The 114654-nt window shown below is 71.8% G+C and carries 96 protein-coding genes and 1 riboswitch (1 of these 97 cut by a window edge); of the genes, 58 read left to right on the top strand and 38 right to left on the bottom strand.

Annotated elements, in window-relative coordinates; all coding sequences use genetic code 11:
• Positions 1-337 carry the 5' end (the start) of a carbohydrate kinase family protein gene (locus tag N4G70_RS04235; RefSeq protein WP_261710995.1) on the bottom strand. The gene continues 638 nt to the left of window position 1, outside the view, so only the first 337 of its 975 coding nucleotides appear in the window; it begins with the start codon at positions 335-337; the stop codon falls past the left edge of the window.
• 142 nt (positions 338-479) lie between these two features.
• Here N4G70_RS04235 and N4G70_RS04230 point away from each other — a divergent pair, with 142 nt between their 5' ends.
• Together N4G70_RS04230 and N4G70_RS04225 are read left to right on the top strand one after the other, a co-directional pair.
• On the top strand, positions 480-686 hold the full coding sequence (locus N4G70_RS04230; protein ID WP_261710994.1) for a hypothetical protein: 207 nt from the start codon (positions 480-482) through the stop codon (positions 684-686).
• A 115-nt stretch (positions 687-801) separates the two neighbouring features.
• Positions 802-2301 carry a hypothetical protein gene (locus N4G70_RS04225; RefSeq protein WP_315904220.1) on the top strand — a complete coding sequence of 500 codons (1500 nt, stop codon included), beginning with the start codon at positions 802-804 and terminating at the stop codon, positions 2299-2301.
• A gap of 83 nt (positions 2302-2384) precedes the next feature.
• Here the strand turns inward: N4G70_RS04225 and N4G70_RS04220 are convergent, their stop codons facing one another.
• Positions 2385-2741, bottom strand: coding sequence for an iron-sulfur cluster assembly accessory protein (locus N4G70_RS04220; protein WP_030933606.1), 357 nt, complete (start codon positions 2739-2741; stop codon positions 2385-2387).
• 296 nt (positions 2742-3037) lie between these two features.
• On the opposite strand from N4G70_RS04220, the gene nadA reads away from it, so the two are divergent.
• Positions 3038-4264 carry a quinolinate synthase NadA gene (nadA, locus tag N4G70_RS04215; RefSeq protein ID WP_261710993.1) on the top strand — a complete coding sequence of 409 codons (1227 nt, stop codon included), beginning with the start codon at positions 3038-3040 and terminating at the stop codon, positions 4262-4264.
• Positions 4265-4382: 118 nt separating this feature from the next.
• Here nadA and N4G70_RS04210 read toward each other — a convergent pair whose 3' ends face one another.
• The 5 genes from N4G70_RS04210 to N4G70_RS04190 all read right to left on the bottom strand — a co-directional run bounded on the left by N4G70_RS04210 (position 4383) and on the right by N4G70_RS04190 (position 10742).
• Positions 4383-7499, bottom strand: a complete 3117-nt coding sequence (locus N4G70_RS04210) for an efflux RND transporter permease subunit (protein ID WP_261710992.1) — start codon at positions 7497-7499, stop codon at positions 4383-4385.
• Positions 7500-7706: 207 nt separating this feature from the next.
• Positions 7707-8396, bottom strand: coding sequence for a response regulator transcription factor (locus tag N4G70_RS04205; RefSeq protein WP_261710991.1), 690 nt, complete (start codon positions 8394-8396; stop codon positions 7707-7709).
• Positions 8393-9622 carry a sensor histidine kinase gene (locus N4G70_RS04200; RefSeq protein WP_399034046.1) on the bottom strand — a complete coding sequence of 410 codons (1230 nt, stop codon included), beginning with the start codon at positions 9620-9622 and terminating at the stop codon, positions 8393-8395. The genes N4G70_RS04205 and N4G70_RS04200 overlap by 4 nt, the downstream gene beginning before the upstream one ends.
• A 27-nt stretch (positions 9623-9649) precedes the next feature.
• Entirely contained in the window at positions 9650-9928 is a 279-nt protein-coding gene (locus N4G70_RS04195; RefSeq protein ID WP_261710989.1) for a PspA-associated protein PspAA, read from the bottom strand.
• A gap of 19 nt (positions 9929-9947) precedes the next feature.
• Entirely contained in the window at positions 9948-10742 is a 795-nt protein-coding gene (locus N4G70_RS04190) for a PspA/IM30 family protein (protein ID WP_261710988.1), read from the bottom strand.
• A gap of 264 nt (positions 10743-11006) precedes the next feature.
• Here N4G70_RS04190 and N4G70_RS04185 point away from each other — a divergent pair, with 264 nt between their 5' ends.
• From N4G70_RS04185 to N4G70_RS04175, 3 genes are all read left to right on the top strand, one after another.
• A complete protein-coding gene (locus N4G70_RS04185; RefSeq protein WP_261710987.1) occupies positions 11007-11600 on the top strand; it encodes a DUF3043 domain-containing protein in 594 nt (197 codons plus the stop codon).
• Positions 11601-11659: 59 nt separating this feature from the next.
• Complete coding sequence (locus tag N4G70_RS04180) at positions 11660-12394, top strand: bifunctional 2-polyprenyl-6-hydroxyphenol methylase/3-demethylubiquinol 3-O-methyltransferase UbiG (RefSeq protein ID WP_261711372.1); 735 nt, start codon at positions 11660-11662, stop codon at positions 12392-12394.
• A gap of 109 nt (positions 12395-12503) precedes the next feature.
• Entirely contained in the window at positions 12504-13601 is a 1098-nt protein-coding gene (locus N4G70_RS04175) for a S1C family serine protease (protein ID WP_261710986.1), read from the top strand.
• Between the two features lie 65 nt (positions 13602-13666).
• Here N4G70_RS04175 and N4G70_RS04170 read toward each other — a convergent pair whose 3' ends face one another.
• A complete protein-coding gene (locus N4G70_RS04170) occupies positions 13667-13876 on the bottom strand; it encodes a hypothetical protein (RefSeq protein ID WP_261710985.1) in 210 nt (69 codons plus the stop codon).
• An 80-nt stretch (positions 13877-13956) separates the two neighbouring features.
• Between N4G70_RS04170 and N4G70_RS04165 the strand changes: the two genes are divergently transcribed.
• From N4G70_RS04165 to N4G70_RS04150, 4 genes are all read left to right on the top strand, one after another.
• Complete coding sequence (locus N4G70_RS04165) at positions 13957-15153, top strand: bifunctional adenosylcobinamide kinase/adenosylcobinamide-phosphate guanylyltransferase (RefSeq protein ID WP_261710984.1); 1197 nt, start codon at positions 13957-13959, stop codon at positions 15151-15153.
• Between the two features lie 30 nt (positions 15154-15183).
• Positions 15184-16269, top strand: coding sequence for a nicotinate-nucleotide--dimethylbenzimidazole phosphoribosyltransferase (gene cobT / locus N4G70_RS04160; RefSeq protein ID WP_261710983.1), 1086 nt, complete (start codon positions 15184-15186; stop codon positions 16267-16269).
• Positions 16270-16349: 80 nt separating this feature from the next.
• Positions 16350-18119: a phosphatidylglycerol lysyltransferase domain-containing protein gene (locus N4G70_RS04155; protein WP_261710982.1), complete on the top strand. Its 1770-nt coding sequence runs from the start codon at positions 16350-16352 to the stop codon at positions 18117-18119.
• Complete coding sequence (locus N4G70_RS04150) at positions 18116-18853, top strand: hypothetical protein (RefSeq protein WP_261710981.1); 738 nt, start codon at positions 18116-18118, stop codon at positions 18851-18853. The genes N4G70_RS04155 and N4G70_RS04150 overlap by 4 nt, the downstream gene beginning before the upstream one ends.
• On the opposite strand, the gene N4G70_RS04145 is transcribed toward N4G70_RS04150, so the two are convergent.
• A complete protein-coding gene (locus tag N4G70_RS04145) occupies positions 18796-19557 on the bottom strand; it encodes a hypothetical protein (protein ID WP_261710980.1) in 762 nt (253 codons plus the stop codon). The two genes, N4G70_RS04150 and N4G70_RS04145, sit on opposite strands and share 58 nt — an antisense overlap.
• Positions 19558-19647: 90 nt before the next feature.
• Between N4G70_RS04145 and N4G70_RS04140 the strand changes: the two genes are divergently transcribed.
• Positions 19648-20418 (top strand): adenosylcobinamide-GDP ribazoletransferase, encoded by a 771-nt coding sequence (locus N4G70_RS04140; RefSeq protein ID WP_261711371.1) that lies wholly within the window; start codon positions 19648-19650, stop codon positions 20416-20418.
• Between the two features lie 41 nt (positions 20419-20459).
• Here the strand turns inward: N4G70_RS04140 and N4G70_RS04135 are convergent, their stop codons facing one another.
• From N4G70_RS04135 to N4G70_RS04115, 5 genes are all read right to left on the bottom strand, one after another.
• Positions 20460-21284, bottom strand: a complete 825-nt coding sequence (locus N4G70_RS04135; protein WP_261710979.1) for an endo alpha-1,4 polygalactosaminidase — start codon at positions 21282-21284, stop codon at positions 20460-20462.
• On the bottom strand, positions 21281-21898 hold the full coding sequence (locus N4G70_RS04130) for a spherulation-specific family 4 protein (protein ID WP_261710978.1): 618 nt from the start codon (positions 21896-21898) through the stop codon (positions 21281-21283). The genes N4G70_RS04135 and N4G70_RS04130 overlap by 4 nt, the downstream gene beginning before the upstream one ends.
• A 48-nt stretch (positions 21899-21946) precedes the next feature.
• Complete coding sequence (locus N4G70_RS04125) at positions 21947-23401, bottom strand: hypothetical protein (protein WP_261710977.1); 1455 nt, start codon at positions 23399-23401, stop codon at positions 21947-21949.
• A complete protein-coding gene (pelF, locus tag N4G70_RS04120) occupies positions 23398-24939 on the bottom strand; it encodes a GT4 family glycosyltransferase PelF (protein WP_261710976.1) in 1542 nt (513 codons plus the stop codon). Before pelF ends, N4G70_RS04125 begins: the two co-directional genes overlap by 4 nt.
• A gap of 151 nt (positions 24940-25090) precedes the next feature.
• The gene (locus N4G70_RS04115; RefSeq protein WP_261710975.1) at positions 25091-27124 is read right to left on the bottom strand and encodes a hypothetical protein; all 2034 of its coding nucleotides are present in this window, start codon (positions 27122-27124) and stop codon (positions 25091-25093) included.
• A 313-nt stretch (positions 27125-27437) separates the two neighbouring features.
• On the opposite strand from N4G70_RS04115, the gene N4G70_RS04110 reads away from it, so the two are divergent.
• The 7 genes from N4G70_RS04110 (at position 27438) to N4G70_RS04080 (ending at position 38096) form a co-directional block, all read left to right on the top strand.
• Positions 27438-28958 carry a leucyl aminopeptidase gene (locus N4G70_RS04110; protein ID WP_261710974.1) on the top strand — a complete coding sequence of 507 codons (1521 nt, stop codon included), beginning with the start codon at positions 27438-27440 and terminating at the stop codon, positions 28956-28958.
• A 339-nt stretch (positions 28959-29297) separates the two neighbouring features.
• Complete coding sequence (gene lpdA / locus N4G70_RS04105) at positions 29298-30686, top strand: dihydrolipoyl dehydrogenase (RefSeq protein WP_162952633.1); 1389 nt, start codon at positions 29298-29300, stop codon at positions 30684-30686.
• 55 nt (positions 30687-30741) lie between these two features.
• Positions 30742-32505, top strand: a complete 1764-nt coding sequence (gene sucB / locus N4G70_RS04100) for a 2-oxoglutarate dehydrogenase, E2 component, dihydrolipoamide succinyltransferase (RefSeq protein ID WP_261710973.1) — start codon at positions 30742-30744, stop codon at positions 32503-32505.
• 132 nt (positions 32506-32637) lie between these two features.
• Positions 32638-33264: a GntR family transcriptional regulator gene (locus N4G70_RS04095; protein WP_261710972.1), complete on the top strand. Its 627-nt coding sequence runs from the start codon at positions 32638-32640 to the stop codon at positions 33262-33264.
• A 226-nt stretch (positions 33265-33490) separates the two neighbouring features.
• Positions 33491-36187, top strand: a complete 2697-nt coding sequence (gene aceE / locus N4G70_RS04090; protein ID WP_261710971.1) for a pyruvate dehydrogenase (acetyl-transferring), homodimeric type — start codon at positions 33491-33493, stop codon at positions 36185-36187.
• 99 nt (positions 36188-36286) lie between these two features.
• Positions 36287-37054 (top strand): VOC family protein, encoded by a 768-nt coding sequence (locus N4G70_RS04085; RefSeq protein WP_261710970.1) that lies wholly within the window; start codon positions 36287-36289, stop codon positions 37052-37054.
• 130 nt (positions 37055-37184) lie between these two features.
• Complete coding sequence (locus N4G70_RS04080; RefSeq protein WP_261710969.1) at positions 37185-38096, top strand: GntR family transcriptional regulator; 912 nt, start codon at positions 37185-37187, stop codon at positions 38094-38096.
• 58 nt (positions 38097-38154) lie between these two features.
• Here N4G70_RS04080 and N4G70_RS04075 read toward each other — a convergent pair whose 3' ends face one another.
• Positions 38155-38382: a hypothetical protein gene (locus tag N4G70_RS04075; RefSeq protein ID WP_261710968.1), complete on the bottom strand. Its 228-nt coding sequence runs from the start codon at positions 38380-38382 to the stop codon at positions 38155-38157.
• 258 nt (positions 38383-38640) lie between these two features.
• On the opposite strand from N4G70_RS04075, the gene N4G70_RS04070 reads away from it, so the two are divergent.
• Both N4G70_RS04070 and N4G70_RS04065 read left to right on the top strand, forming a co-directional pair.
• A complete protein-coding gene (locus N4G70_RS04070; RefSeq protein ID WP_261710967.1) occupies positions 38641-39525 on the top strand; it encodes a winged helix-turn-helix domain-containing protein in 885 nt (294 codons plus the stop codon).
• Between the two features lie 144 nt (positions 39526-39669).
• Entirely contained in the window at positions 39670-40191 is a 522-nt protein-coding gene (locus N4G70_RS04065; RefSeq protein ID WP_261711370.1) for a DUF4240 domain-containing protein, read from the top strand.
• A 105-nt stretch (positions 40192-40296) separates the two neighbouring features.
• On the opposite strand, the gene N4G70_RS04060 is transcribed toward N4G70_RS04065, so the two are convergent.
• Entirely contained in the window at positions 40297-41100 is an 804-nt protein-coding gene (locus N4G70_RS04060; protein ID WP_261710966.1) for an SDR family NAD(P)-dependent oxidoreductase, read from the bottom strand.
• 128 nt (positions 41101-41228) lie between these two features.
• On the opposite strand from N4G70_RS04060, the gene N4G70_RS04055 reads away from it, so the two are divergent.
• Positions 41229-41879, top strand: a complete 651-nt coding sequence (locus N4G70_RS04055) for a TetR/AcrR family transcriptional regulator (protein ID WP_261710965.1) — start codon at positions 41229-41231, stop codon at positions 41877-41879.
• Between the two features lie 80 nt (positions 41880-41959).
• On the opposite strand, the gene N4G70_RS04050 is transcribed toward N4G70_RS04055, so the two are convergent.
• On the bottom strand, positions 41960-42487 hold the full coding sequence (locus tag N4G70_RS04050; RefSeq protein WP_261710964.1) for a GNAT family N-acetyltransferase: 528 nt from the start codon (positions 42485-42487) through the stop codon (positions 41960-41962).
• 35 nt (positions 42488-42522) lie between these two features.
• On the opposite strand from N4G70_RS04050, the gene N4G70_RS04045 reads away from it, so the two are divergent.
• Together N4G70_RS04045 and N4G70_RS04040 are read left to right on the top strand one after the other, a co-directional pair.
• Positions 42523-43422: a TIGR01777 family oxidoreductase gene (locus N4G70_RS04045; RefSeq protein WP_261710963.1), complete on the top strand. Its 900-nt coding sequence runs from the start codon at positions 42523-42525 to the stop codon at positions 43420-43422.
• Between the two features lie 757 nt (positions 43423-44179).
• The gene (locus tag N4G70_RS04040; protein ID WP_261710962.1) at positions 44180-45496 is read left to right on the top strand and encodes an NAD(P)/FAD-dependent oxidoreductase; all 1317 of its coding nucleotides are present in this window, start codon (positions 44180-44182) and stop codon (positions 45494-45496) included.
• 19 nt (positions 45497-45515) lie between these two features.
• On the opposite strand, the gene N4G70_RS04035 is transcribed toward N4G70_RS04040, so the two are convergent.
• Entirely contained in the window at positions 45516-46964 is a 1449-nt protein-coding gene (locus tag N4G70_RS04035; protein ID WP_261710961.1) for a regulator, read from the bottom strand.
• A gap of 239 nt (positions 46965-47203) precedes the next feature.
• On the opposite strand from N4G70_RS04035, the gene lipB reads away from it, so the two are divergent.
• The 4 genes from lipB (at position 47204) to N4G70_RS04015 (ending at position 50381) form a co-directional block, all read left to right on the top strand.
• Positions 47204-48001 (top strand): lipoyl(octanoyl) transferase LipB, encoded by a 798-nt coding sequence (lipB, locus tag N4G70_RS04030; RefSeq protein WP_261710960.1) that lies wholly within the window; start codon positions 47204-47206, stop codon positions 47999-48001.
• A gap of 124 nt (positions 48002-48125) precedes the next feature.
• Positions 48126-49082, top strand: coding sequence for a lipoyl synthase (lipA, locus tag N4G70_RS04025; RefSeq protein ID WP_261710959.1), 957 nt, complete (start codon positions 48126-48128; stop codon positions 49080-49082).
• Positions 49083-49441: 359 nt separating this feature from the next.
• Complete coding sequence (locus N4G70_RS04020; protein WP_261710958.1) at positions 49442-49654, top strand: hypothetical protein; 213 nt, start codon at positions 49442-49444, stop codon at positions 49652-49654.
• 19 nt (positions 49655-49673) lie between these two features.
• A complete protein-coding gene (locus tag N4G70_RS04015; RefSeq protein ID WP_261710957.1) occupies positions 49674-50381 on the top strand; it encodes a DUF4191 domain-containing protein in 708 nt (235 codons plus the stop codon).
• A gap of 134 nt (positions 50382-50515) precedes the next feature.
• Here N4G70_RS04015 and N4G70_RS04010 read toward each other — a convergent pair whose 3' ends face one another.
• Positions 50516-50983: an RDD family protein gene (locus N4G70_RS04010; protein ID WP_261710956.1), complete on the bottom strand. Its 468-nt coding sequence runs from the start codon at positions 50981-50983 to the stop codon at positions 50516-50518.
• A gap of 209 nt (positions 50984-51192) precedes the next feature.
• Here N4G70_RS04010 and glnA point away from each other — a divergent pair, with 209 nt between their 5' ends.
• Positions 51193-52602, top strand: coding sequence for a type I glutamate--ammonia ligase (gene glnA / locus N4G70_RS04005; RefSeq protein WP_261710955.1), 1410 nt, complete (start codon positions 51193-51195; stop codon positions 52600-52602).
• A gap of 121 nt (positions 52603-52723) precedes the next feature.
• On the opposite strand, the gene N4G70_RS04000 is transcribed toward glnA, so the two are convergent.
• Entirely contained in the window at positions 52724-53686 is a 963-nt protein-coding gene (locus N4G70_RS04000; protein WP_261710954.1) for a hypothetical protein, read from the bottom strand.
• 210 nt (positions 53687-53896) lie between these two features.
• On the opposite strand from N4G70_RS04000, the gene N4G70_RS03995 reads away from it, so the two are divergent.
• Complete coding sequence (locus N4G70_RS03995) at positions 53897-55309, top strand: hypothetical protein (protein WP_261710953.1); 1413 nt, start codon at positions 53897-53899, stop codon at positions 55307-55309.
• A 1051-nt stretch (positions 55310-56360) separates the two neighbouring features.
• On the opposite strand, the gene N4G70_RS03990 is transcribed toward N4G70_RS03995, so the two are convergent.
• Positions 56361-56726, bottom strand: a complete 366-nt coding sequence (locus tag N4G70_RS03990; RefSeq protein ID WP_261710952.1) for a nuclear transport factor 2 family protein — start codon at positions 56724-56726, stop codon at positions 56361-56363.
• 118 nt (positions 56727-56844) lie between these two features.
• Between N4G70_RS03990 and N4G70_RS03985 the strand changes: the two genes are divergently transcribed.
• Positions 56845-57735, top strand: coding sequence for a LysR family transcriptional regulator (locus N4G70_RS03985; RefSeq protein ID WP_261710951.1), 891 nt, complete (start codon positions 56845-56847; stop codon positions 57733-57735).
• 61 nt (positions 57736-57796) lie between these two features.
• Here N4G70_RS03985 and N4G70_RS03980 read toward each other — a convergent pair whose 3' ends face one another.
• Positions 57797-58906 (bottom strand): HoxN/HupN/NixA family nickel/cobalt transporter, encoded by a 1110-nt coding sequence (locus N4G70_RS03980; RefSeq protein ID WP_261711369.1) that lies wholly within the window; start codon positions 58904-58906, stop codon positions 57797-57799.
• A gap of 28 nt (positions 58907-58934) precedes the next feature.
• Positions 58935-59146: riboswitch (cobalamin riboswitch) on the bottom strand.
• A gap of 76 nt (positions 59147-59222) precedes the next feature.
• Between N4G70_RS03980 and N4G70_RS03975 the strand changes: the two genes are divergently transcribed.
• Positions 59223-59585, top strand: coding sequence for a metalloregulator ArsR/SmtB family transcription factor (locus tag N4G70_RS03975; protein WP_261710950.1), 363 nt, complete (start codon positions 59223-59225; stop codon positions 59583-59585).
• A 229-nt stretch (positions 59586-59814) separates the two neighbouring features.
• Here the strand turns inward: N4G70_RS03975 and N4G70_RS03970 are convergent, their stop codons facing one another.
• On the bottom strand, positions 59815-60096 hold the full coding sequence (locus N4G70_RS03970) for a hypothetical protein (RefSeq protein WP_261710949.1): 282 nt from the start codon (positions 60094-60096) through the stop codon (positions 59815-59817).
• A 117-nt stretch (positions 60097-60213) separates the two neighbouring features.
• Here N4G70_RS03970 and N4G70_RS03965 point away from each other — a divergent pair, with 117 nt between their 5' ends.
• On the top strand, positions 60214-60573 hold the full coding sequence (locus N4G70_RS03965; RefSeq protein ID WP_261710948.1) for an arsenate reductase family protein: 360 nt from the start codon (positions 60214-60216) through the stop codon (positions 60571-60573).
• 80 nt (positions 60574-60653) lie between these two features.
• Here the strand turns inward: N4G70_RS03965 and N4G70_RS03960 are convergent, their stop codons facing one another.
• Positions 60654-61574, bottom strand: a complete 921-nt coding sequence (locus N4G70_RS03960) for a Gfo/Idh/MocA family protein (protein WP_261710947.1) — start codon at positions 61572-61574, stop codon at positions 60654-60656.
• A gap of 314 nt (positions 61575-61888) precedes the next feature.
• On the opposite strand from N4G70_RS03960, the gene glnII reads away from it, so the two are divergent.
• The 6 genes from glnII to N4G70_RS03930 all read left to right on the top strand — a co-directional run bounded on the left by glnII (position 61889) and on the right by N4G70_RS03930 (position 68743).
• Positions 61889-62920 (top strand): glutamine synthetase, encoded by a 1032-nt coding sequence (gene glnII / locus N4G70_RS03955; RefSeq protein WP_261710946.1) that lies wholly within the window; start codon positions 61889-61891, stop codon positions 62918-62920.
• A 376-nt stretch (positions 62921-63296) separates the two neighbouring features.
• Positions 63297-63878 (top strand): winged helix-turn-helix domain-containing protein, encoded by a 582-nt coding sequence (locus tag N4G70_RS03950; protein WP_261710945.1) that lies wholly within the window; start codon positions 63297-63299, stop codon positions 63876-63878.
• Between the two features lie 159 nt (positions 63879-64037).
• Entirely contained in the window at positions 64038-65303 is a 1266-nt protein-coding gene (locus N4G70_RS03945) for a histidine kinase (protein WP_261710944.1), read from the top strand.
• Positions 65288-65935, top strand: coding sequence for a response regulator transcription factor (locus N4G70_RS03940; protein WP_261710943.1), 648 nt, complete (start codon positions 65288-65290; stop codon positions 65933-65935). Before N4G70_RS03945 ends, N4G70_RS03940 begins: the two co-directional genes overlap by 16 nt.
• A 71-nt stretch (positions 65936-66006) precedes the next feature.
• Positions 66007-67152, top strand: coding sequence for a methyltransferase (locus N4G70_RS03935; RefSeq protein WP_261710942.1), 1146 nt, complete (start codon positions 66007-66009; stop codon positions 67150-67152).
• 100 nt (positions 67153-67252) lie between these two features.
• Complete coding sequence (locus N4G70_RS03930; RefSeq protein WP_261710941.1) at positions 67253-68743, top strand: DUF1996 domain-containing protein; 1491 nt, start codon at positions 67253-67255, stop codon at positions 68741-68743.
• Between the two features lie 51 nt (positions 68744-68794).
• Here the strand turns inward: N4G70_RS03930 and N4G70_RS03925 are convergent, their stop codons facing one another.
• Positions 68795-69181, bottom strand: a complete 387-nt coding sequence (locus N4G70_RS03925; protein ID WP_261710940.1) for a hypothetical protein — start codon at positions 69179-69181, stop codon at positions 68795-68797.
• Between the two features lie 98 nt (positions 69182-69279).
• Between N4G70_RS03925 and N4G70_RS03920 the strand changes: the two genes are divergently transcribed.
• The 7 genes from N4G70_RS03920 to N4G70_RS03890 all read left to right on the top strand — a co-directional run bounded on the left by N4G70_RS03920 (position 69280) and on the right by N4G70_RS03890 (position 76001).
• Positions 69280-69861: a rhomboid-like protein gene (locus N4G70_RS03920; RefSeq protein ID WP_261710939.1), complete on the top strand. Its 582-nt coding sequence runs from the start codon at positions 69280-69282 to the stop codon at positions 69859-69861.
• A gap of 28 nt (positions 69862-69889) precedes the next feature.
• A complete protein-coding gene (locus N4G70_RS03915) occupies positions 69890-70684 on the top strand; it encodes a tyrosine-protein phosphatase (protein WP_261710938.1) in 795 nt (264 codons plus the stop codon).
• Between the two features lie 77 nt (positions 70685-70761).
• Complete coding sequence (locus N4G70_RS03910; RefSeq protein WP_399034008.1) at positions 70762-72705, top strand: hypothetical protein; 1944 nt, start codon at positions 70762-70764, stop codon at positions 72703-72705.
• A gap of 66 nt (positions 72706-72771) precedes the next feature.
• The gene (locus N4G70_RS03905; RefSeq protein WP_261710936.1) at positions 72772-73659 is read left to right on the top strand and encodes a metal-dependent hydrolase; all 888 of its coding nucleotides are present in this window, start codon (positions 72772-72774) and stop codon (positions 73657-73659) included.
• A 1-nt stretch (position 73660) separates the two neighbouring features.
• Positions 73661-74725, top strand: a complete 1065-nt coding sequence (locus N4G70_RS03900) for a PDR/VanB family oxidoreductase (protein WP_261710935.1) — start codon at positions 73661-73663, stop codon at positions 74723-74725.
• A 13-nt stretch (positions 74726-74738) separates the two neighbouring features.
• Positions 74739-75452 (top strand): TetR/AcrR family transcriptional regulator, encoded by a 714-nt coding sequence (locus N4G70_RS03895; RefSeq protein ID WP_261710934.1) that lies wholly within the window; start codon positions 74739-74741, stop codon positions 75450-75452.
• Positions 75453-75473: 21 nt separating this feature from the next.
• The gene (locus N4G70_RS03890; protein ID WP_261710933.1) at positions 75474-76001 is read left to right on the top strand and encodes a GNAT family N-acetyltransferase; all 528 of its coding nucleotides are present in this window, start codon (positions 75474-75476) and stop codon (positions 75999-76001) included.
• Here the strand turns inward: N4G70_RS03890 and N4G70_RS03885 are convergent.
• The 3 genes from N4G70_RS03885 to cynR form a co-directional block, all read right to left on the bottom strand.
• Positions 75958-78003: an NB-ARC domain-containing protein gene (locus N4G70_RS03885; protein WP_315904219.1), complete on the bottom strand. Its 2046-nt coding sequence runs from the start codon at positions 78001-78003 to the stop codon at positions 75958-75960. The genes N4G70_RS03890 and N4G70_RS03885 overlap by 44 nt on opposite strands.
• Before the next feature lie 93 nt (positions 78004-78096).
• Positions 78097-83400: a pullulanase-type alpha-1,6-glucosidase gene (pulA, locus tag N4G70_RS03880; RefSeq protein ID WP_261710931.1), complete on the bottom strand. Its 5304-nt coding sequence runs from the start codon at positions 83398-83400 to the stop codon at positions 78097-78099.
• Between the two features lie 171 nt (positions 83401-83571).
• Positions 83572-84468 (bottom strand): transcriptional regulator CynR, encoded by an 897-nt coding sequence (gene cynR, locus N4G70_RS03875; RefSeq protein ID WP_261710930.1) that lies wholly within the window; start codon positions 84466-84468, stop codon positions 83572-83574.
• A 132-nt stretch (positions 84469-84600) separates the two neighbouring features.
• On the opposite strand from cynR, the gene N4G70_RS03870 reads away from it, so the two are divergent.
• Entirely contained in the window at positions 84601-85176 is a 576-nt protein-coding gene (locus N4G70_RS03870) for a carbonic anhydrase (protein ID WP_261710929.1), read from the top strand.
• 45 nt (positions 85177-85221) lie between these two features.
• The gene (gene cynS / locus N4G70_RS03865; protein WP_261710928.1) at positions 85222-85692 is read left to right on the top strand and encodes a cyanase; all 471 of its coding nucleotides are present in this window, start codon (positions 85222-85224) and stop codon (positions 85690-85692) included.
• A gap of 26 nt (positions 85693-85718) precedes the next feature.
• Here cynS and N4G70_RS03860 read toward each other — a convergent pair whose 3' ends face one another.
• From N4G70_RS03860 to N4G70_RS03840, 5 genes are all read right to left on the bottom strand, one after another.
• Positions 85719-86768 (bottom strand): LacI family DNA-binding transcriptional regulator, encoded by a 1050-nt coding sequence (locus N4G70_RS03860; protein ID WP_399034000.1) that lies wholly within the window; start codon positions 86766-86768, stop codon positions 85719-85721.
• Complete coding sequence (locus tag N4G70_RS03855; RefSeq protein ID WP_261710926.1) at positions 86753-88402, bottom strand: glycoside hydrolase family 13 protein; 1650 nt, start codon at positions 88400-88402, stop codon at positions 86753-86755. Before N4G70_RS03855 ends, N4G70_RS03860 begins: the two co-directional genes overlap by 16 nt.
• 70 nt (positions 88403-88472) lie before the next feature.
• Complete coding sequence (locus N4G70_RS03850) at positions 88473-89324, bottom strand: sugar ABC transporter permease (RefSeq protein ID WP_261710925.1); 852 nt, start codon at positions 89322-89324, stop codon at positions 88473-88475.
• 7 nt (positions 89325-89331) lie between these two features.
• Entirely contained in the window at positions 89332-90324 is a 993-nt protein-coding gene (locus tag N4G70_RS03845; RefSeq protein WP_261710924.1) for a carbohydrate ABC transporter permease, read from the bottom strand.
• An 80-nt stretch (positions 90325-90404) separates the two neighbouring features.
• Positions 90405-91679, bottom strand: a complete 1275-nt coding sequence (locus N4G70_RS03840; protein ID WP_261710923.1) for an extracellular solute-binding protein — start codon at positions 91677-91679, stop codon at positions 90405-90407.
• Between the two features lie 288 nt (positions 91680-91967).
• On the opposite strand from N4G70_RS03840, the gene N4G70_RS03835 reads away from it, so the two are divergent.
• The 3 genes from N4G70_RS03835 to N4G70_RS03825 all read left to right on the top strand — a co-directional run bounded on the left by N4G70_RS03835 (position 91968) and on the right by N4G70_RS03825 (position 95625).
• Positions 91968-93572 (top strand): glycoside hydrolase family 13 protein, encoded by a 1605-nt coding sequence (locus N4G70_RS03835; RefSeq protein ID WP_261710922.1) that lies wholly within the window; start codon positions 91968-91970, stop codon positions 93570-93572.
• A gap of 25 nt (positions 93573-93597) precedes the next feature.
• Positions 93598-94626 (top strand): LacI family DNA-binding transcriptional regulator, encoded by a 1029-nt coding sequence (locus N4G70_RS03830; protein ID WP_261710921.1) that lies wholly within the window; start codon positions 93598-93600, stop codon positions 94624-94626.
• Between the two features lie 102 nt (positions 94627-94728).
• Positions 94729-95625: a phosphatase PAP2 family protein gene (locus tag N4G70_RS03825; protein ID WP_261710920.1), complete on the top strand. Its 897-nt coding sequence runs from the start codon at positions 94729-94731 to the stop codon at positions 95623-95625.
• 459 nt (positions 95626-96084) lie between these two features.
• Here the strand turns inward: N4G70_RS03825 and N4G70_RS03820 are convergent, their stop codons facing one another.
• The gene (locus tag N4G70_RS03820) at positions 96085-99078 is read right to left on the bottom strand and encodes a bifunctional [glutamine synthetase] adenylyltransferase/[glutamine synthetase]-adenylyl-L-tyrosine phosphorylase (protein WP_261710919.1); all 2994 of its coding nucleotides are present in this window, start codon (positions 99076-99078) and stop codon (positions 96085-96087) included.
• Between the two features lie 468 nt (positions 99079-99546).
• Here N4G70_RS03820 and N4G70_RS03815 point away from each other — a divergent pair, with 468 nt between their 5' ends.
• On the top strand, positions 99547-101646 hold the full coding sequence (locus N4G70_RS03815; protein ID WP_261710918.1) for a PIG-L family deacetylase: 2100 nt from the start codon (positions 99547-99549) through the stop codon (positions 101644-101646).
• Positions 101647-101668: 22 nt separating this feature from the next.
• On the opposite strand, the gene N4G70_RS03810 is transcribed toward N4G70_RS03815, so the two are convergent.
• On the bottom strand, positions 101669-102772 hold the full coding sequence (locus N4G70_RS03810) for an acyltransferase family protein (RefSeq protein ID WP_261710917.1): 1104 nt from the start codon (positions 102770-102772) through the stop codon (positions 101669-101671).
• Positions 102773-102923: 151 nt separating this feature from the next.
• Between N4G70_RS03810 and N4G70_RS03805 the strand changes: the two genes are divergently transcribed.
• Genes N4G70_RS03805 through N4G70_RS03795 form a run of 3 tightly spaced genes read left to right on the top strand, consistent with a single transcriptional unit; the run spans position 102924 to position 106193 of the window.
• Positions 102924-103811: an alkaline phosphatase family protein gene (locus N4G70_RS03805; protein WP_261710916.1), complete on the top strand. Its 888-nt coding sequence runs from the start codon at positions 102924-102926 to the stop codon at positions 103809-103811.
• A gap of 1 nt (position 103812) precedes the next feature.
• Positions 103813-105171 carry an MFS transporter gene (locus N4G70_RS03800; RefSeq protein ID WP_261710915.1) on the top strand — a complete coding sequence of 453 codons (1359 nt, stop codon included), beginning with the start codon at positions 103813-103815 and terminating at the stop codon, positions 105169-105171.
• Positions 105168-106193, top strand: coding sequence for a TolB-like translocation protein (locus N4G70_RS03795; RefSeq protein WP_261710914.1), 1026 nt, complete (start codon positions 105168-105170; stop codon positions 106191-106193). The genes N4G70_RS03800 and N4G70_RS03795 overlap by 4 nt, the downstream gene beginning before the upstream one ends.
• A gap of 97 nt (positions 106194-106290) precedes the next feature.
• Here the strand turns inward: N4G70_RS03795 and N4G70_RS03790 are convergent, their stop codons facing one another.
• Together N4G70_RS03790 and N4G70_RS03785 are read right to left on the bottom strand one after the other, a co-directional pair.
• A complete protein-coding gene (locus tag N4G70_RS03790; RefSeq protein WP_261710913.1) occupies positions 106291-106650 on the bottom strand; it encodes a 5-carboxymethyl-2-hydroxymuconate Delta-isomerase in 360 nt (119 codons plus the stop codon).
• A gap of 122 nt (positions 106651-106772) precedes the next feature.
• Entirely contained in the window at positions 106773-107372 is a 600-nt protein-coding gene (locus tag N4G70_RS03785) for an ABATE domain-containing protein (protein ID WP_261710912.1), read from the bottom strand.
• A gap of 88 nt (positions 107373-107460) precedes the next feature.
• Here N4G70_RS03785 and N4G70_RS03780 point away from each other — a divergent pair, with 88 nt between their 5' ends.
• Positions 107461-108726: a SufS family cysteine desulfurase gene (locus N4G70_RS03780; RefSeq protein ID WP_261710911.1), complete on the top strand. Its 1266-nt coding sequence runs from the start codon at positions 107461-107463 to the stop codon at positions 108724-108726.
• 76 nt (positions 108727-108802) lie between these two features.
• On the opposite strand, the gene N4G70_RS03775 is transcribed toward N4G70_RS03780, so the two are convergent.
• Complete coding sequence (locus N4G70_RS03775; protein WP_114035578.1) at positions 108803-110164, bottom strand: glutamine synthetase family protein; 1362 nt, start codon at positions 110162-110164, stop codon at positions 108803-108805.
• 488 nt (positions 110165-110652) lie between these two features.
• Between N4G70_RS03775 and N4G70_RS03770 the strand changes: the two genes are divergently transcribed.
• The 3 genes from N4G70_RS03770 to N4G70_RS03760 all read left to right on the top strand — a co-directional run bounded on the left by N4G70_RS03770 (position 110653) and on the right by N4G70_RS03760 (position 114103).
• Positions 110653-111357 (top strand): DUF3105 domain-containing protein, encoded by a 705-nt coding sequence (locus N4G70_RS03770; RefSeq protein ID WP_261710910.1) that lies wholly within the window; start codon positions 110653-110655, stop codon positions 111355-111357.
• Entirely contained in the window at positions 111354-111995 is a 642-nt protein-coding gene (locus N4G70_RS03765) for a DUF305 domain-containing protein (protein ID WP_261710909.1), read from the top strand. Before N4G70_RS03770 ends, N4G70_RS03765 begins: the two co-directional genes overlap by 4 nt.
• Before the next feature lie 188 nt (positions 111996-112183).
• Positions 112184-114103 (top strand): protease pro-enzyme activation domain-containing protein, encoded by a 1920-nt coding sequence (locus N4G70_RS03760; RefSeq protein ID WP_261710908.1) that lies wholly within the window; start codon positions 112184-112186, stop codon positions 114101-114103.
• Positions 114104-114654 lie beyond the last annotated feature (551 nt).

Here is a 114654-nt window from a genome sequence, read left to right as displayed (position 1 = left end):
TCTGGTTGTGGTCGGCGTCGGTGGTGCACACGAAGCGAGCCGTGTGCAGGACCTCGGAGATCCGTACCGAACCGGTGTCGACGCCGTGCCGGTCGAGCCAGGCGCGGTACTCGTCGAAGTCGGAGCCGGCCGCACCGACCAGGATCGGCCGGCCGCCGAGCTGGCCCATCCCGAAGCAGATGTTCGGCCCGACCCCACCACGGCGTACGTCGAGGTTGTCGACCAGGAAGGAGAGGGAGACCGTGTGGAGCTGATCGGCGACCAGCTGGTCGGCGAACCGGCCGGGGAAGGTCATGAGGTGGTCGGTGGCGATGGAGCCGGTGACTGCGATACGCACGACGGGGGCGCTCCTGGTGGGAATACGGAGGGGCGGGCGTTGACAGTTCACGCTACCGGGTCGTCCCCGCGGGTCCGACCGGCGGAAACTACCCAATAGTAGGTCTTTCTGCGCACGCCTCGTGATGCGTACGGTGCGAAGCATGGAAACCAAGGTGAGCGGCGGGCGAGCGGTGGCGACGGATCCGGGTCTTGAGGAGCTGCGCGGGGACTGCGCGCGGATGGCCCCGCACTGGGTGGTGCCGGCCGCGAAGGCTCCGGCGCCGGTGCCGCCGTCCCGGATCCACGGTGTGACGATTCCGTCCGCCTCGGTACGACTGATCGCGGACATGTCCGAATACGGGGACTGAAACGGCTCGATCGCGCGGGTGCGGCGCGCGGGATGGAACCGTGCGCTCCCCCGCTCCGTCCAAGCGGCGTCCCTCGTAAGGGGGATGCGGGATACGACTGGACAGGAGCGATCTGGTGAGCAGCGAGCACACGCAGGACGAGCCCCGGCAGCGGCGTTCGCGGCGGTCTCCCTTGATCCTCGCCGCGACGGCCGTGGCCGTACTGGCCGCGGGCGGTGGCGGGGCGTACTGGGCCACGACGGCGTCCTCCTCGGGCGGTGGCGGCACGCCCGGTGCGGACGGCGCACCCCCGCCGCTCGCACTCGACAGCGCCCCCGGCGGGGGTGGCGGCAGCGGTGGTGGCAGCGGCGGCGGCAACGGCATCGCGCCGGGTGAGCCGGACCCGAACGGGGTCCTCTACCGGGCGTCGGTGAAGCTGCCCGGCGGCCCCCGCGAGGCGGCCGTCCACCGGCCGCGCGGCACGGTGGGCGAGGCGGAGGTGAACCGGCTCGCGCGAGCGCTGGGCGTCGAGGGCACGGCCCGCCTGGAGGGCGACAGCTGGAAGGTGGGCGCGACGAAGGACGGCTCGGGACCGACTCTGACGGTCACTCAGAAGGCGCCGGGCACCTGGACCTTCGCCCGGTTCGGCAGCGGCGGCACGGACAACTGCCCCAAGGGCGCGAAGTGTCCGATGCACACCACGGGCGCGGACACCGGAAGCGGTACGGGCGGCGGCCCGGTGAGCGAGCAGGCGGCGAAGACGGCCGCGGCGCCGGTCCTCAAGGCGCTCGGGCAGGACGACGCCAAGCTGGACGCCCATCAGATCCTCGCCTCGGCCCGGGTGGTGAACGCCGACCCGGTGGTCGACGGCCTCCCCACCTACGGCTGGTCGACCGGCATCCAGGTCGGTTCGGGCGGTCAAGTGGTGGGCGGCAGCGGCCAGTTGACGATGCCGGACAAGGGCGCGGTCTACCCCGTGATCAGCGCGGACAAGGCCCTCGACCAGCTCAACAGCCACCCCGGCCGGCGGCCGGCGACCAAGGACTGCACGGGCCCGGTGCCGCTCGACGGGCAGCCCACCCAGGGCCGGCTGCCGAGCGACCCCCAGGGCAACATCCGTCCCTGCGAGCAGCCCACGCCCTCGACGGTGACGGTCGACGGCGCCACCTTCGGGCTCGCCGCGCACTTCGTGGACGGGGCCCAGGCCCTGGTGCCCTCGTGGCTGTTCCATGTGAAGCCGGACGCCGGGGAGCCGTTCACGCTCAGCGCGCCCGCGGTGGCTCCCGAGTACATCGCCAAGCCGCCGTCCTCGCCGACCGGCGCCCCGGTCCCGGCCCCCTCGGGCTCGGCCACGGCGCCGGGCGCCCACGGCCTGGCACTTGAGTCCTACGCCCTCGCGGCGAATGGGCGGACCCTGGAGATCACGTTCTGGGGCGGGGTGTGCAGCACCTACACGGCGAGCGCCGACGAGAGCGGCGACGGCGTGCGCGTCAAGGTGATCGGGCAGGTGCGGGACCCGAAGAAGATGTGTGTCGCGCTGGCCAAGCAGCAGACGGTCTCGGTGGAGCTGAGCCAGACCCTCGGGGCGCGGAAGGTGATCGACGCCGACACCGGCAAGGAGCTGGCGAAGAAGTAGCGCCGGGGGCGACGGACCCCGGACATGGCGAAGGCGGGTGTCCCCGATGACCGGGGGCACCCGCCTTTCGGCTGCCGCGAGGCTTAGCTGAAGGAGTCGCCGCAGGCGCAGGAACCCGTCGCGTTCGGGTTGTCGATCGTGAAGCCCTGCTTCTCGATCGTGTCGACGAAGTCGATCGAGGCGCCACCCAGGTACGGGGCGCTCATGCGGTCGGTGACGACCTTGACGCCGTCGAAGTCCTTGACGACGTCGCCGTCGAGCGAGCGCTCGTCGAAGAACAGCTGGTAGCGCAGGCCGGAGCAGCCACCGGGCTGAACGGCGACGCGCAGCGCCAGATCGTCCCGGCCTTCCTGCTCAAGAAGGCCCTTGACCTTGGCCGCGGCGGCGTCGGACAGGAGGATGCCGTCGCTCACGGTGGTGGTCTCGTCCGATACGGACATCTGCTTCTCTCCCGGGTTGTACGGACTGCTTGCCGACGGTTGCAACCGGCGGGGCCCCGGATTCATTCCGGGTCTTCTCTTTCATGCTCGCACACGTGGGCGCAAGCGGGGAAAGGCCTGGGGACAACGGGCGACGGAGACGGGGCGGGGGCCGGGTGCGTCACATCGACGCTATGGCCATCGTCAAAGTGACGTGAAGCAGTTATGATAGATAGCGTCATTTAGACGAAAACCCCCGGTGCAGACACACCGGCTCCACTGGAGCGGCTCCGCCGCACTGCTCAGGAACAGAAAGGGTGCGTGACGTGACCACCGCCCAGCCCCGTCAGGACCTCGCCGGCCGCGTCGAGCTCGACGTCCAGCCGACGCCGCTCGCGCTGCTCCTGCTCGGCCGCGAGGCCGACCCCAAGAGCGAGCGCGGCGTGGAATGTCCCGGCGACCTGCCTTCGCCCTCCGACCCGGACCTGGTGGCGCGCGCCCGCGCGGCCAAGGCGAAGCTCGGGGACAAGGTCTTCATCCTCGGGCACCACTACCAGCGCGACGAGGTCATCGAGTTCGCCGATGTGACGGGCGACTCGTTCAAGCTGGCCAAGGACGCGGCCGCCCGGCCCGAGGCCGAGTACATCGTGTTCTGCGGTGTGCACTTCATGGCCGAGTCGGCGGACATCCTGACCGGGGACGACCAGAAGGTCGTCCTGCCGGACCTCGCCGCGGGCTGCTCGATGGCCGACATGGCCACCGCCGAGCAGGTCGCCGAGTGCTGGGACGTGCTGACCGAGGCCGGGATAGCCGAGCAGGTCGTACCCGTCTCGTACATGAACTCCTCGGCCGACATCAAGGCGTTCACCGGCAAGCACGGCGGCACCATCTGCACCTCCTCCAACGCCGAGCGCGCCCTGAACTGGGCCTTCGAGCAGGGGGAGCCCGGTTCGACCAAGGTGCTGTTCCTGCCGGACCAGCACCTGGGCCGCAACACCGCCGTGCGCGAGCTCGGCATGTCCCTCGAGGACTGCGTGCTCTACAACCCGCACAAGCCGAACGGCGGGCTCACCGTCGAGGAGCTGCGCGCCGCCAAGATGATCCTGTGGCGCGGGCACTGCTCGGTGCACGGCCGTTTCTCGCTGGACTCGGTCAACGACGTGCGCGAGCGGATCCCGGGCGTGAACGTCCTGGTGCACCCGGAGTGCAAGCACGAGGTCGTGGCCGCGGCGGACTACGTGGGCTCGACGGAGTACATCATCAAGGCCCTGGAGGCCGCCCCGCGGGGCTCGAAGTGGGCGATCGGCACCGAGCTGAACCTGGTGCGGCGCCTGGCCAACCGGTTCGCCGCCGAGGACAAGGAGATCGTCTTCCTCGACAAGACGGTCTGCTTCTGTTCGACCATGAACCGCATCGACCTCCCGCACCTGGTGTGGACCCTGGAGTCGCTCGCCGAGGGCAAGCTGATCAACCAGATCCAGGTCGACCGGGAGACCGAGAGCTTCGCGAAGCTGGCCCTGGAGCGGATGCTGGCGCTGCCGTAGCCGCCCCGGACACGACCGAGGCCGCCCCCTGGAGCAGGGGGCGGCCTCGGTCGTCCGTACCGGGACGGGCGGGCGAACCGGCCGAGGCGGGCGCGAGCCCGCTCGGCCGGTGGCCGGATCAGGCGTTGGCCGGCTCCCGGTCGTCGGAGTCCGACGCCTCGGTGGCACCCGCCTTCCTGGCGCGCTTGGCCGCCTTCTTCTTGGCCTTGCGCTCCTTGCGGAGCTCGACCATCGCGTAGAGGGTCGGGACCAGGAGCAGGGTCAGCAGCGTCGACGTGACCAGACCGCCGATCACCACGACCGCGAGCGGCTGGGCGATGAAGCCGCCCTCGCCCGTGATGCCGAGGGCCATCGGGAGCAGCGCGAAGATCGTCGCCAGCGCCGTCATCAGGATCGGGCGCAGACGGTGGCGGCCACCCTCGACGACCGCCTCGACCACGCCGAGGCCCTGCTTGCGGTACTGGTTGATCAGGTCGATCAGGACGATCGCGTTGGTCACCACGATGCCGATCAGCATCAGCATGCCGATCATCGCGGGGACGCCCATCGGGGTGTCGGTGGCGATGAGCAGACCGATCGCGCCGGTGGCCGCGAACGGGATGGCGACCAGCAGGATCAGCGGCTGGATGAGGGACTTGAACGTCGCGACCAGGAGCATGAAGACGATCGCGATCGCCGCCAGCATCGCCAGGCCCAGGTTCTTGAACGCGTCCGACTGGTCCGAGGAGACACCGCCGATGGAGGCGGTGGCGCCGGCCGGCAGCTTCAGGTCCTTGATCTTGGCCTGGAGGTCGGTGCTGACCTTGCCGGTGTTGTCGCCGACCGGCTTGGCGGTGATGGTCGCCGAGCGGGCGCCGTCGATCCGGGTCATCGAGACCGGGCCGGGCACCAGCTTCACCTCGGCGATGTCACCGAGCTTGACCGGGCCGAGCGAGAGGTTCTTGAGCTGGTCCACGGTCGTGGCCGGGTTGGGCGAGGTGATGTAGACGTCCCGCTCGGAGTCGCCCATGATCGCCTTGGTGACCTGGGTGCCGCGCACCTGCTGGGCGACGGCCATGCCGAGGGTGGTCTGGTTGAAGCCCGCGTCGGCCGCCTTGTCGTTGGGCTGCACCGAGACGCGGGGCACGCTCTGCGCCAGGTCGCTCTGCACGTCGCTGACGTCCTTGAGACCCGCGACGGCCTCACGCACCTGCTCCGCGGCCTTCTTCAGGACGTCGCCGTCGGCCGCCTTGACGACCACGCTCAGGTTCTGGCTGCCGAAACCGCCGCCGGAGGAGATCGCGGGGTTGCCCGGCTGGTTCTTGAGGGCCGCCTCCAGACGGTCGTGCGCCTTGTCGTAGTCGCCCGCGCTCTTGAGCGTCACGGTGTACGAGGCCTGGTTGGCTCCGGTGCCGCCGCCGAAGGCCGCCATGAAGCCGGAGGAGCCGACGGTGACCTGGTAGCTCTTGACCGCCGGGTCGCCGGCGAGGATCTGCTCGACCTTCTTGGAGGCGGCGTCCGCCGCGTCCAGGCTGGTGCCCGGCTCCAGCTCCTGCTTGATCGACAGGGTGTCCTGCTCGCCCTGGTCGAAGAAGTTGGTCTTCAGCAGCCCGGCCATCCCGAAGGTGCCGATCAGGATGACGACCGCGAGCAGCACGCTGGTGAGGCGGCGCCGGGTCGCGAAGCGGAGCACCGGGACGTACACCCGCTGGAGGCGGGACTTGTTCTCCTTCTCCTCCGCCCTACGGCGCGCCTCCTCCGGGTCGATGCCCGCGATCGCCTTCGGCGCGCGCAGGAACCAGAACGACAGGACCGGGACGACGGTCAGCGAGACGAGGAGCGAGGCCAGCAGGGCCGCGGTGACGGTGAGGCTGAACGAGCCGAAGAGCTCGCCCACCATGCCGTTGACGAAGGCGATGGGCAGGAAGACCGCGACGGTGGTGAGCGTCGAGGCGGTCACCGCGCCGGCGACCTCCTTGACGCCCGTCAGGATCGCCTCGTGGCGCTCCTCGCCGTAGCCGAGGTGACGCTTGATGTTCTCCAGGACCACGATCGAGTCGTCGACGACCCGGCCGATCGCGATGGTCAGCGCGCCCAGCGTGAGCATGTTCAGGGAGAGGTCCTGCGTCCACAGCACGATCAGCGCGAGGACCACGGACAGCGGGATGGAGACCGCGGTCACCAGGGTGGAGCGGATCGAGGCGAGGAACAGCAGGATCACGATGACCGCGAAGAGCAGGCCGAGCGCGCCCTCGGTGGTCAGGCCGGAGATGGCCTTGGAGACCTGGGGGCCCTGGTCCGAGACGACGGTGAGCTCCGCGCCCGCGCCGAGGTCCTTCTTCAGATCGGGCAGCTTGTCCTTGACGGCCTGGGAGATCGCGACGGCGCTGCCGTCGTGGTCCATGGTGGCCATCACGGCGAGGCTGGGCTTGCCGTTGGTGCGCGTGATGGAGACCCGCTTGGCGGGCTGCTGCTTGACCGTGGCGAGGTCACCGAGGCGGACCGGGGCGCCCTGCTGCGGCTTGATCCGCAGGTCCTCGATCTGCTTGAGCGAGGTGTAGGGGGCGCCGACCTGGACGGTACGGCTCTTGCCGTCCTCGGAGAACGAGCCGCCGGGTATCGTCGCGCCGCCCGCCTTGAGGGCGTCGCCGAGCGTCATGGTGGTGAGGCCGGCCTCGGCGAGCTTCTTCGCGTCGGGCGTCACGTCGACCTGGAGGTCCTGCACTCCGTCCACGCTGACGCGGCCGACGCCCTTGATGTCCTCCAGGACCGGGACGACCGTGCGGTCCAGCTGGTCGGCGAGCGCCTGCTGGTCCTTGTCGGAGGTCACCGCGAGGACCACGGTCGGCATGTCGTCGGTGGAACCGGCCACGACCTGCGGGTCGACGTCCGAGGGGATCTGGGTGCGGGACCGGTTGACGGCCTGCTGGATGTCGGCCACGAGCTGCTTCGTACCGGTGCCGAAGTCGAAGGTCGCCATGATCACGGCGTTGCCCTCGGACGCCGTGGACGTGATGCCCTTGACTCCGCTGACGGCCTTGATGTTCTTTTCGAGCGGCTCGACGACCTGCTTCTCGACCACGTCGGGGGACGCGCCCTGGTAGGGGGCGAGCACCGACACCATCGGCAGTTCGATGGTGGGCAGCAGTTGCTGCTTGAGCTGCGGAATGGCGATCGCCCCGAAGACGATCGCGACGATCGACATCAGGCCTATCAGGGCCCGCTGTGCGAGGCTGAATCTGGACAGCCAGGACATGGGTGGGGTCTCTCTTCTGTGGCGTGCGAGCGGCGGTACGAGGCGGACGGGGCAGGCGGGACCGGCCCGTGATCACGCGGCGCATCACCCGGGAAGACCCGGCCCCCGCCTACAACCCTCCGCCATGGGGCGGGTTCAATGCCTCGCTCCCAGGTCCCTTTCCTTATCCCGCGCATACCGCAGCCGCAGTACGCCGCACTCCACCCTTCAGTCCACCCGTGGGCGGACAAGGCCCGATTCGTAGGCGATGACCACCAGTTGGGCACGGTCGCGGGCGCCCAATTTGGCCATCGCCCGGTTGACGTGGGTCTTGACCGTGAGCGGGCTGACGGTGAGCCGCTCGGCGATCTCGTCGTTGGAGTGGCCGCCCGCGACCTGGACCAGCACCTCGCGTTCGCGCACGGTCAGGGCGGCGAGCCGCTCGCCGTACCGTCGCGACTCCTCCTCCCCCGCGTCCCAACTGCCGCCCTGGGCAAGGAAGGTGGTGATCAGGCCCTTGGTCGCGGCCGGCGAGAGGAGGGCCTCGCCCGCCGCGGCGATCCGGATCGCGCCGAGCAGTTCCTCGGGCTCGGCGCCCTTGCCGAGGAAGCCCGAGGCGCCGGCCCGCAGCGACTGCACCACGTACTCGTCGACCTCGAAGGTCGTCAGCATCACCACGTGGACGGCGGCGAGGGCCGGGTCGGCGGTGATGGCGCGGGTCGCGGCGAGGCCGTCGGTGCCGGGCATCCGGATGTCCATCAGGACGACGTCCGGCAGCGTCCGGTGGACCACGTCGACGACCTCGGCCCCGTCGGCCGCCTCGCCCACCACCTCCATGTCCGGCTCGGAGTCGACCAGGACGCGGAACGCCGAGCGCAGCAGCGCCTGGTCGTCGGCGAGTACCACCTTGATGGTCATGACGTGCCTTCCCCCGTGGCCCCGGTCTCCGCGGCCTTGACCGGCAGTATCGCCTGGACGCGGAAGCCGCCGCCGTAGCGGGGGCCCGCGGTGCAGCTGCCGCCGAGGGCGGTGACGCGCTCCCGCATCCCGAGCAGGCCGTGGCCGCCGCCGCCGCCGTCCGCGGCGCCGGGGCCCGTGCCGTTGTCGATGACGGTGATCTCGGTGTGCGGCCCGACGGTCACGACGCTCACCTCGGCCCTGGCGCCGGGGCCCGCGTGCTTGCGTACGTTGGTGAGCGCCTCCTGGATGACCCGGTAGGCGGCGAGGTCGACGGAGGCGGGCAGCGGGGTCTCGTCGGTGCGGGCCAGTTCCACGGGCAGGCCCGCCCGCCGGAACCCGGCCAGCAGATCGTCCAGGACGGCGAGGCCCGGAGCGGGTTCGGTGGGGGCGGCGGGGTCGCCGGACTGGCGCAGCAGGCCGACGGTGGAGCGGAGTTCGTCCAGCGCGGAGCGGCTGGCCTCGCGTACGTGGGCGAGGGCCTCCTTGGCCTGGTCGGGCCGCTTGTCCATGACGTGGGCCGCGACGCCGGCCTGCACGTTGACCAGGGCGATGTGGTGGGCGACCACGTCGTGCAGGTCGCGGGCGATCCGCAGGCGCTCCTCGGCGACCCGGCGCCGGGCCTCCTCCTCACGGCCGTGCTCGGCCCGCTCGGCGCGTTCGCGGATGGCCTGGATGAAGGCGCGCCGGCTGCGCACGGCGTCCCCGGCGGCCGCGGCCATGCCGGTCCAGGCGAAGACCCCGAGGTGTTCCTGGGAGTACCAGGGCGGGACGCCGAAGAGCATGGCCGTGCCGGTGAGCACGACCATGGTGAGTACGCCGACCCGGTAGGTGGTGGGCCGGTCGGTGTGGGCGGCCACGGTGAACAGGGCGACGACCGCGCTCATCGCGACGGGCGCGGGCGGCGCGCCGAGGGCGAGCTCCACCGCGGCGAGCGCGGTGGTGCAGGCGAGCACGGCCATGGGCGCGCGGCGCCGCAGCACCAGGGCCCCGGCGCCCAGCGTCATCAGGACGAGCGAGCGCAGACCCGGCGTACGGGTGCCGAAGGTGGGCCCGTTGGGTCCGTGCGGGTCGGCGAAGGACCCGATGACCATGCAGATCAGCACGCCGACGGCGAGGGCGGCGTCCAGGGCAAGCGGATGCGCCCTGAGCCAGGGGCGGGCACGGTCGATGGGGGTCACGGGCACCTACCGTAAGGCCGGGGCCCGCCCCGGTCAGCCGGGGATGAGGCCGTCGTCGCTGAGCATGTCCCTGACCTCGTCCAGGCTCGCGTCCGGGCCCGGAAGGATCAGCTCGGACGGTTCGAGGGCGTCGTCGGGCAGGGGCTCGCCCAGGCGGCGCACCGCGTCGAGCAGCGCGCCCAGGGTGCGGCGGAAGCCTTCCTGGTCACCGCTCTCCATCTGGCCGAGGAGCTCGTCGTCGAGCTTGTTGAGCTCGGTGAAGTGGCTGTCCGCCAGCTTCACCTGCCCCTCCCCCATGATCCGGACGATCATGAACGTCTCCTGCCGCTCGTCACTGCTTGTCGAAGCGCGGGCTCTGCTGCGGGGCCTGGTCCTGCGGGGCGGCGGCGCCGCCCTCGATGGCCTGCTTCCCGGCGGATCCGCCGCCCATGAGCTCGGCCTTCATCCGCTGCAGTTCCAGCTCTACATCCGTACCACCGGACAACCGGTCGAGCTCGGTCTGGATGTCGTCCTTGGCCAGGCCCGACTGGTCGTCGAGCGCGCCGGAGGCGAGCAGTTCGTCGATCGCGCCGGCCCGCGCCTGGAGCTGCGCGGTCTTGTCCTCGGCCCGCTGGATGGCGAGGCCCACGTCGCTCATCTCCTCGGAGATGCCCGAGAAGGACTCGGCGATCCGGGTCTGGGCCTGGGCCGCCGTGTAGGTGGCCTTGATCGTCTCCTTCTTGGTGCGGAAGGCGTCGACCTTGGCCTGGAGCCGCTGGGCCGCGAGGGTGAGCTTCTCCTCCTCGCCCTGCAACGTCTGGTGCTGCGTCTCCAGATCGGTGACCTGCTGCTGGAGCGAGGCACGGCGGGACAGGGCCTCGCGCGCCAGGTCCTCGCGGCCCAGCGAGAGGGCCTTGCGCCCCTGGTCCTCCAGCTTGGAGGACTGGCTCTGCAACTGGTTGAGCTGCAGTTCAAGACGCTTGCGGGAGGTCGCCACGTCGGCGACGCCCCTGCGTACCTTCTGGAGCAGCTCAAGCTGCTTCTGGTACGAGTAATCGAGGGTCTCGCGAGGGTCCTCGGCCCGGTCAAGGGCCTTGTTCGCCTTCGCGCGGAAGATCATTCCCATACGCTTCATGACACCGCTCATGGGCTTCGCGCGCCCCCTTCTGACGGACTCCAGCTCCCGCTGCTGCAACAGAACCCACAGTACGGGCCCTGCATCCATTACCGCACTGTTCGGGCGGCGATGCGCTCATCCCCAAGGACGACTACGTCCGCCGCTGATCCGGCGCAGGGAGTAGGTGACCCTCGGGGGAAGCTCGCGCCGCCCGTCTCTACGGACGCAAGGCGTTGCCGGATCGTTCCCCACCGGCCTGGGGTCCATGCCGGGTACCCCGTACCCTTGGGGATTGTGTTCCGTAGCCGTTCCAACGCAGAGAAGGCCCCCACCGACAAGGTGACGGCGGACCTCTCCCAGCCCCGCGACCCGCAGGCCCCCAAGGGGCGCCCCACTCCCAAGCGGAGTGAGGCGCAGACCCAGCGCCGCCGGGCCTCGACCGTGCCGACCGACCGCAAGGAGGCCGCCAAGCGCCAGCGCGAGGCGCGCCGGGTCGACATGGCGAAGCAGCGCGAAGCGCTCGCCAATGGCGACCAGCGCTATCTGCCGGCCCGTGACAAGGGCCCGGTGCGCAAGTTCGTCCGCGACTACGTCGACTCGCGGTTCTCGGTCGCCGAGATGTTCCTGCCGCTCGCGGTGATCATCCTGGTGCTCTCGATGATCCGCATCGGCAGCCTCCAGAACCTCTCGCTGCTGCTGTGGCTCGTGGTGATCGTGCTCATCGTGCTCGACTCGGTGGGCCTGGCCTTCCGCCTGAAGAGGGCGCTGGCCGCCCGCTTCCCGGACGAGCCGAAGAAGGGCGCCGTCGCCTACGGCCTGATGCGCACGCTCCAGATGCGCCGGCTGCGGCTGCCCAAGCCGCAGGTCAAGCGCGGAGAGCGGCCCTGAGCGGCAAACCGTCCGGGTTCACCGGCGCCTCCGGCGCCTGGCTCAAGGGGCTCGGCGGGCTGCGCAACGTCGTCCGCCAGGAGCTCGTGGCCCGGCACCTCGACGAGCAGATAGCCGGGCGCTTCCCGGTGGGCCAGCGGCTGCGCGTGCTCGACGTCGGCATGGGCCAGGGCACCCAGGCCCTGCGCCTGGCCCGCGCCGGGCACTCGGTGACCGGGCTCGAATCCGATCCCTCGATGCTCAAGGTGGCCCGCGAGGCGCTGGTCACCGAGCCCGAGGGGATCCGCGAGCGGGTCCGCCTGATCGAGGGCGACGGCCGCGAGACCGGCGTGCACTTCATGCCGGGCTCCTTCGACGTGGTGCTCTGCCACGGCGTCCTGATGTACGTCGAGGAGCCGGACGCGATGCTCGCGGGCCTGGCCCGGATGCTCGCCCCCGGCGGGCTGCTCTCGCTGCTCGTGCGCAACGCGGACGCGCTGGCCGTGCGGCCGGGCCTGGCCGGTGACTGGGCGGGCGCCCTCGCCGCCTTCGACACCGACTCGTACACCAATCGGCTCGGCCTGCCGGTGCGGGCCGACCGGCTCGCGGCGCTGACCCGCACGCTGGATGGGATCGCGGCGCCGCTGCACACCTGGTACGGGGTGCGGGTGTTCACCGACAACGTGCCCAACGCGGCCGAACTGCCCGCCGCCGACGAACTGGAGCGGCTGCTGGCCGCCGAGGACCGGGCGGGCCGCACCGACCCCTACCGCCAGGTCGCGGCGCTGCTGCACCTCTTCGGCGTACGGGACTGACGCGCGGGGTATCCGCCGAGTGGGCCCCGGCCCGGGGCCCCGGTACCTGCCGGTACCTGATCGGGCGCACCGACAGGCCGTTATATCGGACCAAAGGGATACTCCTGCCATGGATGCATCTCTTCGCGCCGGGCGGGTGCGCCGTGCGGTGCTGCCGCTGACCGTCGCCGTCGCCACCGCCGTCGCGCTGGGCGGCTGTTCGGGCGCCGGATCCGGCGCGGCGCCGAAGGCGTCGGCCGCCTCCGCGAGCAACGCGGCCCCCCAGCGCAACGGCTCCGGGGGCACCGACACCCTCCAGGGCGACTACATGCGGGTCATCAAGAACGTGCTGCCCTCCGTCGTGCAGATCGACGCCACCAACAGCCTGGGGTCGGGGGTCGTCTACGACGGCCAGGGGCACATCGTCACCAACGCCCATGTGGTCGGCAAGGAGCGGACGTTCAAGGTGTCGACCTCCGGCAGCGGTTCGGCGATCACCGCGCGGCTCGTGTCGTCCTACCCCGAGCAGGACCTCGCCGTGATCAAGCTGGACTCGGTGCCGAGCGGTCTGAAGGCCGCCAGGTTCGGCGACTCCGCGAAGGTCGAGATGGGCCAGATCGTGCTCGCCATGGGCTCCCCGCTCGGCCTGTCCTCCAGCGTCACCCAGGGCATCGTGTCGGCGACCGGCCGCACCGTCTCCGAGGGGAGCGCCGGCGGCGGGACGGGCGCCACCATCGCCAACATGGTGCAGACCTCGGCCGCGATCAACCCCGGCAACAGCGGCGGCGCCCTGGTCAACCTGGACGACGAGGTCATCGGCATCCCGACGCTCGCCGCCACCGACCCGGACATGGGCGGCAGCGCGGCCCCCGGCATCGGCTTCGCGATCCCGGCGTCGATGGTGAAGACGGTGGCCGACCAGATCATCAAGAGCGGCAAGGTCACCGACTCCGGCCGCGCCGCGCTCGGCATCACCGGCCGCACCGTGGTCGACGCGGGCTACCGGCCGGCCGGGGTCGCGGTCGTGCAGGCCCCGGCGAACGGCGCCGCGGCCCGGGCGGGCCTGCGGCCGGGCGACATCATCACCCGGCTCGGCGACACCGACATCGCCTCGATCACCGCGCTCACCGAGGCGCTCGCGGCCGACAAGCCCGGCCAGAAGGTCCAGGTGACGTACGTCCGCGACGGGGCCGGGAGGACGGCCGAGGTCACCCTCGGCGAGATCTGAGCGCGGCCGGGGACACCGCGGGCGCCCCCGGCCGCCACGCCGGACCTGTCCGGCGTGCGGGCCCGTCAGACCTGTTCGGCGTGCAGGCTCATCGGGCCGTAGATCTTCGCGCCGTCCTCGAAGAGGAAGACCTGGTCGGCCCCGCCCTCCAGCAGGTCCTTCCACACCTCACCGATCCAGGACTCCGCATCGCCCTGGGTCGTGAACTCCTCCGGCGCCACCGCCGGCTCGACCTCCGTACCGTCCGACTTCTCGAAACGCCACGTCCACGCCATGTCCGCCTCCTTACGTCACGTTGCTGCCCGCAGCGTAACCGGGCGCGCAAGAGGGCCGGTTACGCGGGAGGATCGTGCCTGTGGAACTGACTCTCCTCGGCACCGGGGCCCCCGCCGGCCTGCCGCGCCCCGACTGTCCCTGCGCCGCGTGCGCCCTCGCCCGCGGGTCGGACGCCCGCGCCGCGACCGCCCTGCTCGTCGACGGCGCGCTGCTGCTCGACCTCACGCCCGGCGCGGCGCTCGCCGCCGCCCGCGCCGGGCACTCGCTCGCGGGCGTGCGCCAGGTGCTGCTCACCCACCCGCACGACGGGCCCGCCCTGGAGCTGCCCGCCGGGCTGCCCGCGGCCGGCCGGGTGCCGGACGGCCGCAGGCTGTCGCTGATCAGCGGCCACCGGGTGCTGGCCGTGCCGCTGGACTCGCCGGGCACCGGGTACGAGGTGACCTCCCCCGACGGCGAGCGCCTGCTGTACCTGCCGCCGGGCGGCGCCCCCGCGGGCCCCGCCGAGGTGCGCCCGTACGACATGGTGGTGGCCGATGTCTGCGGGCGCCCGGACGCGCTGGCGAGGCTGCGGGCGGCGGGCGGCATCGGTCCCGCCACCGATGTGATCGCGGTCCACATCGACCACGAGGTGCCGCCGGGGCGGGAGTTGGAACGCCGGCTCGCCGCGCTCGGCGCGCGGGCGGTGCCGGACGGCACGACGCTGGTGGTCGGCGAGTACCACGCGGTGCCCGACGTGCCGCGCCGGGCGCTCGTCCTCGGCGGGGCGCGCTCGGGCAAGTCGGTGGAGGCCGAGCGGCGCCTGGCGGGCTTCCCGCAGGTGGTGTACGTGGCGACCGGAGGCGGTCGCGAGGGCGACGCGGAGTGGGCGGCGCGGGTGGGCCTGCACCGCGAGCGCCGGCCCGCCTCCTGGCGCACCGAGGAGACCTGCGAACTCGCGCCGCTCCTGGAGGAGCCGGGCCCCCCGCTCCTGATCGACTGTCTGGCGCTGTGGCTGACCGACGCGATGGACCGGGTCGGCGCGTGGGACGACGAGAAGTGGGCGCAGGGCGGCGAGCGGGCGCTGAAGGAGCGGACGGCCGAACTCGTCGCCGCCGTACGGGGAACCTCGCGCACGGTGGTGGCGGTGAGCAACGAGGTGGGCTCGGGCGTGGTGCCGGCGACGGCGTCGGGGCGCCGGTTCCGGGACGAACTCGGGCGCCTGAACGCGGCGTTCGCGGCCGAGTGCGAACAGGTCCTGCTCGTCGTCGCGGGGCAGGCGCTCACGCTGCGCGGCTGATGTCCACCCGCTGGCGGTACTGTTCGGCAGATGAGCAGGCTGAACCTGGACGACTTCTCCGATCTGATCGAACGCCCCGACAACGGTGTGCGGCGTGACGCCGAGGAACGCCGGGAGCGGCAGGGCGTGCCGCCCGGCGCGCTCGGCCGGCTCGACGAACTGGCCACCTGGCTGTCGGCGGCACAGGGCGCCAACCCCGTCCGGGCCGTCGAGCAACCCCGCGTGGTGCTGTTCGCGGGCGACCACGGGGTGGCCGGGCTCGGCGTCTCGGCCCGTCCGGCCGGCTCCGCGCACACCCTGGTCCGCGCCGTCCTGGACGGCGCGAGCCCCGTCGCGGTGCTCGCCCGCCGCCAGGGCACCTCGGTCCGTGTGGTCGACGCCGGTCTCGACTGCGACCCGGCCCTGCTGCCCGAGGACGTCGTACGCCACCGGGTGCGGCGCGGCAGCGGCCGTATCGACGTCGAGGACGCGCTCACCGTGGAGGAGGCGGAGGCCGCCGTACGGCTCGGCGTGAAGATCGCCGACGAGGAGGCCGACTCCGGCACCGACCTGGTGGTGCTCGGCGACCTCAGCGTGGGCGGCACCACCCCGGCGGCGGTGCTGATCGCGGCGCTGTGCGGAACGGACGCCTCGGTGGTCACCGGGCGCGGCGGCGCCGGGATCGACGATCTGGCCTGGATGCGCAAGTGCGCCGCGATCCGCGACGCGCTGCGCCGGGCGCGGCCGGTTCTCGGCGATCAGCTCGAACTCCTGGCCGCGGTGGGCGGCGCGGACCTTGCCGCCGCCACGGGTTTCCTGCTCCAGTGTGCGGTGCGCAGGCTGCCGGTGATCCTCGACGGGGTCGTCTCGTCGGCCTGTGCGCTGGTGGCCCAGCGGGCCGCCTTCCGGGCGCCGGACTGGTGGCTCGCGGGCCAGCTCAGCGGCGAGCCGGGCCAGGCGAAGGCGCTGGACCGGATGGCGCTCAACCCTCTGCTCGATCATGGCGTCACAGTGGGCGAAGGAACCGGGGCCTTGCTCGCTCTTCCCCTCGTACAAGCCGCGGCCGCCCTGGCCGCGGAGCTGCCCGAGCGCGCCGACCGGCGCACGGACGGCACGCAGGAGAGCGTCGACGAGTGAGTCACGGCGGTGCCGGGGAGCCTCCCCCGGCACCGCTCGCGGCCGCTGCGAAACGCTTTGCCCCCATATCATCGCGTTTCATGGGAGAAGTCCGCTTGAGCACCACTGAAGGAACGAACCGGAGCACCCCGCGCTCGCGGACCGGTGCGGCGTTCGCCGTCTGGTATCTGCGCGTCGTGACGTTCATCAATTTCCTCAGTGCCGTGTGGGTGACCCTCGGACAGGGGCTGCGGCGGCACAACACGGACGACTACTTCACGCCGTATCTGCTCGAAGCCGGCTTCACCTCCGGGGTCGTCACGCTCTTCCTCGCCGTCACCATGCGCCGCCGCAAGCGGGCCGCCTGGATCCTGAACCTGGTGCTCGGCGGGCTCTTCCTGCTGCTCTTCGCGTACGTCATGGCGCTGCCGGGATTCCACCGCTACGTCCAGAACTGGATCTCGCTGGGCCTCACCACCGCCTTCGTGGTGGCGCTGTTGGTGGGCCGCCGCGAGTTCTACGCCAAGGGCGACCGGTCCAACCCGCTGGCCGCGGTCGTCACCGCCGTCGGCGGGCTGCTCGTCACCTCCCTGATCGCGGCCGTCCTGGTCAGCGCGACCAACACCTACGACGGCACCGACCAGTCGACGTTCCTGCGACGCTGGCGCTACGGCCTGATGCGCCTGGTCTTCCTGGTCCCCGACGACCGGCACACCCAGGGCGTCACCACCCCGGGCTGGGTCAACGTCACCATCAACGTGCTCGCCACGCTGCTCCTGATCGCGGTCGTCTTCGCCGCCTTCCGCAACCGCAGGGCCGTCGACCCGCTCACCGTCGAGGACGAGGAGAAGCTGCGCGCGCTCCTGGACAAGCACGGCGAGCGCGACTCGCTCGGCTACTTCGCGCTGCGCCGCGAGAAGGCCGTCATCTGGTCGCCCACCGGCAAGGCCGCCGTCACCTACCGCGTGATCAACAGCGTCTCGCTGGCCTCCGGCGACCCCATCGGCGACCCCGAGGCCTGGCCCGGCGCGATCGAGCCGTGGCTGGCCGAGGCCCGCGCGCACGGCTGGATCCCGGCCGTCACCGGCGCCAGCGAGGAGGCCGGGCAGATCTACGCCCGGCACGGCCTGGACGCGCTGGAGATGGGCGACGAGGCGATCGTGGAGACCGCCGAGTTCACCCTGGAGGGCCGCGCCATGCGGACCGTGCGCCAGGCGTACAACCGGGTCAAGCGGGCCGGATACGAGGTGCGGATCCGCCGCCACGCGGACATTCCCGCCGAGGAGATGGACGAACTCCTACGCAAGGCCGACGACTGGCGCGACGGCGCCACCGAACGCGGCTTCTCGATGGCGCTCGGCCGGCTCGGCGACCCGGCCGACGGCCAGTGCATGATGCTCGAATGCTTCGACGGCGAGGGCGAGTTGAGGGCGCTGCTGAGCTTCGTGCCCTGGGGCCCCGAAGGGCTCTCGCTGGACCTGATGCGGCGTGACCGCGACTCCGAGAACGGCCTGATCGAGTTCATGGTGATCGAACTCCTCCAGCGCGCCAAGGAGATCAGGATCACTCAGGTCTCACTGAACTTCGCGATGTTCCGTTCCGTCTTCGAGCGCGGCTCGAAGCTCGGGGCGGGACCCGTGCTGAGGCTGTGGCGCTCGCTCCTCAGCTTCTTCTCCCGCTGGTGGCAGATCGAGTCGCTGTACCGGTCCAACGCCAAGTACCGGCCGATCTGGGAGCCACGGTTCACCTTGTTCGAGAAGAGCGCGGACCTGCCGCGCATCGCCATCGCGTCCGCGCGCGCCGAGGGCTTCCTGGAAGCCCCGGGCCTGCCCAAGTGGCTGCACCGCAGACACCTGGAGTCGCAGAGATGAGGGGTGGGGCCAGGGGCGGGGTGCGCCGGTTCGCGGAACGCGAATGGGGGCCCCTGCTCAAGACCGTCGCGTACGCGCTGCACACCCAGCGCTGGCGGGCGATCGGGCTGACGCTCTCGGCGGTGGCCCTCACCTCGGTCTTCCAGATCATCCAGAACCAGTCCTGGGGCTTCAGACCGATCCAGATCCTCGGCTCCGTGAAGGCCGAGTACCCCCTGTGGATCTCGCTCCTGCGCACCCCGTTCTCCCTGTTCGTGCCGGCCCTCGACCTGCCGGTGTGGGGGGCGCTCGCCCAGGTGCTGCTCGTCTTCGGCGTCGCGGAGATCTGCATCGGGCGCGGCCGGATGCTGCTCATCGCCTACGCGGCGACGCTGGCCGGCACCCTGTACGCGCGGGTCGGCATCCGCATCGGGCCGGACAGCGTCTTCGGCCTGCCCGCGTCCGCCGCCGAGATGGTCGACACCGGCCCCTCGGCGGCCGTGGTGGCCCTCGCGGTGTACGTGTGCTGGCGCTACCGGGCGTACTGGACGGCCGGGGTGGTGGTCGTCTCGATGGTCCTCGAAGTGGTGCTCAAGAACAACCTCGCGGGCAAGGAGCACATCGCGGCCCTGCTCGCGGTCGCCGTGATCTGCTGGATCACCTGGCTGCGGCGCCGCAGGAGGCGACGACGCGACCATCATGATCGGGGGCGGCGCACCGGGAGCTTGTCGGGTGCGCCGCCGATCCAGTCCTGAAGCCGACGGCGCGGCGCCGACCAGCGCCGGTCGTGGCGGTAGGCCCGCAATCCGGCCCTGGCGCGGGCCCTGGGCCGCTTGCGGTAGAAGCGCTGGGCCCACGGGGAGCCGGGGCGGGCGAGCCGGAGCGCGCCGAACAGGGCCACGAACGGCACGAAGATCCCCAGGATCGACAGCCGCGCCTTGCCCTTGAAGAGGGCGATCAGCACGAAACAGAAGTTGATGGCGATCGTGGTGATGAACGAGGCCCGGTCGTGCTGCTCCTCGGGGCTCACGTCGTTGACGCCGAGCGGTGAGAACCCGGCGAGCACCAGCGTCATCAGGGCGGCGGTCAGCACCACGATCTCGACGCTCTTGCGCCCGCTCTCGCTCCAGTACACGTCGTCGAGGTGCAGGATCAGCGCGAACTCGTCGAGGACCAGGCCCGCGCCCATCCCGAAGAGGACGGCGAAGACGGCCGCCGCGATGCCGTGGCGGCCGCTGCCGACCGCGCCGAAGCCGCCCACGATGGTGAGGATGACGCCCGGCACCACATGGTGGATGTGCATCCCGCCGGGCCTGATGTTGCGGAACGGGCCGCGCCCGGCCCTGATCAGGCGGGTGATGGAGCGGGTGACCACGAACGTCACGACGAACGCGGCGAGCGCGAGCAGCATGGGCAGCTTGCCCGGCTCGGTGATGTTCCGGTAGAACCAGTGACCCATCCCACCCGCTCCTGTTTGCGCTGGTATGCGCAATTTACCGCCGGGGGCGGGCGAAGCGCTCAAGATAGCCTGCGCCGGGTGAACCCAAGCATGGCCCTGCACGGCGTACGTTTCGCCTTCGGCACCCTCACCGTCTTCCCCGTCCGCATCACCCGGTGGGACCGCGACACCGCCCGTACGGGGATGACGCTCGCCCCGCTCGCCGGGCTCGCCGTGGGGCTCTGCGCGGGGGCCGCGGGCGCGGGGTTCTGGGCGCTGGGGGCGGGGGCGTTGACGGCGGCCGTGGCGGGTGTGGCCGCGCCCGCTCTGCTGACCCGGGGCCTGCATCTGGACGGGCTCGCCGATGTCGCCGACGGCCTGGGCAGCGCCAAGCCCGCCGAGGAGGCGCTGCGCATCATGAAGCGCAGCGACATCGGCCCCTTCGGCGTCATCACCCTGCTGTTCTGTCTGCTGGCCCAGATCGCCGCCCTCTCCCGGCTGTTCGAGGACGGCTGGGCCCGGGGCGTGGCCGGGGCCGTCGTCGCGGCGCTGGCCGCCCGCACCGCGCTGACCCTGGCCTCGCGGCGCGGGGTCGCGGCGGCCCGGCCCGACGGGCTCGGCGCGGTGGTGGCGGGCACGGTGGCGGGGCGTCGCGCGCTGGCCGTGGCCGCGCTGGTGACGGCCCTCTGCGCGGGCGCGGGCGGCCTGTTCGGGCCGTGGTCCGCCCTCCACTTCGCGCTGGCCTCGGTGGCCGGACTCGGGGCGGCCGAGGTGCTGCTGCGGCGGTGCCTGAGGCGGTTCGGCGGGGTGACGGGCGATGTGTTCGGGGCGGTCGCGGAGGGCTGCGCCACGGTGACGCTGGTCGCCCTCACGCTCGGCTGAGTGTCAGCAAAGCGCCGGTCGCCCGCACGCCCGGCCGAGCCTCAGCAGGGGTCGCGCCAGGCCTGGAGGTCGTACTTCTTCGCCATCGAGCTGAGGCCGAGTCTCCTCGACTGCGCGCAGAACCGGGCCGGCGGGAGTTCGTACTCGACGTGGAAGACGGCCTTGCCCGCGGCGACGAACGGGGTGAGCCGGTCGCACTCGCGGTACTGGGCGCACTGCTCGTTGACCGCGAAGTCGACATGGGCGAGCAGCTGGGGGATCTGGTCGAGGTCGTTCTTCAGGCCCACGCCGAGTCCCCGGTCGTGGGCGAGGCGGGCGACGAGCTCGTTGTAGCGGAGCTGGTCGGCGGCCTTGAGCGGGAAGCCGGTGTCGTTGCGGTAGCCGTCCATGTTGTCCGGCTCGACCGCGTCGAAGCCCTTGGACCGGCACAGGTCCAGGCGCGCCGCGACGAGCGGTTCCAGGACGTCGGTGCGGCGGATGTCGAGCCAGCGCTCGCCGTCCCAGCCGTTGCCCTTGCCGAGCACGTCCTTGGGGAACCGCCCGGCGTCGGGCCGCCAGTTCTCCCAGGCGCCCGTCGAGACGTAGCAGATGACCTTGCGGCCCCGGCGGTGCAGATCGGCGACGGCCGCGGCGCTCTGGTCGAAGGCGTCGATGTCGTAGACCTGGACGTCCACCGTGGGGTCGAGCGTGCCCTTGAGCTGCCACTGCCAGGTCAGGCCCGGCTTCGGCTTCCAGTGCGGGCCCGAGGGGGCCGGGGTCCTGGTGCCACCGCCGTCCGCGTCGTCCCCGTCGTCGGGCCCGTCCGGGGAAGCGGTGCACGCGGCGAGCAGGAGCAGCGGGACGAGCAGGAGGAGCGCGCGTCTCACCGGGCGGGCTCCAGGACGTGCGGCAACGTGCCCCAGGGGTGCGGGAGGCGGCCCGGCACCAGGCAGTGGACCGGGGCCTGGGCGACCGCGTCGGGCGGCGCCTCGTACACCAGATGGCAGGTGTCGGGCCCGGCCGTCCCGGTCGGCCGGTACGCGGACCAGGGGCCCTCGAAGGTGACCGAGAGGTCCGCGATCCTGGCGTAGCCGGGGTGCGGGGTCGCACCGTGGTTGAGGACGAGCGTGACATAGGTGTCCTGGGTGGCGGCGAGCGCCGTCCGCAGATCCGCGTAGTACGGCAACTGCTGGGCGCTGGTGGCCGCCTGGTCGAGGAAGAGCCCGTGCACCCCGTACCACTGGTGGTGGCGCACCGCCTCGCGCACCACGTCCTGCGGCGGGCGCGCGCCATAGGCGGTGTCCACATAGCCGAGCACCCGCACGCCCGCCGAGCGCAGCCGTCCGGCCACCGCGGCGAAGGCGTCATCGGGTGAACTCCCCGGCCCGCTGGCCGGGTTGAGGACGACCCCGTACAGCGAGGGCGCGGCGGCGATCAGCGCGTCCCAGGCGTCGGGCCGCTCGGCCGGATGCTCGTAGTAGGGCACAAGGAGTTTGCTCATGTGCTTCCTCGCAGCGCGCTCGGGGTCTCGGGGGGTTCGGTGGGGGGATCATGGGCGGTGGGCGCTCGCCCTTCCCAGGAGGACACACACCAGCGCGGCCAGCAACGCGGCCGCGCTCCCCGAGACCACCAGGCCGGCCTCCGGCGGCGCGCCCAGGATCAGTGCCAGGGTCTGCGCGAGGGCCGCCGCGCAGCACACCACGGCCGCGCCCGGCGCCGCCCCGAACGACTGGAGCAGCAGCCCGGTCCACAGCACCGCGCCGATCAGCAGCAGCGTCGCCAGGCGGGTGGCGTCCAGGACGGGGGCGTCCGGCCACAGCCGGGTGCCCGCCTCGGCGAGCGCGGCCAGCGTCAGCAGATAGGCGAGCAGGCACAGCGACACGGTGGCCGCGACCGTGCCGCGAAACCCGCGCGCGCTGGACGTGCCGCGCAGACCCGCGAGGCTCTCGGCGCGGAAGCGGTGCAGGAGCCATTCGGCGGGGCCCATGCTCAGCGTGAGGGCGACCGCCGAGGGCCCGGCGACCATGCCCGCGGAGTCGTGCCGGAAGAGGTCGCCGAGGGCGGCGTACAGCACGAGGATGCCCGCGCCGAGCCCGAACAGGCCGTACGGCACGGAGGCGGCGAGCGGGGGCGAGACCGCGCCGCGCGGTCCGTGCCCCGCGGCCTCGCCGCGCAGCGCGAGTACGGCGAGCGTCACGGCGGCGACCAGCGAACCGAGCAGCAACAGCGGCCCCACGGCATCCCCGACCGGCGGTACGAGGCCGAGGGTCAGCGGCAACAGGGCCCAGAACAGCGGGCGTTCACGGCCCAGCACCAGCAAGGTGGTGGCCGCCGCGAGGTAGCAGCACTGGCCGGCGGCGAACGCGGCGGCGTCCAGGTCGTTCGGGCCGGCCGCGGCGACGGCGGCCAGGGCGCTGAGCGCGGCGCCGAGCGGGGCTCCCCGGCGCAGCGCGCGGACGGCGGCGGGGCGGTCGGCGAGGCTGAGCCAGGAGTGGGCGCGGTGCGAGAGCGACTGGTTCCACACCCAGCCCGTGACGGTCCCGGCGAGCAGCGCGAGGGTTCCGGACGGGAGGCCGAACTCGGCGGGCGGCCCGGCCAGCAGGGGCGCCCCCAGGACGTAGGCGAGTCCCGGCAGGGCGAAGACGAGGCCGCGCAGGAGGCAGGAGCCGAGGTGGGTGTGCCAGGGCTCGGGGGGCGGGGCCGGGGCGGCCGGGTAGCGGCGCGCGACCCGGTCGTACAGCTCCTCGGCGAGCGAGAAGGAGTCGGGGTGCCCGTAGACGGCGTGTATCTGGGCGTCGGTCATGCCGTCGGACTCCATGAGCGCGGCTATCTCGTCCGGGTGGACGGCGACGGCTATCACGTCCTCCAGGCGCAGGGCGAGTTCGGCCACGGCGTCGCCCCCGGGCGGCCGGGCGGTGCGCTGGCGGGGGATGAAGGGCAGGGTGTCCTGCCCCTCCTGCCCCTCCTGCCCCTCCTGCCCGCCGATCCACAGGGATCCGCTCATCGGGCCACCCCGTCCAGCGTGGCGTCGTGGGACAGCTCCCGGTACCAGGGCGCGGCCAACTGGAGCGTCCAGTCGTCCTCGGGCGTGAACTCGCCCAGGGCGGGCTCGGGTTCGCGGAGTCCGGCCAGTTCGCGGTAGATCCGGCGGAAGCCGTCCACCGACCGGTGCAGGGTGAACTTGTCGATCACGCGCTGCCGGGCGGCGGCGCCCAGTTCGGTGCGGCGCCCGGGGTCGCGGAGCAGCCCGATGGCGGCTTCGGCCATCACCGCGGGCTCCCGCGGCGGCACCACGAGCCCCGCGTCGCCGGCCGCCTCGCGTACCCCTCCGACGTCCGTGGAGACGGTGGCGCGCCCGCAGGACATGGCCTCGATCAACGAGAACGGGAAGCCCTCGCTGATGCTGGAGAGCATCACGACGCTGCCCGAGGCGTAGGCGCTCGCGACGTCCGTGACCCGGCCCTCGTAGGAGATGCCGTCGGTGACGCCGAGTTCGGCGGCCAGCTTCTCCAGGCGCGTCTTGTAGTCCTGGCCGCCGGCCGGCACTCCCCCGTACAACCGCAGCCGGGTGTCGGGGAGTTCGGCGCGCACGATGGCGTAGGCGCGGATCAGGGTCTCCAGGTCCTTGATCGGGTCGATGCGTCCGCACCAGCTCAGGGTGGGGACCGCCGGGTCGGGGCCGGCGTGCGGGAACAGCTCGGGATCGACGCCGTTGTAGACGGTACGGATGCGCTCGGAGGGGGCGCCTCCGCGCTCCTCCCAGCGGCGGTTGTACTGGTTGCACGGGGTGATGAGGTCGGCCTTGCGGTAGCCCAGGGTGTTGAGCTCGCGGTAGAAGCTCAGCAGGACCGCCTTAACCGGCCAGCTCTGCTGGGCCGTGCGGTAGCCGAGATAGCGTTCACGCAGATAGATGCCGTGTTCGGTGAGCAGGAACGGCACCTGGTCGAAGTGCTGCGCGGCGAGCGCGGGCAGGGTGGCCAGGCCGCTGCTGACCGCGTGCGCCACGCTGTCCGCCGGGATGCGGGCGGCCAGCGGCCGCAGCGCGTGTTCCAGGAGGTCGGTCGCGGTCAGGGCGTCGTGCACGGTGGGCCGCGCCCGGGACAGCGCCAGGTGGGGCATGGTCCAGATCCACATCAGCGACTTCAGCGCCGCCTCGGAGCGCAGCGCCGCCGACAGGCGCCCGGCCCGGGCCAGTTCGGCCAGGCCGTACAGGGCCGAGCCGAAGTCGCAGCCGGACTCCGGGTCGAGCAGGGCGAGCAGGAAGCGTTCGTAGGTGTCGGTGAACCGGCGCCTCTCCTTGCCGAGGAGCGGTCGGCGCCTGCCGGGCCGCGGCCCCCACAGGGGGAACGCCGTGTGCCGGTAGACGTTGGCGGGAAGCTCCCAGGTGACCGGCTCGCGGCCGCTGCCGGTGAGGGCGACGACCTGGAAGTCGACCTCCGGCATTCCGCGGACGAGCTGATCGCACCAGGTACTCACACCCCCGTGAATATGCGGATATGTGCCCTCTGTGAGCATGGTGACATGACGGCCACTGCTCGGCATGAATGTCCCCCCAGGACAAGCGGTCGTGCGTACAAGGTCTGCCCGGCGGATCCCCGCCCGGGACGCCTGGTGGTGCTCACGGCGCCCGGGGGGCCGGGCCGCCGACGGGCGACCCGACCCGCCGGACAGACCCTGGCGATCGTGCTGTCGGTCAGGCCGGCAGCTTGAGCGTGATCGCCGACTGGAGCGCCTCGGGCGAGGTCCAGTCGGAGCGCTCGCCCGCGTACGGCGTCCCGAACACCGCGGTGCCGAGGAGCAGTTGCTTACGGGTGCCCTCCGGCGCCGTGACCGGGACGGCCACCCCCTTCGGAGCCTGGACGGTCACGGCGGTACCGATCCGGTAGGCGGTCACCGAACCGGAAGCCAGCGCCTTGTCCCAGGACGCCCGGCGGCCGAACTCGGTTCCCGCGTCCTTCTCGCGCAGGTTCACGATCGGCGCGTTGTCCGCGTACAGCGCCTTGTAGTCACCGAGGATCCGGTCGAGCACCGGGTAGAGGATCCGCTCCTCGGCCAGGTTCGACTGGTGGACGTAGTGCGGGCGCGGGTCGTTCCACAGCACGTGCGAGAGCGCGGTCTTGGCCTCCCGGGGCACGATGTACGACTGGTAGCCGGTGGCCGTGTCCAGCGGTGCGGTCATGCAGGTGGAGGCCGGGTTGTCCTCGCAGACACCGCTTCCGCCGTTGGCCCGGGAGGTGTACAGCCAGTTGTACTCGTCGGTCATCTCGGCGGCCTTGCCGACGTTGTAGTACACGTTCATCGGGTGCCGGGGCACCGTCTGGGTGGCGCCGACCGCGCGCTGGTCCGGCTCGCGCGAGGCGTCGCTGCCGGCCCATTTGATCCCGTTGTCGGCGAAGGCGCCCGCCAGGTTCGGGTTGTCGTCGGGCTGCTGCGGCAGGACCTTCATGCCGGAGTGCTCACCGGTGACGATCTCGCTCCTGTCGACCGGGAGGCCCTTCTGGACGGCCCAGTTGTAGTTCTGCGAGATCTGCGAGGAGATGTCGGCCCGGCTCATCCACTGGGTGGAGCCGTCGGGGTTCTTCTTGCACTGCCACGGCACGACGGTGTTGTCCTGGACGCAGCCGAGGAACTCGTGCGTGTAGGTGTGGTTCATCCAGCGGAACTTGGCCTTGTCGGCGAGGAGTTGGGCGGTGAGCGCGTCGGTGCCGCCGTTCTCGGACTTCCACTCCTCGCCCGAGCCCGCGTTGAAGACCATGTCGAGCGTGAAGCCGCTGGTCTGCTCCCACTGCGCGGCGTACTGGGCGTCGGCCGCCGTCATCCGGATGTCGGTGCTCGCGGTGCCGCCCGCGGGGCAGTCGAAGTCGCCAGGGGTGCAGTTGTGGGCGCTGTCCCAGCGGGCGTCCGGCGCGAACACGTCGTCCACGTGCATCGAGAAGTAGTTGTGGCTCTGGCCCAGGTGCACGCCCTGGGTGACCCACTCCACCATGCCCTTGGCCAGCGCCTGGAACTGCTGCTGGTACTGGTTGTAGGCGAAGGTGACGACCATTTCGCTGCGGCCGTCGTGGGCGTACTGGCCGAGCATGCTGCCGCCGGTGGGGGCGTCCAGATAGCTGGTGAAGCCGTCCCTGGGGTGGGCCGCGTAGCCGTAACTCTCGGGCACCGCCGGGTCGTTGTCCTCGAAGGTGAGCGGCCCGTCGAGATAGCCGAAGGCCGCCGCTTTGCCGGCCGCGGTGAGCTGGGTCCTGGCGCCGTCCAGGACGCCGGACCAGCCGCCGTTCTGGTCGGTGTAGTCGAGCCCGACCTCGGGGTGGGCCCAGGTGTAGGCGTCGATCTGGCGGATCCCGAAGGTCTTCTCGTAGGCGGCCAGCGCGGCCTGCTCGGGAGCGTCCGCGGTGCCGAACGGGATCTCGTTGGGCGCGACGACGCCCTGGAACTTGGCGTGCGGACGACCGCTGATGTAGTCGCTGAGGAACGCGGCGTTGATCGTCGGACGCCCCGCGGCGCCCAGCGCGACCGTCTGGTAGGGCACTCCAGTGTTCTTCAGCTCGGCGACGAGCGCGCCGACCGCGCTCCCCCCGTCGTCGAGCACCAGCACCTTCAGATCGATCCTCGGCAGCACCGTGGCCGCCGCGTTCGCCGCCGGAACGGCCGTGCCGAGCAGTCCGGTTGCCAGCAGCGCCGTGAGCGCCACCCGTGATCTGCCCAGTTTTGAGGCCTTCGCCTTCATATGTCCCCCCTCATGAGGTTCTCCGGTGCGCGGAGCGCGCAGGGAGAGCCTGTGGTGATGATGCAAAGGGGCACCGTGTCCCCTGTGCCCGATCGAGGTGAGTGTGACGGAGCTCTCAGGGAGAGTGCGGGCCAAACATGAAAGAGACACCACGGATGAGTGAATTACCGCCCCCGCTATCGAACTCCGTCACCGCGCGTAGGCTCGTGGCTGGTGCTCGACCCGCCCGAAATACGATGTACGGGGCCCCGGCCGGGCCATCCGACGGTCGAACACTCCCCAAAGATTCTCAAGGAAGAGAGATCTCACCACCGTGACTGCTCTGACTCTCAGCACTGCCGGTGCGGCGACGCTCCGCGCCGACGCCCTCGTCGTCGGCGTCGCCAAGGCCGCGGGCCCCAAGGGTGGGCTGGTCGTCGCGCCCGGCGCCGAGGCCGTGGACAAGGCGTTCGGCGGCAAGCTCGCCGCCGTCCTGGAGACCCTCGGCGCCCGTGGTGCCGAGGGTGAGGTGACCAAGGCCGTGTCGCCCTCCGGCCTCAAGGCCCCGTTCGTCCTCGCCGTGGGACTCGGCACCGCCCCCGCCGCCGACGAGGCCTACGACGCCGAGGTGCTGCGCACCGCGGCGGGCAACGCCGCGCGCGCCCTGCACGGCATCAAGAAGGCCGCGTTCGCGCTGCCCATCGAGGCCGCCGAGGACATCGAGGCGATCGGCGAGGGCGCCCTGCTCGGCGCGTACGCCTTCACCGCCTACCAGGATCGCGGCCCCGACGCCAAGGGCCCGCTCGCCGAGGTGACGCTGCTCGGCGCCAAGCCGCGCGACAAGGCGCACAAGGCCGCCGTCGAGCGCTCGCTGGCGCTGACCGAGGAGATCAACCGCGCCCGCGACCTGATCAACACCCCGCCGAACGACCTGACCCCCGAGGCCTTCGCCGCGGTCGTCTCGGCCGCCGGCAAGGAGCACGGCCTGAAGGTCCAGGTGCTCGACGAGAAGGCCCTGGAGAAGGGCGGCTTCGGCGGCATCCTCGGCGTCGGCATCGGCTCCGAGAACCCGCCGCGCCTGGTCAAGATCACGTACACGCACGCCAAGAACGCCAAGCACCTGGCGCTCGTCGGCAAGGGCATCACCTACGACTCGGGCGGCATCTCGCTCAAGCCGGCCGGCCACAACGAGACGATGAAGTGCGACATGTCCGGCGCGGCCGCCGTGTTCGCCGCCGTCGTCGCGGCCGCGCGCCTGGGCCTCGAAGTGAACGTCACCGGCTGGCTCGCGCTCGCCGAGAACATGCCGTCGGGCTCCGCCACCCGCCCGGGCGACGTGCTGCGCATGTACAGCGGCAAGACCGTCGAGGTCCTCAACACCGACGCCGAGGGCCGTCTGGTCCTGGCCGACGCGCTGTGGAAGGCCTCCGAGGAGAAGCCGGACGCGATCGTCGACGTGGCCACGCTGACCGGCGCGATGGTGCTGGCGCTCGGCGACCACACCTTCGGCATCATGGCCAACGACGACGCCTTCCGCACCGCGATCCACGAGATCGCGGAGGAGTCCGGCGAGCAGTCCTGGCCGATGCCGCTCCCGGCGAACCTGCGCAAGACCATGGACTCCCCCACCGCCGACCTCGCCAACATGGGCGTGCGGATGGGCGGCGGCCTGGTGGCCGGCCTGTTCCTGAAGGAGTTCGTCGGCGAGGGCATCACCTGGGCCCACCTCGACATCGCGGGCCCCGCCTACAACGAGGGCGCCCCGCACGGCTACACCCCCAAGGGCGGCACCGGCTCCTCGGTGCGCACCCTGGTCCGCCTGGCGGAGCGCACCGCCTCGGGCGACCTGGGCTGACCGCTCGCGCACAGCCGGTCCCCCCGACCGGCACGAGCGGCCCCGGGCATGGATACGGGGCCGCTCGTGTTGACCCTCCGTACCGTCACCCTCCGGCGGATTTCGCTGTCGACGAAATCCGTACGCCGGGGCGTGGCGGTGGAGTCACTCCTGGGACCGCCGTGCCCGACGATCAGCGGTCTCAGACACCGGCCCCGCGTCCCGCCTTCCGTCAACAAGTGCGAAGATGGGTTCTCGGCAGGACAGGGCCCCCACCACAGGGCCGAAGACAAGCGGCCGATACCAGCCGCCGCCGGTCATCGACGACCGCGCCCGGCGCACATGCATGGAGGACGTGACGTGGCGAACGACGCCAGCACCGTTTTCGACCTAGTGATCCTCGGCGGTGGCAGTGGCGGTTACGCCGCGGCCCTGCGCGGAGCGCAGCTGGGCCTGGACGTCGCACTGATCGAGAAGAACAAGCTCGGCGGCACCTGCCTGCACAACGGCTGCATCCCCACGAAGGCCCTGCTGCACGCCGGCGAGATCGCCGACCAGGCGCGCGAGGCCGGCCAGTTCGGCGTCAAGGCCACCTTCGAGGGCATCGACATCAACGCGGTCCACGCGTACAAGGACGAGGTCATCTCGGGCCTGTACAAGGGACTCCAGGGCCTGGTCGCCTCCCGCAAGGTGACCTACATCGAGGGTGAGGGCCGGCTGTCCTCCCCCACCTCCGTCGACGTGGGCGGCCAGCGCGTCCAGGGCCGCCACGTCCTCCTGGCGACCGGCTCCGTGCCGAAGTCGCTGCCGGGCCTGGAGATCGACGGCAACCGCATCATCTCCTCCGACCACGCGCTGACCCTGGACCGCGTCCCGCAGTCCGCGATCATCCTGGGCGGCGGCGTCATCGGCGTCGAATTCGCCTCGGCGTGGAAGTCCTTCGGCACCGACGTCACCGTCATCGAGGGCCTCAAGCACCTCGTGCCGGTCGAGGACGAGAACAGCTCCAAGATCCTGGAGCGCGCGTTCCGCAAGCGCGGCATCAAGTTCAACCTGGGCACCTTCTTCCAGAAGGCGGAGTACACCGCCAACGGTGTGAAGGTCACGCTCGCCGACGGCAAGGAGTTCGAGGCCGAGGTCCTCCTCGTCGCCATCGGCCGCGGCCCGGTCTCCCAGGGCCTCGGGTACGAGGAGCAGGGCGTCGCGATGGACCGCGGCTACGTCCTGGTCGACGAGTACATGCGCACCAACGTGCCCACCATCTCCGCCGTCGGCGACCTCGTCCCGACGCTCCAGCTCGCGCACGTCGGCTTCGCCGAGGGCATCCTGGTGGCGGAGCGCCTGGCCGGTCTCAAGACCGTCCCGATCGACTACGACGGCGTGCCCCGGGTGACGTACTGCCACCCCGAGGTCGCCTCCGTGGGCATCACCGAGGCCAAGGCCAAGGAGATCTACGGTGCGGACAAGGTCGTCGCTCTGAAGTACAACCTCGCGGGCAACGGCAAGAGCAAGATCCTCAAGACCGCGGGCGAGATCAAGCTCGTCCAGGTCAAGGACGGTGCCGTCGTCGGTGTCCACATGGTCGGTGACCGTATGGGCGAGCAGGTCGGCGAAGCCCAGCTCATCTACAACTGGGAGGCTCTGCCGGCCGAGGTCGCGCAGCTCATCCACGCGCACCCGACGCAGAACGAGGCGCTCGGCGAGGCCCACCTGGCCCTGGCCGGCAAGCCGCTGCACTCCCACGACTAGTAGCCCCTCGGGCGCGACGACCACTTCCCGCAATTCGTAAGGAGCAACCGAAACCATGTCGGTTTCCGTAACCCTTCCGGCGCTCGGCGAGAGCGTCACCGAGGGCACCGTCACCCGCTGGCTGAAGGCCGAGGGCGAGCGCGTCGAGGCCGACGAGCCGCTGCTCGAGGTCTCGACCGACAAGGTCGACACCGAGATCCCCGCCCCCGCCTCCGGCATCCTCGCCTCCATCAAGGTGGCCGAGGACGAGACCGTCGAGGTCGGTGCGGAACTCGCCATCATCGACGACGGCTCCGGTGCGCCGGCCGCCGAGTCCGCCCCGGCGCAGCAGGCCCCGGCGCAGGAGGCCCCCGCCCAGGAGGCTCCCGCACCGCAGGCCACGCCGTCCACCGACACCGAGACCCCGGCTCCGGCCCCGACGGCCGAGGCCGCTTCGGGCGGCGGTTCCGCCGAGGGCACCGACGTCGTCCTCCCCGCGCTCGGCGAGAGCGTGACCGAGGGCACCGTCACCCGCTGGCTCAAGGAGGTCGGCGAGGAGGTGGCCGAGGACGAGCCGCTGCTCGAGGTCTCCACCGACAAGGTCGACACCGAGATCCCCGCCCCGGTCGCCGGTGTGCTCCTGGAGATCGTGGTCGGCGAGGACGAGACGGCCGAGGTCGGCGCCAAGCTCGCCGTCATCGGCGCCCCGGGCGCGGCTCCGGCCGCCGCCCAGGCTCCGTCCGCCCCGGCCCCCGCGGCCGCCCCGGCTCCGGCTCCGGCCGCTGCCCCGGCGCCCGCTCCGGCGGCTGCCCCGGCACCGGCTCCGGCCGCGCCCGCGGCGCCCGCCGCTCCGGCTCCGGCTCCGCAGGCTCCGGCTCCGGCCGCTCAGGCGCCCGCTCCCGCCGCCACCTCCGGTGACGACGGCGCGTACGTCACGCCGCTGGTCCGCAAGCTCGCCTCCGAGTCCGGTGTGGACCTGGGCGCGGTCAAGGGCACCGGCGTCGGTGGCCGCATCCGCAAGCAGGACGTCATCGCCGCCGCGGAGGCCGCCAAGGCTCCCGCTCCGGCCGCCGCCCCCGCCGCGCCGCAGAAGGCCGCCCCGTCCGTCGAGGCGTCCCCGCTGCGCGGTCAGACGGTCAAGATGACCCGCATGCGCAAGGTCATCGGCGACAACATGATGAAGGCCCTGCACTCGCAGGCGCAGCTCACCACGGTCGTCGAGGTGGACATCACGAAGCTGATGAAGCTGCGTGCCGCCGCCAAGGACTCCTTCGCCGCCCGTGAGGGCGTCAAGCTGTCCCCGATGCCGTTCTTCGTCAAGGCCGCGGCCCAGGCGCTGAAGGCCCACCCGGTCGTCAACGCCCGGATCAACGAGGACGAGGGCACCATCACGTACTTCGACTCGGAGAACATCGGCATCGCCGTGGACTCCGAGAAGGGTCTGATGACCCCGGTCATCAAGGGTGCGGGCAACCTCAACCTGGCGGGCATCTCCAAGGCCACGGCCGAGCTCGCCGGCAAGGTCCGCGCCAACAAGATCACCCCGGACGAGCTGTCCGGCGCGACCTTCACGATCAGCAACACCGGCTCGCGCGGCGCCCTGTTCGACACGGTCATCGTGCCGCCGAACCAGGTCGCCATCCTGGGCATCGGTGCCACCGTCAAGCGTCCGGCGGTCATCGAGACCGCCGAGGGCACCGTCATCGGCGTCCGCGACATGACGTACCTGGCCCTCTCCTACGACCACCGTCTGGTGGACGGCGCCGACGCGGCCCGCTACCTGACCACGGTCAAGGCGATCCTGGAGGCCGGCGAGTTCGAGGTCGAGCTCGGCCTGTAAGGCTCTCCAAGGCACCCTGGGACGGCTGTAAGACTCGTCTCACCAGCGGCCGCGCCCCCGTTCGGACTCTTCCGGGCGGGGCCGCGGCCGTATTGTTTGGCACGTCACCGCTCGCCTTAAGGAGCCATCCCCATGACCGTGCCCGTCGTCCACTCGCTGCGCGAGCAGATCCGCGAGCACATCGTGGAGGGGATCGTCAGCGGGCGCTGGAAGCCCGGTGAGCGCATCGTGGAGCGGCGCATCGCGGTGGAGCTCCAGGTGAGCCAGACGCCGGTGCGCGAGGCGCTGCGGGAGCTGGAGAGCCTGCGCCTGATCGAGTCGGCGCCCAACAAGGGTGTACGGGTGCGCAATCTGAGCGCGGCCGATCTGGAGGAGAGTTATCCGGTGCGGGCCGGTCTCGAGCAGATCGCGGCCGAGCTGGCGGCGGAGCGGCTCGCCGAGGACTGCTCGGCCCTGGAGCCGCACGTGGCGGCCCTGTACGAGGCGGACCGGGCGGCGGACGGCACCGCGCAGGTGCGCCACACCGTCGGTTTCCACCGGGAACTGGTTCGGGCGGCCGACAACAGTGTGCTGTTGCACACATGGGAGGGCCTCGGCATCGAGGTGTTCACGGCCCTTTCGATCCGCTGGCTCGGCACCGTGCAGAAGTCGTACGCCGAGGAGCACGAGGATCTGGTCGCGGCCTTCCAGCGACGGGATCCGGCCATCGGCCCGCTGGTGAAGGCCCATGTTCTGGGGTGTGCGCCGCGTAGCGCCTGACCTGCGGAACAGCGCGAGGGGCACCTGCCAATCCAAGGCACCGGGTGCCCTTTTTCGCGGCACCCTGTGCCGACTTTCGGGATTCGAAGAAGTTTTTGGCTCAACGCTTTGATCGATCATCGATCGTCGGCTTACAGTCAACGGCGGACTCACCGGTCCGCGGCCCCGTCCTGCCAGACAAAGGCCCCCTTTTCTCCACCCCCCTCCTGTCCGGAAGGCGGCGATCATGATCGACCCCGTAGCCAAGTTTCCGAGCGAGCTCGACCAGCTCCCGGACCGTGACACCGAGGAGACCGCCGAATGGGCGGCCTCCCTCGATGCCGTCGCCAAGGCCGCCGGCCCCCACCGGGCCGCGTATCTGATGCGCCGCACGCTCCAGCACGCCGAAGGCGCGGGCCTCGCCCTGCCGAAGCTGCTGGAGACGGACTACGTCAACACCATCCCGTCCTCCGCGGAGCCCGTCATCGACGGCGACGAGGAGATGGAGCGCCGGATCACCGCGTGGAACCGCTGGAACGCGGCCGCCATGGTGACCCGCGGCTCGAAGTACGGCGTCGGCGGCCACATCGCGACCTTCGCGTCCGCGGCCTGGCTGTACGAGACCGGCTTCAACCACTTCTTCCGCGGCAAGGAGGGCGACGGATCGGGCGACCAGCTCTACATCCAGGGCCACGCCTCGCCCGGCATCTACGCCCGCGCCTTCCTCGACGGCCGCCTCACCGAGGCGCACCTCGACAAGTTCCGCCAGGAGTCCGCCGGCGACGGCCTGCCGTCCTACCCGCACCCGCGGCGGCTCCCCTGGCTGTGGGAGTTCCCGACCGTCTCCATGGGACTCGGCCCGCTCTCCGCGATCTACCAGGCGCGCTTCAACCGGTACCTCACCAACCGCAACATCAAGGACGTCTCCAACTCCCACGTGTGGGCGTTCCTCGGTGACGGCGAGATGGACGAGCCCGAGTCGACGGCGGCCCTGGCGCTCGCCGCCCGCGAGGGTCTGGACAACCTGACCTTCGTCATCAACTGCAACCTCCAGCGCCTCGACGGCCCGGTCCGCGCCAACTTCAAGATCGTGCAGGAGCTGGAGGCCCAGTTCCGCGGCGCCGGCTGGAACGTCGTGAAGTCGCTGTGGGGCGGCGCCTGGGACGAGCTCTTCCAGCTCGACACCACCGGCGCCCTCGTCCGCCGCCTGCGCGAGGTCCCCGACGCCCAGGTGCAGACGTACCAGACGCGCGACGCGGCCTACATCCGCGAGGACTTCTTCGGCAAGGACCCGGCGCTCGCCGAGATGGCGAAGCTGCTCTCGGACGACAAGATCCTGGAGTGCTTCCACCTCTCGCGCGGTGGCCACGAGCCGCGCAAGGTGTACGCCGCCTACAAGGCCGCCCTGTCCCACAAGGGCGCGCCCACCGTCATCCTGGCGCAGACCGTCAAGGGCTTCACCCTCGGTGAGGGCTTCGCGTCCAAGAACGCGAACCACCAGATGAAGAAGCTCAGCAACGACGAGTTCAAGAACATGCGTGACCTTCTCGAACTCCCCATCTCCGACGCGCAGTTCGTCGACGGCGTGGTCCCCTACGGCCACCCCGGCGCCGACTCCCCCGAGGTCCGCTACCTCCAGGAGCGCCGCGCGGCGCTCGGCGGTCCGGCCCCGGCCCGCCGCAGCCACGCGCTCGCACCGCTGCCGGCCCCGGCCGACAAGTCGTTCACGGCGTTCGACAAGGGCTCCGGCAGCCAGTCCATGGCCACCACCATGGCGTTCGTGCGGCTGATGAAGGACCTGATCCGCGACAAGACGACCGGCAAGCGCTGGGTCCCGATCGTCCCGGACGAGGCCCGCACCTTCGGCATGGAGTCGCTGTTCCCCTCGCTGGGCATCTACTCGCCCAAGGGTCAGACGTACGAGCCGGTCGACCGCGACCAGCTCATGTATTACCGCGAGGCCACGGACGGCCAGATCCTCAACGAGGGCATCACCGAGGCCGGCTCGATGGCCGACTTCATCGCCGCCGCCAGCGCGTACGCCACGCACGGCGAGCCGATGATCCCGTTCTACATCTTCTACTCGATGTTCGGCTGGCAGCGCACGGCCGACCAGATGTGGCAGCTCGGCGACCAGCTCGGCCGCGGCTTCCTGGTGGGCGCCACCGCGGGCCGCACCACCCTGACCGGTGAGGGCCTCCAGCACGCGGACGGCCACTCGCCGATGATCGCGGCGACCAACCCGGCGGCCCTGTCCTACGACCCGGCCTTCGCCTACGAGGTCGCGGTCATCGTCAAGGACGGTCTGCGCCGGATGTACGGCGAGGCGGCGCCCGGTGAGGACCGGGACGTCTTCTACTACCTCACCGTCTACAACGAGCCGATGCCGCAGCCCGCGAAGCCCGCGGGCATCGACGAGGGCATCATCAAGGGCCTGTACCGCTTCAACACGGCGGAGTCGGCCGGCGTCACCGTCCCTGTGAATGCCCCCCGCATCCAGCTCCTGGGCTCCGGCACGGCGATCCACTGGACGCTTGAGGCCCAGAAGCTGCTCGCCGAGGAGTGGGGGGTGGCCGCCGACGTGTGGTCCGCGACCTCCTGGACCGAGCTGCGCCGCGACGCCCTGGAGGCGGACGCCGCCCTGCTGCGCGGCGAGGAGCGAACTCCCTTCATCCGTACGGCACTTGAGGGCGTGGACTCCCCCGTCCTCGCGGTGTCCGACTACATGCGCCAGGTCCCGGACCAGATCGCGCAGTGGGTCGAGCAGGACTACTCCTCGCTCGGCGCGGACGGCTTCGGCCTCTCCGACACCCGTGAGGCGGCCCGTCGCCACTTCGGCGTCGACGCCCAGTCGATCGTGGTGGCGGCCCTGGCCCAGCTCGCCAAGCGCGGCGAGGTCCCGGTCACGGCCGTGAAGGAGGCGCGCGAGCGCTACGGCCTGTAGGCCGCACCCGGTACGCACGTGTGCCCCGTCCCGATTGCCGGGGCGGGGCACGCGTGCGTGAATGGGCGACCGGGGGCGGCACGACTCCGGGAGCACCGCATGAAGATCTACAACCGTCCCTCCGCGCCCGCCTGGGCCGACCTGTCGACGACCGACGTACCCGGCGCCAAGGCCTTCTACGGCGGCCTCTTCGGCTGGCAGGGCGCGGACGTGCCGATGGAGGAGGCCGGCGGTTACGGCATGTTCCTGCTCGGCGATCGGTACGCGGGCGGGTACGGGCCCTGCATGGCGCCGGGGCAGCCGGTGGCCTGGCTGGCGTACTACCAGGTGGAGTCGGCCGACGCGACGGCCGCGAAGGTGACCGGCAACGGCGGATCGATCGTGGCCGGCCCCATGGACGTCTTCGAATCGGGCCGCCTCGCGGTGTTCGCCGACCCGGAGGGCGCGGTCTTCGGCGTCTGGCAGCCCAAGGAGCACAAGGGCTTCGGGGTGGCCGGCGAGCCCAACAGCATGACCTGGTTCGAGCTGCTGACCCGGGACCCCGACCGGGCGAAGACGTTCTACCGGGCGGTCTTCGGCTGGGGCGGCGACGCCGAGCCGTACGGCTCGTCCGAGTACACCGAATGGCAGGTGGACGGCGAGAGCTTCGGCGGCATGATGCGGATGACCGACGACTTCCCGCCCGAGGTGCCGCCGCACTGGATGGTGTATGTACGGGTCGAGGACTGTGACGCCACCGCCGCGCACGCCCGCGAGCTGGGCGGCGAGGTCCACGTTCCCCCGACCACGATCCCGCCGGGCCGCTTCGCCCTGCTGCGCGACCCGCAGGGCGGGGTCTTCTCCGTGATCGCCCTGAACCAGGGGTAGTTGGCGGCCCGGGGAGACCCTCTCCGCCCCGGGCTTCCCCAACTCGGCGCGCGGGAGGCGCCATTGGCGGCGACAGACTGTTCACGACGCGCAACTCGCCGTCAATGGCAGGGCGTTGTAGGCTTGGTCCGTGCCTGGAATCAGCGCTTCGACCGATGGACGACGTCGTCCCCGGGATGTGGTCGCCGAGGGCCTGCGTGCCCTCATCTCCGGCGGGGAGCTGCGGGTCGGTGAACACATCCCGACCCAGGCGCAGCTCAGCGAGCGCTTCTCGGTGCCGCGCGGCGCGGTCCGCGGCGCGGTCGAACTCCTGGAGCGCGAAGGCCTGATCAGGCGGGCCCAGCAGGGCACCCCGCCCACGGTGGCCCGCCCCGGCGCGGGCCGGGTTCCGGCCCGGCGCGACGAGGTGCCCGGGCCGCGCCGGCACGCACCGCGGCCGGCCGGGATCTTCCTCGGCGAGCGGGTGGCGCAGTGCTTCCGCGAGGAAGAGGTGACCATCGACGCGTACTGCCTCAATGGCGAGACATTGGCATCGGCGCTGGCCGGTCCGCTGGTGACCGTGCAGGCCGAGGGGGCGGGCCCGCGCCGGGTGGCGGTGCGCATCCTGCTGCCGGACGCCGAGGCTCCGCTGGCCCTGCCGCAGGTGGTCGGCGATCTGGGAAACGCCAGGGCGCGCGAGCGGCTGCGGATCACCAGCAACCACATCTACGGCTCGCTGCGCCATTCGCTGCGCATGCTCAAGGTCCGCGACCTGGTCCCGGACGTGACGGTGGAGGCCCGCAAGGTGTCGATCACCCCGACGCAGAAGGTCTACATCCTCAACGGCCGCGAGGTGCTGGCCGGGCACTACCAGGTGACCGAACGGACGGTGGATCTCGACCGGACCCCGATCGAGATCTACGACATGCTCGGCGTGGAAGGCATGCTCTTCCGGCACGCGGTGGTCGACGACGACGAGGTCACCCGCGGCTATGTCGAGCAGACCCAGCAGTGGTTCGACTCGCTGTGGAACACCATCGCCCGCCCCATGGACCCGAACTGAGCCGGATCCGGAGCGGGCGCCACGCACTACGGCCACACACAGTCATCCGGCCACCCGGTCAGCGGGCGGCCATCAGCATCAGCACCACCAGCACGGCCGCCACACACACCAGGTTGGCGCGCGGCCCGGCCGGAACCGTCGCAGGCCGATCGCCCTGCGCGCCGCCGCCCTTCGCGAGCAGCACGCCCAGGGCGAGCACCAGCAGGCCCGACGGCCCGAGCAGCGACACCACACCCGCGTTCGACAGCAGTTCGAGGACGATTCGCACGCGTGTCTCCAGTCCCATGGAACACCTCCTCCGGTTGTCGCCGCCGCGGACCGCGTGAGTGACGATCGGTACCCTCATTGGCAGGCGATTGTGTTCCCTCCTCCTACCCGGACTGAATGGCTGCCATCTATGGTCAACCGCCTGCATATTGGGCAACACGACTATGCCAATGGGCAGTTGCCCGGCCGACCGGCTCAACCAACCGGGCAAGTACGCGAGTTGACCGGTCGTCGCAGCCATCTGTCCTGCCCTGCCCGCGAGTTGTAGCCTCTGTGGGTGACGACCCACACCACCGGGGCCGACCGGGACGAGGCCGGGGAGATCCCCCGCTACCGATTGGTCGCCGACGCGCTGCGCCAGGACATCCAGAACGGGGTGCCGGCGCCCGGCGAGGGGCTGCCCAAACAGGAGCAGCTCATGCGCCGTTTCCGCTGCGGACGCGGCACCGTGCAGAAGGCGCTCCAACTGCTGCGCGACGAGCAGCTCCTGGAGGAAGGGGTGTCGGGCCGGGGCGCCCGGGTGGCCCGCCAGGCTGCCATCGGGCGACCATTGGGCTACTACATCTCCCGCGCCTTCGAGGTGCCCCACGTCTCCCTGGACGTCTGGTCGCTGCACACCGAGGAGCTGTCCCGAGCGATCCAGCAGCAGGCCGAACTCATCGGGCTCGGCGACCGCCCGGCCCCGCGGTCCATCCGGGTCCGGGTCCTGGTGCCGGACCTGGACACCCATCACCCCTATCCCCGCCACCTCGACGACCCGGACGACCTGCGCCCGCTGCGGCGGCTGCGCCGGGTCATCCGGATGTACGCGGAGGCGCTCCACCACTCGCTCACCCAGCTCGCCGAGGAGGGCACGGTGGGGTCGGTGTCCGTGGAGATCAGGGTCCTGCCGACGGTGCCCGGCGAGAAGCGCTACCTCATCAACGGCACGCAGATGCTGACCGGCTACTACTTCCTGCGCAAGACCCGGATCCTGGTGGACGCCGCGTCCATAGAGGTCCTTGAACTGCACAGCGACACCCTGTTCCCGGCCACCCTCGAAGGCAACGGGGCCCGGTCCCTGGAGCGCGCGGAGTTCCAGCAGGCCCAGGCCTGGTTCGACTCGCGCTGGGAGACGGTGGCGACGCCGCTGCGCCCCCTGGACGAATGGCCCGGCCAGTAGCGCGCCCCGCACACCCGCCCCCGGCCCTGCGAAACGGCCCGGCGGGGGGCGACAGATGTGCCAGGGGTGGCCCGGCGTGGCAACCGGACGAATAGCGCCGCTCCGCGTGCGCCGCCTCCCCCTACCCACGATGCTGGTTCCGTGATGGACGAGACGGAGTTCTGGGAGATCGTCGACCGTACCCGCGAGGCCGCCGACGGCGACCCCGAGGAACAGGCCGACCTGCTCGTGGAACGGCTGCTTCAGCTGGACCCCGACTCCGTGCTCGACTTCGCCCGGCACTTCGAGGCGCGCTACAACCGCGCCTACCGCTGGGACCTGTGGGGCGCCGCGGCCGTGCTGCTCGACGGGGCCGGCGACGACACCTTCGACTACTTCCGCTGCTGGCTCATCGGCCAGGGCCGCGAGGTCTTCGAGGGCGCGCTGCACGACCCCGACGCCCTCGCCGACCTGCTCGGGGATTTCGACGAGGAGGTCGACGGCGACGGCGAGGAACTCGGCTACGCGGCCGACGAGGCGTACGAGCAGCTCACCGGGGTCGTCGCCCCCGACCTCGGCATCCCGCCCCAGGCCGAGGAGCCGGAGGGGACCGCGCTGGACTTCGAGGACGACACGGCGCTCGCCGCCCGCTTCCCCCGCCTGTGGGAACGCTTCGGCACGGGCTGAGCGGACGCCCGCGGGGCCGGGCCCGAAGGCGCTGCGGCCGCCTGCGGGGCCGTGCGACCGCAGGCGCGGGTCGCGGGGTGTCTCATCCCCCCGCGCGGGGGCGGCTCAGAAGTGGGTTCCGCCGTCGACGCGGACCTCGGTGCCGGTGATGAAACGGCCGTCGTCGCTCGCCAGCATCGCGACCACCGACGCCACCGTCTCCGGGCCGGCGAAGCCCTGACCGATGGCCGGGGCGAGCTTCATGAAGAGCGACATGTCGGCGTCGGCGGGCAGGCCGGGGCCCACGCTCGCCCGGGAGGCACCGGTGCCGTCGGTCATGCCGGAGGAGATCGAGCCGGGCTGCACCGCGGTGAAGCGGATGCCCTGCTTGGCGTACTCGGCGGCGAGCGCGTGCGTCATCGACTGGATGCCGCCCTTGCTGGCCGCGTACGCCGCCATGTAGGGGTGGGCGAACACGGCCGAGGTCGAGCTGAAGTTGACGACGGCCGCGCCGTCGCCCCGGAGCAGCGCCGGGATCGCCTCGCGGATCATCAGGAAGGTGCCGGTCAGATTGACCGCGACGACCTGGTTGAACTCGGCCAGGCTCGTCTCGTGGGTGTGCGAGGAGCGCAGGATGCCGGCCGCGTTGACCAGCACGTCCAGGCCGCCCAGCGCGGAGACCGCGACGGCCACGCCCTCGCGGACCGAGGCCTCGTCGGCTATGTCGATGACGAGGGTGGTCAGCCGCCCCAGGCCCGCTCCCGCCTTCTGGGCGGTGTCCTTCAGACCGGCCTCGCTGACGTCCGCCGCGACGACATGGCCGCCCTCGGCGAGCAGGCGCAGCACGGTGGCCTGCCCGATGCCCGAGCCACCGCCGGTGACCAGGGCACGGCGTCCTTCGTAGCGGTCGGTGACGGTGTTCGGGCTCATCGCGGTCCAGCTTTCTGGGAGTGGGGCCGGGCGGACGACCCGGACGACACCACCGTACGCCCGGGTGGCACGTTTTGCCATGTCGTCAAAGCGTGCATACCCCCTGGGTGCGCGCGTACGCTGACGAGGTGACCGCCTCCGATCCGCAGCCCGCCTCCCCGTCCCGGCCCTCGCTGACCGAGCGCCGCAAGGCCGCGACCCAGCTCGACATCGCCCGCGCCGCGGCCGCACTCTTCGCCGAGCACGGGCCCGACGGCACCACCGCCGAGGCCATCGCCCGGCACGCCGGGGTCGCGCTGCGCACCTTCTACCGCTACTTCCGCTCCAAGCAGGACGCGGTCGGCCCGCTCCTGTCGGGCGGCGCCGAACGCTGGCGGGCGCTGCTGGCCGCGGCCGAGCCGGGTCCTCTCGCCAGGACTCTGGAGTCCGCCGTGCGGGAGGCCCTCGCGGCGCCGGACGCGCACGCCGTCGAGCAACTGCGGTGGACCCGGGGCCTGTTGCGCGCGGCCGAGCACGACGCGGCGCTGCGCGCGGTCTGGTACCGGGTCAACCAGGACTCCGAGGAGCGCCTGCTGCCCGTGCTCACCCGCCTCGCGGGACCGGGGGCGGACGCCCTGGAGGTACGCCTCGTGGCGGCCGCGGCCACCGACGCGATCCGGGTGGCTCTCGAGGCATGGGCCGCCACCGACGCCCCGGCCTCGGGCCCCGGCTCCCCCGCCGAGCTCGCGGTGCGCTGCCTGCGCGAACTGACGGGCGGGATGCGCCTGTTGGGGAGGTGACGGGCGGCTGTGCGGGTGGGAGCGGACCCCGCGAACCCCGCCCGGCTCCCGGGCCGGCCCGTCGAGGGCGTACCGCCGGATCAGGCTTCGCGCAGGGAGCGCCCCATCAGGACGTCGTCCACCTGGGCGCCCTCGATGAAGAACTCGCCCGGCAGCACGCCCTCGACGGCGAAGCCCTCCGCCTCGTACAGCTTGCGGGCCGGGGCGTTGTGGCCCAGGACGCGCAAGGTGATGCGGGTGGCGCCCTGCCGGCGGCAGGCGTCGTACGCCGCGTGCAGCAGGGCCCTGGCCACTCCCCGGCCGCGTGCCGCCTCGGCGACTTCGAGGCCCTGGATCTGCCGGACGTGACGGTTGCAGGCGAGCGGGGTGGGGGGCACCAGCCGGATGAACCCGGCGAGTTCGCCGTCCACCTCGGCCACGAGATGGTGCGCGGGGTCGTGCCGCGCGTCGAAGAAGGGCTCGTACGGCTCGGTCGGGCGCGGCTGTACGGAGTGCAGCGGGGACCAGACCGCCCGGGTGAGCGCGCCGAGCGCCGCATCGTCCGAGCGCCGGGCGGGGCGTATCGACACGGAGGGAGAAGTGCGGGGATCGGTGGACGACTCGGCCATGCGGTCACTGTGCCATGCGGCCGGGGAGCGCGAGGATGGTCTCCATGAAGATCGCGGTGACGGGTTCGACAGGACTGATCGGTGCGGAGCTGGTGCGCTCGCTGCGGGCGGACGGGCACGAGGTGCTGCGTCTCGTACGGCGCCGGCCGGAGGCGCCCGACGAGGTCGCCTGGGATCCGGCGCGCCAGTACGTGGACGCGGCGGGCCTGGCCGGCTGTGAGGCGGTGGTCCATCTGGCCGGGGCGGGGGTGGCCGACCACCGCTGGACGGCCGCGTACAAGAAGGAGATCAGGGACAGCCGGGTGCTCGGCACGGCCGCGCTCGCCGAGGCGCTCGCCTCCCTCGACACCCCGCCGAAGGTGCTGGTCAGCGGGTCGGCGATCGGCTACTACGGCGACACCGGCAGCCGTGCGGTGGACGAGTCGGCGCCGCCCGGCGAGGGCTTTCTGCCCTCGGTGTGCGTGGAGTGGGAGGAGGCGGCGGCCGCTGCCCAGGAGGCGGGCATCCGGACGGTGTTCGCGCGCACCGGCCTGGTGGTGGCCCGCCGGGGCGGCGCCTGGGCGAAGCTGATCCCGCTGTTCCGGGCGGGGCTCGGGGGACGGCTCGGCAGCGGGGGCCAGTACTGGTCGTTCATCGCGCTGCACGACGAGGTGGCGGCGCTGCGGTTCCTGGTGGACACGGAGTCCCTGTCCGGGCCGGTGAACCTGACGGCGCCGGAGCCGGTGACGAACCGGGAGGTGACGGCGGCGATGTCCCGGGTCCTGCGCCGCCCGGCCCTCCTGCCCGTTCCGGCGGCCGCGGTGCGGCTTGCGCTGGGCGAGGCGGCGGGGGATGTTCTGGCGGGCCAGCGTGTGCGGCCTGCGCGGCTGCTGTCGGCGGGGTTCAGGTTCGCGTTCCCCGACGTGACCTCGGCGATCACCGCGGCAGCCCACTAGGAGTGGCCCACCCCCAGCCCCCTGGGGCTCCGCCCCAGACCCCGAGCTCCTTCGCCCACCCACCCGCCCGTGCAGCGGGGTTGGTTGGTTCCGGCCCTCCTGAGGGCTCCGCCCCAGACCCCGTATCGCGCCTGAACGGCGCTCGTCCTCAATCGCCGGACGGGCTGGGTATGCCGGTGCTGGCCGGCACCGAGCAGTTAAGGGGCGCGAGGAACTGCGCGAGAAGCGACCACGGCGCGAGGTGGACATCGGGTTTTGGGGGCGCGAGGAACTGCGCGACCAGCCACCACCGGCCCGCAGGCTCAAGCGGGTTTCAGGCGCGGGGAACTGCGCGAAAAGCGACCACGGCGCGAGGTGAACATCGGGTTTCAGGGGCGCGGGGAACTGCGCGAGAAGCGACCACGGCGCGAGGTGGACATCGGGTTTGGGGGCGCGGGGAACTGCGCGAGAAGCGAGCACGGTCCGCGGAGAGAGACCGGCCGGGGTGGGGCGGAGCCCCGAGGGGGCGGCCCGGGGCGGGGCGGAGCCCCGGGGGGTTGGGGGCCGGCCGGGGCGGGGTGGAGCGGAGGCGGGCCGCGGCGAGGGGGGCCCCACCCCCGGAGGGGCTCCGTGCGCCCGCCGTGCCCCAACGCCCACCCCCACGCGCACCACCCCGAATCCCGGGAAGATACCTACTCTCTCCCCGAACTCCGGCATTCCGTGGGCCAGTTGGGGGCATGAGGCCTCCACCTACCGCGCCTACCTCGGGGAGGGGCACGTGCTCAGTACCGCACACCATGCGGACGTACTCATCGTGGGGGCCGGGCTCGCGGGCCTGTCAGCGGCTCATCGGCTGACCGGCGCGGGAGTCACGGTCAGCGTCCTGGAGGCCGCCCCCCGCGTGGGCGGCCGCATGTCGACCGCCTCGGTCGACGGCTTCCGGCTGGACCGGATAGGTCAGCTTCTGTCGACCTCGTACCCGGAACTGCGCCGCACCCCGGGCCTGGAGGACGTGCCGCTGCGGGCGTTCTCGCCGGGCGCCCTCGTGCACAGCGAGGGCCGGCACTACCGGGCGGGCGTGACGGGGAGCGCGCGGGGCGCACTGGCCGCAGCGCGCGCCCGTGCGAGCGCCCCTCGGGGCACGGCCACCCCGCTCGGCGGCGCCCTGGACCAGGCCCGGCTCGGCAAGGCGCTCGCCCGGCTCGCCGCGACCCCCGTCGAGCGGCTCGCCGCCCGCCCCGAACTCCCCATAGGTCAGGCCCTGTTGGGCCGGGGCCTGCCCACCCGCACCCTGGACGGCTTCCTGCGCCCCCTGCTCTCGGCCCTGCTGTGCGACCCGGACCTGACCACGTCGAGCCGCTGCGCCGACCTCGCGCTGCGCGGCTTCGCCCGGGGCCGGCTGTGCGTCCCGGCGGGCGGCGCGGCCACTGTGCCCGAGCTGCTCGCCCGGGCCCTGCCGCCCGGCACGGTGCGTACCGATGTGAAGGTGACCTCCGTCGCCACGACCGAGGTCACCACCACCGACCACGGCGTCCTGGGCTGCCGCTCGGTGCTCCTGGCCACCGACGCCCCCGCCGCCGCCGAGCTGCTGCCCGGCCTGCGGGTCCCGGACTTCCACCCGCTGACCGTGCTGCACCACACCATGGCGAGGTCCCCGCTGGCCGACCCGGCGCTGCTCCTGGACGCCGACCGCAGCGGGCCGGTGGCGTACACCTCGGTGATGAGCGAGGTCGACCCGAGCCGCGCACCGCACGGCCGGGCTCTGGTCACCTCGACCGTGCTCGGCTCCCCGCCCGCCGATCTGGAGGACGCCGTACGCCGTCAACTGGCGCGCCTGTACGCGACGTCCACGCGGGACTGGGAGCTGCTGGCCGTGCACCACACCCCGCAGGCGGTGCCGTCGATGCCCGCCCCGCACGATCTGCGCCGGCCGGTCCGGCTCCTGGACGGCCTGTACGTCTGCGGCGACCACCGCGACACCAGCACCGTCCAGGGCGCCCTGTACTCGGGCCGGCGAGCCGCCCGGGCGATCCTCGCCGACCTGGGCGTCCCGTCCTGGCAGGCGACGCCGGAGGTGATCCACAAGGTGGCCTGACCGCCGGCGCCCCCACACCTCAGCCCAGCGCGGCCACCCGGTCCCGATAGGTGCGCACCGCCGCCGCGTCCCGGTACGGCTCGAGGCGGCGCTCGAAGTCGCGCACGTACTCGACCGCGCGCGCCGACCGCATCTCGCTGGCCTGCTGCGCCGCCTCCGCGCCCAGCGCACAGGCCTGGTCGAGTTCGCCGAGGCCGAGCCGGGCGGTGGCGAGCACGACCCGGCAGAACAACCGGGAGCGGGCATAGCCCGGCGCGCGCAGTTGCAGCGAGCGCTCCGCGTGCTGGGCGGCGGTGCGGTACTGCTGGAGGTCGCGGTGGCAGTGGCCGAACTCGTCGGCGAGCTGCGCCTCGTCGAAGTACCGCCCCCAGTGGGGCACGTCGTCGCCGGGCCGCGCGCTCTCCAGGGCCCGTTCGGCCCGGGCCAGCGACGCCGTGCAGGCGCGGACCTCGCCGAGCACCGCGTGCCCGCGCGCCTCCACCGCGTTGAGCAGGGACTGCACCACGGGCGGCGCCGCCGACCCGACGCCCTGCTGGGCGACCCGGGCGAGCTGCACCGCCTCCCGGCCGTGCCCGAGATAGACGGCCTGCCGGCTCATCGTGACCAGCACATAGGAGCCGTACGCCCGGTCCCCCGCGGCCTGGGAGAGCCGCAGCGCCTGCACGAAGTAGCGCTGGGCGAGCCCGTGCGCCGCGATGTCGTACGAGGTCCAGCCGGCCAGTCTGGTCAGGTCGGCGGCGGCCGCGAAGAGCCGGCGCCCCACGTTCTCGCCGTAGGTGCCCCGCAGCATGGGCTCGGCCTCGTGCTCCAGATAGCGCACCAGTGCTTGGCGCGCGTGGCCGCCGCCGTAGGCGTGGTCCAGCGTGCGGAACAGCTCGGCGACCGAGCGCAGCGCCGCGATGTCTCCGCTGGTCACCCGCTGTCCCGGGCCCCGGTCGGTGGTGCGCTGGCGCGGCACCGAGGGGCGGCCCTGGACCGGGATGCGGGCCGCCTGGGCCTGCGGGTTCGGCTCGCCGCGGCCCACCCGGTCGTCGGGCCGCCCGATCAGCCAGTCCCGGCTGGGGACCACCAGGCCCGCGGGGGTGAAGGCAATCTTGCGGAGCTCGGCGTGGCTGCCCGAGTCCTTGCGCCACAGACCGCTGACGATGTCGACGGCCTCCTCCGGGGTCGCCGCGAACTCCAGGCCCGCGTACACCGGCGCACACGCGTCGAGCCCCAGGTCCTGGGCGGAGAGCCGGCGGCCGAGCCGCCGGGTGAACACCTCGGCGATCAAAGCGGGTGTGGTGCCGCGCGGTTGCTGGCCGCGCAGCCACCGCGTCACCGAGGTCTTGTCGTAGCGCAGGTCCAGGCCGTGCTCAAGACCGAGCTGGTCAACGCGGCGGGCGAGCCCGGCATTGGAGAACCCGGCTTCTGCGATGAGTGCGGCGAGCTGGCGGTTGGGGGTGCGCTGTGAGGGTCGTTCCGTCATCAGCTCTGCGTTCTCCTGCCTTCCGGGCCAAGCGTGCAGCCCTCATGGAACGGCGAGAATTTAGCGGTCAATACGGCCGGTGCCGCCACCTTCGCCCCGCATTCATCCGATCGTGTGGTGACGTGCCGTTTCTGCCGGGGTCAGGGGGCGTACGGGGGTTGTCGAACACGGTCGTACAGTGAGGAGCGCGCACAGGACGCATCCAAGACGCATCCAAGACGTTCGACGGGAGAGCTGGCGTGAACGAGCTGCGATTTGTCCGGCTGGGATTCGGCGAGGACGCGGTCGAGTACCAGGAGGCCTGGGACGAGCAGCGCCGGGTGCACGCGGCCCGGTTCGCCGACGAGATCCCGGACACCTGTCTGCTCCTGGAGCACCCGCCGGTCTACACGGCGGGGCGGCGCACCGAGGACAGCGAGCGCCCCCTGGACGGCACCCCGGTCGTCGACGTCGACCGCGGCGGCAAGATCACCTGGCACGGCCCGGGCCAGCTCGTCGGCTACCCGATCCAGAAGCTGCCCCGCCCGGTGGACGTCGTGGCGCACGTACGCCGCCTCGAAGAGGCCCTGATCCGTACCGCCGCCGACTTCGGCCTCGCCACCACCCGCATCGAGGGCCGCAGCGGGGTCTGGGTCCTGGGCGACCCGGTCGAGCAGCGCCCGAAGCTCGGCGGCCTCTCCCTCGACTTCGACCCGCGTCTGCACGACGACGAGTTCGACGCCCGCCTCAACGGACCCGAGTACGCGCCCTCCAACGCCGGCCAGCGCCGCGAGGACCGCAAGCTGGCGGCGATCGGCATCCGGGTCGCCAAGGGCGTCACGATGCACGGCTTCTCGTTCAACGTGAACCCGGACAACACCTGGTTCGACCGGATCGTGCCGTGCGGGATCCGGGACGCGGGTGTGACGTCGCTCTCCTACGAGCTGGGCCGCGAGGTCACCATCGCCGAGGTGCTGCCCGTGGTGGAGCGTCATCTCAAGGACATCCTGGAGCACGCGGAACTGGCCCCCCGGGTCGTCGAAGCCGCCGCGAGCTGAGCGCCTCCGCCGGGGAATGCCGCCGCACCCCGGCGGGTTGCCCCTGGCGGGAGCGTCACCCCCCAAGCAAATAACGGGCGTACCCTAGGGTTCGCCGAAGAATCGAAGTCACAGGGAGCCGGACGTGTCCGCAGTCGCACCCGACGGACGCAAGATGCTGCGCCTGGAGGTCCGGAACAGCCAGACCCCCATCGAGCGCAAGCCCGAGTGGATCAAGACCCGGGCGAAGATGGGCCCCGAGTACAACCAGCTCCAGAAGCTGGTGAAGAGCGAGGGACTGCACACGGTCTGCCAGGAGGCGGGCTGTCCCAACATCTTCGAGTGCTGGGAGGACCGCGAGGCGACCTTCCTCATCGGCGGCGACCAGTGCACCCGGCGCTGCGACTTCTGCCAGATCGACACGGGCAAGCCCGAGGCGCTCGACCGTGACGAGCCGCGCCGCGTCGGCGAGTCCGTCGTCACGATGGACCTGAACTACGCGACCATCACCGGCGTCGCCCGCGACGACCTCGCGGACGGCGGCGCCCGGCTGTACGCGGAGACGGTGCGCCAGATCCACGCGCAGACCGCGGACCGCGCCGAGGGCCGCACCAAGGTCGAGCTCCTGGCGCCCGACTTCAACGCGGTCCCCGAGCAGCTCCAGGAGGTCTTCTCCTCCCGCCCCGAGGTCTTCGCGCACAACGTCGAGACCGTGCCGCGGATCTTCAAGCGGATCCGCCCCGGCTTCCGTTACGAGCGCTCCCTCGACGTGATCACCCAGGCCCGCGACTACGGCCTGATCACCAAGTCGAACCTGATCCTCGGCATGGGCGAGACCCGCGAGGAAGTCAGCGAGGCGCTCCAGCACCTGCACGAGGCGGGTTGCGAACTCATCACGATCACCCAGTACCTGCGCCCCTCCGTGCGCCACCACCCCGTCGAGCGCTGGGTGAAGCCGCAGGAGTTCGTGGAGCTGAAGGAGGAGGCCGACGAGATCGGCTTCTCCGGTGTGATGTCGGGCCCGCTGGTCCGCTCCTCCTACCGCGCCGGCCGGCTGTACCAGCAGGCGATGGAGGCACGGAGCGCCGCCACCACGGCCTGATTCCGGAGACGGATCGGCGGGCGCGCTCCCCACTCGGCTCCGGCGCGGGGTACGTGAACCCGCTCGACTCCGGCGCCGGGTACTGAACCCGCTCGACTCCGGCGCGGGGCGCGTGAACCCGCTCACAAGCGACTACCCATCGGTAATGGCCTCATCGACGCGGCCCGTGCCTTCCCCGCAGGTCGGGGCGGGCGTACGGGTCGCGTCAGTGTTTTCCCGGACCGCGTCAAGGTTTCATTGGCGTTTGACCGCTCCGACACGCCCTGGTAACACCAATCAGTGACGATGGCTCTACGCACCGCACACCCCCACACCCACCGCCCGCTTCCCACTTCCCGTCCCGAGGGGGGACCTCGACGATGCAGGCCGTTACCGCTCCGCAGACCGTGCGCGCCACCACGCTCGACTCCGTCACCGGCGCGCTGCGCGTCATGGAGTCGCTGATCATGGGCTCCGGGCAGCGCACCGCCCGCCGCAACGCCTGGACCGCGGTCCTGGAGGACCGGCGCCGGGCCAAGGACCGCGTCGAGGCCCAGCACGTACTGGAAGCCGTGGCCACCCGGCGCTCCTAGGCCACGTAAACTTCCTGCTATGGCGAGGAAGGCAACCGCAGAGAGCGCTGCGAACGATGCGAATGCGGGGCGACTGAAGCAGATCGCCCTGACCTACAAGATGACCCGCAAGGCCGATTCCAAGATCGGGCTTGTCATCGCCGGCGTGGGAATCGTCGTCCTCGGCGTCTTCCTCGGGATCGGGTTCCTGCTCGGGCACCCGGTCTATCTCGGCATCCTGGGCCTCCTGGTGGCCGTGCTCGCGATGGCGATCGTCTTCGGACGGCGTGCCGAGCGGGCGGCCTTCGGGCAGATGGAGGGCCAGCCGGGCGCGGCGGCCGCCGTGCTCCAGAACATCGGGCGCGGCTGGACCACCACCCCGGCCGTGGCGATGAACCGCAGCCAGGACGTCGTCCACCGGGCCGTCGGCCGGGCCGGCGTCGTGCTGGTGGCCGAGGGCAACCCGAACCGGGTGAAGGCCCTGCTGGCCGCCGAGAAGAAGAAGATGGCCCGCATCGTGGTGGACGTCCCCGTCCATGACGTGATCGTCGGCGACGGCGAGGGCCAGGTGCCCCTGAAGAAGGTGCGCACCACCCTCCTGAAGTTCCCCCGCGTGCTCTCGGGCCCGCAGGTGACCGCGGCCAACGACCGGCTGCGCGCCATGGGCGACCTGATGAGCAACATGCCGCTGCCGAAGGGTCCGATGCCCAAGGGCACGCGGATGCCGCGCGGCGGAAAGATGCGCTGACCCTCACCTCGTTCGCATACGAATCGTCCGCACACGAAGCATGAAGGCGGCCCGGACCGACACGGTCCGGGCCGCCTTCTGACGTCGTACGCCGCTGAACGGGGATGCGAGGGGACGCGGGGCTGGGCGTGGGGTCAGATCCTGACCTGGACCGCCCGGGCGAGGCGGTCGTGCAGGCCGCGGCCGTCGCGGTCCCAGATGAGCGCGGGGATCGCCAGGCACAGCAGTACGGTGCGCAGCGTGACGCGGACGATGCCGAGCCGGCCGCCCTCCTCGGCCACCACCCGCAGGCCGAGCAGCCGCTTGCCCGGGGTGAACCCGACGGTCCCGACCGTCAGCACGCCAAGCACCAGGAACATGAGCAGCGCCCAGTTGTTGGCGGCCTGCATGTTGCCGTGGGCGAGCAGCCCGTACGCGATCAGGGCGCACAGGCCCCAGTCGATGAAGATGGCGCCGAAGCGGCGGCCGAGGGGGGCCACGGAGCCGGGCCCGTCCTTGGGCAGACCGAGCCGCTGGCCCCGGTAGCCGAAGTCGACGCCCATCTCCTCGGCGGCCGCGCGGGGCCCCGAGAGCCACGATCCCATTGCTTGCCTGTTGTCCACGGATCCACGGTACTGCGCCCGTTTTCGATCACTTCGGGCCGGGTCGGCCTTGGCACCTTCGCCACCAGGCCGGTTAACTTGGGCGAAACAAACGGGTCACGCTTGGGAAATCCCGCCTGCCTATGGTCGGGTCCAGCGTGTGCCACCGCACTGGCCGCACGACCGAGCTGCAACCCCGCCCCTCCCCGGGTGGGAGTAGGAGGAGTTGGATGTTCCAGAACGCCGACGACGCGAAGAAGTTCATCGCGGACAACGACGTGAAGTTCGTCGACGTCCGGTTCTGCGACCTGCCGGGCGTGATGCAGCACTTCACGATCCCTGCGAAGGCGTTCGACCCAGCCGAGGAGCTCGCCTTCGACGGCTCGTCGATCCGCGGTTTCCAGGCCATCCACGAGTCCGACATGGCTCTCCGCGCGGACCTGTCGACGGCACGCCTCGACCCGTTCCGCAAGGACAAGACGGTCAACATCAACTTCTTCATCCACGACCCGATCACGGGCGAGCAGTACAGCCGCGACCCGCGCAACATCGCCAAGAAGGCCGAGGCCTACCTCGCCTCCACCGGCATCGCGGACACCGCGTACTTCGGCCCCGAGGCCGAGTTCTACGTCTTCGACAACGTCCGCTTCCAGACGTCGGCGAACGAGAGCTTCTACCACATCGACTCCGAGGCCGGCGCCTGGAACACCGGGTCGACGGAGAACAACCGCGGCTACAAGGTCCGTTACAAGGGCGGTTACTTCCCGGCCCCGCCGGTCGACCACTTCGCCGACCTGCGTGCCGAGATCTCCCTGGAGCTGGAGAACTCCGGCCTCCAGGTCGAGCGCCAGCACCACGAGGTCGGCACGGCCGGCCAGGCCGAGATCAACTACAAGTTCAACACGCTGCTCGCCGCGGCGGACGACCTGATGCTCTTCAAGTACATCGTGAAGAACGTCGCCTGGCGCAACGGCAAGACCGCGACCTTCATGCCGAAGCCGATCTTCGGTGACAACGGATCGGGCATGCACGTCCACCAGTCCCTGTGGTCCGGCGGCGACCCGCTGTTCTACGACGAGCAGGGCTACGCGGGCCTCTCGGACATGGCGCGCTACTACATCGGCGGCATCCTCAAGCACGCCCCGTCGCTGCTGGCCTTCACCAACCCGACGGTGAACTCCTACCACCGCCTGGTCCCCGGCTTCGAGGCCCCGGTCAACATGGTGTACTCGCAGCGCAACCGCTCCGCCGCGATGCGCATCCCGATCACGGGCTCCAACCCGAAGGCCAAGCGCGTCGAGTTCCGCGCCCCGGACCCGTCCTCCAACCCGTACCTCGCCTTCTCGGCGCTGCTGCTCGCGGGCCTCGACGGCATCAAGAACAAGATCGAGCCGGCCGAGCCGATCGACAAGGACCTCTACGAGCTGGCCCCCGAGGAGCACGCCAACGTCCAGCAGGTCCCGACCTCGCTCCCGGCCGTCCTGGACGCCCTGGAGGCGGACAACGAGTACCTCCAGGCCGGCGGTGTCTTCACCTCCGACCTGATCGAGACCTGGATCGACTACAAGCGCACCCACGAGATCGCCCCGATCCAGCTCCGCCCGCACCCGCACGAGTTCGAGCTGTACTTCGACCTGTAGGACTTACAGCTCGAACTTCGCAAGCGAGACGTGACCGGAATGGCGTTGGCTGCACCTGCCTGGGTGCAGCCAACGCCCATTGGCCGTCAGGTTGGGTAGCGAGCAGCCGCTCTGGACGAAGCTACGCCGGTGGCGGCTCGGCAATGCGCCAGACGATGTGGAAGCGCTGCTCAGGTGGAAGCCCGAACCTGCCAACCGGGCCGATGGTCTTGATGAGGTAGCCAAAGACTTGGTGCTGGGCCTCCTCGGAGAGTTCGTGCCAGGTCTCGGGGGACGCCACCATCACCTCCCGCATCAAAGACGCGTCCGATTCGGCACGCAGCATCTCGATGCGATCCTCACGGTCCATTGTCTCGTCTGCGTGCATGGCAACGATCGACCGTTGCAGGAGATTTGGTTCCGTGGCCAGGCGCTGGAGCAGCCGGTCGCATCCATAGCGGAAGGCCGTGTGTGCCTCGACCGCTTCCTGGTCAGGGAACTCGTAGCCGAAAGGGCTTCCCTCCTCAGCCCCCAGGTAGTCACCCTTCAGGTTTCGCAGGATGGCACGTAGGGCGAACTCGGCTCCGTACTCCTCTATGAGGCCGGTGCCGAGCTGTACCCACTCGTCCTCCGAGACCAACGGCTCGTGCGGCACCGCGAGCGACGGGGCGATCTCGATGGCATTGAATGGGTTGATCATCACCCCCACGACTGCCTCAGCGGTCCAGTGTCCGTCGTCCGTGCCCCATCCCTGCGACAGTGCCAGTTCCCGGGCAGACTTCATGCCACCCGGTTCTCCCTCCCGCACCGCGCGCCACAGGGGCAAGAATCGTGCCACCTCGGCCGTGGGATCCCGGGGTGGATCGACACAAGCTGTGGCAAGCACCGCCACGATCGATTGCACGGTTTCCCAGCGCGGAACGTTCAGGCCCTTGAGGGCCGTACGTACGCCCTCATGACTGACAACCGCTGGATGGTCCCCCTCAGCGATAAGGGCACTTACCTTCCGCATACCGGGGTGACCGGCTGCTCTGTGCAGTTCTTCCAGAGCACGCACCAGTTCCTGGTGGGCTCCGTTCGGAGAAGGAACGCTTCGGGTGGCCACGAACCGACAGATCCTTTCAGGGGTGCAGACGGCCGTCCGGAGGGCCGCCAGATAGTGCCAAGAGCGTAGAAGTCGCAGGCGAAGTGCCACATGTCAGATTGCGCCAACTTCCCGGGGGCGCACGCCAAACGACGACAAGCGCCCGCGGGCGGCCCGGAGCATGGATGCAGCGTCGCGAGCGAATCGGCGCCATCCCGGAAGGACTGCCCCGTGCACATCCCTGACTACGCCCGTGCCATGATCAGATCCGCGCTGCCAACTCTCCCCACCGCACGACAAGTGGAGGCTTTGAATTGCTGCCTCTGCGACAGCCCCTTCGAGGATCGGCTGCCCGTACCACTCGGGCCAACCCGCGAGTCGGGGCTCTTCGGCTGCTACCCCTGTCTGACCCGGTTGGTATCCCGTGCCCGCCGGGCTCGTGACGCCACGCTGACCCAGAACGCCGAGCAAGCCGCAGCTGAGTCCGCAGCCTGGGTTTCGCTGCGTGGTCAGCATCTTGCCCGTCTCGATGGTGTCCGGCAGGCAGCAGACGCCGTGGCGGAACTGGCCGAGAGACAGGACATCGAACCGCTACGGATCGCTTGGGTGCTGATCTCCCTCGAATCGGCGTACACGTGGCTCCCGGACGCGCCGGAGCCACCGGCCTCTGCAGATCGTGAAGAGTCAGGGCTCAGAGACGAGATGTTCAAGCTGAACCTGGCGATGATCGCAGCGCGGGAGGCGGTGGCGGAGCGGCTCGCCTACCACCTGATCAACGCGGCGCAGCCCGAAGAGCCGGAGATGTGCGAAGGGTTGGAGTGCCAGGAAAACCGCTCGGGGCGCCACGATTCATCACACATAGACTGTGGCCCGAATGACATCTTCGAGCAGTTGGCGAAGCACGGACTCTCCGTGGATCTGCCTGAGCCAGCGCCTCTGCCACCTCGCGTCCTCGCTCGCTTCGGGACGCCCGATGCCGAAGACACGGGTCTGCCGCTCCCCGGCATCGAGGAGCAAGCCCCCAAGGTTCTGGCGCACTTCGGCATCGATGCGAGCGATACGGATGTCCTGGTCAGCGCGGCCGCGGTGGGTCTGGTCTTCGATGCCTGGCGCGAGGGGCCAATGGAAGACATTCACGCGGCCGACGACGGGCCGAGTGACGGGGAAATCTATGCCCAGAGCGTCGATCTCTACCGCAGGGCGCGCACAGCGTTGATCGCCGCCCGAGACGAGGGTCCCGAGGCTCTGCTCGCATTCGCCGCAATAGCCTCGGACGTGAACCTTCCTTGGGCCGGTGGTTCTCGCTTCGCTCTGCGGACAGTTGCCGAATCAGTGGAGGAGTTCGTCCAACATGTTGATGACAGGGTTTGGTTCACCACGGAGTTGATACGGGCACAGGGCTGGCACGCGGCGCTGCTTCATAGAGCGTGTTCGGCGGCGTTCAAGGCAACCCATCACTTCGGAATGCCCGGCTGGCCCGATGCTGTCGCCGCGACCTTGGAAAGCGTCGCCGCTCCGGATCGGGCCGACATACCCGAGGCGTTGACAGACTTCGCGGCAGTGGAAACCTCACTACTCGAAGCCCCCGACCAACTGGGAGCTGAGATGCTCGACTGGATTTCCCATGCCAACAGGACCAGTTAGCGGACACGTCCCGGGCCCGTCACTGCCAGGGCGGAACTGGTCGGGCCCTCACACTCAGACATAGCTGCGTTGCATCCGGCTCGCGGGGAGTCTCGTGGGCGGCATTTCTCCTGCGGGCCCCGGCACCCGAGGAGCCGCACACGCCTGTGACTCCACCCTCCGCATCCCTACGTCAGGGATTCACACCTATACGACTCAAGCGCCAGTCGGGGTGGCGTGAGGTATCGATATGCTCGAAAACGGTGACAGATCAATCTGCTTCGCTGAACCGATCAGGAGTCAAGCCAAGCAGGGCGCCCTCAGCCCGCTCCCCTGGGATGACTACTTCCTGGACCAGGCATCTCCTTCACCAATGCACGTCACTACCCCGGATTCCGCCGTCCGCGCCCTCGATCTCCACCATCCACTCAAGGCCAGTCCCCCGGTCCTGCGACTTTCCCTACATTGCAGCGCAGACCAGCAGAGCCTGGGAGCCAGGCCATGAGCTGGGACGAGGTGACTGTCTTCATTCTGGCCGCGTTCGGCTGCGTCACGCTGCTGATGGCACAAATAAGCGACCTGCTTTCGCGAGTACCACAGATCATTCGGGCATGGCGACAGGTCAGAAACGAATTGAGTGGTGACGCCGGTCCCGGGACTCGACCCAACTCGCCTCGTGGTACCTCCGCGGACCCCCTCGCGAGCGACACGAACAACGGGGGCCATGCGCTCGGAGAGAATGGAAGGGGGCGAAACGAACCCTGATTCGGTCAACGAGACGCTGGAAAAGGCTGTTTGAGAGAGCGAACCGGCAGCGGGCAGCCTTCGCTCAACGGCGCAACTGGGCATCCCAATGCCACAGCCGGGAACACCCGGGGGGAGTCGGCGCCCGAACGGAGGGCGCCGTCCGCACCGGCGGGGGTACTGGAGCTCGAGAATCGTCTGCCCGCCGGCCTGCTGGACGGGATAGCGGGTGGAAAACTCCGACTCGATCCCAAACGAGTGACGAAGCCCGCACCGTCGTGCCCGGAATCAGCCTCGGCCGCGCGCTCTGCGGCGTGCAGCGCCCCCCTCACTCCCCCGGCGAAACGAACTCCGGCTGGTCCAGGAAGCGGAGCCAGGAGCCGTCGGGCTGGCGGCGGACCACTTGGGCGCGGGCGCCGGTGCCGTCCTTCGGGGGGGTCGCGGTGAGGGCGATGTCGCCGTTGATCAGGGTCGGCAGGGGCTGCTCCTGGTCGAAGTGGGGGCGGTGGGCGAGCACCTTCTCCCACAGTTCGCGGATCGCCTCGCGGCCCACCGTCCGGCTGCCCGGCGGGTAGGCCAGCACCGCGTCCTCCTCGTAGAGCGCGGCCACCCCGGCCGCGTCGCCGGCGTTGGACCGCTCGACGAACAGACGCGTGATGTCCTCGGGCCGCATGGCCTTCTCGTACTCCGACATGGGGTCCTCCTGGTCTCGGCGACGGCGGCGGTCGTCCGCGCTTCCGTGGAGTCCAGTCTCGTCAGGGGCTCAGTAGAAGTCCAACAGATGGATCTACTGGGAACTAGAATCCAGAGTCATGGATCTGAGACAGCTCGAATACTTCGTCGCGGTCGCCGAGGAGCGGAACTTCACCCGGGCCGCCGAGCGGGTGCACATCAGCCAGTCGGGCGTCAGTGCCCAAATCCGGCAGCTGGAGCGGGAGTTGGGGGCCGAACTCTTCGACCGGTCGGCCCGCGCCGCCACTCTCACCACCGCGGGGAAGGCCGCTCTCGATCACGCCCGGGCCGCGCTCGCCGCCGCCGGGGCGGTCAGCCAGGCGGTGGGTGAGGTGACCGAGCTGATCCGGGGGCGGCTGAGCGTCGGGATGGTCATCGGCTGCACCATCACGCCGCTGTTCGACGCCCTCGCCGCGTTCCACCGGGCCCACCCCGGCGTGGAGATCTCACTCCTGGAGGACAACTCCGACCGGCTCGTGGAGGGGGTTCGCGCCGGCACCCTGGATCTCGCGCTCATCGGGACGCCGAACGCCACCCACCCGGGGCTGGACGCGCTGACGATCGTCAAGGAGCGGCTGGTCGCGGCGGTCCCGGCCGGCCACGCCCTCGCCGAGCGGCGCCGGGTCACCCTGCGCGACCTGAGCGCGTACCCGGTCGTGTGCATGCCTCCGGGGACGGGGCTGCGTACCGTCTTCGACCAGGTCTGCGCCGCGCAGGCCCTCCACCCCGTGATCGCGCTGCAAGCCGGCGCCGCGGACGCGATCGCCGACCTCGCCTCCCGCGGGCTCGGTGTCGCCGTCCTCAGCGAGTCGATGGCCGCCCACTACCGCGACCGCCTCACCGCCCGGCTCATCGACGACGCCGAGACGCCCGCCTTCCTCTCCCTCGTCTGGAAGCCCGCCCACAGCCCCGCGGTGCGCGCGTTCCTCGCGCACGGCCGGAAGGCGTTCGGCATGTCCGGCGCCGGCTAGCCGGACCGGGTCGGGCCGGGTCCGGCGCGCGGGGCCGGCCGAGCGGGCGCGGGCCCCCGTCTCAGGCGCCGCCCGCCGCCCACTTCTGCTCGACCTTGCCGAACCGCCAGTACGCCAGTGCCGCACCCCACACCACCACGAACAGGCCGACGATGACGAAGCCGACGTTGTCCAGGTCCAGGGCCGCCACCCAGCCGCTGACGGGGTCGGTGAGGTCGAGCTTCTTGTGCAGGACGCCGACGAGTTCGATGGTGCCGATGAAGAAGGCCACCGCGATGGAGAGGCCCGTGATGGTGAGGTTGTAGTAGACCTTGCGCACCGGGTTGGAGAACGCCCACTGGTAGGCGAAGTTCATGAACGTGCCGTCGAGGGTGTCGAACAGGCTCATCCCGGCGGCGAACAGCAGGGGCAGGCACAGGATCGCGTACCAGGGCAGCCCGGCCGCCGCGCCCGTGCCGGCCATCACCATCAGGGTGACCTCGGTCGCGGTGTCGAAGCCGAGGCCGAAGAGGAAGCCCAGCGGGAACATCTGGCCGGGCCGGGATATGGACTTGGTGAAGCGGCCCAGGATGCGGTTCATGAACCCCCGCGAGTCCAGGTGGGCTTCGAGTTCCCGCTCGTCGTACGCGCCCGACCGCATCGCGCGGAACACCTTCAGGATGCCGAAGAGCGCCACCAGGTTGAGGGCGGCGATCAGATACAGGAAGGAACCGGAGACGGTCGTTCCGACGACGCCGAGCACCTGGTGGGTGCTGGAGTCCTCGTTCAGGAGGATGCCGGCGAGCTGCGCGCCGCCGGCCACCAGGGCGGCCAGGACGACCACGACGCTGGAGTGGCCGAGCGCGAACCAGAAGCCGACGGAGACCGGCCGCTTGCCGTCCGCCATCAGCTTGCGGGTGGTGTTGTCGATGGCCGCGATGTGGTCGGCGTCGAAGGCGTGCCGCATGCCGAGCGTGTACGCGGTGATGCCGAGGCCCACGCCGTACGTCTTGGTGCCGACGGCGTAGTGCTCGGGGGCCACGAGCAGGAACAGGACGCCGAAGGCGACGACATGGAGGGCGGCTATCACCGCGAGGAGGACGGCGGTGCGCACGGTGTCCTCGCGCCGCCAGCGGAAGGAGGGCGCCACGGGGACGCCCGCATCGGGGGACGTGCGGACGGGCAGGGTCATACGGGTCACGCTCCAGCACCTCGTGGATCACTTCGTGAGATGCCGCGGCCGGTCTCCTGGCTGACGGGTGGGTGCCTTGGTCCCGGCCTTCCCGGGCAGGTGGATCCTGGCCAGTGGCGACGCGAGGGGACGGCGGCTCTCCGAAGCCGGAGAACCCGATCACAGTGGCGAGGGCCGCTCCGGTTTCGCACCGGTCTTCCCGAACACCACGGCCAGGTCACCCTAGACGCTGACCAGTTGCCCGCACAGCTGCACAGCTGTGCAGGTATCGAAGATCACACATGCCCGGGCGGCGCGCCCCTGGGAGGATGCGGGCATGCATCTCGTTCCCGCCGACCGCGCCGGCCACCGCATCATCGACGGCCACCGGGTCTGCGACGCCGTCGCGGCCATCGGTGACCCGGACCGGGTGCGGGCCTGGGCCGACCGGTTCTCGCTGCTCGCCGACGCCAACCGGCTCGCCCTGCTCCTCGCCCTGCACCGGGCGGGCCCGCTGGCCGTCTCCGACCTCGCCGTGGCGACGGGCATGCGCGACCCCGCCGTCTCGCAGGCGCTTCGGCTGCTGCGGGCGGCCGGAGCGGTCGCCGGCGAGAAGGAGGGGCGGGTGGTGCGCTATCGGGTGGTCGACGAGGCGACGGCGCGGCTCCTCGACGAGTGCGCGGCGAACGTGCCGGTGTGAGGCGGGAGTTGGGGCTGTTCCCGCCTCCAGCCGCGCCCGGCCCGAATCACCGCGGCCGCACCCGGCCCGGATCGAGTCCGCGATGTCGCCGCGCGGCACGATCCGGGCGGGCGGCCCCGTCGTGGATCAATTGGCCGTCGTACATCAACGGCCGTCGTGTTTCAGCGGCCGTCGCAGATCAACGGCCGTCATGTTTCAGCGGCCGTCGTGCATCAGCGGCCGTCGTGCGTCAGCGGCCGTCGTAGATCAGCGCGCGCACCATGCGGCAGGTGGCCTCCGAGGGAGGGTGCACCCCGATGAGCGCCGCCATGGTGCGTATCGCGCGGTCGGGCGCCTGCTCGGGGCGGTAGACGCCGGTGTCGAGCAGCGCGATGGCCAGGCGCATGGCCTTCAGGCGCCGGTTGTGGGACTCGTACCACACCCGCGGGCGACCCGCGGGCAGCGGCACCTTGTGCAGGGGCTGGAGGGACAGCTGTTTCGGGCGTTGCGAGGTGAGTACGGCAGCGGTCATGGGCATCCTCCTGGGCGGTCGGGGACCCTCACTTACTCCCTCGATTTTACTGCGGGGCACTGACAATCGGCCCTGGCCAGCGGGGCTTTGAGGGTCCTTCGCGGGTAACCTTGCGGCATGGAGATCTGGATCAACCCGGCCTGCTCGAAGTGCCGCAGCGCGGTGGACCTGCTGGACGCCGAGGGCGCCGACTACACGGTGCGCCGCTACCTCGAAGACGTGCCCTCGCCCGACGAGATCCGGGCCGTGCTCGGCCGGCTCGGCCTCGAACCGTGGGACATCACCCGCACCCAGGAGGCCGCCGCCAAGGAGCTCGGCCTCAAGGACTGGCCGCGCGACGCGGATTCCCGCGAGCGCTGGGTGACGGCCCTTGCCGAACACCCCAAGCTGATCCAGCGCCCCATCATCACGGCGGACGACGGCACGGCCGTGGTGGGCCGCACCGACGAGGCCGTACGCGACGCCCTGTCCCGCTGAGCCCGGTACGCGACGCCCTGTCCCGCTGAGCCCGGTACGCGCCGGGCTGTCCCGCCGGGCTCGTACACGGGCTTGTCCCGCTACGCCCCCGTACGCGACGCGCGGCCGAGTTGGGCCTCGGCGTCGGCCAGCAGCTCGGTGACCCGCGCCCCGAACCGTACGTCGCAGGGGTGCGGCACCCCGGTGCGGGCCGCGTCGAGGAGGGCGTCGATCGCGGCGGCGAACGCGCCCAGCGCGCCGTCCCATTCGGGCATTGCGGTGGCGCCCCGCGCCCCGAGCAGCGACACCTCGACGCCCGCGGCGGCCGGCGGCGCGGTGAAGCTGAGGTCGGCGGTGCTGGAGGCGCCCGAGGCGTGCCGCAGGACCAGGTGCGCGGTGTCGCCGGACCCGGCCGCGGCCGTCAGCCCCGTCACCTCGCCGAGCACCCCGGACAGCACGGCCAGGGCGTGCGGGCCGACATCCCACAGCGCGCCCTTCTCGCCGCGCCAGGGCGAGGCGGCGTAGGGGCTGTGCTCGGCGCCCGGCGCGAACAGGGCCGCGTACCACTGGGCCCGTCCGGTGAACCAGCCGTCCTCGGCGGCCTGTTGGGCCACCCACGCGGCGGTCTCCGGCGCGAACCGCAGCGTGAGGAACACGACGGAGGCGACCCGGGCCCGCTCGGCGGCGTCGGCCAGCGCACGGGCGCTCGCCACGTCCGTGGCGACCGGCTTGTCCAGGAGCAGATGGCAGCCCGCGGCCGCGGCGCGCACGGCCAGCGGGGCCTGGACGTCCGGCGGCAGCGCGAAGGCGACGGCGTCGCACTCCGCGAACAGGGCGTCCGCGTCCTCGTACACCGCCACCCCGTGCTCGCGCGCGATCACGGCCGCCGCCTCGGGCCGGCGCCCCCACACCCCCACGAAGTCGACGCCGGGGTGCGCGGCGAGCGCCGGGGCGTGGGTGGCGGCGGCCCAGGGGCCGGTGCCGAGGAGGCCGATGCGAGCGGGGGCGGCGGTGTCGTTCATGGCGTCCAGTCTGCCCCGGGCGACCGGCACCGCGCGAAGAGCGGCCGACTGTCGCGGTATACGAGCCGGACGCGGCGGTGTCGTGAGCGGTGGGCGGGCCGCCTTCTGGGACGAAGCGCCGAGGCCCCGGGCGCCGCTATCGGAGGAACCGCAGAGCGGGCGGGCTCCGGGCGGCCCTTCGCCCCGTCAGGTAACACCGGGTTCACAAACGGGCAACGGCCGGGAAATTTCGGGGTGTGAGGCTCCGGGCATACAGCAGCGCCGCAGCGTGGCAGCGCGCAGGCAACCCGCAGCTCCCGCAAAGGATGGCTTCCGTGACGTACAAGGCCGAGTACATCTGGATCGACGGCACCGAGCCGACCGCCAAGCTCCGTTCCAAGACGAAGATCATGGCCGGGTCGCCCGTCGCCGTCGCCGAGCTGCCGATCTGGGGCTTCGACGGCTCCAGCACCAACCAGGCCGAGGGCCACGCCTCGGACCGCGTCCTGAAGCCCGTCGCCTCCTACCCGGACCCGATCCGCGGCGGCGACGACATCCTGGTGCTGTGCGAGGTCCTGAACATCGACGGCAGCGCCCACGAGTCCAACACGCGCGCGCTGCTGCGTCCGTTCGCGGAGCGGTTCGCGGACCAGGAGCCGATCTTCGGCATCGAGCAGGAGTACACCTTCTTCGACGGCGCCCGCCCGCTCGGCTTCCCCGTGGGCGGTTTCCCCGCCGCGCAGGGCGGCTACTACTGCGGCGTCGGCGCGGACGAGATCTTCGGCCGCCAGATCGTCGAGAACCACCTCGACCACTGCCTCGCCGCGGGCCTCGGCATCTCCGGCATCAACGCCGAAGTGATGCCCGGCCAGTGGGAGTTCCAGGTCGGCCCGCTCTCCCCGCTGGAGGTCTCCGACCAGCTGTGGATCGCGCGCTGGCTCCTGTACCGCACCGCCGAGGACTTCAACGTCTCGGCCACCCTCGACCCGAAGCCGGTCAAGGGCGACTGGAACGGCGCGGGCGCGCACACCAACTTCTCCACCAGGGCGATGCGCGAGGGGTACGACGCGATCATCACCGCGTGCGAGGCGCTCGGCGAGGGCTCCAAGCCGATGGACCACGTCAAGAACTACGGCGCCGGCATCGACGACCGGCTGACGGGTCTGCACGAGACGGCCCCGTGGGACCAGTACAAGTACGGCGTCTCGGACCGCGGCGCCTCGGTCCGCATCCCATGGCAGGTCGAGGTGGACCGCAAGGGCTACATCGAGGACCGCCGCCCGAACGCCAACGTCGACCCGTATGTGGTGACCCGGCTCATCGTCGACACCTGCTGCACCGGCCTGGAGAAGGCCGGCCAGGTCTGAGCAGCTGCCCCAAGTGCCGCCAGGGCGCCCGCCGTTGACCGGTGGGCGCCCCTCGGCGTTCCGGGCCGCGTTTCGGAGCGACCGATTCCGGTCACGCTGTGCCCCCGGCCCGTATCAGTCCGTGGGAGGGGGCTGCTGCGCCGGGCCCCTCGTCTGGTTGAATGGGGGCATGACCAGCGCCCCGAGCACCTCGACAGGTCGCACCGACCTCGAGCCGTTCTGGCCGTCGCGTCAGGACCACGACTTCGACCGGGTGTGTTGCCGCGCGAGGAACGCGCCGGCCCTCTAACGCCTCGATCCCCTCCAGGCCTTCGGCCCGCGCGCAACGACGTACGTCCCCTGCCGACGACTCTCCGCGCGAAAGAGCTGACCCCTCATGGCGAACACCCGTACCCTCCAGCCCTCCGACGCCCCCGCCCCTCTCCCCCGGGGCCGGCACCGACTGCGGGCCGTGGACCGCGACGAGGTGGCCCAGCCGGCCGCCGCCCAGGTCCTCGACTTCCTTCCGCCGGGCGCCACCTGGCTGCCCGCCCCCCAGCACACCCTGCCCGCGCTGCCGGGGCGGCCCCCGATGGTCGGCTATCTGGTGCTGGTCCCGGCCGACCACCAGCCCCCGGTCCTGGCGGCGGCCCCCGAGTCCCTGACGCCCGTGCCGGTCGAGCCCGGCACCGGCGGTGACGCCCTGGTACGGATCGACGGGGCACGCCGGATCGCCTCGGTGCACGGGCGCCAACTCGACCTCACCTACCTGGAGTTCGAGCTCCTCGCCCACCTGGTGGCGCATCCGCACCGGGTGCACACCCGCGACCAGCTCGTGACCACGGTGTGGGGCTACGGGCACGTCGGCGACGGCCGCACCGTGGACGTCCATGTGGCCCGGCTGCGCCGCAAGATGGGCGCCGAACACCGCGGGGCCATCCAGACCGTGCGCCGGGTGGGCTACAAGTACGCCCCCTGATCCCCTCGACGGTGCTCGCCGGGCCGCTCCCCCCGCCCGTACCGGCCACCGGGGTGTCGCCAGCTACACCCCCCGCCCGGGGGCCGGACCCCGTGACCCGGGGTCCGGGGCTCGGCGACACTGAGGTCCGGCAGCACGGGCGAGGGAGACGGGGACACGATGAACGCGAGCAGGGCACGCGAGGGACTGGCGGCGGGGGCGCGGGGCGTCGCGGTGGCACTGAGCGCGCTGACCGCCTCGATCGTCCTGTTCGTCCTCGCCGTGGTCTCGATCGGCCTCATCCCGCTCGGCATCGGGGTGGTGACCACACCTGCCGTCCTCGGCAGGGTGCGCGCGCACGCCGACATCCGGCGCAGGCTCGCCGCGCAGTGGAGCGGGGTGCGGATCGGCTCCGCCTACCCCCCGGTGCCCTGCCGCCCCGGCTGGATGGGCGCGGTCCAGCGGTGCGCGGCGCTGCTGCGGTCCCCGGCGACCTGGCACGATCTGCGCTGGCTCCTAGTGGACATGACCGCGGGCGCCGTGCTCGCGCTCCTGCCGGGGACCCTGCTCGCCTACCTCGGCTACGGCTGGGTGCTCGCGCTCGGGGTGTGGCGGCCGATCGCGGACGCGGGCGGCGACTGGTTCCTGTTCATCCACGTCACCAGCCAGGCGAGCGCGTTCGCGGCCGCCGCGCTCGGCACCGCGATGTTCGCGCTCGGCCTGTTCGTCAACCCGGCCCTGCTGCGCGCCCACTTCAGGCTCGCCGCCGCGGTGCTCGCCCCCTCCCGCGAGGCCGAACTGGCCCAGCGCGTCGACCGCCTCACCGAGACCCGGCACGACGCCGTGGACACCTCGGCGGCCGAACTGCGGCGCATCGAGCGGGACTTGCACGACGGAGCGCAAGCGCGGCTCGTCGCGATGGGGATGAACCTGGGCACCATCGAGGCGCTCGTCGAGACGGACCCGGCGCAGGCCAAGAAGCTCCTCGCGATGGCCCGCGCCTCGTCCGCCGAGGCGCTGACCGAGCTGCGCGACCTGGTGCGCGGCATCCACCCGCCGGTCCTCGCCGAGCGTGGACTGGCCGACGCCATCAGGGCGTTGGCGCTGCGGCTGCCGGTGCCCACGGAGGTCTCGGTGGATCTGCCGGAGCGGGCCCGCGCCGAGGCGCCGGTGGAGTCGGCGGCTTACTTCGCGGTCAGCGAGGTGCTCACCAACGCCGTCAAGCACGCGGCGGCGGACAGCATCTGGGTCGACCTGTCGTACGCGGCGGGCGCGCTGCGCGTCTCCGTCGGCGACAACGGCAGGGGCGGGGCCGCCTCGGGGGCGGGCGGCGGCCTGAACGGGGTCGAGCGGCGGCTCGGTACATTCGACGGCGTGCTCGCCGTCAGCAGCCCCGCGGGCGGCCCCACTCTGGTCACCCTGGAGATCCCTTGCGCGTTGTCCTAGCCGAAGACCTGTTCCTGCTGCGCGACGGCCTCGTCAGGATGCTGGAGGCGTTCGACTTCGAGATCGTCGCCGCCGTGGAGAGCGGGCCCGAGCTGACCCGGGCGCTGGCCGACCTGGAGCCGGACGTCGCGATCGTCGATGTCCGGCTCCCGCCGTCGCACACCGACGAGGGCCTCCAGTGCGCGCTCGCCGCCCGCCGGGCCCGGCCCGGCCTGCCGGTCCTGGTCCTGTCCCAGCACGTGGAGCAGCTCTACGCGCGCGAGCTCCTGGCGGACGGCACCGGCGGCGTCGGCTATCTGCTCAAGGACCGGGTGTTCGACGCGGCGCAGTTCGTGGACGCGGTACGCCGGGTGGCCGCCGGCGGCACCGCGATGGACCCCCAGGTGATCCAGCAGCTGCTCTCCCGCAAGGCGCAGGACAAGCCGCTCGGCAAGCTCACCCCGCGCGAGCTGGAGGTGATGGAGCTGATGGCGCAGGGCCGCTCCAACGCGGCGATAGCCGAGCGGCTCGTCGTCACCGAGCGGGCCATCGCCAAGCACACCTCCAACATCTTCGCGAAGCTGGGCCTGCCGGTCTCCGACGACGACAATCGCCGGGTGCTCGCGGTGCTCGCCTACCTCGACCGCGGCTGAGGCGGACCCGCCCGGCCGCCGCGGCGGGGACGGCCGGCCGATCCGGGTTAGCCTGGCGGACAATGAACCGCATGATCACGCCTTGGGGCGAGCACGAACTGACCCGATTCCCCGAAGACCCCCGCGACCCGCTGCGGGCCTGGGACGCCGCCGACGAGTATCTGCTGCGCCACCTCGCCACCATCGGGGACCTGGACCTGTCGGGGACCGTCGTCGTCACCGGCGACCGCTGGGGCGCGCTCACCACGGCCCTTGCCGAGCACCACCCCGTACAGATCAGCGACTCGTTCCTGGCCCAGGAGGCGACCCGGGCCAACCTGGCGCGGGCGGGCCGCGCGCCGGATTCCGTACGCCTGCTGTCGACCCGGGACGAGGTGCCCGAGCGCGTCGACGTGCTGCTCGTACGGGTGCCCAAGAGCCTCGGGCTCCTGGAGGACCAGCTGCTGCGGATCGCGCCCTCGCTGCACGCGGGCACGGTCGTGGTCGGCGCCGGGATGGTCAAGGAGATCCACACCTCGACGCTGGACCTGTTCGAGCGGATCCTGGGCCCGACGAAGACCTCGCTGGCCGAGAAGAAGGCACGGCTGATCTTCACCACCGTGGATCCGGAGCTCGCCAGGCCCCGCAACCCGTGGCCGCTGACGTACTCCCTGGAGCTGGGCATCGGCCCCGCGTCCGGGCTCGCCGTCACCAATCACGCCGGGGTGTTCTGCGCCGACCGCCTCGACATCGGGACCCGCTTCCTGCTCCAGCACCTGCCCGAGCGCACCGGCCCGGACCACGTGGTGGACCTGGGCTGCGGCAACGGGATCGTGGGGACGGCCGCGGCGCTGGCCAACCCGGAGGCGCGGGTCACCTTCGTCGACGAGTCGCACCCGGCGATGGCGTCGGCCGAGGCCACCTTCCGGATGTGCGCGGGGCCCGACCGCGAGGCGGAGTTCCGGCTCGGCGACGGCCTGGCCGACTTCCCGCCCGAGAGCGCCGACCTGGTCCTGAACAACCCGCCGTTCCACACCCACCAGGCGACGACGGACCGCACCTCCTCGCGGATGTTCGCCGACGCCCGCGCCGCGCTGCGCGAGGGCGGTGAGCTGTGGGTGGTCGGCAACCGCCACCTCGGCTACCACGAGAAGCTCCGCCGGATGTTCGGCGCCTGCGACGTCATGGCGTCCGACCCGAAGTTCGTGGTGCTGCGTGCGGTGAAGCGGGCGCGCTGAGCCGTCGGGGCGGGTGTCAACTCCCGTTAATCTCCGGAGCCGTTGAACGCCCCACCCCTCACTTGCGTATGGAACTGCGCGCTTCAAGCGAAGGAGTTCCATGGGACGCATCGCACGCTCACCCCGAAAACGCTCGACCCTTCCCCGCCGGATGACGCTGGCCGCGGCCGCGCTCATCCTGGGGGGAGGCGGGCTCGCCGCGGTCAATTTCTACGCGTCCGCCAGTGAGGGCGGCGGGGGCGGCCACGGGTCGTCCGGGCACGACATGGCGCAGATGCGCATGGTGTCGACCATCGACTGTCCGGACGTCGGTAATTCCCTGTCCACCGTGCCCGATTCCGCGAAGTCGCGGGTCGACCGCCAGCTGGCCGACCTCGATACCCAGATCACTGACGCGTATACGACGTTCGCCGACAACAAGGACCGGATCCAGCGCGATCCCCGCCTCGCGGACTCGATGGTGCTCGCCCCGCTGAAAGAGCAGCGCACCGATTCCATCGGGCGCATCGCGGACGCCACCGGGCAGCGCGACCTCAACGGCAAGGGCCTCGCGCCCTGCACGATGCGGGCCGCCGACGACCCGTCGTCCGGTGCGCAGGACGGCCAGAACGGGCAGGACGGGCAGGACGCTCAAGGCGGCCAGGACGGGCAGGGGAACGGTCAGGGCGAGGATGTCGGCGTCCAGTCGTTCGCCGCCTCCGCCTCCGGTCTCTCCCGCCGCGACTTCGTCGACATCCGGTCCGTGCGCCCGAACGTCGCCGCCCCGCCCGCCCGGCGCGGCGCCTCCACCGGGAGCTTCACCAGCGACTGCGGGCGCAACGAGAACGGCAAACGCAACCCCGACAACGTGATCGTCGCGCCGGGTGTGGGAAATGGCGCCCACCATATGCACGACTACGTCGGAAACCAGGCGACGGACGCCTTCGCCAGTGACAACGATCTGGCCCGGGGAAAGACGAGTTGCCGCAACCAGGGCGACAAGTCCACCTATTACTGGCCGGTCGTCCGCCTTCTCGGCCAGGGCAACGACGTGGACGCCAAGGCCAAGGGCGGCGGCAAGGACAAGAACGTCGGAAAGATCCAGACCCCGGCGCAGGCGACGATCCGGTTCGTCGGCAGCCCGGTGGGCAAGGTCACCGCGATGCCCCGGTTCCTGCGGATCATCACCGGCGACGCGAAGGCGTTCACCAATGGCGACGCCAATGCCAATGCCTCCTGGAGCTGCACCGGATTCGAGAACCGCCAGCTCAAGGACAAATACCCGCTGTGCCCCCAGGGCAGCAAAGTGGTCCGCACCTTCAATTTCCAGAGTTGCTGGGACGGAAAGAACATCGACAGCGCCAATCACCGCACCCATGTCGCCTTCGCCGACAAGTCGGGTGCCTGTCCGGCGGGATTCAAGGCGATTCCCCAGCTCGTGCAGCGCATCGTCTACGACCTGCCCGCCAAGGCCGGCGCCTTCGCGGTGGACTCGTTCCCCGAGCAGCTCCACAAGCCCGTCACCGATCACGGTGACTTCATCGACGTCTTCAGCGACGCGCTGATGGGGAAGGTGGTGGACTGCGTCAATTCGGGGCGCTCCTGCGCCTGAGCCCCCGCGCCAGGGCGCGAGGAGGCATCTGCCGCCGCGCGGCCGACCCGGTCAGTGTCCGGAATGCATGGTCCCGGTCTCGACACTGCCACCGAGTCGGCCGCGCAGTGCCGTGACCACCGACTGCTCGCCCACCGCCACCCACTTGCGGCCCACCAGATAGGCGCCGCCGTAGTCCTTCGCCTCGTTGATCCACTCCCGCTGGCCGCGGTCGGTGGCGAAGGTGGCCAGCACATAACGGCCGTCCGCCGTCGTGCAGTTGGCCCGGCGCAGCTCGGCCGAGTCCGTCGAGAGGACCGGCCGGCAGTCGGCGCGGGCGGCCAGCTCCTCCAGGGTTCCGCCCGCGGTCTTCGAAGGCTTCGGCGACGACGCGTCGCACCCGGTCAGCACGGCGAGTGCCACAACCGCCCCAAGGACCACTCGTGCATGGTTTCGCATCACCCCATCCTGCCCCCAACTCCCTTATGAACAAAGCGACTTGGCGATATTTCGTACGCCGCCGGGCGGCCGGGCCCCCGATGCCCGATCATGGACACATGCGTGTCCCCACCCTCGCGCCGCTGTATGTGGGCGGCGTCCAGCTGATCGCGTACGCGAGCCGGCGGCTGCTCGACGACGCGGCCCGCCGGGACCTGCTGCGCTCGTGCTCCACCAACGTGGACAACTTGAGCGCCGGCCGCCACGCGACGCTGGCCACCAGCGCGCTGCTCGTCGAGGAGCCCATGGAGCTGCCCTACGCACTGCTCCTGCTCGCCGTGCTGGGCTACGCGGAGTACGCGCACGGGGCCTGGTGGGCGGCCGGGGTCTTCGCGCTCGGCCATGGAGGGGCCACCCTCCTGGTGTACGGGGGCCTGCGCGCGGGCCGCCCCTCGGCGGCCACCCGCTCCGCCCTGGACGTGGGCGGCAGCTACGGCTTCTACGCCACCCTCGGGGCGCTGACCTCAACGCTCCCGCGCGGCGCCCTGCGCACCGGCGCCCGCGCGGCCCTGCTCGCGCTCACCGTGAAGCCCCTGCTCGGGGCCGGGCGCGGCTTCACGGACGCGGGACACTACGCGGCCCTGGGGCTCGGCCTCGGGGTGGCGCGGGCCGTGGACTACCGTTCGGGAGGAAACCGGTAGATTTCCCCCGCTCAGGAGCCACCCGTACATGATCGCGATCCCCGCCACCACCATCGCCAATCTGCGTGACCTCGGCTCCGCCCCGCTCTCCGGAGGCCGCAGCGTCCGCCCGGGCCTGGTCTTCCGGGCCGGCCAGCTCGACCGCATGGACCCGGCCGCCGACCCCGCGGTGGCCTCGCTCGGGCTGCGGACGATCCTGGACCTGCGCACCGACGCGGAGCGCGCCGACCATCCGGACCGGGTGCCGGCCGGGGCCCGCCTGCTGGTCGCCGACGCGCTCGCGGACACGATCTCGGCCGCCGGGGCGCCCGCCGCGGCCCAGCTCAAGCACATCCTATCCGACCCGGTCCTGGCCGAGAGGCACCTGGGCGGCGGCCGCGCTCAGGCGCTGTTCGCCGACACCTACCGCGCGCTCGTCTCCTCCGGCTCCGCCCGCGCCGCCTACCGCACGCTCCTGACGGAGCTGGCCGCCGACGACGCGGTGCCGCTCCTCTTCCACTGCACGGCGGGCAAGGACCGCACCGGCTGGGCGGCCACGGTGATCCTGACCCTGCTCGGCGCCGACGAGGAGACCGTCGAGCGCGAGTACCTGTCGGTCAACCCGGCGGTGCGCGAGGCCTTCGCCCCGCTCATCGAGGGCTTCGTCGCCCAGGGCGGCGACCCCGAGATCGCGCTCGCCGTCATCGGCGTGGTGCCGCAGTACCTGGGGGCGGCGCTTGACGAGGTCGCGTCGCGGTACGGCTCGATGGAGAAGTACGTCCGCGAGGGGCTCGGGGTGCCGGACGAGGCGGTGTCCCGGCTGCGCGAACGGCTCATCGCGTGACCACCCCGCACCGGCGTCAACTCCCGGGTGGCGTGCGCTGGTTGGGCCCGGGGTGACCATCTCCACATTCGCTCGTTTTGCTGAACGTGGCCCCAGAGCAGGACATCCTCAACCCACCCGCCCCCTCCGTCGGCGTCGAGCAGGCCGAGGCCGCGCTCGTCGAGCACTACCCGCGGCTGGTGCGGCTCGCCTACCTCGTGCTGCCGCCCTCCCTCGGGCGCAACCGCCGGGTGCTGACCGCGCACGCCATCGTGCAGCGCTCGCTGCCGCGCGGCCGCGGCGGCTCCGGTGACGCCTCCGCCGGAGGGCTGATCCCGGGGGCCCGGCGGGCCGACGCGGGCGTGGATCCGGGGTATGTGTACGTCCGGCGGCGGGTGGTGCGCCAGGCACTCGAAGCGGGGCTTCCGCTGCGGCGCAGGGCCTGGCCCAAGCGGGCCCAGTTCCCGCCGCTGCTGCCGCAGGTCTGGGGCCTGAGGCTGTTCCCGCGCTCGGGCGGCGCCGATGAACTCGCCCTGGACCAGCACCTATCCGCCCTGTCCGGGCCCGCCCGCGCGGCCTATGTGCTGCGCGGCCTCGAACGGCTCGGCGACGAGGCGGTGTGCGCGGAGCTGACCGCCGCCGGGGTCGACCACGCGCGCCGCGCCCTCACCGAGGCCGGCGAGGCCGAGCCGCGCTCGGCGCTGCTGGAGTCCGCCGAGTTCGACCCCTGCTCGCTCCAGGCGCGGCCCACCGATCTGATGCGCCGCCGCCAGCACGGCCGGGCCGCGCTCGCCGCCGTGGCGGCGCTCGTGGTGTGCGGGGCGCTCATCGGTCTGCCCGGCGACGGCTGGGGGCCGAACGGCGCGGCCGCGCCGGCCTCCGCGCAGAACCCGGCGGCCCTGGCCGCGCTCGACCCCGGCCGGCTGCTGCGGGTCGAGCCCACGGCGTGGACGACCGCGACCCGGACCGACTTCTCGGTGTGGCCGGCCCGGGGCAATCTGCTCGGCGACGCGGCGCTGCTGCGGCGGGCGCTCGCGGTGTGGGCGCGGCCGGGCGAGTCCGTGCAGGTCTCGGCGACGCCCGGCACCCCCTCGGGTCCGCCGATGGGCGCGCCCCAACTGCTGTTCGCGGGCGATGTGGACCAGGCCAGGGTGGTGTTGTTCTACGACGGGCTGCGGGTGGCCCGCTACGCCGAGCCGCACCAGGGCACCGCCGGGGCCGCGCTCGACTTCGCGCGGGTGGACGCCGCCGACGCGACCTCGGCGAGCGCGCTCGTGGTGGGCCGCACCGACGGCAATGTGCGCTATCTGACGGCGCCCTGGGTGCGCGAGGTCTCGGTACGCGATCTGCTCACGCCGGACGCTTCGGCTCGGGAACTGCGCCGGGACGGGAACGGGGTGACCGGCCCGGTCATCTCGCCGAGCCAGGCGCGCCAGTGCACGTCCTGGGACGCCCTGGAGTTCCACGACGACAGCGGGGTGCGGCTGATGACCGACCTCGGCGAGCTGGCTCCGGCCCGGCTGACCTGGGGCCCGCCCTCGGACGTCCGCGATGTCGGGGACCGCTCGGCGCGCGAGGGCTGGGCGCGCACCGCGTGCCTGCTGCCCACCGTGCGCTCGCACGGGGTGCGTTCCGTCAACGACTGGCGGTTCGCCCAGCAGGCGCTGCCCGAGAGCAATGGCACCGGCGACTGGATCTGCACCCGGGCCGAGACCTGGCGGGGCGCGGGCAGCCGGGTGTTCGCCCAGTTCCAGGCGCCTTCCACCCGGCTCGCGCCGGGCGCGATCGTGGCCCGCGCCGAGAACACCGCGTCCTGCGGCGCCCGCGAGGCGCGGGTGCTGGCCGGGGTGCTGTGGAAATCGCGCGGCGGGAACTGGTTCGTGCTCGCGGCGGGCAGCCCGCAGGTGGCGTCGGTGACGCTGTCCGGCGGGATGACCGGCAGCGAGAAGGGCAATCTGCTGGCGGTACGGGCCAAGGAGGGGGCGCGCGCCGAGCTCAACGGGCGGCTCGCGGACGGGAGTCCGATCAACACCCTGCGCTGAGCCCTCCCCCGAACAATCCGGTGCGGACCCCTGTCGCTGCGGCGTACCCGTCAGTACATTGACGCCATGTCTAATACGCCGCAGCCCGCTCCGGTCGCGGAGGAGCGCATCGAGCTGAAGGCCCGGAACGTCTCGTTCGCGTGGGAGAACACCCCGCTGCACTGGATACCGGGCGACCCGTTCACCGGCCACACCATCAATGTGCTGCATCTGCTGCTGCCGGCCGGTGAGCGCTGGTTCGTGCACGTGTACAAGCAGGTGCTGCCGCTCATCACGGACGACCGGCTGCGCGAGGACGTCATCGGCTTCATCGGCCAGGAGGCGATGCACTCCGCCGCGCACGACGACGTACTGCCCCATCTGAAGAAGCTCGGCCTCGACCCGACGCCCTACACCGCGCAGGTGGACTGGCTCTTCGAGAAGCTCCTCGGGGACCGGACGCTGCCGCCGGGCCGGGCGCGCCGGTGGTGGCTGATGGAGCGGGTCGCCACGATCGCGGCGATAGAGCACTACACCGCGTTCCTCGGCAACTGGATCCTCAACGCCGAGACCCTGGACCGGTGCGGCGCCGACCCCACGATGCTGGACCTGCTGCGCTGGCACGGCGCGGAGGAGGTCGAGCACCGCTCGGTGGCCTTCGAGTTGTTCCTGCACCTCGACGGCGGCTACCGGCGCCGGGTGCGCACCTGGGCCACCGCGTTCACCGCGCTCGCCTTCCTGTGGCAGCGCGGGGCCCGCTTCTTCATGGCGAACGACCCGACGCCGTCGGTCGGCCGGGCGAGCCTGAGGGCGTTCTACCGGGCGGGCCGCGCCGGGATGCTGCCGTCCACCCCCGCCATGCTGAAGTCCGTCCCGCGCTATCTGAGCCGGGACTACCACCCCTCGCAGGAGGGCAGTACGGCGCAGGCCGTGGCCTATCTCGCGTCCTCGCCCGGCGCGGGCGGGGGCCGCTGACATGCGCCGTGCCACCACCCTCGCCCTGGCCGCGGGGGCCGCGCTGCTCACCCGGCGGGCGCTGCGCCGCCGCATCGGCGTCTCGCCGCTGTGGCCGCTGCCCGCCCTGGAGGACCCCATATCGGGGCGCGGCAGCAGGCGTTCCACCGTCGCCCTCAGGCTGAGGGTCGGCGAGCGCACCGAGCCCGCCGAAGGCGTCGTACGGCTGCGTCTGGTGGCGCCGGACGGGGGCGAGCTGCCCTCCTGGGAGCCGGGCGCGCATCTCGATCTGGTGCTGCCGTCGGGCCTGGTGCGCCAGTACTCGCTCTGCGGTGACCCCGCCGACCGGACCTCGTACACCGTCGCCACCCGTCTCGTCGAGGGCGGCCGGGGCGGTTCGGCGGAGGTGCACGAGCGGCTCACGGAGGCGGTGGAGCTCTCCGCGCGCGGGCCGCGCAACCGCTTCCCGCTGGTGGCGAGCGCCTCGTACGTGTTCGTGGCCGGCGGCATCGGGATCACCCCGATCCTGCCCATGCTGGCGGCGGTTGAGGCCGCCGGCGCCTCGTGGCGGCTGCTGTACGGCGGCCGCTCGCGGACCACGATGCCCTTTCTCGACGAGGTAGAGCGGTTCGGCGGGCGGGTCACCGTGGTCGCCGAGGACGAGTCGGGGCTGCCGGACCTCGCCGCCTTCCTCGCCAACTCCCCTGCGCAAGCCGCCGTTTACTGCTGTGGACCCGAGCCCCTGATGGAGGCGGTCACCGCGGCACTCGGCCCCGGCCGCATCCCGTACCTGGAGCGGTTCGCGCCCGGCGCGTCCGCGACGGGCGCCGGGTTCGAGGTGGAGCTGCGCCGCTCGGGCCGCACCCTCGCCGTCCCGGCGGACCGCTCGCTGCTCTCCGTGCTGCGCGCGGAGGTACCCGGTGTTTCCTACTCCTGCGAGCAGGGCTTCTGCGGAACCTGTCAACAGCGGGTCCTGGAAGGCGAGATCGACCACCGGGACGAACTGCTCACGGACACGGAACGCGACGACTCGATGCTGATCTGTGTATCGCGGTGCCTCGGCAGGAAGCTGGTGCTCGACCTATAGGTACTCTGTTCGCATGACGACCGGGGTACGGCGCAGGATGGGCGTCGAGGAGCGCAGGCGGCAGCTCATCGGGGTCGCCCTCGAACTGTTCAGCCACCGCTCGCCCGACGAGGTGTCCATCGACGAGATAGCGGCGGCAGCGGGCATCTCCCGTCCGCTGGTGTACCACTACTTCCCCGGTAAGCAGAGCCTGTACGAGGCCGCGCTGCGCCGGGCCGCGGACGAGCTGGCCGGTCGTTTCCTGGAGCCCCACGAGGGCCCGCTCGGTGCCCGGCTGCTGCGGGTGATGGGGCGCTACTTCGACTTCGTCGACGAGCACGGGCCCGGCTTCTCCGCGCTGATGCGGGGCGGCCCGGCCGTCGGCTCCTCCACCGCCAACGCCATGATCGACGAGGTGCGCGACGCCGCGTACCTCCAGATCCTGTCCCACCTGGGCGTCCAACAGCCGCCGGCGCGGCTGGAGTTGGTCGTACGGTCGTGGGTGTCGCTCGCCGAGGCGACGGCGCTGATCTGGCTGGACGGACGGCGCATCCCCCGCGATGAGCTGGAGTTGCAGCTGGTGCACGACTTCGCTGCGCTGGCCGCGGTGAGCGCCGCCCAGGACGAGGAGATGGCGGCGATCGTGCTGCGCATGCTCGCGGACGAGCCGGCCGACGGCCCGTTCGGCGAGCTGGTGGGCCGGCTCGGCGCCCTGCTCCCCCTGGTGCCCTCGCCCCGGCTCGGCTGAGCCCTGCGGCATGATCGTTCCATGACCCCGGAACTGCTCTTCGACCTCGCCGGCGACGGTGACCTCCCCGTCCTGACCGGCCTGTACGACGGCGCCGCCCGCTGGATGCGGGACCACGGCATCGACCAGTGGCAGCCCGGCGGCAAGGACGCCGAGCACTTCCGGCTGCGGATGAAGGAGGGCGAGGTGTGGCTCGCCCGCGCCGGGTCCGCCGTCGTCGGGGCGTACGAACTGTGGTGGCGGGACGAGCCGGCCTGGGGCGAACAGCCGCCGGTGGCCGGCTATGTGCACCGGTTGATGGTGGACCGGGCGGCCGCGCCGCGCGGCTCCGGCCGGGCCATGCTGGCCCACGCCGAGCGGCGGACCGCCGAGGCGGGCCGCCCGCTGTGCCGCCTGGACTGCCGCTCGGACAACGCGGCCCTGATCCGCTACTACGAGGGCCTGGGGTACGCGGTGGTCGGGGAGCAGGCGGCGAAGACGGACGGCGGGGGCAGCCCGTACGCGGTCACGCTGATGGAGAAGGCCCTCGCTCCGGGAAGCCGCCCCTGAGGGCCAGCGCGAGCCCGTCGTCCAGGCCGGTGGCCACACCCCGGCCGAACGCCGAGTCGTAGGCCCCGTCGCCGAGTGCGGCCCGCGCCCGGCGTTCGCCCTGGCGGCGCACGGCGGTCAGCCCCGGCGCACCCATCTGCTCCTTGCCGACCGTGCGCCAGCATTCGCGGCTCAGCCCCAGGAGCAGTGCGCCGTCCTCGCCGTCGCCCTGGGAGGCGACCGCGCAGGCCAGCATGTCCAGGCCCATCGCGATGCCGAAGCTGTCGTGCAGCAGGCGTTTGCCGGCCAGCATGGCGCGGGCGTGGGCGGCTGCCTCGGCGGGCCGGTCCAGGGCGAGCGCGCCCGCGGCCAGCATGTAGTCGGCGAACGCCCGCATCCAGTGTTCGCCGTGTGCGGCGCACTCGTCGCGCAGCACCACGGCTTCGGCGGACGCCTCGGCGTGGCGCCCGAGCGTGCTCAGCGCGTAGCTGCGGGCGAGGGCGCACAGGGCGCGGCCGGGGGTGAACCGGTCGTTCTCGGCGAGGGCGGGGTCGAGGATGGCGAGGGCCTGCTCGGGCTCGCCCGGCATGAGGATGCTGGAGCCGTAGAGGTGGGCCGCGCGCAGCCGCTCCTCGGGGTCGGTGGCGGTGCGGAAGCACTCCTCGCCGAGCCGGTGCGCCATGACGAAGTCGCCCTGGAGCAGGGTGCACATGCCGAGCGCCCACACGGCGGCGGACCGGTAGGGACCCGGCCCGGGGCAGCCGTCCAGGGCGCGCTGGAGGTAGCCCCGCCCCTCGCGCTGGCGGCCGCAGCAGAACCAGACGAACCAGAGCGAGCCCGCCATGTCGAGGGCGGCCTCGGGGTCGGTAGCGAGGAGGTGTTCGAGGGCGGTACGCAGATCGGCGTGCTCGGCCTCCAGGCGGGTGTACCAGGCGAGTTGGGCGGGCCCCATCCAGGCGGCGGACGCCTCGCGGGCGATGCGTCCGAAGCGGCGGGCGTGACGGTCGGCGGCCTCCGGGGTCTCGCCGAGTTCGTCGAGCCAGCGCAGGCCGTACTCGCGGATGGTGTCGAGCATGCGGTGGGCGAAGCGGCCGGACGGTTCGAGCCGGGTGCGCACCACCGACTTGTCGACGAGCCCGGCCAGGACCTGTTCGACGGCGCAGGCGGGCAGGGGGCCGCCCGCGCCGATGTCCTGGGCGGCCGCGAGGTCGAAGTCGCCCGCGAACACGGAGAGCCGGGCCCAGAGCAGCCGTTCCAGGGGTTCGCACAACTCGTGGCTCCAGCCGATGGCGGTGCGCAGCGTCTGGTGGCGCGCCACCGTCGCGACCCGGGTGTCGGTGAGCACCTCGAAGCGGGAGCCGAGCCGGGTGGCGAGTTGTTCGACCGACCACGATTTGACGCGGGCGCCCGCGAGTTCGAGCGCGAGGGGGATCCCGTCGAGGCGACGGCAGACGTCGGCGGCGGCCGCGGCACGGGCCGGGTCCTCGAAGCTGAGGTGGGGCGCGGCCTCGGTGGCGCGTTCCTTGAACAGGGCCAGCGCCTCGTCCGCGACGGGCAGCGGCTCCAGCGGGAACACCTGCTCCTGCGGCCGCCCCAGCGGCTGTCTGCTGGTGGCCAGGACGGTCAGGCCCGGCGAGGTCTGGAGCAGCTCGCCGATCAGATGGCCGCAGGCGCTGATCAGGTGTTCACAGGTGTCGAGGACCAGGAGCGGCTTCTTGTCGGCGAGCCAGGCGCAGAGCGCCTCGCAGGCGGTGCGCATGGTCTGGTCGGTGAGGTCGAAGGCGTCGGCGACGGTGGCGGCGAGTAAGGCGCGGTCCCGCAGCGGCGACAGTTCCACCCACCAGACGCCGTCGGGGTGGCGCTGTGCGATCCGCCGGGCGGCGCGCAGGGCGAGCCGCGACTTTCCGACGCCGCCGGGTCCGGTGACGGTGACGAGCCGATGCTGTTCGAGGAGGCCGTCGAGGGTGGCCAGTTCGACCGACCGACCGATGAAACTCGTGCTCTCCGCAGGAAGATTCCCCACCACGGGCACAGTGTGGACCACAGTGCGGTCCCTGACGGAACCCGCGGTGGGGAACATCCGAAATCGCTCGTCGAGCGACCTGGAATGATCGGTTCAGCGTTGCTTGAAGACCGCAACGGTGCGACCCGGGACCGTGAAGCTCCCGGAACCCTGATCGTATGTGGCCGTCTTCACCACCGGGTCGGCCCCGTTCGCCTGCCCCGGGTGCAGGGCGTACGCGGCTCCCGCGAGGGACGCGACCCGCTGGACCTGCGTCCTTGGGGTGGCGTTGAAGACGACGACCAGCGGGCCGAGCCGCATGGTGATCACGCCGGGGGTCTCCTCGCGCCCCGACAGCGGGAACGACAGCGCCGACTGGACCTGCCCGGCGGTGGCGAGCCGGAACGCGCTCTCGCCGCGGCGGATCGCGAGGAGGTCCTGGTAGGCGGCCGAGGTCCCGTTGATCTCGGCGCAGCCCGGGGTGAGCGAGGGAGCGGTCAACAGGGGCCTCGCGTAAGCCCATTTGGCCTGGTTGTCGGCGGCCGTGGGCAGCCCGCGCCCGAACCCGTTGCCCGCCCGGCAGTCCCAGTGCACGGCGTTGAACCAGTCGCCGCTGTCGTAGGAGTTGCGGTCCAGCGACTTCGAGCGGAGCAGGTCGCTGCCGGCCTGGGACAGGGCCGGGCCCTGGGAGAGCGCGGCGGTGGCGAGCGCCAGGACCTGCATGCGGGAGCGGCCGGCGGCCGGGGTGGCGACGGGCAGTTTGTAGGCGAGCGCGTCGTAGAGGGACTCGTTGTCGTGGGCGTCGGCGTAGGCGAGCGCGTCACCGGGGGCGGCGGCGTAGCCGGCCGGGGCGCCGTTGTAGTCGACGTCGGAGCCCTTGACCGGGCGGCCCGCGCTGTCGGTGAAGGTGTACGCGGCGAGGTTGCCGCTCAGGCCCACCTTGAGGAGGTCCTGGTAGTGCAGCAGCCGGGCCTTCTGCTCGGCCGGTGTGCCGTTCGCCGTCGAGGAGTTGGGGTCGGTGAACAGGCCCGAGGCGAAGCCCTGGACGCCCGGGTCGGCGTCGAAGGGGCCTCCGCCGCGCACCGCGTCGCGGGCCCGGTCGGAGAACGTGGCGATGCCGGTGCCCGCCATGTTCTTCTGGGTGGCCTGGGTGAAGCGGGCGTCGTCGGCGACCTCGCCGAAGTTCCAGCCCTCCCCGTACAGGATGATCTTCTTGCCGTCGACGCCGTCCTTCGCGACGGTCAGCGCGTCGAGCGCCGCCCGCACGGCGAGGATGTTGGCCTTGGGGTGGTGGCCCATGAGGTCGAAGCGGAATCCGTCGACCTTGTACTGCTTGGCCCAGGTCACCACCGAGTCGACGACGAGCTTGCCCATCATGGCGTTCTCGGGCGCGGTGTTGGCACAGCAACTGGAGTTGGCGACGCTGCCGTCGGCCAGGAGCCGCTGGTAGTAGCCGGGCACGATCTTGTCGAGGACCGAGTGGTCGGCCTGCCCGGCCGCCGCGGTGTGGTTGTAGACGACGTCCATCACGGTGCGCAGCCCCGCCTGGTTGAGCCCCTGCACCATCTGCCGGAACTCGACCGTGCGGCGCGTCCCGTCCGGGTCACTGGCGTAGGAGCCCTCGGGGACGGTGTAGTGCAGCGGGTCGTAGCCCCAGTTGTACGCGTCCTTCGCGGCGGAGCGTGCCACGCAGGCCTGTTGCTCCTGCGAGTCGGGCGCGTACGCCTTCAAGTCGCAGGCTGGTGTCGCCTGTTGGGACTTCCTCTCCGGGATGCCCGCGATGTCGAAGACCGGCAGCAGATGGACGTAGTCGGTCCCGGACTTCGCGAGCCGGGCCAGGTGCTTCATGCCGTCGGAGCCGGTGTCGGTGAAGGCGAGGTACTGGCCGGGGTGGTGCGAGGTGGGGTCACCGACGGAGAAGTCACGGACGTGCAGCTCCTGGATCCGGGCCTCCCGCAGCGGCACCGCGGCCGGCTTGCGCAGCGTGGCCCAGCCCCGGGGGGCGAGTGTCGGGTCGGCGAGGTCCACCACGAGGCTGCGGGCGGAGTCGGCGGTGAGGGCGGTGGAGTAGGGGTCGGTGACCAGGTTGGTGACCACGCCATGGGCGCTGGGCGCCCACACCCGCACCGCGTACCGGTAGGGCTTGCCCGCCCAGGACGCGGGCCCCGTCACCGACCAGACTCCGGAGGCGTCGTCGCGGCGCATCGCGAGCGTGCGCCCGTCGAGTTCGAGGGAGACCTGCCGCGCGGTCGGCGCCCACACGGACAGGGTGGGGCGGCCGTGGTCGAAGACCGGTCCGAGCGAGGCCTTGGCGGCGCCGGCGGCGTACAGGTCGTCGAGCACGCCCTGCGTCTGGACGCCGGTCGCGGCCAGCAGCGCCCCGTTCGCGGCCCGCTGGGTGGCGATGAGCTGCCCGGTGAGGGACTCACGGACGCGGGAGCGGTCGCGGGCGTCCACGGTGAAGGCCGGATAGTCCTTCAGGTGCGGGAACCTGGCCTCCTGCGCGTCGCTGAGAGCCCCGGGGGTGAGTCGCAGCCACTGGCCCTCGTCGGAGAGGGCGCCGTCCCGGACCGTGATGCCTCCGCCGGGCGCGTACACGAGCTGCTCGCTGGTCGCCCCGGTCGCCTTGACCTTCCAGACGACGGTGTCGCGGTCGATCCACTGCGCCTCGGACTTCCCGAGGTCGAGCGAGACCCCCGAACCGGCTTGCGGCAGAAGGTACTTGGGCTGTCCGGCCAGCAGCCACACCTCGTTCCCGCAGGTGGCCAGGTCCAGGGACTGGTCGTCGGGCAGGTCCTTGCGGTCGCCGTTGTGCAGGATGTAGCTGAGGGAGGTCGCGCCCTTGGCCAGGGGCACCTCGAAGGTCACCCCGTAGGCGTCGCGGCCGCTCGGCGCCAGCGGCCTGGACCAGTCGGTGGGCGAGGCGGCGCCGGTCCAGGTGTGCAGGCCCCAGCCGTCGTAGTCGCCGTCGGCCCGCGTGTAGTGCAGCACCACCTTGGAGGTGTCCTGGGGCGGCCGGGCGCCGGTGGGCGGCTGGTCCGCCTGGCCGTCCTTGCCCTGCTCCACCCACACCTCGCCGGTGCGGCCGAGGTCGACGGTCCGCAGGGGTCCGTCGGCGCCCTCGCCCCTGGCGATCGTGTAGGCGAGGGACCCGGCGCCCTGCGGGACCTTGACCCAGGCGAAGGCGCCGTAGGCGTCGCGGCCGGTGAAGGCGGCGCTCTCGCCGTCCGACTTCAGTTGCCAGCCGTCGTAGTCGCCGGCCGGACGGAGGTAGTGCACGACGGCGTAGTCCCGTTCGACGGCGGTGGGCCTGGCGGGCGGGGGCGTCGGGCCCGCCGCCGTCGTGGCGAGCGCGCTCGCGGTGCGTCCGCGCCCGTCGACCACAACCGCCTTGTACCGCAGGGGAGTTCCGGCCGCCAGACCGGTCAGGTACTGGGTGACCCGGTATGGGGCGTGGTCGGCGGAGCCGAGCGTCTGCCACTTTCCGTTGCCGATCTGCGCGGCGAAGACGACCCGGTCGAGCGGTCCGCCGGTGACGTCGGCGGAGATCTCGACGGTGCCGGTGGCTCCGGCCGCGGGGGCCTTCAGGGTGATCGACGGCTTGGCGGTGGGCACGGGCAGCGGGGCGGCGGCCTTGAGGACCAGCGAGGACAGCGCGGGCACCGTCACCTGGACGGCGCCGTCCGCGTCGCTGCGCACCGACCCCGAACGACCGTACAAATAGGCGTAGTTGGTGCGGGGCGAACCCGTGGGCAGGGTGACCGTCTTCGGCTCGGTGGCGTTGTTCACGGCCACCACGTACTCGGTGCGGGTCTTGGCGTCCGTACGCGAGAAGGCGTAGACGGAGTCCTTGGCGTAGCGCTCGGTCTGGACGCCGTCGCGCAGCGCCGGGTTGGCCCGGGTCAGGCGGGACAGGTCGGCGATGGCGCGGTAGAGCGGGTGCGTGGGGTCGTAGGCGTCGAAGGCGTGGGTGCGGTCGGTGCCCAGCTCGTCGTCGTCGAGGTAGTCGGGGACCTGGGAGGCGAACAGGGTCTGGCGGGCGTCCTTGTCGCCGCCGGCGCCGGTGAAGCCCTGCTCGTCGCCGTAGTAGACCACCGGGTTGCCCCGGCTGAAGAACATCAACTCGTTTGCCAGCCGGTCGCGTTGGAGCAGTTCCGCCTCGCTCGCCCCGGGGTGGTCCTGCTTGAGGAAGGCGCCGATGCGGCCCATGTCGTGGTTGCCGAGGAAGGTGACCTGCTCGTAGGCGTTGGCCTTGTCGGTGGTGTAGCGGTAGTCCTGGGCGAACAGCGCCGCGAGCTTGTCGGCGGGGGCTCCCCGGGAGGCGTACTGGCGGGCCGCGTCCTGGAAGGGGAAGTCGAGGGTGGCGTCCAGGCGGCCCCGGGTGACGTACGGGGAGGTGAGGGCGGGGTCGGCGGAGTAGGTCTCGCCGAACAGGAAGAAGCCGGGCCGGCCCCGCTTCTTGGCGTACGCGTCGAGCGCGGTCGCCCACTGGGTCCAGAAGTCCAGGTCGACGTGTTTGACGGTGTCGATGCGGAAGCCGTCCACGGCGAAGTCGTGGACCCACTTCTCGTAGATGTCCTCCATGCCGGAGACGACCTCGGGCCGTTCGGTCCACAGGTCGTCGAGCCCGGAGAAGTCGCCGTACTCGGCGCTCTCGCCCGCGAACGTCGAATCGCCCCGGTTGTGGTACATCGTGGGGTCGTTGAGCCAGGCCGGGACCTTCTTCTCCTTCACGACGGGCGTGTAGGGGAAGGAGTTCACGTCGACCTTCCTCACGCCCGTACGGTCGTCGAAGGGGCGGCCGCTGGTGTCGAGGTAGGGGTAGGCGCCCTTGGGCCGGTAGCCGTACTGCCGCTCGGCGTAGTCGACGGTGTCGGCGGTGTGGTTGGTGATGACGTCGAAGAAGACCTTCATCCCTTTGGCGTGGGCCGCCGCTATCAGCCGGGTGAGGTCGGCGTTGGTCCCGAAGTGCGGGTCGACCTGGGTGAAGTCGGTGATCCAGTACCCGTGGTACCCGGCGGAGGCGTCCTTGCCGGTGCCCTGTACGGGCTTGTTCTTGAAGATCGGGGCGAGCCAGATGGCGGTGGTGCCGAGGCCCTTGATGTAGTCGAGCCGCTGGGTGATCCCCTTGAGGTCGCCGCCCTGGTAGAAGCCCTTGTCCGTGGGGTCGTACCCGGTCTCCAGGCGCGAACCGGCAAGCCCGCCGCGGTTGTTGGAGCTGTCGCCGTCGGCGAACCGGTCCGGGAGCACGAAGTAGAACTGCTCGCGCGTCGCGTCGTGCCGGGCCGGCTCGGCGGCCAGGCGCGCGTCGCCGGGCGGGGCGGGCGGCTTCGGCGCGGCGGTGGCGGCCGTGGCGGGGACGAGCGCCGCACACAGGGCGGCCGCGACGGCGACCGCCGTTCTTCGCAGGGGGATCACCGGGGGCTCCTCGGTCGTACCGACGCGGCTGAATGTTCTTGCTGCAAAATTGCAAGCGCTTCTCAGCAGGTGACCGTAGGAGGGAGGGCGGGATCCGGTCAACGGTTCGAGCGGAATCCGGCTCGATTGACGGTGAATTTGCAAGCAGTTGCGAGCCGAGAGGCGCGGCCATCAGGCGGGCGCGTAGCCTCGCTCGCGCACATGCTCCCCGACGATCCGGGTGAACGCGCGGGCGGCGGCGCCGCGGTAGGCGTTGTCGCGGCGCAGCAGGACGACCGTGCGCGCGGGCAGCGACGGTTCGAGCGGAACGGGCACGAGGTACGGGTGGTCGTGCGTGACGGCGTCCGGCAGGACGGTGGCGAGCGGGGTGCGGCGGACGATCTCCGTCAGGGCGTGGACGGAGTTGGCCTCGACGGCGATGCGCGGGGTGACGCGGTGCTGCCCGAGGTAGGCGTCGATGTGCCCCCGGGTGGCGAAGTCGCCGCTCAGCAGGGCAAGTTGACGCTCCCTCAGGTCGCGCACGGCGAGCGGCGCGACCCGCCCGGTACCGGCGGCGGCGACGAGAGCGAGGGTCTCGGTGTAGAGGGGCGTCGCATGGATCCCGGGCAGATGCGGCCGGGCGAAGGCGACGCCGAGGTCGAGCTCGTCGGCGAGCAGCGCCGCCTCGATGCGGTCCTGCGCCAACTCCCGTACGTCCAGGGCGATGCCGGGGTGGCGCGTGTGCAGCTCCGCCATGAGCGGGCCGACGAGGTACGCCGTGAAGGTCGGGGTCACCGCGAGGCGCAGGGTGCCGCGGGAGAGGTCGGCGATGTCCAGGACGGCGCGCTCGGCGGCGGCGAGGTCCCGCAGGGCGCGGCGCGCGTAGTGAGCGTAGGCCTCCCCCGCGTCCGTGAGCCGCACGGAGCGCCCGGTGCGGTCGAGCAACTGAACGCCGACGGTGCGCTCCAGCTGCTTGACCTGCTGGGACAGGGTGGGCTGGGAGACCCGCAGCTCCTCGGCGGCGCGGGTGAAGCTGCCCTGCTCGGCGACGGCGAGCAGATAGCGCAGGTGACGCAGTTCCGGAGCCATGACTCCCACTATAGGTGAGAGCTATAGCAGATATGGAACGTACGTCTTGGACTCTATAGGCGCTGCTCATGCAGGGTGGTTGTCGCCGGGTCGGCCCTACGGCCCGGCAGCACACCGAGGGAGCAGTCACTCATGCCAGACACCCCGCACGTCCTCGCCGAAGGCGTCGAGCGCTTCCGGCGCGGCGTCTTTCCCGCCCGGGCGGACCTCTTCACCCGTCTCGCCACCACCCATCGGCCGGCCACGCTGTTCATCGGCTGCTCCGACGCCCGGGTGGTGCCCGAACTGATCACCCAGAGCGAGCCGGGCGAGCTGTTCGTCATCCGCACGGCCGGGAACCTGGTGCCCGCCCACGCGCCGGGTGCGGACGGCGTCGCGGCGAGCATCGAGTACGCCGTGGCCGTGCTGGGAGTCGGCGACATCGTGGTCTGCGGCCACTCGGCATGCGGGGCGATGACGGCCCTGGCCGAGCGGCACGACCTGAGCGCGGCGCCCGCGGTCGCCGCGTGGCTGCGGCACGCGGACGCGGCCCCGGCCCACTCGGACACCGCGGACCTGGCCGCCCTGGTCCGCGGCAACGTACGGGCCCAGCTGGCGAACCTGGCCACACATCCCTCGGTGGCCCGCGCCGTGGCCGGGCAGCGGCTGACCCTGCACGGCTGGGTCTACGACATCCCGACCGGCGCGGTCGAGGACGTCACGCCCTGATCCGCCCCCTCCCTCAACCCACCTGCACACCATAGGAGTTACCCCATGATCCAGAGCCAGTTCGACACCACCGCCCGCCAGGACCTCGCCATCGCCGCCGTCGAGGCGAAGCTCCGCAAGGACCTGTCGTGGAAGGAGATCGCCGACGCGGCGGGCCTCTCGGTCGCGTTCGTCACCGCGGCCGTGCTCGGCCAGCACGCGCTGCCCGCCGACTCCGCGCGGGCCGTCGCGGAGCTGCTCGGCCTCGACGACGACGCGGCGCCGCTCCTGACCACGGTCCCGAGCCGCGGCTCGATCCCGGGCGGCGTGCCCACCGACCCCACGATCTACCGCTTCTACGAGATGCTCCAGGTGTACGGCACCACGCTGAAGGCACTGGTGCACGAGGAGTTCGGGGACGGCATCATCAGCGCGATCAACTTCAGGCTGGACGTGCGGAAGGTGGCCGACCCCGAGGGCGGGGAGCGTGCCGTGATCACCCTGGACGGCAAGTACCTGCCCACCAAGCCGTTCTGATCCCCGCCGAGCGCCCGCCCCGCGCTTCAGCCCCGCGCCCGCGCCGTCGACCCCCGCACCACCAGCTCCGGCTGGAAGACGAACTCCGTTCGTTGGACGGGGGTTCCGGCGATTTCCTCCAGGAGGGCCGAGACCGCGGCCGCCGCCATCGCCTGGACCGGCTGGCGCACCGTGGTCAGGGGCGGGTCGGTGAAGGCGATGAGCTGGGAGTCGTCGAAGCCCACCACCGACACCTCGCCCGGCACCTCCAGACCGCGCTCGCGCGCGGCGCGCACCACCCCGAGCGCCATCATGTCGCTGGCGCAGACGATGCCGGTGCAGCCCTGGTCGAGCAGGGCGCCCGCCGCCACCTGCCCGCCCTCCACGCTGTAGAGGGTGGGCCGGATGTAGGCCGCGGCCTCCTGTTCGCGCAGCCCGAGCCGCTCCCCCAGCGCCGCCGTGAACCCCTCGGACTTGCGGCGCGAGGGCACGTACCGCAGCGGGCCGAGCGCCAGGCCGATCCGGGTGTGGCCGAGGTCGGCGAGGTGGCCCACCGCCATGCGCATCGCCGCGTGGTCGTCCGGCGACACGAACGGGCCCCGTATCGCCTCGTTGTAGCCGTTGACCAGGACGTAGGGCACGCCCCGTTCGGCCAGGGCCCGATAGCGGGCCGGGTCGGTGGAGGTGTCGGCGTGCAGCCCGGACAGGAACACGATGCCGTTGACACCGCGCTCCTCCAACTGCTCGACCAGCTCGTCCTCGGTTGCCCCGCCCGGGAGTTGGGTGCACAGGACCGGGGTGTAGCCGTGTCCCGCGAGCACCTGCTCCACCGCCTGGGCGAAGGCGGGGAAGATCGGGTTGGTCAGCTCCGGGGTGAGCAGGCCGATCAGGCCCTCACTGCGCCGGCGCAGCCGGGCCGGGCGCTCCCAGCCGAGCACGTCGAGCGCCGCGAGCACCCGCTGGCGGGTGGCGTCGGCGACGCCGGGCTTGGCGTTGAGCACCCTGCTGACGGTGGCCTCGCTGACGGCGGCCTGGGCCGCTATGTCCGCGAGGCGCGGCCCGGCCGGCTGCGCGGCATGGCTCACACCGTCCACCACACCGTGGTGTCGCCGGGCAGCTCGAACCGGTCGCCGTCCACCGTGAAGGGGCCGCTGGCCAGCAGGGACCGGCCGGGCACCAGCAGCGACACCAGGCGGCCCGTGAGGTTGACCGTGCACACGAAGCCGTCGCGGGCGAAGGCGAGCACGCCCTCGGGCGCGTCCAGCCACCGCACGTCGGACCCGGCACCGAGGCCGGGGTGGGCGCGGCGGGTCGCGATGGCGCGGCGGTAGAGCTCCAGGGTGGAGTCCGGGTCGCCGCTCTGCGCCTCGATGCTGAGCTTGCCCCACGACTCGGGCTGCGGCAGCCAGCTTCCGCCGCTGCCGAAGCCGTAGGAGCTGCCCTCGACGGTCCACGGGATCGGGACGCGGCAGCCGTCGCGGAAGCCGTCCTGGCCCGCGGCGCGGAAGAACGACGGGTCCTGGCGCACCTCGTCGGGCAGGTCGGTGACGTCGGGCAGGCCGAGCTCCTCGCCCTGGTAGACGTAGGCCGATCCGGGCAGCGCCAGCATCAGAAGGGTGGCGGCGCGGGCCCGGCGCAGGCCGAGCTCGCGGTCGCCCGGGGTGCGCAACTGCGTGCCCAGGCCCTGCGGGTTGGCGAAGCGGGTGGCGTGCCGGGTGACGTCGTGATTGGACAGCACCCAGGTGGCGGGGGCGCCGACCGGGCGCATCGCGGCGAGCGACACGTCGATGACCTCGCGCAGCGCCGCCGCGTCCCAAGGGGCGCCCAGATACTGGAAGTTGAAGGCCTGGTGCAGCTCGTCGGGGCGCACGTAGTTGGCGGTCCGCTCGACCGTGGGGGTCCACGCCTCGGCGACGGCGATGCGCTCGCCGTCGTACTCGTCGAGGATGGTGCGCCAGGAGCGGTAGATCTCGTGCACGCCCTCCTGGTCGAAGAACGGCATGACGTCGTTGCCGAGCAGCTTGAGCTGGTCGTGGCCGCCGATGTCGGGCAGGCCCGGCGCCTTGACCAGGCCGTGGGCGACGTCGATGCGGAAGCCGTCCACGCCCATGTCGAGCCAGAAGCGCAGGATGGAGCGGAACTCGTCCGCGACCGCCGGGTGGCCCCAGTTGAGGTCCGGCTGCTCGGGGGCGAACAGATGCAGGTACCACTCGCCGTCCTGGGTGCGGGTCCAGGCGGGGCCGCCGAAGATGGACTCCCAGTCGTTGGGCGGCAGTTCACCGTCCGCGCCCTTGCCGGGGCGGAAGTGGTAGCGGGCCCGCAGCGGCGAGCCGGGGCCCTCGGCGAGGGCGCGCTTGAACCACTCGTGCTGGTCGGAGGAGTGGTTCGGCACGAGGTCGACGATGATGCGCAGACCGAGCTCGTGCGCGTCGCGGATCAGCGCGTCGGCGTCGTGCAGGGTGCCGAACATGGGGTCGATGGCCCGGTAGTCGGCGACGTCGTAGCCGGCGTCGGCCTGCGGGGAGGCGTAGAAGGGCGAGAGCCAGACGGCGTCGACGCCCAGGTCGCGCAGGTAGGGCAGCCGGGCGCGGACGCCTTCGAGGTCGCCCATCCCGTCGCCGTTGCCGTCGGCGAAGCTGCGCGGATAGACCTGGTAGATCACGGCGTCCCGCCACCACTGCGTACCGGTCTTCCCGGTGAGGCGGTCGGGGGCGGTGAAGTGCTGGGTCATGTCGTCCTTAGGGGTCTGGGGGCGGTCAACCCCCGAGCCTTTGCTGTGCGGGGCCGGGGCAGAACCCGGCTCAGCCCTTGGTCGCGCCCGCGGTCATGCCGGTGACCAGGTGCTTCTGCACCAGGTAGAAGACGGCGGAGACCGGGATCGCGATGAGTACGGCGGTGGCCGCCATGTAGTTCCACTGGGCGTCGTGCTGGCTGACGAAGCTGGAAAGTCCCACGGCGAGCGTGTACTTGCTGTCGTCGAGCATGAAGGTGGAGGCGAACGCCACCTCGCCCCACGCGGTGAGGCAGGTGTAGAAGGCGGCTACCGCGAGGCCCGGCCGGGCCAGCGGCAGGATCAGGCGGAAGAAGGTGCCGAACGGGGAGAGGCCGTCGACGCGGCCCGCCTCGTCGATCTCGATCGGGATGGTGTCGAAGTACCCCTTGAGCATCCACGCGCAGTACGGCACCGCGGTGGAGCAGTACACGAGGATCAGGCCGCCGTAGGTGTCGATGAGGCCGAGGTCGCCGAGGATCTGGTACATCGGCACGATCAGCACGGCGATCGGGAACATCTGGGTGACGAGCAGCACCCACATCAGCTTCTTGTAGCCGGGAAACCGCATTCGGGAGACGGCGTAGCCGGTGGTCGCCGCGAACATCACGCCGATGACGCAGGTCAGGAGGGCGACCAGGGCGGTGTTGCCGAGCCAGGTGAAGAACTTGGTGTGCTCGGTGACGAACGCGTAGTTGGAGAAGGACAGCTTGGACCAGATGCGGCCCGGGTGCAGATAGTCGTCCTTGTCCGGCCCGAGCGAGACGAAGACGAGCCACACGATCGGGAAGAGGGCGACGAGACTGGCGAGGCACAGCGCGAGGTGCGACAGGACGGCGGTGCGGCGCCGGCCGTGATCCCGGGAGACGGCCTTGGTGGTCATGGGGGCATCAGACCTGTTCATTGCGGGCCAGCCAGCGACGGTAGACGGAGGAGAAGACGATGAGGATGGAGAGCAGCAGCACGCCGTAGGTGGCGGACTGGGCGAAGTCGCGGGGCTGCTGTCCGAAGCCGAGCCGGTAGGCCCAGGTGACGAGGATCTGGGCGTCGGGGGCGCCGCCGTTGCCGAAGAGCAGGTAGATGATCACGAACTGGTTGAACGTCCAGATGATGCCGAGCAGGACCACCGTGGCGCTGACCGGGCGCAGGCCCGGCAGGGTGACGTGACGGAAGCGCTGCCAGGAGCTCGCGCCGTCCATCTCGGCGGCCTCGTACAACTCGGCGGGGATCGTCTGGAGGCCGCCGAGCAGCGAGACCATCATGAAGGGGACGCCGACCCAGGTGTTGACGAGGATCGCGGCGAGCTGCTGGAAGTGCGGCTGCTCCAGCCATTCGGGCTGCGGCAGGTGGAGCGTGCCGAGCACGGTGTTGACGATGCCGGAGTCGCTGAGCATCAGGCGCCAGGAGAAGACGGTGACGAAGCTGGGCACCGCCCAGGGCAGGATCAGCATCATCCGGTAGAAGGTGCGCCCACGCAGCTTCTGGTTGAGCAGCAGGGCGAGCGCGAGGCCGATGGTGTAGTGCAGGGCCACACAGGCGACGGTCCACACCACCGTCCAGATGAAGTGCGACCAGAACCGGTCCCAGGCGGTCGGCCCCCACAGGATGTCCGCGTAGTTGTGCATCCCGACGAACTCATAGGTCGCCGCGATGTGGTTGGCGCCGATGGTGCGCGCCGAGTTGAGGCTGTTGGCGTCGGTGAGCGTGTAGTAGAAGCCCTGGACGAGCGGATAGAGCACCAGGACGCCGAGCACGACGACGATCGGCGCGACCATCGCGTACGCGTACCAGTGCTTCTGCCAGGACCGCCTGAGGCGCTCCAGCGGCCCCCGGCGCGCGTTCGACGCGCTCTTCGGGGCCGCGCCATCGACGGCAACGGTCATCTCGACACCTTTTCCGGGAAGTTCGGCGGACGTGCGTGCCGCCGGGCCGTCCCCCGGGGGGAACGGCCCGGCGGCGGGGCTCACTTGGTGAAGCCGGGGACCAGCTTGGCCATGTCCTGCTCAAGGCTCTTGGTGGCGTCGGCGACGGACTGCTTGCCGTCGGCGACCTTCGGCAGGGTGGTGTCCATCGGGGTCCACAGCGAGCTGTACTCGGGCAGCTCGGGCCGCGGCCGCGCGGAGGGCAGCACGCCCTGGAAGCCGGCGATGCCCGGGTCGGCCTTGACCTGGGTGGTGTAGGCGTCCTCGCGGGTGGGCAGCGTGGAGTTCTTCAGGGCGATGGACTCCTGGCTCTTGGCCGAGGTCATGAAGTTCACGAACTTCATCGCGGCGGCCGCGTGCGCCTTGTCGGAACCCGCGTACACGGACAGGTTGTGGCCGCCGGTCGGGGCGCCGGCCTTGCCCGCGGACCCGGCCGGGACGGTGGCGATGCCGAGGTTGGCCTTGTCCTTGAACGCGGAGCCCTTGTAGAAGTTGGTGATCTCCCACGGGCCCTGGACGATCGCCGCGACCTTGCCGTTCACGAAGGCGTCCTGGATGTGGGCGTACGCGTCGGCGGTGACGTCCGCCTTGTGCAGGCCGGGCCCGTCGAACAGGCCCTTCCAGGTCTCAAGTCCCTTGACGGCGGGCGCACTTGCGATGGTGACCTTCTTGGCCGCGGCGTCCACGGTGTCGGTGCCCTCGCCGTACAGGAAGGGCTGCGCGTAGTAGCCGGCGGTGGAGTTCCAGAAGCCGTCGACGCCGGCCTTCTCCTTGACCAGGGCGGCGTCCGCCTTCAGCTCTTCCCAGGTGGCGGGGGCCTTGGTGATGCCGGCCTTGGCGAACAGGGCCTTGTTGTAGACCAGGGCGAGGGTGTCGGTGACCAGCGGGACACCGTAGGTCTTGCCCTCGAACTGGGCCTGCTTGATCAGGTTGGGCTGGAACTTCGCCTGGTCGGTGAGGGCCTCGGTGCCGTCGAGCGGCAGGAAGTAGCCCTTCTTCGCGAAGGCCGGGGTCCAGCCGACCTCGGCGCGCAGCACGTCCGGGGCGCCCTTGGCGCCGGCGGCGGTGTCGAACTTGTTCTGCGCCTGGTCGAAGGGGACGTTGACGTACTTGACCTTGATCGTCGGGTTCGCCTTCTCGAACTCCGTGACCAGCGCCTGGTACGTGGGGGCCTCGTTCGTGGCGTTCGAGGTGTCCCACCAGGTGATGGTGACGGGGCCGTCCGCCTTGCCGCCGTCACTGTCGCCGCCGCCGCAGGCCGTCGCCGCGAGAGCGAGGGTCGCCGCGAGCGCGGTGGCCGCTATGCCACGTCGCATCTGAACTCCTTCACTGGGTGCCGTTCCATCACGGCGCCGGATCGCCAGGAACGTAACAAGGATGAAAGGCGACCGAAAGACCTTGCGGAGAATTTCTGCAAGCCCGGCTGATCGTTACATCAGCGTGTCCGCACGGTTGCCGTTGTGCGCCTTGTCAAAGCCGGTATGACTGATCCACGGGCACCCGAACAGCATCTGCAAGAGTCCCGCAAGGTCTTGCAGGACGGTTACTTTTCGGGGCCCAGCGGCGTTGATCCCGCAGACACAGGTTTTCGAGAGGGACCCCCCATGACGCAGGAGCTCGCGACGGCCGCCGTCGCCCAGGTGTCCACCCGGCCCACGACGGGCTGGTGGCGGGACGCGGTGATCTACCAGGTGTACGTGCGCTCCTTCGCGGACGGCGACGGCGACGGCATCGGCGACCTGGCCGGCATCCGGGCCCGGCTGCCCCATCTGCGGGACCTCGGCGCGGACGCGGTCTGGCTCACCCCCTTCTACCTCTCCCCGCAGGCCGACGGCGGCTACGACGTGGCGGACTACCGGACGGTGGACCCGCTCTTCGGCTCCCTGTCCGACGCGGACGACCTGGTGCGCGAGGCCCACCGCCTGGGCCTGCGGGTCATCGTCGACATCGTCCCCAACCACACCTCCGACCAGCACCCCTGGTTCCGTGCCGCGCTGGCCGGCGGCCCCGAGCGCGAGCGCTACCACTTCCACCGTGGCAAGGGCGCCGACGGCGGGCTCCCGCCCAACGACTGGGAGTCGGTGTTCGGCGGCCCCGCCTGGACGCGGGTCCCCGACGGCGACTGGTATCTGCATCTGTTCGCCCCCGAACAGCCCGACCTGGACTGGGAGCACCCGGCGGTGCGCGCCGAGTTCGACTCCGTCCTCCGCTTCTGGCTCGACCTCGGCGTGGACGGCTTCCGCGTCGACGTGGCCCACGGCATGGTCAAGGCCCCGGGCCTGCCGGACATCGGGGCGAGCGAGCAGGCCAAGCTCATCGGCAACCAGGTGCTCCCCTTCTTCGACCAGGACGGCGTCCACGAGATCCACCGCGCCTGGCGCACCCTGCTCGACGGCTACGACGGCGAGCGCATCGCGGTCGCCGAGGCCTGGGCCCCCTCCCCCGAGCGCCTGGCCCTGTACGTACGCCCCGACGAACTGCACCAGGCCTTCAACTTCCAGTTCCTGACGTGCGATTGGGACGCCGAGCGGATGCGCGCCACCGTCGACGCCTCGCTCGCCGCGACCGGCGCGGTCGGCGCCCCCACCACCTGGGTCCTCTCCAACCACGACGTCGTACGCCATGTGACCCGCTACGGCGGCGGCGAACAGGGCCTGCGCCGGGCCCGCGCCGCGGCCCTGTTCACCCTGGCGCTGCCCGGTTCCGCCTACCTCTACCAGGGGGAGGAGCTCGGCCTGCCCGAGGTCACCGAGCTGCCCGACGCGGTGCGCCAGGACCCGGCCTTCCACCGCGCGTCCGGCCAGGACGGCTTCCGCGACGGCTGCCGCGTCCCGATCCCGTGGACCACGGACGGCCCCTCGTACGGGTTCGGCGAGGGGGCGTCCTGGCTGCCGCAGCCCGACTCCTGGCGCGGGCTCAGCGTCGCCGCCCAGAGCGGCGACCCGCACTCCACCCTGGAGCTCTACCGCTCGGCCCTCGCCCTGCGCCGCGAACTGCCGGGCCTCGGCGACGGCACGATGACCTGGCTCCCGGCCCCCGAGGGGGTGCTCGCCTTCGCGCGGCCCGGCTTCGTCTGCACCGTGAACACCCTGGACCACGCGGTCCAACTGCCGCTCCAGGGACGCCCGTTGCTCACCAGCGCGGACGTCGAGTTCGGCTCGGAGCACGCCCTGCTGCCGGCCGAATCCGCGGTCTGGTGGGCAATCTGACGTGCGACCGGTACAGTCCAATCCCGTGACCGCACGGCTCGCCGACATCGCAGCCCAGGCGGGGGTCAGCGAAGCCACAGTCAGCCGCGTGCTCAACGGCAAGCCCGGTGTGGCCGCGGGCACCCGCGAATCCGTGCTGGCCGCACTCGACGTGCTGGGTTACGAACGGCCCGTACGGCTGCGTCGCCGCAGCGCCGGGCTCGTCGGCCTGATAACGCCGGAACTGGAAAACCCGATCTTCCCCGCCCTCGCCCAGGTCATCGGCCAGTCCCTGACCCGGCAGGGGTACACCCCGGTGCTCGCCACCCAGACCCCCGGCGGGTCCACCGAGGACGAGCTCACCGAGATGCTGGTGGACCGGGGCGTCTCCGGGATCATCTTCGTCTCCGGGCTGCACGCGGACACCACCGCCGACATGGAGCGCTACGAGCAGCTGCGCGCCCAGGACGTCCCGTACGTCCTGGTCGACGGGTTCTCGCCGAAGGTGCGGGCCCCCTTCATCTCGCCCGACGACCGCGCCGCGATGCGCCTCGCGGTCACCCACCTCGCGGCGCTCGGCCACACCCGGATCGGGCTCGCGGTCGGGCCCAAGCGCTTCGTGCCGGTGCTGCGCAAGATCGAGGGCTTCACCGCCGGTATGCAGGACCGGTTCGGGCTGAGCCTCGCCGAGGCCGAGTCACTGATCCAGCACTCCCTGTACACACTGGAGGGCGGCCAGGCGGCGGCCACCGCGCTGATCGCGCAGGGCTGCACCGCCGTGGTGTGCGCCAGCGACATGATGGCGCTCGGCGCGATCAGGGCCGCGCGCCAGGCGGGCCTCGATGTGCCCGGCGATGTCTCCGTGGTGGGCTTCGACGACTCTCCGTTGATAGCGTTCACCGATCCACCCCTCACCACGATCCGCAAGCCGGTGACGGCGATGGGCCAGGCCGCGGTCCGCGCCCTGCTCGAAGAGGTCGGCGGCACCCCGGCCCCGCACAGCGAGTTCATCTTCATGCCGGAACTGGTCGTGCGCGGTTCGACATCGGGTGTCCGGCCCCGGATCCGGCCCTGACCCTCACGGGGAAACCTCGTCCTTAGGGAGTACCAGGTGCGGAGCGAACCCGACCGGAGGATGATCGGCGGGGGATATGTGCGTCTGGCAGACTCTCCTCCTATGGGTGACATGACCGTGAAGACTCTGGAAGGCCGGACGGCCGCTCCAACCAATGAGCCGTCGGCCTCACCCACCAGCATCGAACCGGGACGAACCGGATTTTCCTCCCGGTTGCGTGGTGTGCGCGTGCCGCGCCGTCCGCGCATCTGGTTCGAAGTGCTTCTGATCGCGGTGAGTTACTGGGTGTACTCACTGGTCCGCAACGCGGTGCCCGAGCAGAAGACGCAGGCGCTCAAGAACGCCGACTGGATCTGGAGCGCCGAGCACCACCTCGGCATCGCGGTGGAGCAGTCGGTCAACCACGCCGTGAATTCGGTGACATGGCTCATCGTGGGCATGAACTACTACTACGCCACACTGCACTTCATCGTCACCATCGGTGTTCTGGTGTGGCTGTTCCGTAGTCACCCCGGCCGCTACGCGGCGTCACGCCTCGTACTCTTCGCGACGACGGGCGTGGCCCTGCTCGGCTACTACTTCGTCCCGCTCGCGCCGCCCCGCCTGATGAACGGCGGCGGCTTCATCGACACGGTCCTGGTGCACCACACCTGGGGCTCGATGGCCTCGGGCGACCTGAAGAACATGTCGAACCAGTACGCGGCGATGCCGTCCATGCACATCGGGTGGTCGACCTGGTGCGGCCTGACGATCTTCGCGCTCGCGTCGGCGCCGTGGGCGAAGATCCTGGGCCTGCTCTACCCCATGGCCACGCTGGTGGTGATCGTCTCCACGGCGAACCACTTCTGGCTGGACGCGGTGGGCGGCCTGCTCTGCCTGAGCTTCGGCATCCTGGTCTCCCGCACCTGGTACGGCGCCCTCCCCCACCACCTCCCGAAGCGTGTGCCCGGCCGCGCGGCGCCGGCCCGCACCGGCACCGCCCGCCCACCCGGCGCCTAAGCCCCCTGGGGCGAAGCCCAGCAACCCCGCTCCGGACCGGCTGGGGCGAAGCCCCGGCGCCCCCGGCTGCGGACTGTCCGTGGCTGGGGCGAAGCCCCGTCGTCCCCGCTGCGGACCGTGCGCGGCTGGGGCGAAGCCCCGGCGTCCCCCGGCTGCGGACCGTGCCCGCTTCTCGCGCAGTTCCCCGCGCCCCTGGGCGGCACCGGTGCCGGCCCGCCTCGGACACCTCAGCCTGTCCGGCGATTGAGGACGAGCGCCCTTCAGGCGCGAACGGGGTCTGGGGCGGAGCCCCAGGGGCTTTCGGCTGCGGACCGTGCCCGCTTCTCGCGCAGTTCCCCGCGCCCCTGGCGGGTCGGTGCGGGCCCGCCTCGGACACCTCAGCCCGTCCGGCGATTGAGGACGAGCGCCGTTCAGGCGCGATACGGGGTCTGGGGCGGAGCCCCGGGGAGGCATGGGGAGTTACAGGTGTGCCCCGTAGAACAGCTCCTCCACAACCCCCCGCGCCCTGCGCGTAAGGCGCCGGTAGTCCTCCAGCATGTCCCCGACATGCCCCGGCTCGTACCCCAGGTAACGGCCGACCGCCGCCAGCTCCCGCCCGTCGGAGGGAAAGGTGTCCCCGGCCCGGCCCCGCACCAGCATGACCCCGTTGCGCACCCGCGTCGCCAGCACCCACGCCTCGTCCAGTATCGAGGCGGCCTCGGCGTCGAGGAGCCCGGCGGCGTGCGCGGCGGCCAGCGCGGTCCTGGTCCGCGTCGTGCGCAGGCCCGGCAGCTCCCAGCCGTGCCGCATCTGGAGGAGCTGCACGGTCCACTCGACGTCCGAGAGGCCGCCGCGGCCCAGCTTGGTGTGCAGGGTGGGGTCGGCGCCCCGCGGCATCCGCTCGGACTCCATGCGCGCCTTGAGGCGGCGGATCTCGCGCACCGCATCGTCATTCAGGCCGCCCACCGGATACCGCAGCGGGTCGATCAGCTCGATGAAGCGGGCCCCGAGCTCCGCGTCGCCCGCCATCACCTCGGCGCGCAGCAGCGCCTGGCTCTCCCAGACCAGCGACCACCGCCGGTAGTACGCCTCGTAGGACCCCAGCGTGCGGGCCATCGGACCCGACTTCCCCTCCGGCCGCAGATCGGCGTCGATCAGCAACGGCGGGTCGGCGGTGGGCAGTTGGAGGAGGCGGCGCATCTCGGCGACGACGCGGCCCGCGGCCCGGGCCGCCTCCTGCTCGTCCACGCCCTCGCGGGGTTCGTGCACGAACAGGACGTCCGCGTCCGAGCCGTAGCTCAGCTCGTGCCCGCCGAAGCGGCCCATGCCGATGACGGTGAAACGGGTGGGCAGGGTCTCGCCCCACTCGGCCCGCACGGCGGCGCGCAGGGCGCCCGCGATGGTGGCCGCGTTCAGGTCGGTGACCGCGTTGCCGACCCGGTCCACCAGCGCGCCCGGGTCCTCCTCGGCGGGGCTGTCCTCGGTCCCGTAACTGCCGATGAGGTCGCCCGCGGCGGTGCGGAAGAGTTCGCGCCGGCGCACCCCCCGGGCGGCGGCGACCGCGCCCTCGGCGCTCTCGGCTCGGCCGACCGCGGCGAGTACCTCCTGCTCCAGATGGGCCCGGCCGCGCGGCACGAGGCCGTCCGGATCGCCCAGGATGGCCACGGCCTCGGGGGCGCGAAGCAGCAGGTCGGGGGCGAGCCGGCCGGCCGAGAGGACCCGGGCGAGGTTCTCGGCGGCGGCGCCCTCGTCGCGCAGCAGCCGCAGGTACCAGGGGGTCTTGCCGAGCGCGTCGGACACCTTGCGGAAGCCGAGGAGCCCGGCGTCCGGGTCGGCGGAGTCCGCGAACCAGCCGAGCAGGACCGGCAGCAGGGTGCGCTGGATGGCGGCCTTGCGGCTCACGCCCGAGGACAGCGCCTCCAGGTGGCGCAGGGCGGCCGCCGGGTCGGCGTAGCCGAGCGCTTCGAGGCGGTGGGCGGCCGCGCGGGCGCTGAGCCGGGTCTCCCCCGGCGCGAGCTGGGCGACCGCGTCCAGGAGCGGCCGGTAGAACAGCTTCTCGTGCAGCCGGCGCACCACCGAGGCGTGCCGCTTCCACTCCTTGTTGAGGCTGACGACGGGTTCGGTGCGCAGCCCCAGTGAGCGGCCCAGGCGGCGCAGATCGGCCTCGTCCTCGGGCACGAGATGGGTACGGCGCAGCCGGTAGAGCTGGATGCGGTGTTCCATGGCCCGCAGGAACCGGTAGGCCGCGTCGAGTTGGGCGGCGTCCGCCCGGCCCACGTAGCCACCGGCGGCGAGCGCGGCCAGCGCGTCCAGGGTGGTGCCGCTGTGCAGGGTGGCGTCGCTGCGCCCGTGCACCAACTGCAGGAGCTGGACGGCGAATTCTACGTCGCGGAGCCCACCGGGGCCGAGCTTGAGCTCGCGCTCCACCTGGGCGGCGGGGATGTTGTCGACGACCCGGCGCCGCATCTTCTGCACGTCGGCGACGAAGTTGTCCCGCTCGGCGGCCTGCCACACCAGGGGGGAGACGGCCTCGACATAGGCCCGGCCGAGCTCCGGGTCGCCCGCGACGGGCCGGGCCTTGAGCAGCGCCTGGAACTCCCAGGTCTTGGCCCAGCGCTGGTAGTAGGCGAGGTGGCTGGAGAGCGTCCGCACCAGGGGGCCGTTGCGGCCCTCGGGGCGCAGATTGGCGTCGACGGGCCAGATCACGCCCTCGACGGTGGTCTCGGAGCAGATCCGCATGAGGTGGGCGGCGAGCCGGCCCGCGGCCTGCATCGCCTTGCCCTCGTCGAAGCCGTCGGCGGGCTCGGCCACGAAGATCACGTCGACGTCGGAGACGTAGTTGAGCTCATGGCCGCCGCACTTGCCCATCGCGATCACCGCGAGCCGGCACTGGGCGGCGTCGGCGGGGGCCTCGGCGCGGGCGATGGCGAGCGCGGCGCGCAGGGTGGCGGTGGCGAGGTCGGCGAGCTCGGCGGCGGCCTCGGCCACGTCGGTGGTTCCGCACACGTCGCGGGCGGCTATGGCCAGCAGGCAGCGCCGGTAGGCGATGCGCAGCGACACCGGGTCGGTGGCGCCGGCCAGGCCCCGCTCGAACTCGGCGACCCCGGGATGGAGATCGGCCGCCTCATAGGTGACCAGGGCGTGCCAGTCGTGCGGGTGGCGCGCGAGGTGGTCGCCGAGCGCCTCCGAGGCGCCGAGCACCCCGAGCAGCCGGTCCCGCAGCGGCTTCGCGGTGGCCAGGGTGTCCAGGAGGGCGCGCCGCTCGTCGGCGTCCTGCGCCTCCACCACCCGGACGAGTCCGAGGAGGGCCAGATCGGGGTCGGCGGTGGCGCCCAGCGCGTCCAGCAGCACCGGGTCGTCGCGTACGGGCCCGAGCTCGGGGGTCTCCAGGAGCCGCTCGGCGGCCGAGGGGTCGGTGAAGCCATGCCGCAGCAGCCGTGTGAAGGTACTGCTCCTGCGCCCCGGCACCGTCATCTGGCCGCCTCTCACCTCGTACGTACGCCCGCGCGCCCGGCCGGGGGTCGCCGCAGCCGGCCCACCCGATCAAGACCCGGATTCCGAGCCTAGCCGCAGTGGGGCCGCCGGGCCCTGGGGAGGTCCGGGACCTTCGGCTCGAAAGCGACCCCGGGCCGCCCGCTGCCCCAGCGTGACGCCGTCCTCACTGTCGGCGAGATGCCGGGAGGCCACCCCTGAACCGGCCGCCGTTCCGGCCCAGTTCACGACCCGTAGGTCGGACTTGTGCGGATATAGCGGCAATTCGGGGTGATCAAGACCACATGATTTGCCCAGCCGTCCAAATGAACCGCATTCTTGGACCTTTCGTCTTCCTAGCCGATCAGGTTCCGACCGCAACTGATCGAGCACTCACGACCGGGCTCGGCGAGGACGTGCTCTCACGCACCGACCGGCCGCCCAGGCCGCCCGTACCGAAAGACCGCACCCATGAAGTCCAGGCTGCCGCTGCGCTCCGCGCTGCTCTCCCGCCGTGGCGCCGTCGCCGGCGCCACGCTCGCCGCCGTCCTCATCTCGGGCGGTGTCTTCGCCGAACTCGCCATGTCCGACACCGAGGGTCCCAGCCTCCCCGAGGGCCACGCCGTGGCCACGCCCGCGATGGCGGCCTCGGGCCCGGTGCGGCCCCTGGACGGCTCGGTCATGCAGATCATGGCCCACCCGGACGACGACCTGTTCTTCATGAACCCGGACACCGGCCAGTCGCTGCGCTCGGGCCGCCCCATCACCTCGGTGTACGTCACCGCGGGCGAGGCGGACGGCGTGAACTCACCGCCGCTGAAGAAGGGCGCGCCCCGGCCCCCCTCCGACCGCGCCAAGTACGCCGAGGCCCGCCAGAACGGCATACGCGGGGCGTACGCGCAGATGGCGACCGGCGACCGGTCGGGCACCTGGTCCCGTACCGCGATACCCACCGCCGGCGGCGGCACCGCCGAGGTGGACACCCTCGACGGCCACCCCGGCGTCCGTCTGGTCTGGCTGCAACTGCGCGAGTCCGAGACGATCCTCGGCAACCAGCCGCACAGCCTGCGCGGCCTGTGGAACGGCCAGACCGGCGCGCTCGACTCCCAGCTGTCCTCCGGCACCCCGGCCCACCCCTTCAGCTACACCAAGGACCAGGTCGTCAAGACGCTCGCCGGGCTGATGGAGACGTTCCGCCCGACGCATGTGCGCACCCTCGACCCGACGCCCGGCCGGGACGGCAGGCCGCAGAAGATCATCGACCACCAGGACCACATCTTCAGCGCCCGCTTCGCCCAGGCCGCCCTCAGGGAGTACGCCGACTCCCCCCACCACCCGGACTTCAGCGTCCAGACCTACTACGGCTACAACACCAGCCACCTGCCGCACACCTTCGCCAAGCCGGCCACCGACGCCAAGGCCGACATCGTCAAGACGTACGCCTGGACGAACGCGAAGGACAACTACTGCGCCAGCACGGCCGGTTGCGGCGACCGCAAGGTCGCGCCCCACCCGCACGGCAACAACTGGGCCGAGTCGGTCCGCTACAGCCGCACCAACTCCACGTCCTGGCTCCAGACCGCCAAGGACGGCAGCCTGTGGGCGTTCGGCGTGCTCAACCAGCGGCTCGCCGCCTGGCACAAGGCGCCCGGCGCCGACGGCACCTGGGGCAGGCCGCTGGTGGTGCCCGGCGAGGGCATGGACCCCGGCGTGAGCTCCGTGCGGCTGGCGGACGGCCGGCTCGCGGTGTTCGGCACCCGCACCCTCTTCGGCGCGGATCTCGGCGACTACCGCCGCGAGGTGGTGGCCACCGTGCAGACGGCGTCCGGCACGTTCACCCCCTGGCAGTCGCTCGCCGCGCCCGTGCGCAGCGGCAGCGACGGTGTCTTCGACATGTCCACCCCGACGGCCGCGGTGGACGGCTCCGGCCGGCTCACCGTGTTCCTGCGCGGCGGCGACCGCCGGCTGTACAGCACGAGCGGAACGCCGGACGGCACCTGGACCCCGTGGGCCGGTCTCGGCGGCACCGACCTGATCGGCGACCCGGCGGCGGTCACCGACGGCGCCGGCCGCGTCCACGTCTTCTCCAGCACCCCGCGGACGATGTCGACGTGGGCACAGCCGGAACCCGGCGCCCCGATGCCCGCGAGCGCCACGGCCACCGGGCTCCCCCCGAACACGACGGGCGTGTCCGCCCGCGCGGACGGCGACGGAGTGCGCGTGTACTACCGCCAGGCCGACTCGGGCAACGTCCGCTGCGTCCTGTTCGACGGCGTGACCCCGTCCGCCCCCGCCGACCTCGGCGACACCTCCGGCTACGGCATGGTCGGCGTGGCGGGCCCGCTCGTCACGGGCCGTACCGCCTCCGGCGCGCTCGCCGGCCTGGAGCCGGGCGCGGTGGCCCCGGCCTGGAAGGCGGACACCGGCATCCTGTTCACCGGAGCGCCCTCCGCGGTGCAGAACGGCGACAGCGCGGTAGCGGCCGCGATCGGCCTGGACGGCCGCCTGTACTGGACCCGCACCGCGGGCACCGACGGCCCGGCCACGCCTTGGCGGGCGGCCGCGAACTGACGCAGCCCAGGGCCTGCCCGTCTCAGCGCGCCAGCGTCTTCTCGCGCTCGGTGGCGGCCGTCGGCACGGGTGCGGGCGCGGCCACCCGCACCGGAGGGACCAGCCACCGCGGAAGGCGCGGCTCCACCAGGGGCCGCAGCACCGCCCGCACCGGCGGTGTCGAGAGCAGCACGACCACCGCGACGGCGGCGGCGCTCAGCACCAGCGTGCCCGCCGGCCCCGCCTGCCGTAGCACCCGGAAGACGCCGCAGTACTCGGCGACGCGGAGCACGATCCCGTGGAGCAGATACGGATAGAGGGTGACGGCGCCGAACGCGGTGATCCAGGTTCTGCGGCCCGGCACCAGCGCCAGGAACGACGCCACAAGGAGCGCGGACACGGTGAGCAGCGCCAGCCTGAGCAGCAGGTACTGCCCGAGCGAGACGTGCAGGAGCGTGTTGTCGGCGTCGCTGGAGAGCCAGTCGTCGTTCGGGTCCGGGGAGAGCCGGTAGGCGAGCCCGAAGGCACCGGCGAAGACGGGCACCGCGAGCGTGCGGGCCGTGCGGGTGCGCAGCCTGGCGAAGTGCTCGGGCCGCAGCCGCAGGCCCAGGACGAAGAACGGCAGGAACATCAGGACCCGGGGCATCGCCATGTCCCCGCTGATCCGGGTGGTGCCCGCGGCGAAGGAGATGACGAGCGAGATGGGCACCGCGAACCGCAGCGCGTTCCAGATCGGGGTGGAGAGCCGCCAGACGAACAGGGCGAGCAGGAACCAGCAGAGATAGGTGGGTGCGACCGGGGTGATCTCCAGGTCCGAGCCCCGGCACCAGTGGTACACGAAGCTGTAGACGGTCTCGAAGATCAGGTACGGCAGCAGTACCCCGGTGAGCAGCCGGCGGATCTGGTCGGGCCGGCCGGTGAAGCTGCGGGAGAAGTAGCCGCACAGCAGGATGAAGGCCGGCATGTGGAAGCCGTAGACCAGGTTGTGCACGGCTCTGAGGACCGGCGTGTGCGGCGTGATCACCTGCTCCCAGCTGTGGCCGAGCGCCACCAGGACGATCAGCAGGAACTTGGCGTTGTCGAAGAACGGACTGCGGTCAGGGGTTCGGGGGCTGCCGGGACCGGGAGGCTGGGTGGCGCTGGTCATTCACCCCAACGTAGGGGACGGTGTGCGTTTCCCGCAGCCGCCACCGCCATGGGCACGCGACGTTCCCCGGGTCTTCACCCACTTCCACCTTCCCGGTTGACATGAACACCCCTACTCTCTGGGCATTCCGTCCCCCACCCCGGAGGTAGCCGTGTTCGGCGAGCCCAGACCGCGCCGCACCCGCACCGCCCTGCTGTCCGCCCTAGGCCTCGCGGCCGCGTCCGCGGGCCTGTGGGCCGGCCTCGGCCAGGCGTCCTTCGCCCAGGCCGCCACGACCGTGCCCACCCCCGACCACGTCGTGGTCGTGGTCTTCGAGAACCACGCCTACAACCAGGTCATCGGCAGTTCGAGCGCCCCCTACATCAACTCGCTGAAGTCGGGCGGCGCCAGCCTCTCGGCCTCCTACGCCGAGACCCACCCCAGCCAGCCGAACTACTACGCGCTGTTCTCCGGCTCGACGCAGGGCATCACCGACGACAGCTGTGTGACCCCCGGCTTCTCCTCCGCGCCCAACCTCGCCTCCGAGCTGATCGCCGCGGGCAAGACCTGGGCGAGCTACAACGAGACGCTGCCCAGCCAGGGCTCCACCACGTGCACCAGCGGCAAGTACGCGCAGAAGCACAACCCCTGGTTCGGCTTCTCGAACGTGCCCACCTCGTCGGCGTACACCTTCACCCAGTTCCCCACCGACTACAGCAAGCTGCCCCAGGTCTCGTTCGTCACGCCGAACCTGTGCAGCGACATGCACGACTGCTCGGTGTCCTCGGGCGACACCTGGCTGAAGAACAAGCTGGGCGCGTACGCGACCTGGGCCAAGACCCACAACAGCCTGCTCGTCGTCACCTTCGACGAGGACAACAGGCTCTCCGGCAACAAGATCCCCACCGTCCTGTACGGCCAGCAGGTGACGCCGGGCTCCTCGTCCTCGACGACGTACAACCACTACAACCTGCTGCGCACCCTCGAGGACATGTACGGCACCGCGCACGCCGGGCAGGCCGCCAGCTCCACCGACATCACGGGGATCTGGGCCAACTGACGTGTACGTAGCGGACAGTCGCGGCACCCCCGCCGCTCCCGCGGAAGCCGCCCGGACCGGTTCCGGGCGGCGTTCGGCCATCGCCCCCACCGTGTTCGCGCTGGGCACCGTCAGCCTCATCACGGACGTCTCCTCGGAGATGGTCACCGCCGTGCTGCCGCTGTATCTGGTGACGGGCCTGGGCCTGTCCCCGCTCGGCTTCGGCCTGCTCGACGGCGTGTACAACGGCTTCAGCGCACTCGTCCGCCTCGCCGGCGGCCACCTCGCCGACCGGGGCGGCCGCCACAAGACGGTCGCCGTGCTCGGCTACGGGCTCTCCGCGCTGTGCAAACCCCTTCTCCTGGTGGCCGGTTCGCTGCCGCTGATCGGCGCGGTGCTCGCCGCCGACCGCACCGGCAAGGGGCTGCGCACCGCCCCGCGTGACGCCCTGATCTCCCTCGCGTCCGATCCGCGGTCGCGCGGCCGGGCCTTCGGTGTGCACCGGGCGATGGACACGGCGGGCGCCCTGCTCGGACCGCTCACCGCGTTCCTGATTTTGCGTCAGGCGGCGGACGGCTATGACGCGGTGTTCACGGTCAGCTTCTGCGTGGCCGCGGTCGGCGTCCTGGTCCTGCTCCTGTTCGTCCCCTCCCGGCCCCCCGCGACCGCGCTTCCCCAGGACGCCCCGCGCGCCTCCCTCAAGGCGGCCCTGGCCCTCTTGCGCGTCCGGTCGATACGCCAATTGACCCTGGCCGCGCTGCTGTTGGGGCTGGCCACGGTCAGCGACTCCTTCGTCTACCTCCTGCTCCAGCACCGGCTCGGCGTCCCCGACCGCTGGTTCGCGCTGCTCCCCCTCGGCACGGCCGCCGCCTTCCTGCTCCTGGCCGTACCTCTGGGGCGGCTCGCCGACCGGCTGGGCCGCCGGCGCGTGTTCCTCGGCGGGCACGTGGGCCTGCTGCTTGCGTACGCCCTGCTCCTGACCGGCTGGCAGAGCCCGGCCCTTCCCTTCCTCACGCTGGCCCTGCACGGCGGGTTCTACGCGGCGACCGACGGCGTCCTGATGGCGGCAGCCGCCGGACACGTCCCGGCCGAACTCCGCTCCTCCGGGCTGGCGTTGATCCAGACCGGCCAGGCGCTCGCCCGGTTCGTCTGCTCGATCGCGTTCGGCGCGGCCTGGACCGCGTGGGGCGACCGTACGGCGCTCGGCACCGCGACGGCCGTCCTGGCCGGATGCGCGGTGGGCGCGTTCCTGCTCCGCCCCTCGGCCTCCGAGAGCCCCGAGGACCCCCAGGACCCCCAGGACCCCGAGAAGACGACGCGGCCCGGGACCCGGACTCCACCCGAGACCATCACACGACCCGAGAAGAAGGCCCGACCGTGACGCTCCGCGGCAAGATCCTGGTCCTCGTGGCGGCCCTGGCGGTCCTGGCCGCGGTCGCCGCCGCGTCCGTGCTGCACGCGGCGGACCGCGAGGACCAGAAGAACCGGCCGCGGTCCGACGGCCCCCGCGTGACGGAGGGAACGGTGTCGTTGCGGTCCAGCCCCGGGCCCAGAATCGTGTTCCGCAGCATGGCCTGGGGCCCGCACCGCGACGAGCTGGCCTCGGTCCCGGCCGCCGACCCGGCGGGGCCGCGCACCGCCTCGGGCGTGAAATGCCTGCGCTTCTACGCGGCGGCCGGCACCGGCATCTGCCTCCAGGCCGAGCACGGCACGATGACGGACTCCTACCGCGCGGTGGTCCTGGACGACCGGCTCAAGGAGCGGGCCCACTACGCCCTGCCCGGCATCCCGACCCGGGCCCGGGTCTCGCCGAACGGACGCTGGGTGGCCTGGACGGTGTTCGTGGGCGGCGACTCGTACGCGGGCACCAACTTCTCCACCCGCACCGCCGTGCTCGACACGAGGAGCGGCCAACTCACCGCGTCTCTGGAGGACTTCACGGCGTATCTGGACGGGTCGCGACACCACGCCGCCGACACCAACTTCTGGGGCGTCACCTTCGCCGGCGACGACCGGCACTTCTACGCGACGATGGCGACCGGCGGCCACACCTATCTGGTGCGGGGCGACCTCGCGGCGCGCACGGTGACCTCCCTGCACACCAACGTCGAGTGCCCCTCGCTCTCCCCCGACGGCACCCGCGTCGTCTACAAGAAGCGGGTGCCGGGCCTGCCCGCCGACGCGCCCTGGCGGCTGTACGCGCTCGATCTGGCGACGATGACGGAAACCGCCCTCGCGGAGCCGCGCAGCGTCGACGACCAGGCGGTCTGGCAGGACGACCACACCGTCGCCTACGCCCTGGCCGGCGACTACGGAACCGACCTGTACACGGTCCCGGCCGACGGCACGGGAAAGCCCCGCCGCCTCCTTACGGCGGGGCTGGCCCCGGCCTATCTGCCCTGAGACGGGCCGGCGCCCCGAGACGGGCGGGCCTGGTAGGGGCCGGGCGCCCCGCGGGCGGGCTGGCCCCTGCCCGGAGCGGGGCGCTACTCCCAGGGCCCTACTCCTTGTGGGCGCGGTAGAAGTCCCGCTCCATCTCGCGGGCCTCGACCATGACGTGCAGCCGCCGGCCCTCGACCGCCGTCACATGCTTGCGGGCGATCTCCAGGACGGTCCCGCTCAGCTCCTCGACCGCCTCCGGGGTGCGCCCGGAGAGGATCGCGACCTGGATGAAGACGGCGTCGAGGTCGTCCTCGCCGGCTCCGAAGTACGACTCCTCGATGCGCCGGAACCGGGTCTTGAAGGCCTCGGTGGAGGCGTTGATCGGGGCGGGTGCGGCCTCGTGGACCTCACGGGCGAAGGCCCGCCGGTCGAACGTGGCGGCGAGGCCCTCGGAGTATTCGACGGTGACGAACGGCATGACCAATTCCCTTGTTCTGCCCGGGGGTTGAGTTCTACCTGGGGGTCGAGTGCTACCTGGGGGTCGAGTGCTACCTGGAAGGTGGACGGGTGGACGGGTGGACGGGGGGACGGGTGGACGGTTCAACCGGAGGACTTACGGGCGGCATAGTGGCGGGCGGCCCGCACCCGGTTGCCGCACTTGGTGGTGCACCAGCGGCGGGCGGCGTGGGAGCGCAGGAACCAGCGGGTGCAGCCCGGCGCGCCGCAGGGTGCGAGCCGGCCGGCGTCGTCCCCGGTGAGCAGTTCGGCCCCGTCCTCGGCGAGCGCGCACAGGGCGGCGCCGACGGGGTTCGCGGTGTCGGGCTCGTCGGCGCGGTGCGGCTCCCGCCCGGTCCACACGAGGCGGGGCGTCGGGGGCGCGGCGGCCAGGGCCGCGTTCAGCGTCTCCAGAGCGGACCGAGCGGGCACGGCGCCCTCCGCCCGCGCGGCGAACAGCTCCCGCAGCGCCTCGCGCAGCACCCTCGCCCGCCCCGCCTGACGTCCACTCAGAACCGTTCGGTCCGGCAGCAGTTCATGCCGTACGAGCCACAGGCGCGCGGCGTCCGTGTCCTCCAGGAGGTCGACCTGGCCATGGCTGAGCGCGAACCGGGTGTTCACCAGGGCGAGGGAGAGGAAGCGTTCCTCGCCGGGGACCGGCTGCTGGTGGAGGTAGTGGGGCGCGTCGTGTTCCACGCCTCTCATGCTAACGCTTGCCGTTATCCGTGAGAAGCCCTACCGTCACCTAACGGAAAAAGAAGCATGCAGACGTGAGAGAAGGGGCGGCCGGAACATGAGCACGCACACGGCGGAGCGGCGCCGGGGAACGACGGGCATCGACGTGGAGCGGGTGCGCGAGGACTTCCCGATCCTCGGCCGGACGCTCGACAGCGGGGCGCGCCTGATCTATCTGGACTCGGGCGCCACCACCCAGCGGCCGCTCCAAGTCCTGGACGCGGAACGGGACTTCTCCCTGCACCACAACGCGGCCGTGCACCGCGGCGCCCACCAGTTGTCGGTCGAGGCGACCGACGCGTACGAGGGGGCGCGCGCCACGATCGCCTCCTTCGTCGGCGCGGCGCCCGACGAGATCGTCTTCACCAAGAACGCCACCGAGGGCATCAACCTGGTGGCGTACGGGCTCGGCAACGCGGGCCGGGTCGGGCCGGGCGACACGATCGTGGTGACCGAGATGGAGCACCACGCCAACCTGGTGCCCTGGCAGCAGCTCGCCGAGCGGACCGGCGCAACCCTCACCTGGTTCGGCCTGACCGATGACGGCCGGCTCGACCTGGACCGCCTGGACGAGCTGGTGAACGAGTCGACGAAGGTCGTGGCACTGACCCACCAGTCGAACGTCCTGGGCACCCTCAACCCCGTCCGCACCATCGCGGACCGGGCGCACGCGGTGGGCGCGGTCGTGGTGGTGGACGGCGCCCAGTCGGTGCCGCACCGCCCGGTGGACGTGGGCGGGTTGGGCGCGGACTTCCTGGCCTTCTCGGGCCACAAGATGCTGGGCCCGAGCGGCGTCGGCGTCCTGTGGGGCCGGGCCGCACTCCTCGCGGAGCTGCCCCCGTTCCTGACGGGCGGTTCGATGATCGAGGTGGTGGAGATGACGCACTCGACGTTCCTGCCGCCGCCCCAGCGCTTCGAGGCCGGCGTCCCGATGACCTCCCAGGCGGTGGGCCTCGCGGCGGCGGTGGACTACCTGGAGGCGCTGGGCATGCGGGAGGTGGCGGCCCACGAACAGGCCCTGACCGCCCTGGCCCTGAACCTCCTGGACGAGATCCCCGGGGTGCGGATCATCGGCCCCGGGAACGTCCCGGACCGGGGCTCGGCGGTGTCGTTCGTGGTGGACGGCATCCACCCCCACGACGTGGGCCAGGTCCTGGACGACCGGGGCATAGCCGTCCGCACCGGCCACCACTGCGCCCGCCCCCTGGCCCGCCGCTACGGCGTACCGGCCACGACGAGGGCGAGCTTCTACGTCTACACCACCGAGGCGGAGATCCACGCGCTGGCGCAGGGGGTGCGGGCGGCCCAGAAGCACTTCGCGTGACGGCCGGGCCCCTTCGGCAGGACGGGGGCCCCTGCCGAAGGGGCCCCCGGCAGGGCGGGCCCTCGGGAGACGGCCCTTACAACACCGGCAGATTCTTCCGCAGCTCGAAGGCGGTGACCTCGGACCGGTACTCCTCCCACTCCTGCTTCTTGTTGCGCAGGAAGAAGTCGAAGACGTGCTCGCCCAGGGTTTCGGCGACGAGTTCGCTGCGTTCCATCAGGGTGATCGCCTCGCCCAGGTTCTGCGGGAGGGGTTCGATGCCCATGGCTCGGCGTTCGGCGTCGGTGAGGGCCCAGACGTCGTCGTCGGCGCCCGCGGGGAGTTCGTAGCCCTCTTCGATGCCCTTGAGGCCGGCCGCGAGGAGGAGGGCGTAGGCGAGGTAGGGGTTGCAGCCCGAGTCGAGGCTGCGGACCTCGATGCGGGAGGAGCCGGTCTTGCCGGGCTTGTACATGGGGACGCGGATGAGGGCCGAGCGGTTGTTGTGGCCCCAGCAGATGTACGAGGGCGCCTCGCCGCCGGCGCCCGCCGTGCGCTCCGAGCCGCCCCAGATGCGCTTGTAGGAGTTGACCCACTGGTTGGTGACCGCGGCGATCTCGGCGGCGTGCTTCAGGAGGCCCGCGATGAAGGAGCGGCCCACCTTGGACAGTTGGTACTCGGCACCGGACTCGTAGAACGCGTTCCGGTCGCCCTCGAAGAGGGAGAGGTGAGTGTGCATGCCCGAGCCCGGGTACTCCGAGAACGGCTTCGGCATGAAGGTGGCCTGCACGCCCTGTTCCAGGGCCACCTGCTTCATGACCAGGCGGAAGGTCATGATGTTGTCGGCCGTGGACAGCGCGTCCGCGTACCGCAGGTCGATCTCCTGCTGGCCCGGCGCGCCCTCGTGGTGGCTGAACTCGACCGAGATGCCCATGGATTCGAGCATCGTGATGGCCTGGCGGCGGAAGTCCATGCCGACGTTCTGCGGGGTGTGGTCGAAGTAGCCGGAGTTGTCCGCCGGGACGGGGCGGGTGCCGTCGAGCGGCTTGTCCTTCAGGAGGAAGAACTCGATCTCGGGGTGCGTGTAGAAGGTGAACCCGAGGTCGGAGGTCTTGGCCAGGATGCGCTTGAGGACGAAGCGCGGGTCCGCGAAGGACGGGGAGCCGTCGGGCATCCGGATGTCGCAGAACATCCGGGCCGTGCCGGGGGCCTCCGCGCGCCAGGGCAGGATCTGGAAGGTGGACGGGTCCGGGCGGGCGATCATGTCGGACTCGTAGACGCGCGCGAAGCCCTCGATCGCCGAGCCGTCGAAGCCGATCCCCTCGTCGAAGGCCTGCTCCAGCTCGGCCGGGGCGACCGCCACCGACTTCAAGAAGCCCAGCACATCGGTGAACCACAGGCGCACGAACCGGATGTCGCGCTCCTCGAGAGTCCGGAGCACGAACTCCTGCTGCTTGTCCATAGCCACATCCTTGCAGTTCAGACGGCCTGTGCACCGCTACCCGTCGGGAGAGGGGACGGCGGGGGAATCCTCAGTATCGAGGCGCGGGATTACCTCCACATTACGCACCCGGTATGACGTGCGGCACGTCCATCCCGTCGTCGTCGCCGACGCGGCCCGCACAGGGGCGCCGAATGCCCGGTCCCTCGCATCGCGTCCCCCGCGTCGCGTCCCCCGCATCGCGGCCGGTACACCACCCGGCCCGCACCGCCCCGCGCTCCCTCGCCTACGATCTGCGCCCATGGGGGGAGCGAGGCTCACGCGCGTGATGCGTCCCGTGGTGCTGCTGAGCCCATGGTGACGCTGCTCGGCGCCGCCATCCCGGGGTACGGGGACCGGCCGCGCGCGCCGGATCTGCACGTCCTTCAGGTCCTGCGGACCTAGGGCCCGCCCGGCCCCCACGGCCGCTTCGGCCCAACTCCCCCTCACGCGAAGGACGTTAGCCACTCATGACCATGCAGGACGACTACCACGCCTCCCGCAGGGCCCACATAGAGGAGCAGCAGCACGCCCGGCAGACCCGGCGCCGGCGCGAGATGACCGTGGCGATCGGCTCCGTCACCGCGGCCGTGCTCGTCGTCGCGGGGCTTGTGGGCTTCGGGGTGTACAAGTTCAGCACGTTGAAGGACAGCAAGAGCACGAGCGCCGCGCCCCGCACGGAGCCGTCGGCGCAGGGACCCGCGCAGGGATCCGGTGACGCGGGCGCGCCGATCGCCGGCGAGAAGGACTGGGACACCAAGAAGCTGACCCGCAACCATGTGACGACCCCGGTGCGCTACCCCATGTCACCGCCGGTGGGCGGCGACCACGCCGCGGTGTGGATGAACTGCGGCGGCGTCGTCTACCAGAAGCCGGTTCCGGACGTGAACGCGGTGCACTCCCTGGAACATGGCGCGGTGTGGGTGACCTACACGGACAAGGCGTCCGCCGCCGATGTGAAGAAGCTCGGCGACAAGGTGTCCACGACGCCGTACTCGCTGATGAGCCCGTACCGGGACCAGCCCGGGGTGATCATGCTGAGCGCCTGGGGCAGGCAAATCACCGTGGACAGCGCGGACGACCCCCGGGTGAACCAGTTCTTCACCCGGTACGTGGAGGGCCCCCAGACGCCCGAGCCCGGCGCCCCGTGCACCGGCGGGCTGGATGAGCGGTGAGCCGCCGGCACTGGGGGCTCGCCGCCGCGCTCGCGCTCGCGATGGTGTTCGCGGCGGCCGCGGTGCTCGTCTCCTCGGGCGGCAGGGGCAGCGCGGCCGAGGCCGTGCCCCGTACGCCCGGAGCCACGTCGGCGGACGCCGGGTTCGCGCGTGACATGGCGACGCACCACCAGCAGGCGGTGGAGATGTCGTTCATCGTGCGCGACCGCACCTCGGACGACGAGGTACGGCGCCTCGCGTACGACATCGCCAACACGCAGGCCAACCAGCGGGGCATGATGCTCGGCTGGCTCGATCTGTGGGGGCTGCCGAAGAACGAGGCGTCCCAGCAGCCGATGGCGTGGATGGGCATGGCGACGGCGCCGGGCGCCGACGGCGCGCTGATGCCGGGCATGGCCACCAACGCCGACCTGACCCGGCTGCGGGGGCTCGGCGGGCGGGACGCCGAGGTGCTCTACCTCCAGCTGATGACCGAGCACCACAAGGGCGGCATCCACATGGCCGAGGGCTGTGTGCGGCGCTGCTCGGTGGGTCCGGAGAAGCGGTTGGCGCAGGGCGTGGTCGACTCCCAGCGGTCCGAAATCGACCTGATGGCACAGATGCTGAAGAAAAGGGGCGTAACACCGCGCACCAACTGACGCACCAACTGAGCGTGGATAAACGCTCTTTGGCGTTTCTTGGTGATCACATGCCCCCCGCATGAACCGTTCCTGACAAGAGTGACGCAGTACATGCGCGCATCAGACAGCGCATGTGCAGCACGCGAAGACCTCACGCAGGGGGTTACATGAGAATTAGCCGCGCCAGGCGGCGCGCCGGTGTGAGCATGGCAGCGACACTGCCACTGCTCGCCGGCGCGCTCGCCCTCGGCATACCGTCCGCCCAGGCGGCCGACCCGGTCCCCGGCGGACGGGCCGCCCTCGCGGGCACCCAGCCCACCTGGGCCACCGGCTCCGCCGACCAGGGCGCCGCTGCCGCATCCACCAAGGTCGACGCCCGGGTGTACCTCGCCGGGCGGGATGCGAAGGGCCTCGACGCGTACGCCGCGGCCGTGTCCGACCCGCGGTCGCCGTCGTACGGCAAGTACCTCAGCGCCGCTCAGGCGCAGCAGCGCTTCGGCGCCACCCAGGAGCAGATCGACGCGGTCACCACGTGGCTGAAGTCGTCCGGACTGACCGTCACGGGCTCCAACCAGCACTACATATCGGTCTCCGGTGACGTCGCGGCCGCGCAGAAGGCGTTCGCCACCCAGCTCCACAACTACCGCAAGGGCAACCGGACTTACCGGGCGCCCGCGAAGAACGCGTCGGCGCCGAACGCGCTCGCCGACGCCGTTCTGACGGTGACGGGCCTGGACAACGCGCCGCACAAGGCGTCCCACCAGGACACCCTTCCGGGCCCGGGGGCCGGCTTCCGCAACGCGGGACCGTTCTCCACGTACTACGGCTCCAACATCGCCACGTCGCTGCCGGACGCGTACGGCACCAAGGTCCCGTACGCCGTGCACGGTTACACCGGGCAGCAGCTGCGGGCCGCGTACGGCGCGGGCAAGTACACCGGCAAGGGCGTGACGGTGGCGATCACCGACGCGTACGCCTCGCCCACCATGGCCTCGGACGCCGCCCAGTACGCCAAGCGCAACGGGGACAAGCCCTACAAGACGGGCCAGTACACCGAGGTGCTCCCGGCGGACTACAACAGCACGGAGGCGTGCGGCGCGTCCGGCTGGTACGGCGAGGAGTCCCTGGACGTCGAAGCCGTGCACGCGGTCGCGCCCGACGCGAACATCGTGTACGTGGGCGGCGCGTCCTGCAACGACCCGGATCTGCTCGACGCCCTCAACAAGGTCGTCGACCGGCACCTGGCCGACATCGTCTCCAACTCGTGGGGCGACATCGAAGCCAACGAGACCCCGGACGTCGCGGCCGCGTACGACCAGACGTTCAAGCTCGGCGCGATCGAGGGCATCGGCTTCTACTTCTCCTCCGGTGACAACGGCGACGAGGTCGCCAACACCGGCAAGAAGCAGGTCGACACCCCGGCCAACTCGGCCTGGGTGACGGCGGTCGGCGGCACCTCGCTGGCGGTCGGCAAGAACGACAAGTACCAGTTCGAGACCGGCTGGGGCACCGAGAAGGCCAGCCTGTCCGCGGACGGCAAGAGCTGGGTGAACTTCCCCGGCGCGTACACCAGCGGCGCGGGCGGCGGCACCAGCTCCACGGTGAAGCAGCCGTTCTACCAGCGTCACATCGTGCCGGACGCGCTGGCCAAGGCGAACGGCGCGACCCGGATGCGTACGGTTCCGGACATCGCGGCCGTGGCCGACCCCAACACCGGGTTCCTGGTGGGCCAGACGCAGTCGTGGCCGGACAAGTCGGTGAAGTACGACGAGTACCGCATTGGCGGCACCTCGCTGGCCGCGCCGGTCATCGCGGGCGTCCAGGCGCTCGCCCAGCAGGCGCAGCGCTCCCCGATCGGGTTCGCGAACCCGTCGATCTACGCGCGCTTCGACTCGCGGCTCTACCACGACGTGACGGACCACCCGCTGGGTGCGACCCGTGACCTCGCGGTCGCCCGGGTCGACTTCGCCAACAGTGTCGACGCGTCGGGCGGGCTGCTCACGTCCGTGCGGTCGCTCGGCAAGGACAGTTCGCTGGCGGCGACGCGGGGGTACGACGACGTGACGGGTGTGGGTTCGCCCGCGCCCGGCTATGTGGCGTCGTACACCAACCCGTTCCGCCGCTGATCCCATCCGGGGGTACGCCCCATCTCCGGCCGGCTGGCCGGGGGTGGGGCGTTCGCGTTCCCCCCACCCCCCGCCCAGACCCCCCGGGGGCGCGGGGCCCCTTGCCCGAACCGTGCGCGGCCGCTCGCGCGGTTCCCCGCGCCCCCAACCCGCCTTCACGTGCGGACCGTGCCCCCTCTTTGCGCAGTTCCCCGCGCCCCCAACCCTCGGTCATGTGCGGACCGTGGTCGCTGCTCGCGCAGTTCCCCGCGCCCCCAAAAACCCGTTGTCGGCTGCGGACCGTGCCCGCTCCTCGCGCAGTTCCCCGCGCCCCTAACTACTCGGCGCTGGGCAGCACCGGCAGCCTCAGCCCGTCCCGGCGCCCCTGAACTACTCGGTGCCGGGGCAGCGCGGGCATACCCAGCCCGTCCCTGCGCGCCTAACTACTCGGTGCCGGGCAGCACCGGCCACCTCAGCCCGTCCCCACGCCCCCTAACTACTCGGTGCCGGGCAGCACCGGCATACCCAGCCCGTCCGGCGATTGAGGACGAGCGCCGTTCAGGCGCGATACG

This window comes from Streptomyces sp. ASQP_92 (assembly GCF_025399895.1).
Classification (GTDB): Bacteria; Actinomycetota; Actinomycetes; order Streptomycetales; family Streptomycetaceae; genus Streptomyces.
The sequence above is the reverse complement of the archived record's forward strand: the minus strand, read 5'-3'. Positions and strand labels throughout refer to the sequence as shown.

Bases quoted from the DNA above. Each gene is read 5' to 3' on its own strand.
- N4G70_RS04230 (WP_261710994.1), top strand. From the start codon at position 480: ATGGAAACCAAGGTGAGCGGCGGGCGAGCGGTGGCGACGGATCCGGGT.
- N4G70_RS04220 (WP_030933606.1), bottom strand. From the start codon at position 2,741: ATGTCCGTATCGGACGAGACCACCACCGTGAGCGACGGCATCCTCCTG.
- N4G70_RS04210 (WP_261710992.1), bottom strand. From the start codon at position 7,499: ATGTCCTGGCTGTCCAGATTCAGCCTCGCACAGCGGGCCCTGATAGGC.
- N4G70_RS04205 (WP_261710991.1), bottom strand. From the start codon at position 8,396: ATGACCATCAAGGTGGTACTCGCCGACGACCAGGCGCTGCTGCGCTCG.
- N4G70_RS04195 (WP_261710989.1), bottom strand. From the start codon at position 9,928: ATGATCGTCCGGATCATGGGGGAGGGGCAGGTGAAGCTGGCGGACAGC.
- N4G70_RS04190 (WP_261710988.1), bottom strand. From the start codon at position 10,742: ATGAGCGGTGTCATGAAGCGTATGGGAATGATCTTCCGCGCGAAGGCG.
- N4G70_RS04175 (WP_261710986.1), top strand. From the start codon at position 12,504: ATGGATGCATCTCTTCGCGCCGGGCGGGTGCGCCGTGCGGTGCTGCCG.
- N4G70_RS04170 (WP_261710985.1), bottom strand. From the start codon at position 13,876: ATGGCGTGGACGTGGCGTTTCGAGAAGTCGGACGGTACGGAGGTCGAG.
- cobT (WP_261710983.1), top strand. From the start codon at position 15,184: ATGAGCAGGCTGAACCTGGACGACTTCTCCGATCTGATCGAACGCCCC.
- N4G70_RS04155 (WP_261710982.1), top strand. From the start codon at position 16,350: ATGGGAGAAGTCCGCTTGAGCACCACTGAAGGAACGAACCGGAGCACC.
- N4G70_RS04150 (WP_261710981.1), top strand. From the start codon at position 18,116: ATGAGGGGTGGGGCCAGGGGCGGGGTGCGCCGGTTCGCGGAACGCGAA.
- N4G70_RS04145 (WP_261710980.1), bottom strand. From the start codon at position 19,557: ATGGGTCACTGGTTCTACCGGAACATCACCGAGCCGGGCAAGCTGCCC.
- N4G70_RS04140 (WP_261711371.1), top strand. From the start codon at position 19,648: ATGGCCCTGCACGGCGTACGTTTCGCCTTCGGCACCCTCACCGTCTTC.
- N4G70_RS04130 (WP_261710978.1), bottom strand. From the start codon at position 21,898: ATGAGCAAACTCCTTGTGCCCTACTACGAGCATCCGGCCGAGCGGCCC.
- N4G70_RS04125 (WP_261710977.1), bottom strand. From the start codon at position 23,401: ATGAGCGGATCCCTGTGGATCGGCGGGCAGGAGGGGCAGGAGGGGCAG.
- pelF (WP_261710976.1), bottom strand. From the start codon at position 24,939: ATGCCGAGCAGTGGCCGTCATGTCACCATGCTCACAGAGGGCACATAT.
- N4G70_RS04115 (WP_261710975.1), bottom strand. From the start codon at position 27,124: ATGAAGGCGAAGGCCTCAAAACTGGGCAGATCACGGGTGGCGCTCACG.
- sucB (WP_261710973.1), top strand. From the start codon at position 30,742: ATGTCGGTTTCCGTAACCCTTCCGGCGCTCGGCGAGAGCGTCACCGAG.
- N4G70_RS04095 (WP_261710972.1), top strand. From the start codon at position 32,638: ATGACCGTGCCCGTCGTCCACTCGCTGCGCGAGCAGATCCGCGAGCAC.
- aceE (WP_261710971.1), top strand. From the start codon at position 33,491: ATGATCGACCCCGTAGCCAAGTTTCCGAGCGAGCTCGACCAGCTCCCG.
- N4G70_RS04085 (WP_261710970.1), top strand. From the start codon at position 36,287: ATGAAGATCTACAACCGTCCCTCCGCGCCCGCCTGGGCCGACCTGTCG.
- N4G70_RS04075 (WP_261710968.1), bottom strand. From the start codon at position 38,382: ATGGGACTGGAGACACGCGTGCGAATCGTCCTCGAACTGCTGTCGAAC.
- N4G70_RS04065 (WP_261711370.1), top strand. From the start codon at position 39,670: ATGGACGAGACGGAGTTCTGGGAGATCGTCGACCGTACCCGCGAGGCC.
- N4G70_RS04060 (WP_261710966.1), bottom strand. From the start codon at position 41,100: ATGAGCCCGAACACCGTCACCGACCGCTACGAAGGACGCCGTGCCCTG.
- N4G70_RS04050 (WP_261710964.1), bottom strand. From the start codon at position 42,487: ATGGCCGAGTCGTCCACCGATCCCCGCACTTCTCCCTCCGTGTCGATA.
- N4G70_RS04045 (WP_261710963.1), top strand. From the start codon at position 42,523: ATGGTCTCCATGAAGATCGCGGTGACGGGTTCGACAGGACTGATCGGT.
- N4G70_RS04035 (WP_261710961.1), bottom strand. From the start codon at position 46,964: ATGACGGAACGACCCTCACAGCGCACCCCCAACCGCCAGCTCGCCGCA.
- N4G70_RS04020 (WP_261710958.1), top strand. From the start codon at position 49,442: ATGCAGGCCGTTACCGCTCCGCAGACCGTGCGCGCCACCACGCTCGAC.
- N4G70_RS04015 (WP_261710957.1), top strand. From the start codon at position 49,674: ATGGCGAGGAAGGCAACCGCAGAGAGCGCTGCGAACGATGCGAATGCG.
- glnA (WP_261710955.1), top strand. From the start codon at position 51,193: ATGTTCCAGAACGCCGACGACGCGAAGAAGTTCATCGCGGACAACGAC.
- N4G70_RS03990 (WP_261710952.1), bottom strand. From the start codon at position 56,726: ATGTCGGAGTACGAGAAGGCCATGCGGCCCGAGGACATCACGCGTCTG.
- N4G70_RS03985 (WP_261710951.1), top strand. From the start codon at position 56,845: ATGGATCTGAGACAGCTCGAATACTTCGTCGCGGTCGCCGAGGAGCGG.
- N4G70_RS03980 (WP_261711369.1), bottom strand. From the start codon at position 58,906: ATGACCCTGCCCGTCCGCACGTCCCCCGATGCGGGCGTCCCCGTGGCG.
- N4G70_RS03975 (WP_261710950.1), top strand. From the start codon at position 59,223: ATGCATCTCGTTCCCGCCGACCGCGCCGGCCACCGCATCATCGACGGC.
- N4G70_RS03970 (WP_261710949.1), bottom strand. From the start codon at position 60,096: ATGACCGCTGCCGTACTCACCTCGCAACGCCCGAAACAGCTGTCCCTC.
- N4G70_RS03965 (WP_261710948.1), top strand. From the start codon at position 60,214: ATGGAGATCTGGATCAACCCGGCCTGCTCGAAGTGCCGCAGCGCGGTG.
- N4G70_RS03960 (WP_261710947.1), bottom strand. From the start codon at position 61,574: ATGAACGACACCGCCGCCCCCGCTCGCATCGGCCTCCTCGGCACCGGC.
- N4G70_RS03950 (WP_261710945.1), top strand. From the start codon at position 63,297: ATGGCGAACACCCGTACCCTCCAGCCCTCCGACGCCCCCGCCCCTCTC.
- N4G70_RS03945 (WP_261710944.1), top strand. From the start codon at position 64,038: ATGAACGCGAGCAGGGCACGCGAGGGACTGGCGGCGGGGGCGCGGGGC.
- N4G70_RS03935 (WP_261710942.1), top strand. From the start codon at position 66,007: ATGATCACGCCTTGGGGCGAGCACGAACTGACCCGATTCCCCGAAGAC.
- N4G70_RS03930 (WP_261710941.1), top strand. From the start codon at position 67,253: ATGGGACGCATCGCACGCTCACCCCGAAAACGCTCGACCCTTCCCCGC.
- N4G70_RS03925 (WP_261710940.1), bottom strand. From the start codon at position 69,181: ATGCGAAACCATGCACGAGTGGTCCTTGGGGCGGTTGTGGCACTCGCC.
- N4G70_RS03920 (WP_261710939.1), top strand. From the start codon at position 69,280: ATGCGTGTCCCCACCCTCGCGCCGCTGTATGTGGGCGGCGTCCAGCTG.
- N4G70_RS03915 (WP_261710938.1), top strand. From the start codon at position 69,890: ATGATCGCGATCCCCGCCACCACCATCGCCAATCTGCGTGACCTCGGC.
- N4G70_RS03905 (WP_261710936.1), top strand. From the start codon at position 72,772: ATGTCTAATACGCCGCAGCCCGCTCCGGTCGCGGAGGAGCGCATCGAG.
- N4G70_RS03900 (WP_261710935.1), top strand. From the start codon at position 73,661: ATGCGCCGTGCCACCACCCTCGCCCTGGCCGCGGGGGCCGCGCTGCTC.
- N4G70_RS03895 (WP_261710934.1), top strand. From the start codon at position 74,739: ATGACGACCGGGGTACGGCGCAGGATGGGCGTCGAGGAGCGCAGGCGG.
- N4G70_RS03890 (WP_261710933.1), top strand. From the start codon at position 75,474: ATGACCCCGGAACTGCTCTTCGACCTCGCCGGCGACGGTGACCTCCCC.
- cynR (WP_261710930.1), bottom strand. From the start codon at position 84,468: ATGGCTCCGGAACTGCGTCACCTGCGCTATCTGCTCGCCGTCGCCGAG.
- N4G70_RS03870 (WP_261710929.1), top strand. From the start codon at position 84,601: ATGCCAGACACCCCGCACGTCCTCGCCGAAGGCGTCGAGCGCTTCCGG.
- cynS (WP_261710928.1), top strand. From the start codon at position 85,222: ATGATCCAGAGCCAGTTCGACACCACCGCCCGCCAGGACCTCGCCATC.
- N4G70_RS03855 (WP_261710926.1), bottom strand. From the start codon at position 88,402: ATGACCCAGCACTTCACCGCCCCCGACCGCCTCACCGGGAAGACCGGT.
- N4G70_RS03850 (WP_261710925.1), bottom strand. From the start codon at position 89,324: ATGACCACCAAGGCCGTCTCCCGGGATCACGGCCGGCGCCGCACCGCC.
- N4G70_RS03845 (WP_261710924.1), bottom strand. From the start codon at position 90,324: ATGACCGTTGCCGTCGATGGCGCGGCCCCGAAGAGCGCGTCGAACGCG.
- N4G70_RS03840 (WP_261710923.1), bottom strand. From the start codon at position 91,679: ATGCGACGTGGCATAGCGGCCACCGCGCTCGCGGCGACCCTCGCTCTC.
- N4G70_RS03835 (WP_261710922.1), top strand. From the start codon at position 91,968: ATGACGCAGGAGCTCGCGACGGCCGCCGTCGCCCAGGTGTCCACCCGG.
- N4G70_RS03825 (WP_261710920.1), top strand. From the start codon at position 94,729: ATGGGTGACATGACCGTGAAGACTCTGGAAGGCCGGACGGCCGCTCCA.
- N4G70_RS03820 (WP_261710919.1), bottom strand. From the start codon at position 99,078: ATGACGGTGCCGGGGCGCAGGAGCAGTACCTTCACACGGCTGCTGCGG.
- N4G70_RS03815 (WP_261710918.1), top strand. From the start codon at position 99,547: ATGAAGTCCAGGCTGCCGCTGCGCTCCGCGCTGCTCTCCCGCCGTGGC.
- N4G70_RS03810 (WP_261710917.1), bottom strand. From the start codon at position 102,772: ATGACCAGCGCCACCCAGCCTCCCGGTCCCGGCAGCCCCCGAACCCCT.
- N4G70_RS03790 (WP_261710913.1), bottom strand. From the start codon at position 106,650: ATGCCGTTCGTCACCGTCGAATACTCCGAGGGCCTCGCCGCCACGTTC.
- N4G70_RS03785 (WP_261710912.1), bottom strand. From the start codon at position 107,372: ATGAGAGGCGTGGAACACGACGCGCCCCACTACCTCCACCAGCAGCCG.
- N4G70_RS03780 (WP_261710911.1), top strand. From the start codon at position 107,461: ATGAGCACGCACACGGCGGAGCGGCGCCGGGGAACGACGGGCATCGAC.
- N4G70_RS03775 (WP_114035578.1), bottom strand. From the start codon at position 110,164: ATGGACAAGCAGCAGGAGTTCGTGCTCCGGACTCTCGAGGAGCGCGAC.
- N4G70_RS03770 (WP_261710910.1), top strand. From the start codon at position 110,653: ATGACCATGCAGGACGACTACCACGCCTCCCGCAGGGCCCACATAGAG.
- N4G70_RS03760 (WP_261710908.1), top strand. From the start codon at position 112,184: ATGGCAGCGACACTGCCACTGCTCGCCGGCGCGCTCGCCCTCGGCATA.